The following is a 115,343-nucleotide window of genomic DNA, read 5'->3' on the forward strand; positions in this document are numbered from 1 at the left end:
TAACTCCGCTCGACTTGCATGTGTTAGGCACGCCGCCAGCGTTCATCCTGAGCCAGGATCAAACTCTTAAATAAAAATGCTCGAATTTTTGGGTTCCATTTAAATAAATTAATATTTAATGGAAACTCAGCTTTTCGCTGAGAAGGTATCTTACACAAAATCAAAGATTTTGGCAATCTACCCTTGCTGGCTTAATCTATACTGTTTAGTTTTCAAAGACCTCTTTAAAGACTTATGCTCCATCGCCTTGTTGCGGCGACTTATCTAATATATCACACTTGAAATATTATGTCAACTGTTTTTGTTTTAAAATTTATTTTTAAAACTGTACATGAGGAGCACCTTTAACACTATATCACTATTATTCTTTTGTGTCAACTCTGTTTTTATAAAATACTAAAAGAGTAGATGGAATCTACTCTTTTACTCCATGCTCTTATCTAGTTCTTTTCTAAACTTCTCAATAATACGTTTTTCCATTCTAGAAACAGTCATCTGCGAAACTTGTAATTCCTCCGCTACTTTCATCTGAGTTTTATTGTTAAAGAACCTATCCTTCAACACTTTCTTTTCAACTTCATTTAGCTTTTCTATTGCTTTATTTAAAAAATCTTTATTTTCGATACTATCAAAGCTTTTATCAAATTCTCCAATAAGGTCTAATAACTGAACGTCTTTATCATCCCCATCATTATCATATGTTAAATCTAAAGACTTAGGGGTATATACTTGACTAGCCTCCATTGCCTCAATTATTTCTTCCTCTGTACAACTTAAGTAGTCAGCTATATCCTTTACAGTAGGTGTTCTTTGCAATGTTTGTTGGAGTGTAGTTTTAGTTACATTTATTTTTTTAGATAATTCTTGTATTCTTCGAGGAACTCTAATAGACCATCCTTTATCCCTAAAGTATTTTTTAATTTCCCCAATAATTGTAGGTGTAGCAAAACTTGAAAACTCAAAACCCTTTGTTATATCAAATCTTTCAATCGCGTAAATTAATCCTAATGAAGCTACTTGATAAATATCCTCATAGTCTATACCTTTATTTAAAAATTTCTTAGATAGGATTTCTGCAATATATAAATGTCTATTAATTAATTCATTTCTAATTTCAATGTTTTTTGTCAGGGCATATTCTTTAAAAAGTTCTTTTTCTGTTAAAGTCTTACGGGTCTTACTTATGTTTAGAGTAACACCAGTATCCGTAGATTTTGCTGTGTTTCTCATCAAGCATCATCCCCCAAGTACTTTATCATTTTTATCATCATACCTTTGCCCTTTTCCGATTCAATCTCTACATCATCCATAAGAGATTTTATAATAAATATACCTAACCCTCCTTCTTTAGGTTTACTAAGATCTGGTTCTTCTATATTGTCTAATTGACAACCTTCTCCATCATCATAGACAGAAATAGTTAGTTTTTCTCCTGTTGAAACAAAATCAATATTAAAATTACTGCCTTGTTTACAGTGGCATCCATGAATAATTGCATTAGTACATGCCTCAGCAACAGCAACCTTCATATCTTCAATCTTTTCAATATCAAATCCAATACGACTAGCAATAGCAGCTAAAGTTAATCTTATAACTCCCACATATTCAGGTTTACTGGGAACAGATAGCTTTATCTCATCCATTTGTATTTGATCCATTTGTCTTCACCCCTCAACAATAAAAATTTTGTCTAGTCCAGTAATATTTAATAGCTTTTTTATATTGGGTCTTATATTTGAAATAACAATATTTTTATCCTCTTGTTTTAATCTTTTAAGCGCTCCAATAAGTATACCTAGTCCTGTACTATCAATATATTCTAGTTTTTCAGCATCTATTTTGATATCTTCCCTCTTTTCTTCAATAATTCCCATGAAAACTTCCTTCAATTGTCCCGCTGTATATACATCTACCTCTCCTACCAGTTCAACAAGCCAATAATTATTTTCATTATTAAAGTCCTTTTTAATTTGTAATGACATAGAATTCATCCTCCTTTATCCTTTGTACTAATCATACTAATTCTTTAAATATATTCCTTACACCATAAGTTACCTTATATATTACATCTAGTTATTGTTAAACAAATCTATAATTAATCCTCTTTTTATTATATCAAATTTTAAAAATTTAAACTATACCCATATAATTTGCACTAATAAAAATAGCAAAGGTTATATTTTACCTTTGCTATTTCTCTACCTATTCCTCTTCTTCCTCTTCTTCATGGCCAGGCATTACTGCTATAGTAACAATAGATTGATCCTCTTCAGTTTTCATAAGAGTAACCCCTCTAGTATTTCTACCTAATTTTGATATATTGTTTACATTTAACCTTATAACTGTTCCATCATTGTTTATTAATAATACTTCATCATCATTAGCTACAATCTTTGCTCCAACTAAAGATCCTGTTTTATTAGTTACATTATAGGTTTTAATTCCCTTTCCACCTCTAGACTGTAGACGATATTCACTTAAATCTGTTCTTTTTCCAAAGCCTTTCTCACTAACTACTAGTAGATCCATTTGTTCTTCCGCAATCTCCATAGAAACAACATGGTCCTTTGATGATAAATTAATTCCTTTTACACCCATAGCGCTTCTACCCATATCTCTTACATCACTTTCTTTAAAACGAATAGACATTCCCTTTGATGTAACTAAAATTACATCTTGGCCTTCATCTGTTAGCTTAACTTTTATTAGCTCATCATCTTCTCTAATACTAATAGCTATTAGACCGCTCTTTCTGGTATTTTCAAATTGACTTAACTGAGTCTTTTTAATAATACCATTTTTAGTAGCTAATACAAGATACTTAGAATCCCATTCTCTACCTACAGGAATCGTAGCTGCAATTTTTTCATCAGGGCTAAGTGGTATTAGATTAACTATTGCAGTTCCTTTAGCTTGTCTTCTTGCCTCTGGAACTTCATAAACATTTAGCTTATATACTCTACCAAAGTTAGTGAAGAACAACAAATAGTCATGCGATGAAGAAATAATTAGATTTTCAACAAAATCTTCTTCTCTTGTAGTTAGTCCAGCTACTCCTTTGCCACCACGTTTTTGACTTTTATAAGTATCTGCAGGAAGTCTTTTAATATATCCAAAATGAGTTAGAGTAATAACCACATCTTCCTCATCTATCATATCTTCTATATTTATTTCTCCTATTGCTCTTGTTATTTCTGTTCTTCTTTTATCTGCATATTTTTCTTTTATTTCTATTAATTCATCTTTAATAATATTAAGAACTAATCTTTCATTTGCTAATATTTCTTTGTAATGATTAATAAGTTTTAATAGTTCTTCATATTCTTCCTCAACTTTCTCTATCTCTAAACCAGTAAGCTTTTGCAATCTCATATCTAAAATTGCTTGTGCTTGTTTTTCTGATAGAGCAAATCTCTCCATTAAACCATTTTTTGCTATTTGAGTATTCTCTGAACCTCTAATAATTTTAATAACTTCATCTAAATTATCTATAGCTATTTTTAAACCTTCTAATATATGCGCTCTATCTTCTGCTTTATTTAAATCAAATTTTGTTCTCCTAACAATGATATCTTTTTGATGATTTAAATAATGTGTCAGCACTTCTTTTAAATTTAATACCTTAGGTTCACCATCAACTATTGCAAGCATTATAATACCAAAAGTATCTTCCAGTTGAGTATGTTTATATAGTTTATTAAGCACAACATTGGCATTAGCATCTCTTTTAAGTTCTATTACTATACGCATTCCATTTCTATCACTTTCGTCTCTTAGATCAGAAATGCCCTCTATTTTTTTATCCCTTACTAATTCTGCTATTTTTTCAATTAATCTAGCTTTATTCACTTGATATGGGATTTCTGTAACAATAATTTGTTGTCTTCCCTTATTAAACTCTTCTATGCTTGCCTTTGCTCTTACCTTAACTCTACCTCTACCTGTTGTATATGCCTCTTTAATTCCTTCTGTACCCATAATAGTGGCACCCGTTGGAAAATCCGGCCCTTTTATGTGCTCCATAATATCTTCCACTTCAGCTTCAGAGTTATCAATTAAAGTAACAACACCATCTATTACTTCTCCTAAGTTATGAGGTGGAATATTAGTTGCCATACCAACTGCAATACCACTTGATCCGTTAACAAGTAAATTTGGAAACTTACTTGGCATTACAGAAGGTTCTTTTAAAGACTCATCAAAGTTCGGTCTATAATCTACAGTTTCTTTATTAATATCCCTAATCATTTCTAGAGCAATTTTAGATAGTCTTGCTTCTGTATAACGCATAGCAGCTGCGCCATCACCATCAACAGAACCAAAGTTACCATGACCATCTACTAATAAATATCTCATTGAGAAATCTTGGGCTAAACGCACCATTGCATCATATACAGCAGTATCACCATGTGGGTGATACTTACCTAAAACATCCCCAACAATACGTGCTGATTTTCTATGTGGTTTATCAGGAGTCAAACCTAATTCGATCATAGAATATAATATTCTTCTATGAACAGGTTTAAGTCCATCTCTAACATCTGGAAGAGCTCTCCCTACAATAACACTCATAGAATAGTCTATATATGATTTTTTCATTTCTTTTTCTATATTTATAGGGATTATATTACTTTTTTCCACTAACATTTTTTATCCCCCTTACTATATATCTAGATTTGTAACATATTTTGAATTTTGTTCGATAAACTCTCTTCTTGGCTCTACCTTATCACCCATAAGAGTATTAAAAATATTATCTGCACCAGCTGCATCTTCAATAGAAACTTGTAAAAAAGTTCGCGTTTCAGGATTCATTGTAGTTTCCCAAAGTTGCTCTGGATTCATTTCACCAAGACCTTTATATCTTTGGATGTCAACATTTCCACCCATTTCTGCTATTTTTTCTTGCATTTCCTCATCTGAATAAGCATAGTTTTCTACTTTGCCTTTTTTAAGTTTATATAGTGGTGGTTGTGCAATATATACATATCCTTGTTCAATTAAAGGTTTCATATATCTAAAGAAGAAAGTTAATAATAATGTTCTAATATGAGCCCCATCCACATCGGCATCAGTCATAATAACTATTTTATGATATCTAAGTTTTTCTATGTCAAACTCATCACCTATACTAGTACCAAAGGCTGTAATCATATTTCTAATTTCTGCAGATCCTAACATTCTATCTAATCTTGCTTTTTCAACATTTAATATTTTTCCTCTTAAAGGCAATATAGCTTGTATACTTCTGTCCCTGCCTTGTTTTGCACTACCACCAGCAGAATTTCCCTCAACTATATAAATTTCACTTAAAGCAGGGTCTTTTTCGGAACAATCTGCTAGTTTTCCTGGAAGGGCAGAGTTCTCAAGAACTCCCTTTCTTCTTGTTAGTTCTCTAGCTTTTTTAGCTGCTTCTCTAGCTCGCTGCGCTCGTTGAGATTTCTCTAAAATAATTTTTGCATCTACTGGGTTTTCTTCTAAAAAAGCTTCTAAAGCTTCTGATACACTATTTTCAACAATACCTCGCATTTCACTATTTCCAAGTTTTGTCTTGGTCTGCCCTTCAAATTGTGGATCTGTAAGTTTAACAGAAACAATAGCTGTTAAACCTTCTCTTATATCTTCTCCTAAGAAATTTGTATCTTTTTCTTTTAAGAATCCAATTTTCCTAGCATATTCGTTAATTATTCTTGTTAAAGATGCCCTAAATCCACTTAAATGACTTCCACCCTCGTGCGTATTAATATTATTAGCATAGCTAAAAATATTTTCTGAATACGTATCTGTATACTGCATAGCTACTTCTGTAATATTATTATCTTTTTCTTTTTCAAAATATATTATTTTTTCATGGAGTACTTCTTTATTCTTATTTAAATATTTAACAAATTCTCCTATTCCTCCATCGTAATAAAATACTTGTTCCTGTTCTTTTTCTGATCTTTTATCACTTAAAATAATTTTTATTCCTTTATTTAAGAATGCAAGCTCTCTTAAACGATATTCTAATGTTTCATATTGAAAAACAGTATCTTCAAAAATTTCTGCATCAGGTTTAAATGATATCGTTGTTCCTGTTTCTTTTGTTTCTCCAATAACTTTAATATCATCTACAGGGTTACCCCTTTCAAACCTTTGCCAATAAACCTTACCATCCAATTTAATTGTTGCTTCTAAATACTCAGATAAAGCATTAACAACAGAAACACCAACCCCATGAAGTCCACCAGAAACTTTGTATCCCCCTCCTCCAAATTTTCCTCCAGCATGGAGTACAGTAAGTACAGTTTCTAATGTAGATTTTCCTGTCTGAGGATGCACTTCAACAGGAATACCCCTTCCATTATCGATTACTTCTATAGAATTATCCTCATTAATAGTTACACTAATAGTATCACAATAGCCACCTAAAGCTTCATCAATACTATTATCAACAACTTCATAAACTAAATGATGTAATCCTCTAGGCCCTGTTGTTCCTATATACATCCCTGGTCTTTTTCTTACAGGATCTAAGCCCTCTAGAACCTGAATTTGTTCGGCACTATACTCTTGTGTTTGATTTTTTTTCATTTTTTACCCTCCTGCCAAAAAATCTATACCATTTTGCATAGCAATATTTTAGATTCTTATGAATAAATAAAACAAACTGCTAATATTTAGGTACTGATACAATAAAAGTAAACCAGTAGCTAGTATCCAGCAGCCCAACTTATATAATAATACACTATGCTTTACTTATAAAGGTTTTGTGCTATAGTTGCTATAATAAAAGCTTCTATTCAAGTTTTTTAAATCAAAGAAGCCTTTATTTAAACAAATTTTACCGATTACCGAAAGTATATATAAATTTATACTTTCCTATGCGTTATAAATTTAGCCCTTTTTTGCAAGGTAAGGGCAGAAATAGGCGAGTAATAAACTACCACTTTACGTATAGCCCTGCCTTTATATGGTTTACCTTCGATTCTTTCCATAACAACAAAGGAACGTGGCTCTTCATCAGTAACTCTATTAACAAATCCCTCTTCTTCACATATATTTAGAAAATCTTTACTATGTTTTGATTTTAATGTGGATTCTATATCTAAAATTGCTATAATATCCTTTGTACAGACAACTACATCTCCACCTAAATGAACAAACATTATATGCCACCCCCTAGACATTACTGCATCTCCTTATTATAACCCTTATTCTACCATATTAAAAGATAAAGTATTTTGTTTTTTAATTAACAGATTTGACCTTTAGACACAGTATATATATTTCTGTCCTCTGGGTTTAAGTTTTTTATATGATCCATCATTGTTGTTGTAATAAAAGTTTGAACATTTCTTAAGTTGTTAATTAAGTAACCTTGTCTTTTTAAATCTAATTCACTCATCACATCATCTAATAGCAAAATAGGATATTCACCTACTTCACTTTTAACTAATTCTAACTCAGCTAACTTTAAAGAAAGTACTGCCGTTCTTTGTTGTCCTTGAGAACCATAGTTTTTAACATCAAGTCCATTTATTTTTAATATCATGTCATCACGATGAGGTCCTACGGTTGTTAACCCTCTCTGTTTATCTATATTTAAATCCTCTTTAAATCTTTGAAGTATTTTTTCTTTAATATGGTTTACTTCATCTTCTTCTTTAACTTTAACATTAGCTTCGTATATAATTTCTAATGTTTCTGCGGATTCTGTAATTTTTCGATGCATTAACTTAGCTAATATACTTATTTTTTTTATAAAGTTCCTTCTATAAAAAATAAGCCAAGCACCAGCGGTAGCTAGTTGTTCATTCCATACTTCTAAATCTAGTATCTTTCCTCTATTGTACTTTAATAATTTATTTCTATGTTGAAGTATTTTATTATATTGACTTAGAGTGTAATAATACTTAGTAGAGATTTGAGAAATTTCACGATCCATAAACTTTCTACGTTCACTTGGCCCTTCTTTTACTAATTTTAAATCTTCAGGTGAAAACAATACTACATTTAAGTTACCTAATAGTTCTCCTATTTTTATTAAAGGTATTTGATTAACTTTAACATCTTTTTTGCGATCCATATTTAATCTTACTTCAATGTTTACATTACCAATTACCTTCTTTAACTTTACTTGAACATAAGCCTGTTTTTTTATCATGTTAATCATCTCTTGATCACGATTAGCTCTAAAGGATTTACCTGCAGAACATAAGTATATAGCTTCAAGTAAATTAGTTTTACCTTGTGCATTATCACCTATAAAAACATTAAGTCTTGGATGAAATTTCAAGTGCATCTGTTCATAATTTCTATAATTAATTACTTTTAATTCCTCTACTATCATCCTTATTTTCCCTCCAAGCTCACCTTCCTTATCTAATTACTTCAATTTCTATACCTTCATGTAACACTTTATCACCAGGTTTAATTTTTTTACCCCTTTGAACAATTGTTTGTCCATTTACTTTAACTTCGCCACTTAATATAACTAATTTAGCATGTCCTCCACTATCCACTACTTCACCTAACTTTAATAGTTGATCTAACTTGATGTACTCACCATCAATTTTAACTTGTTTTTTCATTTTTGTAGCTATCTCTTTTAATACAAGATAACTCTAACCTCCTATCTAATATATTATTTTAGTCTTATATACAAAAATTTGTTTATATAATATTAACATTAATATTACATTAGTTTATCCTATAACTACCAACTTTAAAAGCCTATCATATTCCTATTGCATAATAAACTATGCGCATATAATGCTGATAGATTTTGAAAAATAGAAACCCAGCAATTTGCCGGGTTAAATACTAATAGGATGCTAATCTTACAGGTAGAACTAAATAAATTGTATTATCGTTAGTAATTGGCTTTATAATACCTGGACTTAAATTTGTTGTAAATTCTAAGTAAACAGTTTCATCATCAATTACCTTTAACGCATCAATAAAATATTTTGAATTAAAAGCAATTTGTAAGTCTTCACCTTCAAGTTCTATCTTAATTTCTTCATGAACATTTCCTAATTCAGAGTTAGAATTAATTATCATATTTTCATCAGTAATAATAAATTTAACTAAGTTATTTCTTCCTTCTTTACCTAATAAAGAAGCTCTCTCTATACTGTCAAGTAGATGTTTAGCATTAACTTTAATTCTAGATTTAAATTCTTTCGGAAGTATTTGCTTATAATTAATAAACTCACCTTCTAAAAGTCTTGAAATTAATTTTGTGTTGCCTACTGTAAATAAAGCATGATTATTGGTAAGAGAGATTTGTACTTTTTCATCTTCTTCTCCACCTATTATACGGTTAACTTCATTTAATGTTTTACCTGGAATAACTACCTTGTTATTTAAATGTGCCTCAATTTTTCCTTTTCTTAAAGCTACACGATATCCATCTAATGCTACCATATTTAATGTGTCATCTTCAATTTCCATTAGGACACCAGTTAGTATCGGCCTAGCCTCATCTTGAGCTGTTGCAAATACAGTTTGACGAATCATACTTTTAAATAGCTCCTGAGATATTTCATGAGTTTGCTCTTCTTCAATTTCAGGAAGCTCAGGAAACTCAGATGAATTATAACTTAAGATATTAAATTCTGTAGAAGCGCATTTAATTAGTAATTGATTATTATTTTGTAGAGATACTTCTACTTCAGAATCCGGTAATCTTCTAATAATTTCACTAAATAATCTTGCATCTACTACAATGGATCCCTCTTCTATAATGTTAGCTCCCATAATATGATCTATACCTATTTCCATATCTGTTCCAACAAGACGTAAGTTTTTATCAAATGCTTCTAGATAAATACCTTTTAATATAGGCAAGGTACTTTTTGAAGATACAGCTTTTTGGACAATAGAAATACTATGCATTAATGTTTTTGGATCGCAAAAAAACTTCATTTGTGGATAACCTCCTTTTGAAAAAATATAGATAAATAATAACAACTCTAGTAGTAATAGTAGTAGGCTCTGTGTTTTTGTGGATAACACTATTAACTTGAATAGTTTAATGATATACACATGTGAATAAAATGTTTAAAAGTCTGCACAAGTTATACACATATTCAGCAATAAAAAAGAAATAGAAACTTATCAACAACATATGCACAAACAACATGTGAATAGATTACTCACCTTTTAGTTCTTTAATAATACGCTCAATTCTTTCTTTAATATCTTCATTTGTTTGAATATCATTAGATATTTTTTCATGGGCATGCATTACTGTAGTATGATCCCTACCGCCAAATTCTTCTCCAATTTTAGGTAAAGATAAATCCGTTAATTCTCTAGCAATATACATAGCTATTTGTCTAGGATATGAAATTGCCCTTGTTCGTTTTTTAGAGTTAAAGTCCTCTATTTTAATATTAAATTTATTAGAAACTACTTCTTTGATTAAATCAACATTAAGTTGTCTAGCTTTACTAGAAAATAGTTCTTTTAGTGCTTCACTAGCTAGTTCAACAGTAATCTCACTATTTGTTAAAGAGGAGTAAGCAACAATTCTTATTAAGGCTCCTTCTAACTCTCTAATATTAGATTGAATCTTTCTAGCAATATGGGTAAGTACCTCATTAGGAACATCAATATTTTCCATCTGCGCTTTCTTGTATAAAATAGCAATTCTTGTTTCTAAATCTGGTGGCTGAATATCTGTAATAAGTCCCCATTCAAATCGTGATCTTAGACGGTCTTCTAATGTGGGAATTTCTTTAGGTGGCCTATCACTAGAAATAATAATTTGTTTATTAGATTCATGGAGTGCATTAAAGGTATGGAAAAACTCTTCTTGGGTACTTTCTTTTCCAGCAATAAATTGAATATCATCTACTAAAAGAACATCAATTGTACGAAAACGATTACGAAACTCAACGTTACGGTCATGACGAATAGAATTTATCAATTCATTTGTAAAGGTCTCTGAAGAAACATAAACTACTTTTGCTTTAGGATTATTTTGTAAAATAAAGTGACCGATGGCATGCATTAAGTGAGTTTTTCCTAGTCCTACCCCTCCGTAAAGAAATAATGGATTGTAGGCTTTGGCTGGAGCCTCAGCAACAGCTAGAGAGGCTGCATGAGCAAATCTATTACTATTTCCTATAACAAAAGTATCAAATGTGTATTTGGGATTTAAATTAGTTGAAGTAATTTGGTCTGATGATACTGAAATATTAGCTAAGCCTTCAGATCTTTGTTGATTTCCTTCAGTTAGGCTTGGCTTTTCCTCAGAAGGTACTATAAACTTAAGTTCATACTTATTAGATGTTGTTTGTTTAATTGCATTACTTATTAATGTTGCATAACGTGCAATAAGAATATCTCTTGTAAAACTATTAGGTACGCCTAAAATAATCTTATTGCCTTCTAGAGAAATAACGTCTATTGATTTAATCCAGGTATTAAAACTTACTTCTGTTAGCTCTGGTTTGATTAGACTAAGAGTTTTTTCCCAGATTTGAGGTAGATGGTCATGCATAAAACAGCCCCCTATCTGTAATAATTTTAATATAAAAAGTTATCCATATATTTATCCACAAAAAAAATATGAATAGAGTAAAAAAGTGTAATAAATTTTATTAACATGGTTATACATAGTTATGTGGATAAATATATTAATAATAAAAATATTAGAATATAAAAATATAAATAGCCACATTATACAAAAAATGATTATTCACAAAAAAAAATAGTAAAAATCAATTATATACTGTAATTATTAGAAGAAAATTGTAAGTTATTCACAACATTATCCACAGTATGTGAATAACTATGGATAATGTTGATATAGTTTTACAAATTATCAACAGGTATATAAATAATAACAAATATTTTAAGGGTTTTCAACAAGAAACATAAAAATATCCACATTATGTTTTTGTGTGGATATTTTTATCCACATACTGGCCAATGGTTTTTTTCTTGACATAGACAAGCTTTGTAGATATAATTTATTAGTAGTGTGCTCAAAAACAATTTATTTTTTTAATTAAAATAATTAAGTTTATTGATGATTACAGGCAGTACTTCTCTAGTACTTGAAGGGGGTGTATTTCGTGAAAAGAACATATCAACCAAAAAGAAGACAAAGATCTAAAGAACATGGTTTCAGAAAAAGAATGTCAACTAGCAATGGTAGAAGAATATTAAAAAGCCGTAGATTAAAGGGTAGAAAAAGACTGACTGCATAAGAGGCCGCACTTGTGGCCTTTTTCTGTAGTTAGAAAGGTTTGGTGAATTTGAATGAAAGCCATCAATAGACTAAAAAAAAATGAAGATTTCAGAAAAGTTTATCAAAAAAGAAATTCGATGGCCAATAGACTACTAATTATTTATATTTCGAAAAATGAATATGAATTTAATAGAGTAGGTTTTACTGTCTCTAAAAAGGTAGGAAAAAGTGTTGTAAGAAGTCGAGTAAAAAGATTATTGAATGAAAGCTATCGTTTAAACGATGACAAAGTACTGCAAGGATATGATATTATATTTGTAGCAAGAGATACATCTGCTGAATCTACTTATAAAGAAGTAGAAAGTGCTATGATACATCTGCTAAAAAAAATGAAGCTTATAAAAAGGTAGTAAGGTATTGGAGAATAAAATCATGTCCAAAATATTTATTTTTTTTATTAAATTGTATAGAAAATATATCTCACCTTTAAAAAAACCTAGCTGTCGATTCTATCCTACTTGTTCCTGTTATAGCCTATTAGCTTATGAAAAATATGGTGCTTTTAAAGGTACTTATTTAACTTTAAAAAGAATATTGAAGTGTCATCCTTTTCACCCTGGAGGATATGATCCTCTTAAATAATTTACTAAAGTATATTGGGGGTTATCAATTTGAACGCATTAGCACGACCATTAGGTGCATTGTTAAAACTAATTTTTGATTTAACAAACAATTACGGATTATCTATTATTTTATTTACGGTAGTCGTAAAATTATTAACCGTGCCTTTGACTATAAAGCAGACAAAATCTATGAAAGAACTGCAAGAAATTCAACCTAAACTTAAAAAACTACAAGAAAAATATAAAAATGATAAAGAGCAGCTAAATATTAAAACAATGGAGCTATATAAAGAACATAATATAAGTCCATTTGGAGGTTGCCTTCCTTTATTAATCCAGTTCCCTATTATTATTGGACTATTTGCCGCTCTAAGAGAACCAGGAGTATATGTTTTTGAATCTCAAGCGGCATATGAGGCCATAAGCACGAGTTTTTTATGGTTACCTAATTTAGCTACTGCCGATCCATGGATTTTACCAATATTAGCAGGAATAACTACTTATTTATCTAGTGTAACTATGACAGCAAAAGGTGCAACAGCGGATCAAAGCCAAAAAATAATGACATATTTTATGCCAATTATGATTTTCTGGTGGGGAAAAAGCTTCCCAGCAGGTCTTACATTATATTGGGTAGTAAGTAATGTATTTCAAATAGTACAACAACTTATAATTAGAAGACCTCAGACAGAATTAAAGGAGGGGCTGAAATAGTATGAAGTTGATAGAGTCAATGGGGAAAACAGTTGAAGAAGCAATTGAGCTAGGTTTAAAAGAGTTAAATAAAACAAGGGATCAAGTAGATATAAATGTACTTGAACTACCTAATAAAGGATTTCTTGGCATTATAGGCTCGAAATTAGCAAAGGTAAAATTAACTGTATTAGATAGACCTGAAGATGATGCAAGAACATTTTTAGAAGACCTATTTAGAGCAATGGATCTAGAAGTTAATATGGATATTCATCAGAAAAACGATACCTTAGTAGTTAATATTGAAGGCCCAAATATGGGTGTAATTATTGGACGAAGAGGTCAGACCTTAGATTCTCTGCAGTATTTACTAAGCCTAGTAGTAAACAAAAACAGTGATAAATATATAAAGGTATTTGTAGATACAGAAAATTACAGACAAAAAAGGGAAGATACACTAATTAGATTAGCAAATAAAATGGCTAATAAAGTACGTAAAATCGGTAAAACTATTGCTCTAGAACCTATGAACCCCTATGAACGAAGAATTATTCATGCTAGTTTACAAAGCAATCCTTATATACAAACATATAGTGAAGGGGAAGAGCCCTTTAGAAAAGTTGTTATTGCATTAAAAAGATAAAGAAAATTTGGTTCAGATGTAATGTTAGCTTTATCAGAAGCTTATTTGCATCTTGAGCACTTGAAAATTTACAATAAATTTTAAGTGCAACAGTATAGGACTACTTTTATTTCATTGATGTAGTAATTGATCTCCTGCTTATATAAGCTGGAGTCTTAGTAATACACCGAAGATAATTATTAAAACCCAGTGAAAAACTGGGTTTTTTTCTGAGTCTAATTAATTAAATAGTACAAAATTTGGTATAATAACTATTAAGTTAATTACGTAGAAATATAAATTTTAAATAGAGGTGAAAACTATGTTTATAGATGATACTATTGCAGCTATTGCTACAGCTCCAGGTGAGGCAGGAATTGGTATAGTACGAATCAGTGGAGATAAGTCAATTGATTTAACAGATCAAATTTTTAGATCGAAAGAAGGAAAAAAATTAAGTGAATATAAACCTAGACGAATAACATATGGCTATATTATTGATCCAAAAACTGATAAAAGAGTTGATGAAGTTTTAGTTTCATATATGAAAGGCCCAAACACATATACAAAGGAAGATATAATAGAGATAAACTGCCACGGAGGCATGATACCAGTAAAAAACATATTGGAGCTTGTGCTTAGAATGGGTGCTAGAGCAGCGGATCCAGGAGAATTTACCAAAAGAGCCTTTTTAAATGGAAGAATTGATTTAGCACAAGCAGAGGCGGTAATGGATCTTATTAGTGCTAAAACAGAAAAGGGTTTTGATGTAGCATTAAATCAATTAGAGGGTTCATTGTCAAAGAAAGTTGCAAAAGTTAGAGAAATTTTATTAGAAATGCTAGCTCATGTTGAGGTATCTATTGATTTTGCAGAAGAGGACATAGATGAAGTTACATTGGACTTTTTGTTAGAAAAAAGTAGTGAAGTAGAAAAGGATATTCAAAAATTATTAGATACTGCTGATACTGGGAAAATATTGAGAGAAGGGTTAAGCACTGTAATTGTAGGGAAACCTAATGTGGGAAAATCATCTTTACTTAATGCTTTAGTTAGGGAGTCAAGAGCTATAGTAACTGATGTTCCTGGTACTACAAGAGATGTAATAGAGGAGCATCTTAATGTTAAGGGAATTCCACTTAGACTGATTGATACAGCTGGAATAAGGGAAACGGAAGATGTTGTAGAAAAAATAGGTGTAGAAAAATCAAAAGAACTATTTAATCTGGCAGATTTAATTATAGTAATGTTAGATGCTTCTAGAGAATTAATGGAAGAAGATAAACAGATAATAAATCTTATTGGACAGAAGAAAGCTCTAATCATTATTAATAAAACTGATCTTCCTCAAAAGCTTAACTTTGAAGAGGTAGAGACAATTATAGGAAGTAAAAAAATTATTAAAGTATCCTTAGTAGAAGAAAAAGGATTAGAAGAAATAGAGGATGCTTTAGTTGAAATGGTATATCAAGGACAAGTAAGGGCAAAGGATAGTTTATTAGTCACTAATATAAGACATAAAAATGCACTGGAAAGAGCTCTTGAAAGTATTAAAGATAGTACTAAGGCTATTAAACAACAATTACCACTTGATTTTGTTGAGGTAGATATAAAGAATACTTGGGAAGCACTAGGCGAAATTACAGGAGATTCAGTAGGAGAAGATCTATTAGATCATATCTTCAAAAACTTCTGTATTGGAAAGTAATGTTTCACGTGAAAAAGAAACGGAGGATAAACAATGATAAAATACAACGCAGGAAATTATGATGTTGTAGTAGTAGGAGCTGGACATGCAGGCTGTGAGGCAGCTTTAGCTGCTGCTAGAATGGGCCACAGTACAATAATGTTAACTATGTCATTGGATGCTATAGCAATGTTACCTTGCAATCCATCTATAGGTGGAACTGGAAAGGGACATTTGGTACGAGAAGTAGATGCATTAGGTGGCGAAATGGGATTAAATATAGATAAGACATTTATTCAAAGTAGAATGTTAAACACTGGTAAGGGACCAGCGGTACACTCATTAAGGATTCAAGCAGATAAAACAAGATACCATATAGAGATGAAAAAAACATTAGAGAATGAACCTAACCTAGATATAATTCAAGGGGAAGTAATAGATGTAATAGTGGAAGATAATACTGTTAAGGGTGTTGTTACAAAAACAGGATCTGTATATTACGCAAAGGCAGTTATATTAGCTACTGGTGTGTACTTAAAGGGAAGAGTATATATAGGAGAGGTTAACTATGAATCAGGTCCTAATGGCTTATTTCCAGCTATGTATTTATCTGAGAGATTAAAAGAATTAGGTTGTAATATGAGAAGGTTTAAAACAGGTACTCCAGCTAGAATACATAGAGATACTATTGATTTTTCCAAAATGGATATTCAAAAATGGGATGAGGAAGTAATACCATTTTCCTTTATGAATGAGGAAATACATAAAGATCAGCAAGCTTGCTGGTTAACAAGAACAACAGAGGAGACTCATAAAATAATTATGGACAACTTAAATAGATCAGCAATGTATAGGGGAGATATAGAAAGCACAGGCCCTAGATATTGCCCATCCATAGAAGATAAAGTTGTTCGTTTTAACGACAAGCCTTCCCATCAAATTTTTATTGAACCAGAAGGATTAGAGACGAAAGAAATGTATGTTCAAGGTTTATCTACTAGCTTACCTGAGGAAGTTCAATTAAAAGTGCTTAGAAGTGTTATTGGACTTGAGAATGCAAAGGTTATGAGACCTGCTTATGCAATAGAATATGATTGTATAGACCCTACTCAACTAAAACCATCTTTAGAATTAAAAAACATTAATAACTTATTTAGTGCAGGTCAATTTAATGGGTCTTCAGGATATGAAGAGGCTGCAGCACAAGGTATTATGGCAGGAATTAATGCTGTTCTAAAAATAAGGGGAGAAGAGCCCTTTATACTTCAACGTTCGGAAGGATACATAGGTGTATTAATAGATGATCTAGTAACTAAGGGAACTAATGAACCTTATAGAATGATGACCTCCAGAGCAGAGTATCGTTTAGTTCTAAGACAGGATAATGCAGATCTTAGATTAACACAAAAAGGTTATAAACTTGGTTTAGTTAAAGAAGATAGATACCAAAGATATCTTTTAAAGAAGCAACATATTGAAGATGAAATGAATAGATTAAAAACTACTAATGTATCTCCAAATGTCGCTAACCCTATATTAGAAAAGGCAGAAAGTACACCTATAAAGGCGGGAGTTTCATTATATGATTTATTGAAACGTCCTGAGCTTACTTATGAAAATATTAAAGAAATAGATAAAGATAGACCGGCAGATTTATTAAAAGATGCTCAAATTCAATGTGAAATAATAATTAAATATGAAGGATATATAGATAAACAACTTAGACAAATTGATCAATTTAAAAAGTTAGAAAACAAAAAACTTAGAGATGATATTGATTATAACAAAATTGAAGGATTACGAATAGAAGCCAGACAAAAATTAAATGATATTAGACCTGTATCAGTAGGACAGGCATCCAGAATTTCAGGAGTATCGCCAGCAGATATTTCCGTACTGCTAGTATATTTAGAGCAAAGAAGACGTAAAAAGGGAGATGGGACAGAATAATGGAGTTAAAGGATATTTTAAAGGATGGTTCAAAAGAGCTGAATGTAGAGATTACAGGCTATCAAGTAGATCAATTAATCAAATATAAAGATATTTTATTAGAATGGAATCAAAAAATGAATTTGACTGCCATTGAGGAAGAAAAAGAAGTTATGATAAAGCATTTTTTAGATTCTTTATCTTGCATACAAACTAAATATTTAAAAACTGAAGGACGAATGATTGATGTTGGAACAGGTGCAGGGTTTCCGGGAGTACCCTTAAAGATAGCTTTACCTAATATAGAATTAACGTTATTAGACTCCTTAAAAAAGAGAATTGGTTTCTTAGAAGAGGTATGTAGAGAAACTAACTTAATTAATGTGGAATTTTTGCATGGTAGAGCAGAAGACTTTGGACAAAACAAAGCCCACAGAGAAAAATATGATTATGCTGTATCTAGAGCTGTAGCGGCATTAAATATTTTAGTAGAATATTGCCTTCCATTTGTTAAGGTAGGAGGATATTTTATTTGTCAAAAAGGACCGGGACTGATAGAAGAATTACCAGAAGCAAAAAATGCTATAAAAATATTAGGCGGAGAAGTTGTTGATCAAATAGTTATCGATTTACCATTTAGCGATATTACACACCATATATTAGTTATAAAAAAAATAAAACAAACTCCGATAAAATACCCTAGAAAAGCAGGAAAACCGAGCAAAGAACCAATAAAGTAGAAAAAACAAGGCGTATTTTGTAGAATGAAATTTATAAAATTATATATATAATGGCAGGAGTCGTCAGAGTTTTATAGAAATAGATTAATATATTAAATTGAGTAGTTTCGCTATGGAAAAGAGGGATTACAATCGATGAATAGTTTGGATAAGAGAATAGAGGAAGTTTTAGTAGATAAGGTTATCCCAAACCCTTACCAACCAAGAAGAACATTTTCTCAAGTAGGGCTAGAGGAACTAAGCGCTTCTATTAAAGCCTACGGTATTTTACAGCCTATAAGTGTTAGGAAAATAGGCGAGGATAAGTATGAGCTAATAGCAGGGGAAAGAAGATTAAGAGCTGCACGACTAGCTGAATTAAAGACAATACCAGCTATAATCAATAATAATTATACCGACACGGATTCTGCAGTTCTAGCTATTATTGAAAATTTGCAAAGAGAAGATTTAAACTTTATAGAAGAGGCTGAGGGTTATGCAAATTTAATTGAAGATCACGGATTTACACAACAGGAATTAGCTGAAAGGGTAGGAAAAAATCAATCTACTATTGCTAATAAGTTAAGAATCCTTAGATTAGGTCAAAATATAAAAAAACGACTATTAGAGAGAGGCTTAACTGAAAGACATGCTAGGGCTTTATTAAAACTTCCTGATGATGACCTTAGAGAAAATGCTTTAGACAAAGTTATTAAAGATGATTTGAATGTTAAAAAAACGGAGCAGCTAATAAAAACTATGTTAGAGTCTATTGGTAAGGAAAAAGAGGTAAAGCCAAATCAGAAAATAAGAAGCTTTATGAATTATAGAATATATCTTAATACATTAAAACAAGCTTATGATGTTATTAAAGAAAAACAAGAAAATGCAGAATTTCAGCAAGTAGATAAAGGTGAATATATAGAAGTAACAGTAAAAATCCCAAAGGGCTAGTCAAGAAAAGATTACTAAAATATAGTAATCTTTTTTTGAAAATATATTGACTACATGCGGCCTAAAAGAGTTAATACTCCTATAACAATAAAAACTACTCCAGCACCTGTTTGTAAATAATGAGGAGAAATATATTTAGTTAAAATAGTAGAAGCACAAACACCAAGAAAAGAACTTAGAACTAATGCTAAGGAAGAACCTAAAAAAACAGGCCAAAGTGACTTAGATTGAGTAGCTAAAAGCATGGTCTGTAATTGAGTTTTATCACCTAATTCAGCTATAAATACGATCCAAAACGTGGTTATTATAATATTAAACATAATATTACCCTCCTCTAGTTAAGTAATATGCTGGTTTTTTTAAAAAAATTAATAAAACAGGTGCCCGTTACTTTAACATTATATTCCTTAGTTGCTTCCAATATTAGCAATTTTATAATTATTAAATTATTAAAGGGTAATTTAAAGTTTTATAGAAATCTTAATAATGCAACATAAGAAATTATACTTTTCTAACTATTAAGTGCCTCTAAATAAGTAGGAGGTCAGTAATACTTTGAGCATTTTAAATTTTTAGACGAAGTTTTTAAATTTTAAGTGTGACTGAATTCGATGCTATAGCATCAGGCGATTTTTAATTTTTATTATATATAACTTCTAGGCCTTAAAGGGGGAAATAACAATGGGAAAGGTAATTGCAGTTTTTAATCAAAAAGGTGGAGTTGGTAAAACAACTACAAATGTAAATTTAAGTGCATGTATTGCTGAAAACGGCAAAAAGGTCTGTGTTATTGATATTGATCCACAGGGTAATACTACCAGTGGCTTAGGAGTAGATAAAAATATATTGGAATATACCATTTACGATATTATAATCGAAGAAGCTAATATTAAAGAGGCTATTGTAGCTACAGAATATGAAAATCTACATTTAATACCTTCTAGTGTACAGTTAGCTGGAGCAGAAATAGAGCTTACTGGAATGAAAAATAGAGAAATTAAATTAAAACAAGCTATTGATGAAATAAAAAATGATTATGATTACATTTTTATAGATTGCCCTCCTTCTTTAGGCTTATTAACAATAAATTCTTTAGCAGCTGTAGACAGTGTTTTAATTCCTATCCAATGTGAATATTATGCATTGGAGGGAGTTAGTCAATTGATGAATACTATACAACTAGTAAAGAAAAATTTAAATCCTAATTTAGAAGTTCAAGGGGTTGTTCTTAGTATGTTCGATGGAAGGACAAATCTATCTATCCAAGTAGTAGATGAAGTAAAAAACTATTTTAAAGGTAAGGTATATACTACAATTATACCAAGAAATGTTAGATTAGCAGAGGCTCCAAGTTTTGGACAGCCTATTATTTATTATGATAAAAAATCAAAAGGTGCAGAAGCATATGCAGAGCTAGCAGAAGAATTTTTATATTTGGAAGAGGATGTGATATAGATGATAAAGACTAAAAAGCGAGGATTAGGTAAAGGATTAGAGGCACTTATTCCTGATATGATCAGCTTAAACATAGTAGAAGAAAAGATTAATGATGAAAAAATTCAAATACTTTCTATAGATAAGATATATCCTAATCCTAATCAACCGAGAAAAAATTTTGATGAAGGCGGTATAGAGGAGTTAGCTAACTCTATTAAAGCTCATGGAATAATACAGCCCATAATTGTAACAGAAGATGCAAAGGGATATATGATTATTGCAGGAGAAAGAAGATGGAGGGCTGCAAAAAGTATAGAATTAAAAGAAGTACCTTGTATAGTTAAACATTATAATGAAAAACAACTTTTAGAAGTTTCATTAATTGAAAACCTACAAAGGCAAGACTTGAACGTTATTGAAGAAGCAAAAGCTTATCAATATTTGATAAGCCAGTATAAAATTACACAAGAACAATTGTCAGAAGCCCTAGGAAAGAGTAGATCTTATTTAGCTAATATAATGAGATTACTTCGTTTAGATAAAAGGGTAATTGATTTTATTATAGAAGGAAAAATTAGCGGTGGACATGGTAGAACTATACTTAGTATAGAATCCAATGACAATCAATATGAGTTGGCAAAAAAGATAATTAGTGAAGGTTTAAGTGTAAGGCAAGTAGAAGAATTAGTGAAGGAATTAAATAATACTAGTAAAAAAGATAACAAAATAAATAAAAACAAAACTAAAGATGTATTTTTAGCTGAAATAGAAGAAAATTTAAAATCACTATTTGGAACAAAAGTAAATATTATTAAGGGTGCCAAAAAAGGCAAAATTGAAATAGAATATTATAATGAAGATGATCTAGAAAGAATAATAAGTCTATTAAAGTAAATAAGAACAGGAGGGATATTTGTGATTTATTTAGATAATGCTGCTACCTCTTACCCAAAGCCAGAAGAAGTATATGAGGCGGTTTTACATCATATGAAGCATGTCGGAGCTAATCCAGGAAGATCAGGACACCAGTTAGCATTAGAGGCAGGTAGAGGAATTTTTGGTACTAGAGAATTAATAGCAAGTTTATTTAATATAGATAATCCCATGCAAATTATTTTCACATCTAATGCAACTGAAGCTTTAAATTTAGCTATGAAAGGAGTTCTAAAAAAAGGAGATCATGTAATTACATCAAGTATGGAGCATAACTCTGTATTAAGACCCATTAAAGCATTAGAAGACATAGGTGTAGAAAATACTATTATAAAGTGTGATTCTGATGGAAGCTTATCTCCAGAAGATATAAAATATGCTATTAAGAATAATACTAAAATGGTGGTATTAACCAATGCATCTAACGTAACAGGAACAATAATGCCTATAAAGGAAGTAGGAAAGATAACAAAGGAAGCAGGCATTTTATTCTTAGTAGATGGTGCCCAGACTGCAGGAATATATGATATAGATGTTAAACAAATGAATATTGATCTACTAGCCCTTCCGGGACACAAGGGACTCATGGGACCGCAGGGAACAGGGATTTTATATATAAGGGAAGGCATAGATGTAATGCATTTTAAAGAAGGTGGAACTGGAAGTAAGTCAGAAGAGCTTACTCAACCAGATATGCTGCCGGACCGCTATGAGAGTGGAACATCAAATGCTCCAGGTATTGTAGGATTAGGAGCAGGAATAGAATTTATATTAAAAGAAGGTCTAGATAAAATAAGAAATCACGAAAAACAGTTAACCCATTATTTTATTGAAGAATTGAAGAAAATTGAAATGGTAAAAATTTATGGACCAAAGGATGCAGAAAAGCAAGGGGCTGTTATATCCATTAATATTGGCGATGAGGATTCATCCGAAATAGCTTTTATATTAGATAAGGTATTTAATATTGCTGTTAGATCGGGATTACACTGTGCACCAATGGCCCATAGAACAATAGGATCATTTGAGCAAGGAACTGTTAGATTTAGTATAGGTTACTTTAATACTAAGGAAGATATCGACAAGGCTATAGAAGCTATTAAAAATATATGTGAGCAAATATAGACATAAGAAAAGCAGCTGAGCTGCTTTTTTTATGCTATAGGAGCAAGTATAAGTATTAAGAGTTTCTAAAGAAGTAGCGGGTTGGTAATATTTGAGGGAACTTGAAATTTTTAATTTAAGTGTTATATGAAGTGTTGAGAAAGCAGCAGTGTAATTTTTGTTATGGTAAAAACTACAAGATATATATGTTAAAAATAGAAGGAAAAACTTATATATTGTCGAATAGTTTTAGTTTATAATATAATTATTAAAATGATGAAAGGAGAATTCGAATGGAATGGGTATTAGACTTCTTTGAACAGTACAGCGGTCCATTACTAATAGGAAGCTTAGCGCTTAACTTATTGACTATTATATTTTTAATTATAAACATGGGAATGATATCGAATTTAAAAGAGAGATATAGAAAACTCGTAAGAGGAACGGATGGAAAGCAGATAGAGGGTATTTTGTTTGAACATATGGATAAGGTTGATGAAGTTTATCAACGTTTAAATCAGATGGAAAGTCAGATAGATGTATTTAATAATAGATTAAGCTTTTGTGTACAAAGAATGGGTATTATTAGATATAATGCATTTGACGATACAGGAAGTGATTTAAGTTATTCAATCGCCTTGCTAGATGAAAATAATGATGGAATTATTCTAACTGGTATTTATGGAAGAATAGAGACGGTTTCCTATGCTAAGCCTGTAAAGAATGGGGTATCTAACTATAGTCTTTCTGTCGAAGAACTACAAGCTTTAGAGAGAGCAAAGGCTAATGCTTTAGATAGAGTAGATTTGAAGAGTAATAGAAGTACTCGCCAAGTAGGGTAGGTGACTAGCATTGTCTTATTTATTTATAGTTAATCCAGTAGCCGGAAAAGGTAACGGTAGTAAAATCATCCCAATAATAAAAGAAGTAATGGATACTTATAAATGTACTTATGAGATTAAAATAACAGAAAAAATAGGAGATGCGAAGTTATTTGCAGAGGAAGCTAAAACTAAAAATTTTTCTATTATTGTTTCTGTAGGTGGTGATGGAACCCTCCATGAAGTGGTTAATGGAATGGTTGGAGGGCTACAAAAATTAGGGGTTATCCCTGCTGGTACAGGAAATGACTTTGCTAGAACACTTAATATTTCGTTTAATTTAAGGGAAGCACTGGAGATTTTAGCAAAGAAAAAATCTATTCCAGTAGATATAGGCAGGTTAAACGGAAAACACTTTGTTAATTTTTGTAGTATAGGTTTAGATGCATTAATTGCTCAAGAGGCAAATAAAATAAAAAAATATTTTTCAAGCACTTATTCTTATGTTATTGGTGTTATAAAGGCCTTAGGTAAATTTAAAAGTTTAAAGGTTGATTTAATAATAGATGGTATAAAATATAATGAAGAAATTATGTTAATTGCAGTGTGTAATGGAGCATATTATGGTGGTGGTATGAAAATAGCGCCCAATGCTGAAGTCTTTGATGGACAATTTGATATCTGTGTAGTAAGAAAAATGTCCAAACTAAAATTATTGTTTCTTTTTCCTACTATATTTAAAGGAGAACATGTTAAGTATAAAGAAGTAAAAATGTATAGAGGAAAAGATGTACAAATATTTTCAGCAGAAAATATGAATGTTAATGCAGATGGGGAAATAATAGATAATAGACCAATTAAGTTTGAAGCTGTGAATAAGAAGATAGAAGTAATTGTACCTTAGTAAATAACTTATAAAGGAATGAAAAATACACTTCCTAGATATACTATTTTTAGGAGGTGTTTTATTTGAAAAGAGTAGCTGTGCAGCAAGGTTTAGATGAAATAAGACTAGGGTTAGAAAGAGAAGGTTATGAAGTAGTTGATTATAGGGACGAAGGTCATATTGACGCCATAGTGTATACAGATATTTATAGTGGACTAGATAGTGTTAACAATTCAGTAGATGGGAATATTTATGGGGCAATACTAATAAATGCAAACAATAAAACAATTGATGAAATAGAGCATATTATAGAAACCAGAAGATATGAGAGATTATTTACTAAGTAAAATATAAGATTCAAAAAATATTAATAAAAAAGAGTAGGTCATATGACCTACTCTTTTTTTACATAATCTTTGACAAATCTTAGATTTTATAAAGCCTAGATAGTTGAATTTGTTGTATAGAATTTAAACTACAAGAATAAATAAGTGTTTTGGAGGCTGTTATGAAAAAGAAAAGAATAACGGAAAGATTTCCATTCCTTTTACCAATAAGAAAATTTCAACGAAAGGTATTCTTTTATACCCAAATGAAGATGGATTCGAATAAGTACTCGCGAAAAATCTCCAAGGATGCATTAGAGTATAAAGTTTTTTCAACTAAATCAAAATTGATTAACACTGAAAGTGGCTATGACATAAAGTATCAAATAAACAAAGTTGATAATCTTAAGTTAGTTGCCAAAACAATAAATAAAATAATTATAAGGCCGAATGAAACCTTTTCTTTTTGGATATTGGCAAAGGATGCAAAAAAATATGGAAAATACAAAAAAGCATTAGCTATGGTTAATAATCAAATTACTCCTGTAGAAGGAGGAGGTCTTTGTCAAATAAGTAATTTGCTATTTTGGATATTTCTCCATGCACCACTTACTATAGTAGAGCGACATCCTCATTCAGCAGAAACTATGCCTCAACCAAAGGGTGATATACCTGAAGGAGTTGATGCAACAATTGCTGAGGGCTGGTTAGATTTAAAGGTAAAAAATGAAACACAAGAAACTTTTCAACTTGCAATAGAATTTGATGATGAATTTATACACGGAACAATTTTAAGCGATACATTTCAAGACGTTCTATATACTGTTGAAAGTGAAAATCTAAAATATACAAAGGAAGATAAAAAGATATATAGATATAACGAAATATATAAGATAGGCCAAGACTTCTTTAGGAAAAATATAGTTTCTAGAGAACTAGTATTAGAAAATAAATATGAAATTAGATACGATATAGAATCTGAAATTGGAGTTATTAAATAGGGAGGTAGTATAAATGGAAAAGAAAGTTGTAGCAGTAATTTTTGGCGGAGAATCATCTGAATATGAAGTATCATTAAAATCTGCGTGTTCAGTAATAGAGAATTTAGATACAGAAAAATACAGCGTTATAAAAATAGGTATTACACGTGATGGAAAATGGCTTAGATATAATGGTAAATTGGACAAGATAAAAAATAACACATGGTTTTTAGATAATAGTTGTACAAAGGTTATGATTTCGCCAAGTAAGGGTGATCGAGAAATAATTGAGATAAAGAATAATGTTTTAATACACACAAAAATAGATATAGTATTTCCAATTCTTCATGGTAAGAATGGAGAAGATGGAACGCTTCAAGGACTACTTGAGATATCAGGAATCCGTTATGTTGGTTGTAATGTAGCTGCAAGTTCTATTTGTATGGATAAGGATTATGCACATAAAATAGTTAGCTATGCAGGTTTTGATGTTCCAAATAGTTTAGCTATTGATCATCAAACAGATGAAAAAGAAATAAATGATTTTGCAGAAAATGTTGGTTATCCTATTTATGTAAAGCCTGCTAAAGAAGGTTCTTCTATAGGTATAACAAAGTCAAAAAATAAATATGAATTATTTCAAGGAATAGATGAAGCATTAAAATTTGATGATAAGGTTGTGTTAGAAGAGAACATTAATGGGTTTGAGGTTGGATGTGCTATTTTAGGTAAGGATGATCTAATAGTTGGAACAGTAGATGAAATTGAGGTGCCTAGTGGATTTTTCGATTTTAAAGAAAAATATACATTAGAACATTCAAAAATTCACTTACCTGCAAGAATTGATAACAAACTTAGTGAAAAAATTAAGGAAACAGCAAAAGGTATATATAGAGCTTTAGGATGCAGTGGCTTATCAAGAGTAGATATGTTTGTAGATGAAAAAAATAGAATAGTATTCAATGAAGTGAATACTCTGCCAGGTTTTACTACAGGAAGTCGATTCCCTAACATGTTACTTCATTCAGGAATAGAGTATAAAGAGATATTGGACAAGTTAATTGAATTAGGAATACAGGAGTAAAATCATGAAAACAATAGTACTACAAAAGGAAGATATGTATAGAGGGAATTTGATATTAATAAATAAAAAATACCCGATTAGGATTAATGAACAGGAAATTATGGACAATCTTGTTGCTGTTGATAATAAATATAACAAACATTTAGTAAACAAAAATACTGCCAAGGCACTTAGAAATATTTTAAATAAAATTAATTCGGAAGATACTATCGTTCCTGTTAGTGGCTTTCGGTCAAAACAAGAGCAATCAAATTTATATAGAAATTCAGTTATAGAGAATGGTCTTGAATTTACACAAAAATTTGTAGCTAAGCCAGATGAGAGTGAACACCAAAGTGGTATGGCAATTGACCTTGGAGAAAATAAGAAAGATATAGACTTTATATGTCCAGATTTTCCATACGATGGTATATTCAAGAGATTTAGAGAAGAAGCAAAAAAGAGTGGATTTATAGAAAGGTATAAAGAGGGAAAAGAAGCTGTAACTGGGATTTCAAAAGAACCATGGCATTTTCGCTATGTTGGATACCCACATAGTGCTATAATAGAAGAAAAGGGTTTGGCACTTGAAGAATACCATGATTTTATAAGAAAGTATACATCAGTTGATAATAGCTACAAATATAAGTATAAAAATAATATAATACAATTATTTTTTATAAGATCAACTGCTGATATACAGGTACTTCATGTGGAAGATGATTTTAAATATAAAGTATCTGGAAACAATCATGATGGGTTTATTATAACTTTATTTAAAAACCTACAGTAAGACAATATTAATAACTAATTATTAATTATTAATATAAAAAGGGCAAGGGTGATAATTATGAGCTACAATATTCTAGTTTGCGATGATGAGCAAGATATAGTTAATGCTATAGAAATATACCTTAAAAGTGAAGGATATAATGTGATTTGCGCTTATGATGGTATACAAGCTTTAGAGGCACTTGATCAGAATGATATTCATCTAATTATTATAGATGTCATGATGCCTAGGCTGGATGGAATAGCAGTAACTTCAAAAATAAGAATGAAAAATAATATACCAATAATAATTCTAAGTGCTAAAAGTGAATACACAGATAAGGTTCTAGGGCTCAATGTTGGAGCAGATGATTACATTACAAAGCCATTTAATGCCATAGAGCTTTTGGCTAGGGTAAAATCCAATCTTAGAAGATTTACAGATTTAGGAAGTATGATAAAGGAAGAAGATGTTTTTTCCGTAGGAAGATTAACTCTTAATGATAGAACAAAACAAGTAAAGGCAGATAATAATATAGTTAATCTTACTCCTAATGAATACGGAATATTAAAATTACTGATGAAAAATAAAGGAAGAGTTTTTTCCTCTAATGAAATATATGAGTATGTGTGGGATCAACCTGCCTATAATGTAAAGAAAATCATATCTGTCCACATTAGCCATCTTAGAGAAAAGTTAGAAATCAACCCTAAAGAGCCCGATTATATAAAGTCAGTCTATGGTATGGGATATAAAATTGTGGGTGAATAAATGGATAAAAATATAAAAAGAAGAATCAAACTAAAATATATCTTAGAAAATATATATTTTGAAATTCTACTGCTATATATAGTATTAATTTTTGCTGTAGGGATGCCTTTATTACGAGGGATTATAGTGGGAATAGCAAGATTACCAATAATATCCCTCTTGGTGAGGATGCTAGAAAGAATAGAGCTAGGACGTATTATAAGGTTCTTAATTTCAGTAGAAGTAATGGCTATGCTTAGTTTAATTCTTATGCTAATAATTATTTTAATTATAGTAATCATAAGGTTAAAAAGGAGAATATTTCTTAAAACACTACTATTATATAATATATTTAAAAACTATAATAATGATTTTAAGGTATATACTGGAGTAGTTTTTCCAATTATATTATCTGTAGTATATTTTTTGAACTACTTTTTTTATTATAGCTTCACATATAAAAATACAATTAGGCTAATAATAGTGCTTATAATAACAATATCATTACTAAACTATACAGAGCAGATAAGCATAATAATGCATAATATAAAAAATATTAGTAGTCATGAAAAGCATCATATAGCAGTTGGCTGTCCTTCTTTATTCACAATAGAATCTATAAGAATGTTAGACAATATTGATGAAGATGTTCAGATGTCTATTGATGGACAGCTAAAATCTGAAAGGCTAAAGACTGAGCTTATTACAAATATTTCTCATGATCTAAAAACACCCCTGACTTCCATTATAAATTATACAGATTTATTGAAATCTCATGACTTTGAAGATAATACTGTCTTAAGCTACATCAATGCTTTAGACAGGAACTCTCAAAGATTAAAATTACTCATTACAGATTTAGTTGAGGCGTCTAAAACAGAAACAGGTAATGTAAATATACATCTAGAAAAATTAGAGCTAAATGAACTAATATCACAGGTATATGGAGAATTTGATATTATCTTTAATGAAAAAAATATTTCTTTTATATTTAATCCAGAGAATGATGTTTTTGTTTTAGCAGATGGGAATCATTTAGGAAGAGTACTGGAGAATATTATAGGTAATGCAAGTAAATATACTCTAGAAAATACAAGAATTTATGGCATAGTGAAGGAAGAAGATGAATTTGTTTCATTTAGCCTAAAAAATGTATCTAAGGATGAACTTAATATTAGCCCAGATGAACTAATGGAACAATTTGTAAGAGGAGAAAGATCTAGGCATACTGAAGGTAGTGGCCTTGGACTATATATTGCAAAAAATCTTATGCAATTAATGAATGGAGAGTTAGTACTTGCAATAAATGGAGACTTATTAGAGGTAAAACTATTAATACCGAAAGCAAATAAATAAACGAAGGATTATATATAAAGAAGGGGAGATATAATTCCCCTTCTTTGCTGATTTTTAAATAGTTGCATAATAATTATACTGCAATATCTTTAATTTTCTAAGAATAGTCTTTGTTGATTAAGTTTCCAAACAGAATATTTAATAGAGCTTACTAAAGTATCAGCCATTTTCATAACAAGATTTAGTCTTGTATTTTGCAATACTAGATATTCCATATATCCTGCTAAATTAACAATACCAGTAATGTGAATATCACCTATAGCTGGAAGGTTTTTATTTACACCAGCTCCAGGTTTTAAAGGACCTGCACCTACGGTAATATAGCCTATTCTATCTGCCTTTCCTAAGCAAGCATCAATAGCTACAATAAAAGGATTATTAAGAGAATTATATATATGATCTATTTTTTCTTTTAAATTTTTTGCATGTACTGGATCATCTAAAGTACCATAGACATAAACCTTATTATATTTTGAAAGCGAGTCAACTAGTTTATGGCCAATAATAGGTCCTAATGCATCTCCAGTCGAACGATCTGTTCCAATACAAAGTAGAACAAATTCCTCATATGGGGTACTATAATACAAATTAATATATTTAGATAGCATAATACTAAAATCAACAGAGGCCATTGGTGTATTAATACTTAAAGAATCATATTTTTTTAAATTAGATAAAGACATAAAAGTTCCTCCTTGAATTAAATCTATTTAAGTTACAATTAGCTTTTCCTAAATAGGTTTTCTAATACAAAAAATATGATAAAGAAAACTGGATTCAGAAGGAGTCTTAACTCTACCTAAATCATAGTTGTGTCTTTCTCGCTTAAAAGTTTACAATAAGCCTTAAGGGTAAAAGGTGCTGATACGATAGCACCAGACGACTTTTATTTCGAGAATCCTAGCAATATACCGAAGATAAATAAGGACTCGGTTCTTATTACCCATACTTCATCATAAAAATATAATTGTGAGAGGGGGATGGGTTATGACAAGAAGACAATCAATATATACATTAGCAAGTGTATATATTGGCACTGTTATTGGAGCAGGATTTGCTTCTGGCCAAGAAATATTTCAATTTTTTGGGAAGTATGGGTGGCAAGGAATATTAGGTGTAATAATAGTAACAATTTTATTTTCACTATTAGGAGTTTTAGTGTTAAATAGTATTTATACAAAAAAAATTAAAAGTTTTAAGCAGTTTTCAACAGGATATTTTGGAAAAGCTTTTTTTACTATTATAAATATATTGCTTACTTTTCTATTGTTTACCAGTTATGTCGTTATGCTATCTGGAAGTGGAGCTGTATTTTACGAACATTTTCAAATCCAATATATATATGGAATTATTATAATGGCAATAATAACCTTTTTTGTTTTTATATTTGGAGTGAGAGGAATCGCAAATGCTAATAAGGTAATAGTCCCTTTTCTTGTTTTTATAATATTATGGATAGGGCTTAATGTTATATATAAAAATCAAATGGTGTTTAGCAACTTCTATACTGCTCCATTTAAAAGTAATAACATATTTAGCGATGTGAGTTCATTGAAATATATATTAGTACAATTAATACATAAATCAAATTGGCTATGGTCTGCAATTGTATATTTCTGTTATAACACTATAGGCTCTATAGTAGTTATGTGTTCCTTATATCCGCTAATTTATGATAAAAAAGCTGCTAAGCTGGGAGGATTATTAGGAGGATTAGTACTAGGTATTTTAGCCATGATAATTTTATTAAGCCTAATGGTGTTATATACTAGTGTAATAGGATTAGAAGTGCCAATGGTTACAGTTGCAAGCACATTAGGAGATTTGTGGAAAACATTATATAGTTTTGTTTTGCTTCTTGCTATGTTTACTACAGCAATTGCTAATGGTTATGGATGTATATTGGGAATTGCTAATTTAACACGAATTAATGAAAAATTTATTAGTATTATTGTCTGCGTAATATCTGTACCTTTAGCAATGGTAGGTTTTAAAAAACTAGTTACTTTCTTTTATCCACTGTTCGGATATATAGGAATGTTATTTATTTGTGCTATAATTCTTAAAAGAAGAAAAAGCTATAGAGGATTTTTATAAAATTTATGGAATATAATATAAATAACTAAATGTATGCATGTTTCATGTGAAACATATATAGCATAAAAACTAATAACTATAAGATAAACAAAGATTTAGTTCAGATAGACTTTTATCTCAATCTGAACGAGTGTTGCGCTGTATTCCTATGCAAAACCACCCTTGAGGTGTAAGTTATGCAGTTCTAAGACTCCATTTTGTAGAAGAAGGAGTTTTAGGACTGTTAGCTATTGGATAAAAATTATAAGGGGATTCAAATATGCAAAAAAGAAAAAAAGGACTATTAATTTTAATTACTATAATTATTATTTTATTCTTCATAAATCCTAAAGCGATAAGCTACTTGAAAGCAAAAACAGGATCAAGAGAAGGCGATGTATCTATAATTAAAGAAATAGAAACAACACATAGTAGTCAAATCATCTATGAAAAATTAGATAATGGATTAATACAGTATTTAGAAGGTATTTTAATTTATTATAATATGGATGGAGAACAAATCTGGAACATAAATTTAGGGATAACTCGTCCAATAATAAAAACAAACTCTAATAATGTTTATGTAATAGATAAAAACACAAATCAAATACTACGCATAAATAAAAAAGGAGAACAAATATATAAAAGTACATTAGATAAACCTTATAAAAATTTTAATATTTGTGATGATAACTATGTAGTATTATACCATCATACTGATAGTCCAGTTCAATATATTACTATAATGAACGAGGAAGGAAATAAGGTTGGAGAAATAACATTAGGAGAGGGAGAAGTAACTAATATAGCTATTTCAAGGACACAGGATAGAATAGCTGTAAGCACTATAGGAACAAATGGAGATACTTTAGAAAACAATCTATTAGTTTATGATTTAAAAGGAAATTTGATTGGTGTAGAAGGTTTAAAAAACAATGTAATATTAAATATTTTCTATAATGAAAAAGGAGATTTAATTGCAGTTGATGAAAAAAATATATTTAGTATAGATAAAAATAATAAAGTAAAATGGGAAACTAATTTTAATGAGCCAATAGCACTTATAGATACAACCGGTAGAAACTATCTAACAATGTACAGTGAAGGTAGTAGTAAAAATAGCATTATTTATTCACGTACTGGAAATAAAATTAAAACCTTAGCATATGATGGAAAACTGACTGGCGAAATGGCTCCAAAGGAAGAAATACTAGGGTTAGATAATTATAAGAATGAAATTATAGCATACTCATTAAGAACAATATTTAAATATGGTAAAAATGGAAATGTGAAGTTTGAATATCCATATTCAAGTGATATTTTAAAAAGCTTTGCATTATCTGAAAATAATATCGTAGTTATAACCAAGGAAAAAATCACATTTTTATCCTTTAAGAAAATTTAAGTAATACAAAGGTCTATATGGTAGCATCAGATTACTTTTATTAATATATAGAAAGTATAATTTCTTGACATTGTAAGTAGTTATATATAAGGTAATATTATTGAAAGAAAGAGAAACGAAGGTGAAAATATGTCCTACAAAGCACTTTATAGAAGATGGAGACCTAAGGTTTTTGAAGATGTAATTGGACAAGAACAAGTAATTACTATTTTAAAAAATCAAATCAACTCTTCTAATATTGCCCACGCCTATCTTTTTACAGGTACAAGGGGAACCGGAAAAACATCTACAGCAAAAATATTTGCTAGAGTAGTAAACTGTCTTAATCCCAAAGATGCTAATCCTTGCAATAGCTGTGAAGTATGTGAAGGTATTTTAACAGAAAATATTATGGATGTTATTGAAATAGATGCCGCTTCTAATAATGGAGTAGACAATGTAAGGGAAGTTAGGGAAAATGTTAAATATCCTCCATCTAAAGGAAAATATAAAATTTATATTATAGATGAGGTTCATATGCTTAGTACAGGGGCTTTTAATGCTCTGTTAAAAACATTAGAAGAACCACCTAGCTATGTTATATTTATATTAGCTACTACGGAGCCTCACAAAATACCAGCTACAATACTATCTAGATGTCAAAGGTTTGACTTTAAACCAGTTAAAATAAGAGACATAATGGGGCACCTATCTTTTATATGTGATGAAATAGGAGTTACTTGGGATGAAGAAGCCCTTAGATTAATAGCAATTAATTCGGAAGGGGCATTACGAGATGCTTTAAGTATTTTAGAGCGATGTATATCCTTTAGTGAGGATACTCTAACCTACGAGAATGTAGTAAGTATATTAGGGATGGTTAATTATGAGTTTATATTTAACCTAGTTGATAAAGTAGCCGAGAAAGATACATCCAATGTGCTTACACTTATTAACGAAATGGTTATGGAAGGTAAGGAAGTTAGTCAGCTAATGAAGGATTTAATTAGCCACTTTAGAAACCTTCTACTTGTTAAAATGAATGTAGAAATTGATGAGATTTTAAGCTTATCAGAAGAAAGACAAAAACGCCTTCAAGAACAGGGCAGGTTATTTACTATAAATCAGATAACTTCTTTTATTTATAGTCTATCGGATATTGAAGGAAAATTAAAATACTCTGCTCAACCTAGAACATTAATAGAAATAGCAGTTATAGGTTTGTGTAATAAAGAACTAGATGACTCTTTAGAGGGGATTATAGAAAGAGTAAAACAGTTGGAGAAAAATATTGTCTCTGGAGAAATAACGGTAAATAGAAGTAATGTAAATATATCTTCTTCAGTACCAAATAAAGCTAGTATTTCGTCATCCTATTCTCAAAAAAACAAGTATGATGAAAAGAAGAGTATGGATGAGGAAGAGCCAAAAGAAGAAAATATGATTAGAGAGGAAGAAATTATTAATAATAATAGTCTTTTAGACTTTGGCGCTATACAAAGTAATTGGCAAAATATTTTAGAAGAATTGCGTAAGGAGAAAAAAGCTCAAATACAAGCTCTTCTAATGGAAGGTAGCCTAGTAAAATTAGATAAGGATACTTTATTAATTTCTTTTAAAGATGGATTTGGATTCCATAGAGAAGCTTTAGATAAAGAAAAAACAAAAGAATATATATCTGGTATAATTAAAAGACTTACAGGCCAGAGTATAAGACTTTCATTTGTAATGGAGGATCAGCTTATTACTGAAATTGAGCCAAAGGAAGAAAAAGATCCATTAGAGATACTTAAAGAAGCACTACCTAAGGAAATCCATGAAATATTAGAGATAGTAGATGAATAATATATTTGAAATAATTATGATATAATAAGAAAATGATAACAATTTGAGCACCTGAAAATTTAATATAAATTTAAGTGTGACAAGAACCATTGTAGGAACAAAATTGTAGTTTAAAGTGTAGTAAGGGTCGATGGATAATATCAGACGACTTTTTAATAGAAATAATGAATTAAGGAAATAAAAGGAGGAATTTTTTATGGCTAAAAAAGGTTTCCCAGGAATGGGTGGAGTTAACATGAATAATATGATGAAACAAGTGCAAAAAATGCAAAAACAAATGGAGGAAACACAGGCAGAACTAGAACAAAAGGTTCTTGAAACAAGTGCTGGTGGAGGTGCTATTTCTATTAAAGTTACAGGTAAAAAAGAAATAGTAGGTATAAAGATTAAGCCAGAGGTAGTAGATCCAGATGATGTTGAAATGTTAGAGGATTTAATCATGGCAGCTGTTAACGAAGCTATTCGTGCTGCAGAGGATATGGTGGCTTCTGAAATGGGTAAAATTACAGGGAAAATGAATATGCCTGGATTATTCTAGTTTTTATTTACCTAATGAAATGAGGATAGCAAATTATGAACTACTATTCATCATCAATTGCTCAGTTAATTGAGCAATTTACAAAACTTCCTGGAATAGGAAGGAAAACTGCCCAAAGATTAGCTTTTCATGTTATTAGTATGCCTAATCAAGATGCACATAGCCTAGCTGATGCAATTGTAACGGCGAAGGAAAGTGTAAAGTATTGTAAGGTATGTACAAACCTGACAGATCAAGATACATGTAATATTTGTAGTGATAAAAGAAGGGATCCATTAACAATTTGTGTTGTTGAAGATCCTAGAGATGTAGTAGCTATGGAGAGAACTAAGGAGTTTAAGGGATATTATCATGTGCTACATGGGGCTATATCTCCATTAGAGGGAGTTGGTCCAGAGGATATTAAAATTAAAGAATTATTATCACGTCTGACGAATCAACCTGTAGATGAAATAATCATTGCTACAAACCCCAACATTGAAGGAGAAGCTACAGCAATGTATCTGTCAAAGCTTCTAAAACCAATGGGAATTAAAGTATCAAGAATTGCCCACGGTATACCTGTAGGTGGAGATCTTGAATACGCAGATGAAGTTACTCTAACCAAGGCATTGGAAGGTAGAAGGGAAATTTGATTTAGGCAGAAAGTTGTATAAAGTAAATAAAGTTGTATCATTTTGCAAGAAGTTGTATCAAAAAACATGGTTCAAGGAAGGATAAAATCCTCCTTAACCATGTTTTTTATTTTACACATTACTTTCTGTTTTAAAAAATGATCAAGGTAGAAACATATTGGCAAGAAAAGTTGTATCATAAAGGAAATAAAGTTTTATTATGGGAAAAGGGGTTTTTCAACTGTATGGAGAAATTTATATTACATATTTGTAAAATAATATTTCATACAATGAGAGAGGTGTAGTGTTTGATTTTAGTAGTAAGTTGTGTGATTTTAAATAATGGTAAAGTCCTAATGGTTCAAGAAGGTAAGAATTATATATATGGGTTATGGAATTTTCCATCTGGTAGATTAGAAAATAATGAAAGAATAGTTAATGCTGCTATTAGAGAAGTCCAAGAAGAAACAGGTTATAAAGTTACTATCTCAGGCTTAACAGGAATATATAATTTTTTCAGTGAAACTAATGCTCAGGTAGTTATGTTTAATTTTGTTGGGGAAGTAGTTGAAGGAGATTTAAAATACGATAATGAAGAAATAATTAATGCAAAATGGTTTTCAATTAATGAAATCTCTGAATTAAACGATAAAGAACTACGAAATTGTAAATTGATTAGAAATATCATCAACGATTTAGAAGATAAATGTATAGTACCACTTGATGCTATTCATGACCTTCTTTAATTCATAACATTGTATATTAATTAGTAAAATAGTATGTATAACAAAGAGGATACAAATAGAAAGTGGAATAAAAAATCTGGTTCAATAGGTTCAAAATAATTTCTATAAGTTAAAAAGTATGAAATAAGGAATATTTATATTAACTTTAGGAGGTATTAAATGAAAAGCGATATTTTAGTTTTAGAAGCAACGCAATCAAATTATGAAAAATTGAGAGAGATTTTCTTTACTGTTCGTAAAAATACTTTTCATTGGATGGAACCAGAAAAGTTGAAACTGTCAGATTTTGATGAAAGTACAAAAGATGAACTAATATTGATTGCCCAAATAAACAATGAAATTGTTGGGTTTGTATCGATTTGGGTACCAGAAAAGTTTATTCATAATTTATTCGTGTTAGAAGATTTTCAAGGTCAAGGTGTTGGAACAGTTCTTATTAATGAAGCTATTGAAAGGGTAGGACTACCTTTAACCTTAAAATGCGTAAAATCAAATATTAATGCTTTTAATTATTATGTATCACACAATTGGAAAATCGAAAAAGAAGATATGAGTAGTGATGAGTCATATTATTTAATGAAATACTGTAATCTATTATGAGATGAGTATATTCTATAGTTGAAACAGTGCAGGTTCTTTATATACTGAGTAGTAGTAAAATATTATGTAACAAAAATTATCTAGGAGAGTTAAAATGTCAAAAAAGCATGAAAGACTTATATTAGTAAAATAAAATCTTATTTTTAGGAGGGGGAAATAATGAATAAAAATTTTAGAAGAATTATTTTTAAGGCAATTGGATTAGCAATGGGGGTTGCAACACTTGTTTTAAATATTATAAAACCACTTGAAGGTAAAAATGCCATAAGTTTATTATCTATTGGTTTAATTTGTCTAGCAATTGATCAACTTGAAAACAAATAGTAAGTAATTAGATAAAGTATATAATGAACTCTTTTACATTTTTATTAAATATGTAAAAAACATTGCAAATAAATGGTCAAAACTAAGTTGACAATATGGAAAATATATGTAATAATACATAAAAAGTGAGTATGCTTAAGCATTTATGTGTGAGCAGCATAGGGATTATGAAAGTCCTACACGAATGGCTATAACCCTTCGGAGTCACTCTGACGAGTGATTCTGAGGGGTTTTTTATTGTACAATAAAGTATAAAATTTTTAGGGGGAGTATTGATGATTAAATTACTTACACAGGATGATAAAAAAATCATTCTGGAATATCTTCAAAGAAATGAGATTGAAACATCATTTTTATATGCAAATATTATTGAATTTGGTGTTGATAATATACAGGACATAAGAAGATGTGCAGATTACTATGGATTCTTTAATGGAGAGGTATTAAAAGGCATCTTACCTTTCTATAATCTTGGTAGTTGTATACCTCATTACGAAGATGCCGCTGCTGTACCTTTATTTGCAGAAATTATGAAGGATAGAAAATTTGAATTTTTACTGGGCATGGAAAATGTCATAAAACCCTTATATGAAGAGATAAAAAGTTATAAAGAAATTAAGGGATATGATGAAAGTTCTTATTTTACAAACAGGAATTTTAAACCTTTTATATTAGGTGGAGTAGATTTTATAAATGCAGATGGAATAAGTAGTGAAGATGTAGTTGATTTTATTTTAGATGGTCGTATAAATGGATTTAATCAGTTTGCAACGAGGGAAGACATAAGAAAGACCTTAATACAAAGAGGAGAAGAGGAGGAATTTATTATTGCAGAAAAGGACGGTAAAATGGTAGCACAAGCATGTGTGCAGACATATACACCACAAATTAACCAGATTGGCGGTGTATATACAATTAAAGACGAAAGAGGTAAAGGGTACTGTAAAGCAATTGTATCTGAAATGTGTAGTAGAATTATTGCAAAAAATAAGGTACCAACTCTTTCTGTCAAAAAGAATAATATACCTGCTGTCAAGGCCTATACTGCATTAGGGTTTCAGCACTATGATGATTACTTGATTATAAGGTTCAAGTAGGAGACTTTATTAGTGGATTGGTATAAAAATAATGTGTGAAAAGAGGAAAATATTTATGAGTAAGGATTTATCAAGTTATATTTTAAATGAAAAACAATTAAAAAATGGTAATCAGTTAATTTTAAGGAAACCTATGATAGAGGATGCCGAAAAGATTATTGAATACCTTAATATTGTTGGTGGAGAAAGTGACAACCTATTATTCGGTAAAGATGAGTTTCATCTTACTATCGAGCAGGAGAAGGAATATATTATAAATTTAAATAATAATCCAAATGTACTTATGGTTCTAGGCATTGTAGAGGATAACATTGTTAGTATTGCACAGATTAGTAGTTCAAATAGAAAAAGAATAGCCCATAATAGCGAAATTGCTATTTCAGTTAGAAAAGATTATTGGGGAAATGGAATTGGCAGTGCAATGATGCAAGAATTAATAAGATTTGCAAAGGAATATGGTACAATAAGAAATATAAGTCTAGGTGTTAGGGCAAGCAACAAGAATGCAATTATACTGTATGAGAAATTTGGTTTTCAAAAAATTGGATTACATAAAAATTACTTTAATGTAAATGGTAGTTTTGATGATGAAATACTAATGGATTTATATATTTAATTATGAATATAGATATATAATTTTTTATATTGTAAAATAAAAAAGTCTATACAAATCTAGCAAAATCAATAATTTATAAAAAACGCCTACACAAAAGGTTATAACCCTTCAGACTCACTTTTATGAGTGATTCTGTGGGGGTTTTTATATTTCTGATAAGAAATCATGATTCTAGATTTTATACTATAATTCTTTAAAGACATTAAGATAGTAGTCACAGTAAATAAAGATAAAAAAATATATAGGAGGGAAATAAAATTATATAAAGAATAGTTATAGTGTATGAGACATTTGAAATTATACTATATAAATAAGTTATTTGACTTAATTAAGTATACTGAAAGTCAAGATAATAGGAGATTTTTTGTTGCTTATATTTTTCGTAAGATTAAAAGTTAAATGAGAGATATGGAGGGGAACATATGAATGACATTATTATAAAAAAGTTAAGCAGTGATGAAAAGATCCCATATGATTTACTTCTTTTGGCAGATCCATCAATTGAAACAATTAATGATTATATATATAGGGGAAGCTGTTATGCTGCATATATTAATAATATTATTATTGGAGCCTATGTAATGATAAGAACAAGACCATTAACTTTGGAACTTGTAAATATTGCAGTTATTGAGGAATATCAAGGCAAAGGGATAGGCAAGATATTAATATTTAATGCAATAGATATGGCAAAGAAAGATAAGGTAAAGGTTTTGGAAGTCGGGACAGGAAATTCCAGCATATCTCAATTAGCACTTTATCAAAAATGTGGATTTCGTATAGTTGGTATAGATAGAGATTTTTTTAAAAAGCATTATACAGATAAAATAATAGAAAATGGAATAGAATGTGTTGATATGATTAGGTTAAGTATAGATTTATAAATGATACATTGGTTATGTATTGGTATCTATTTTATAATTATTTTAATTTATACGTTATTTGGAAATTTTTTGGTTCATTGATGGAGTATGGAATTTCTCCTATAATAGGTTATTTTATATCTATAATTTGGCTAGTAAAATCCAAAGTTAATTCGTAATACTTATATATTGAGTAGTAAAATATTGTTCATTAATTTACTGAAAAATTTAATTACACTTAAAGGAGGAACTAATATGGGTGAGAATGTAGTTAAATTATTCTGGGAGTATATACATAATGCAGACTTTGATAGCCTTAATGAATTAATAAGTGATGATGCAAGTATATGGTTACCAAATACAAAAGAAGTTTTTAAAGGCAAAAGAAAATATATAGAATTTAATAAAAAATATCCAGATAGGTGGTATGTTGATTTAGAGAAGTTATATGTGTGTGGTGAGACTGTTATTTCAGTTGCTAAAATATTTAACTCTGAAAATACTGCAAGTTTTTATGTAACATCATTTTTCAAAGTAAATAATAATTTAATAGAAGAAATAGTAGAGTATTGGGGAGATAATGGAGAACCTCCAAAATGGCGATTGCATGAAAAATTATCTGAAAGATATTGATTAACAATAAGAAATATGAAATCTAAATATTAAGAGGAGGAATTAGCATGAGTATTCATATAGGAGCAAAAAAAGGAGATATAGCTGAAACAATTTTATTACCGGGAGATCCATTAAGAGCTAAATATATAGCTGAGAATTTTTTAGCAGATGCAGTATGTTATAACGAAGTAAGAGGAATGTACGGGTATACAGGAACATATAAAGGGAAAAGAGTATCTGTTCAAGGAACAGGTATGGGAATACCTTCAATATCTATATATGTAAATGAATTAATACAAAGTTATGATGTAAAAAATCTGATAAGAATTGGTACATGTGGCTCAATGCAGGAAGATATAAAAGTTAGAGATGTTGTATTGGCGATGAGTGCTTCCACTAACTCTGGTGCAAATAAAGTTAGATTTAGTGGACTTGATTATGCACCTACAGCCAATTTTGAGCTTCTTAATAAAGCACATGGTATTTCAAAAGACCTAGGTATGAATGTAAAAGTAGGAAATGTACTTACAAGTGATTTATTTTATGGGGACAATCCAGATGCATGGAAAATGTGGGCAAAATATGGAACATTAGTTGTTGAAATGGAAACAGCTGAATTATATACAGTAGCATCCAAGTATAACGTAAAAGCATTATCAATTTTAACAGTGAGTGACAGTGTTATAACAAAAGAGCTTACAACAGCTCAAGAAAGGCAAGAAACCTTTAACAATATGGTTGAAATAGCTTTAAAAACAGCATTAGAATAGAAAATTGATATATTAGTAAAATTAATGCTGTTACATATTGGAGGGCTAAAAATATGGAAACAAATCTCGATTTTTAAAATAAGAAAAGTCTATCAAAAAACATGGTTTAATGCAGTATACAACCCTCATTAAATCATGTTTTTTCCGTATTATCAATTTCATATATTAAAATTTTATTTACTCTTATTCATACTATGATCCATCTTTGAGTTAACTGACTTATATTAGTTTTTACTAGAACTATATTATATAATTTAAATAATCTTAAAATATAAAGATTTAATGATATATATATGGGTAAACTTAAAAGAATGTTTTATTATACATGTATAAAATCATTAAAAAAATAATTTATAGTTTAAATATATAAATATAAATTATTCTAAACTGGATGAGTTCTATTTTATATAAAGTCTTTGAAATATAGAATGTCGAAAAATGTAAAAACAAAATCCACAAAAATTTAATAATTTTTGATAAAATAAGATAAAAGTCCTATTGATAAATTAATATATTATTTGATAAGGAATAATATTAAAAAAACAGGACAAAAATAAGGTTTTATGCTAGAGCTAGTTAAGGCATCAAATTAATAAAATTTAGTTTATATCACCATTTTTATTTTTGTTGGAAAAAGATTTTTGTTTTTAGTTCTGCAACAATTCAATGACAGGGAGGCTTAACATATAAAATAAAGAATTTAAACAAAGCAATAGAAATAATTTACAAGTTATAGGGAAGGTGATAGATCCTTGGAAAGTAGAATTGAAGGAAACAAAAAAGCAGAAATTAATATGCGTTTTTCTGAGTTCGAAGTACCTCCTATGCAAGATGTATTAATAGTTGGAAAACGGGCTCCAATTGGACCAGAGGCAGCAAGAAGAATGGTAGATATATTATCTCCAGATCAATATGAAATAGTAAGAATTGAAGATAGGTATTTTGAAGCAATTGTGGTAAGAAAATCTTTATTAAATATGCTTCCTCAAGATAAACTCATTAAAATGATAATGGAGGAAGGAGGAAAAATTGCTAACGATACTATGATTATAAGAGCTCAGATACGAATAACTCTTAATGTTAGCAAATCTATTGATTTATGGTAAAAAAAGTTTTAAATATATCAGAAAAGAAATTAATGAAAGTTGATGTTTTAACTGGCGTAAAAAAAATCCAAAATATCTTTTATGAACAAAGTATAAAATGTTTCTCTGTTTATGATAACGATAAAATTGTGGGCGTAATTACAGAGAAAGAACTTGTAGTTGCCCACCCTAATAGAATAGCTGCTGATGTTATGTCTGATAAATATATTTGTGTTGATTTTTCTACATCTGTATGGGAAACAAAAAAAATATTTGAGTTAAATAAAGGTATTGAAGTTATATTTGTGCAGGATGAAAATGAGATTATAGGATACTTAACTAGGATGATCTTAAGTATAGAATTAGGAAAATCTGTTGATCTATTAACAGGACTATATAAAAGTGATTATATTTTTTACAATGCATATAATCTTTTTAAAAGTGAGGATAATATATCTATAATATTTATTGACTTAGATAATTTTGGATATATAGATAAAAAATATGGACATATAATTGGAGATTCCGTATTGAAAAAAGTAGCAGATATATTGAAAAAAAGTATTAACAAAGATTCTTATTTGTGCAGATATGCAGGAGATGAATTTGCAGTAGTAACCCCATATTCTATAGATGATAGTAAAAGACTTGCTCAGAATATCATAAAGGCTATAAACTCATACATTTTCCCTGATAATATACAAGTTTCTGCATCAATTGGTATTACAGGTTGTAGCACACATAATAAAAAAGTAGACAATATTTTAGAATTAATAATTAACATGGTTAATATCGCAAGTTTATCGTCTACGAGAGCAAAACAAAAAGGTTATAATTCTATTAGTATTAAGAACATTGATATAGATGCAATCGCATAAACAGGCTGAATATTTACTAAAATTATTTTTATAAAAACTTGGTAGATGTTTATTAATTTAAGAATAGATATTATTAATGTGCACTTAATTTAATTTCTTTTATATTATGTTATTCATTTAACTATATTTTAAAGGAATTGAAGATAAGTGCACTATTTTTTATAAATTAGTTATTTTAAATATAAACTTAAAAATTCATAGATTAAGTTTACATAAAGGCAGTATTCTTATCATATCTTGTAAAAAGAGATCTTTATAATGACTATTATTAAAAATAACAAGGGTTTATTTTATGAAGTTAAAAGTAGAAGATATTTTGTAAGGTATGGTGATTAAATTGTCTAATTTTTATACCAGTATAGTACATAACTTTTTAATTGCTTTTGGCGTAGTGATTGGAGCAAGTGTTTTTGCAGGTATAGGAGCTATCATAACGGATTATCCACCACTTAAGCTTATGCTTAATATATCTAGTTCTATTAAAATATGGGCAATGGCAATTGCTATTGGTGGAACGTTTTCTTCTTTTGCGGTAATAGAGAAAGGTCTATTTGAAGGCGAGCTCAAATCTATTATAAAGCAGATTATATATATACTAGTAGCTCTGTTAGGAGCAAATACAGGATATAGTTTTATTAAGTTGATCCAGAGGTGTGGCGAAATATGGGGCAATTAAAAAATAAGGGTCAAAAATTTATTTTATGTTTTATAGCAGGTTTAGTAACTGGTATATTAATAGGCACAGCTATCTTATCTATTATAGTTAGTTATAGAATGGATATGCATTATAAAAAAATCGCATACCTCGAAACAACCATTCAAGATAAAAATGCTCGACTTGAAAAATTAGAAAAATCAATTAATACTCAAAATATTATACTTAAGGATATAGAAATAATTTTAATTTTCGATGGAGATGAAATGGATGAGATAGATGAAATAGAAATAGAAAAAGCTATAAAAGAAAAATACAGTACACTATTAGGGAAAGAAGTCAAAAATATTGATCCGGATATACTTATAGAAGTAGCAGATAAAAGAATTTTAAAGATAGAAGATAGAGAATATAGATTACATATCAATAAATTAATATTAACAGAGATATTAAAAATTTTTATAAAAGTTGAAATATAAATTTTCTCATAAGAATAATCGATTAAAATCAAGATAAATGAAATGTTGATTGAGTCCATAAAAATTGTGTAAAGTCAAAGACTCCTAAAGACAATACTATAAATGTCTGTAGGAGTTTTTTATTGGTAATTAATGCTTAGAAAGAAGCAAAAATTTAAAAAATCTTTTTAAAAGAGAAATATAATGATTAATAATTAATCATTATGTCATAAAAAAACATTACTTATTATAAGAAGAAATAACTACATTTAAGTAACCCCAAAGATTTTGTTTGCTTTTATCGTCTAATTTTCTATAGGATTCAATTAGCTGTTTTTCATCTTCCGTATATTGACTAGAGAAATACTCTTCTTTTGTTTCCTTAATACTTTGAAGACTTAAGTTAGGATCAGGCTCTTCGCCAGTTAATATCCAGTCTATAGATATATTAAATATTTTTTTAAATTGTATTAAAGCATTTGCGGAGGGTAGAAACTTATCATTTTCAAGTTCACTAAGATTACCAGTAGATAATCCAGTAATTTTGTTTATATCAATTAAAGTTAAATTATTAGCTTTACGTGCAAAGCGAATTCTTTTTCCTATAGTATCCATTAAAATACCTCCTTCTACAAATTATCTTTTATCAGAAAAAACTATCAAAAACATTTGACTTTATCTGATAAAAGAGATAACATTGATTTATGATTAACTTTTAATCTTTATTATTGTATCATAAATATCTTATAAAAGAGAATGATAGATTTTGTTATGTAACAGGGGGATGATTTTGTGTGAGAAAAAGAAAGTTAACTAACTTTGGAGAGCAAGTTAAGAAACGATTATTTTATTTAAATATGACACAAAAAACACTGGCAAAAAAGGTTGGAACATCAGAAGCATATCTTAGCATGATTTTATATGGGGAAAGATCAGGATCAAAATACAAGGATATGATAGAAAATATTCTTTTAATGAATACTGGTCAAAATACAGAAAATAAAAAATAGAGCATAGGGAATAAGTATAAAAAGATTTTTGGGGGGCTATTTTAATGAATAGAAACAAGTATGACAATAAAGGAATTGTTATTAGTAAAGAGTATAATGAATTATTAGAATTGAAGAAAGACATGGAGAAAATGAAAGACAGATTAAATGCTTTAGTTTCTGTGGAAAAAAATAATGTAAAAGAAGATATATTAGATTTAAGTAGAAAGTTAGATAACATAATTTTAAAGTATATCTTTTTGGAAAAACATTTAAAATCTAAAATTATGATTAAAAAGTAAATAAAAGTATACATCTAATTTTGATAAGTATTAATTTTATATAAAATAAGCCACTCAATTCGAATCTAACATAGATATAGGGTGGCTTTTTTATATCTTACTGTATTCTTAAGGTAGTAATACAAATATTTGTTATATAAGTATAATTAAAGATTCCATAAAAATCCTCTTTTTTACTTTTAAAGGATAAATGTTTGTGATAAAATATTTTTTATACCAATGGTTGTATATTTCAACAAAATTAAATTGTAGTAATTGATGGATACTATTGTTCAACTAAATAGAAAGATATATAAAGAATGATTAATGGGTAATATAAACAAAGGTCTAGGCAAGATAAAGTCTTTGTTTGAACTTTGCTAATGAGTGATTGTAAAGAATACAAGGTTAAAATCAAATAGAAAAAGGTGATAATATGTGTGGAATAGTAGGATATATAGGAAATAGAGACTCTGTAAATGTATTAATCGACGGATTAGAAAAATTAGAATATAGAGGTTATGACTCAGCTGGTATAGCTATACTGAACGACAATAATAATATAGAAATGAAAAAATATAAAGGTAGACTAGCTATATTAAAAGAAAATATAAAGGAAGTCAATATAAAAGGAAACTTAGGGATAGGCCATACAAGATGGGCCACTCATGGAGAACCATCAGATAGAAATTCCCATCCTCATCTAAATCCATCTAAAACTATATCTGTAGTTCATAATGGTATAATCGAGAACTTTAATCAGTTGAGGGAAGAGCTTCAAGGAAAGGGATATGAGTTTTTATCAGAAACTGATACGGAGGTTATTCCTCACCTTATAGATTATTACTACAATGGAAATTTATTAGATGCAATAAAAAAGGCAATAGAAAGATTAGAAGGAGCATTTGCTATTGTAGTAATGTCGAAGGAAGAACCTGAAAAGTTAATTGCTGTAAGAAAAGATAGTCCTCTAATCATCGGTGTAGGAGAAGGTGAAAACTTCATAGCATCAGATATACCTGCAGTTATAAACTATACAAGAAAAATATATTTATTAGAAAATGAAGAAATGGCGGTATTAGAGAAAGATAATATATCCATTATGGATTTTAAAGGTAATGTAATAGAAAAGGAAATTTATAATGTAACTTGGGATATAAGTCAGGCAGAAAAAGGTGGCTATGACCACTTTATGATAAAAGAAATATTTGAACAGCCAAAGGCATTAAGGGATACAATTTCTCCAAGGATAACAAAGGATGGTAGTATTAAATTAGATAATATTAATATTACAAAGGAATATATAAAGAATATAAATAAAATATATATAGTTGCCTGCGGTACAGCTTACCATGCTGGAATAGTAGGAAAAAGTTTAATAGAAAAGTATGCTAAAATACCTGTGTTAACAGATGTAGCGTCAGAGTTTAGATATAATAATCCATTTATAGATGAAAAAACTTTAATGATAGTTGTAAGTCAATCTGGTGAAACAGCGGACACGTTGGCTGCATTAAGACTTGCAAAGGAAAAAGGTGCACGAACATTAGCTCTATGTAATGTGGTAGGAAGTTCTATAGCTAGAGAAGCTGATGATGTATTTTATACATGGGCAGGGCCAGAAATAGCAGTAGCTTCAACAAAGGCTTATACAACCCAAGTAGCTGCTTTTATTATTATAGCCTTATATCTAGGAAAATTAAATGAAAATATAAGTGATAGTGAATATAATACTATTTTGAAAGAGGTCATAAAACTGCCTGAAAAGGTTGATTATATATTAAATGATATTTTCAAAGTAAAGGATATTGCATCCAATATGATGAATCAGGATGATATATTTTTTATAGGAAGAGGAATAGACTACAATGTAGCTATGGAGGGTTCTTTAAAATTAAAAGAGGTATCCTATATACATTCAGAAGCTATGGCAGCAGGAGAGTTAAAACATGGTACCTTAGCATTAATAGAAGAGGGAACGCCTGTTATAGCCCTAGCTACTCAAGATAATCTTTATGATAAGATGATAAGCAATATAAGAGAAGTAAAAGCAAGGGGAGGATATATAATAGCAGTTTCAAAGGAAGGGAATACTTCAATAGAAAAGTCTGCAGATAAAGTAATCTATATACCTGATACCATGGATGATATTATAGGTATACTATCGATTATTCCGCTACAGTTAATATCCTATTATGTAGCCTTAGGAAAAAATTGTGATGTAGATAAACCAAGGAACTTGGCAAAATCCGTTACTGTGGAGTAGTGTGGAGTGAATTATAAACATTTTGTAGTTTTTAAAAAAAGTTAAACTGTTTTAAAAAAGTTAAATCGAAATCATCTCTTTATGGTAACATATACCATAGAGAGGTGATTTTTTTGTCTAAAAGAAAAAGAAATATAAATGAGGATAAAATAAAAAAATATATAGATGAGGGTAGGGGGCAAGGAGTTGGATAAAATTATAAACCATGGATAAAGAGTCAGGATGTCCCATCTTTGGGAAGAGCAACAAGGCTAAAAGGAATTAAAACTAATAGACAGCATGAGTTTTTATCAGATTTAGAGATAGATAGTTACGAGGGGGTTTATTAATGAAAATGAATGAAAAAACATATCTAAGTATAGAAGAGATTATTTCATTACCAACTTTATCAAGTACAATCATAAGTGATGATGGCAAAAACGTAGCATTTGTTAAGAAGACAACTAACTGGAAAGACAATAAATATAGGAATCATGTATGGATATATGAAAAAGATAAGGGGCAGTGTTACCCATTAACGACTAGGGATATAGATAGTACATACCCATTATGGTCTCCAGATTCTAGAGATATCGCATACCTTAGCCCAGTTGGTGACGGGGATAATAAGAAAAATCAGATCTTTGTTAAGTCAATAGATGGTTATAGTGGGGTTCAAATTACTGATGAGGAAGAAGGGGTCAGTAAATTCAAATGGGAGCCTACTGGCAAGGGCTTTTATTATGTTGCACAGTCAAAAGAATCTGAGTCGATAAAGAAACGTAAGAAACTATATGGAGATTTCCATCATATAGACAAGGAATACCAGAATAATTGTTTATATTACATTGAAATAGAAAAAATGATACAAAATAATAAATATGAACACCCAGAAAATTCTGATAGTGCTGGTAAGGATAAAGATGAACACGAAAATAGCGTTGTTTATCAACTAACTGATGGTAAGGATTTTCATATCCATGAATTTGATATTTCAAATGATGGGAAAAAGGTTGTATTTATGGCTACACCAAGCCCAAATATGGGAGATTATATTAATGGAGATCTATACATACTAGATATTAAAGCTGGAGAGCTACAAAAGATGAATATAGATAAGTTGTTGGGAGGGAGAGTTTGCTTTTCTCCTGAAGGCACTAAAATATGTTATTCAGCAAGCATAAGGGAGAAGGATTACTATAAGACCCATATACAAGACAGTACACTAGAGATATACGATATTAATAGTGGAGAGCTAATTCACCCTTTGACAGATTTTGATAGTACGGTTATTCCATTACGATGGACAAATAAAGGAATTTTAATTAGATGGCAGAATAAAACTAATTATCTTATTGGGTTGCTATCTGAGAATGGCACTGTGGAAATGTTAAGCGAAAAAGTAGATAGCTTTATAATGGATGCTTCTATAACAAGGGATGGAAATCATATATCCTATAATAAGGCTATAACAAATGAAACCTTTGAAATCTATTTAGACGATAAAAAAATAACGAATGAAAATAGCTTTTTCAAAGAAAAGCTTAAAAGTAACAGGGAAATAATCTCATGGCAAAGTAGTGATGGTCTTGAAATAGAGGGAGTTTTATCAACCCCAGTAGAGTTTGACGCAAATAAAAAATATCCCTTATTAGTGGTAATCCATGGTGGTCCGGATTGGGCATCCTTTCCAATATTTTCAGACTGTTTTAATGAGAAATATCCTATTGAACAGTTTATCGAAAAAGGCTTTATAGTTTTAGAACCAAACTACAGGGGAAGTTCTGGTTATGGTAATGAATTCTTAAAAGCAAACTATAGAAAACTGGGAATTGCTAACTACGATGATGTTATATCTGGAGTGGATAAACTAGTTGACAAAGGGATTGCAGATAAAGATAGAGTAGGGGTTATGGGATGGAGCAACGGGGGATATATATCAGCTTTCTGTTCTACATTTAGTAGTAGATTTAAAGCTATTTCAGTTGGAGGTGGAATTACTAATTGGAGTACCCATTATGTAAATACAGATATACCTTACTTTATTAGGATGTATTTAGGAAATAATCCATGGAATGATCCAGAGATATATACTAAAACATCACCAATGACATATATTAAATCAGCCTGTACTCCCACCTTAATCCAACATGGCGAAAAGGATGCAAGAGTTCCAGCTCCAAATGCATATGAGCTATATCAAGGATTAAGGGATATGGAAGTTGATACAGAATTAATTATATTTAAAGGAATGGCATATAGTTCTGACCAGCCAGGAATTAATGTGGCTATTATGAAGCAGAATTTGATGTGGTTTTCACACTATATTCTTGGAGAAAGTATGAAAGATTTTAGGGTTTTATGATTAATAAATGGATATCCTCACAGGATACATAAGAATGAAACAGTCTTCATAAGGAAGCTTTTTTTCTTATTTAGCCTGTGATTGTAGCTCTATGATTTCCATGTGAATTTCCACTGTATAATACTCTAGCAACTACATTGACTTACAATTTTATAGCAACGTTATGGCATTAAGCTCCCTGTACCTTTGTAGGGGTACGGAAACGATTCGTGTAAAAACTGCAATAGGATAAAAACGTGGCTCAGATATGGAAAATTACATATTTGCCACGTTTTCTTCTTATAAAAGATTAATTAGACCTAGAAGGCAAAGTAGAGATAAGAAATGGATACTTCAGTACAACTGATTTATCTACGGGACAAAAAAAGATATATTAAATAAAATGATCAAACTTTTTTAAAAAAATGAATGTGGGTAAAATGCCAAAGAGCTAAATTTTGATCAAACTTTTTTTAACACCTACAATTACTTATGAAACACTTAATATTTTTAGTAATCATTGTTTTTGAAAATTTGATTATAGACAGTAAATGCATCCAAAATATTGAACTGCTCCGTCTGAGGATTTCCATCTGCATTAGCAGTCACCAAAATATATTCCTTGCCATCTATTTTTGCCAAACTAGCAAGGCATAGTTGGGCTTCTTCCGTATAACCAGTTTTTCCACCTTCGATAATACCGTTATTTACATCTTGTGTATCCATTTTTTTGAACATCGTGCTTTGAAAAGTGATTCCATCGGGGTGAAGATTCGTTGCTTTTGTCGTATAACGTTTTGAGGTATATACTTCTCGAAATGTATCGTTTCGCAATGCATATTCCAGTAATTTTGCAATATCATTTACAGTGCTATAATGATTGGTATCATGTAGTCCTGTAGAATTAGTAAAATGAGTATTATTCATTCCTAATTTTTTAGCCTTTTTATTCATTAAACTTACATAATTTTCTTCTGAACCTGCGATTGCATCAGCTAACCCGATAGAGCTTTCTGCTCCAGATGGTAATAAGACTCCATAAATTAAATCGATTGCTGCTACCTTTTCATTGGGTAAAAAACCTGCCATAGAAGCATTTTTAGAATACAATTCCTGAAACATATCTTCTGACAGATGGATTATTTCGTCTAAATCTGGTAGATTTTCAATTGCTAGTATTGCTGTCATAATTTTTGTAAGGGATGCTGGGTAGATTCTTTCATCAGATGATTTATTTAATAATATCCCATAATCATCTAAAGAAATGAGAATGGCGTTTGAACTATACAAGCCATCAGTTGCAATCTGGTTAATTTCCTTGTAAATTCTTGTTTCTTGGGTTTTTACAGGTGATTCTATTTGTTGGTTATTTTTACTTATTAGACTATTTGGCAAAAATAAAGCTATGATACATACCGCACATACACATAGTATTGATAGAACACATTTTATTTTTCTCTTTTTTCTTTTATATTTTTGTCTATCAGCTCTCATTTTAATATTCCTCCTTAAATGCAAATTACAATATTATCTTACAACATAATTCTAATAAAATTGAATATTTTTTGTGTAAACAACGGCTTATAGATTTATTAAGATTCCCTTATAGACTACTTAATATTTACAGTATTTAAAACTATATTAAAAATAAAAAAACACTATTCTTTTATGAAATTTTATATCATACAGGAATAGTGTTTCTTAGCTATTGATTACGCCCGGTATCTTTATATGGAATATTGTATAATCATCGTTACTTTCTGCATGAATTTCACCTTCATGTAAGATTACAATTTCCTTGGCAATAGCGAGACCTAGCCCAGCATTGCCGGTGTCTGTTCCTCTGGATTCATCCAGTCTATAAAATTTTTCAAATATACTATCTAGTTTTTGCGGCGGAATACTTTTTCCATAATTTTTAAAGGTTATAATGGCATTGTGTGATTGTTTATAAACATCTATTATGATTTTGCTATTTTTATCACCATATGCAATTGCATTTTTAAATACATTATTAAATACTCGTGCCAGTTTATCTGAATCGCCACAAAGCATAATATCGTCTTCTGCATTTACTACAACCTCTTGCTTTTTTTCAGAAAGCATTGGATAAAATTCATCTGCCATTTGAAATAACATATAGGATAGATTAAAGTCTTTTTTATCTAATACAATGGTCTGGAGATTATATCTTGTAATTTCAAAAAATTCATTGATAAGTTTTTCCAGGCGATTTGCTTTTTCTAAAGTAATTTCCATATATTTTGCCCTTTGTTCAATTGGCATATCTGGTATTTCTGACATTAAATCTAAGTATCCGATAACTGAAGTAAGAGGAGTTTTTATATCATGTGCCAAATAAACAACTAAATCATTCTTTCTTTGTTCTGCCTGTTTTGCATCTCTTTCTCTCTTCTCCAGAATATGTTTAAACATATTTAGTTTAGTTTCCATGAAGCTCATTTCTGGGGATAGTTCAATTTCATCATCTGAACCCTTCATCAAATCGTCCATACCCTTATCAATTTCATCAAAGTACCTTGTAACCCAAGAAATAGCAAATTGAAAAATAATTAAGAAAAAAATGCCACTTAAAACTAACATAATTTTATCCCTGTTATTACGGAATATATATTGATGAATAATCACTGCATCTGAATCAGATAAATAAAATGTATTTCGTAAGAAATCTACAATCCAATTACCAAAATGACCCCGTAATACTGAACTTAATAACATTAAAAACCCAACGCTTGCTAAAATAAGTATTAATACCTTAAAGAATATTTTTCGCTTGAATGCTAAATAATCATTTCTTCTAGTTTTATTAGTTTTCAATTTTATAACCAACTCCCCATACGGTTTTGATATATTTCGGATTTTCAGCTGAATCATTCATTTTTTCTCTTAAGTGTCTAATGTGAACCATAATGGTGTTGTTACTGCTGCTAAAGTATTTATCCCCCCAAACGTCATGGAATAACCTGTCAGAGCTTACGACCTGACCTTTATTCTCACATAAAACCCATAGAATTGAAAATTCTGTAGGAGTCAAGGACAATGGTTTTTCATTTAAAAAACACTCATGAGTATTTTTGTCTACCACTAGACCTCCTATAGAAATTATGTTTTCTTTTTGAGATTTGTCTAATTGGTTGTATTTCGTGAACCTTCTTAATTGAGCCTTTACTCGAGCCACTAGCTCTAATGGTCGAAATGGCTTTGTAATATAATCATCTGCACCTAATGTTAAACCTGTGATTTTATCTATTTCTTCATCTTTTGCAGTCAACATAATGATTGGAAAGTTATAAGAATCTCGTATTTTTTGACAAATGGAAAATCCATCTATATCTGGAAGCATGATGTCTAAAATAGCCATATCCAACTGTTCGGTTTCTATAACTTTCATTGCTTCTGCTCCTGTATAACACTTGAACACTATGAAATTTTCATTTTTTAGATACAATTCGATTAAATTAGCAATTGCTTTTTCATCTTCAACTATTAAAATTTTAGTATACATATATTCACCTTCTTTTTTTATATCTAGTTATAAGAGTACTTCAACCCTTATTCTGATTTATTTTTATTTACTTAAAGAGTCAAATTTTGTTCTTGAGTACTTACTTTTGCATATATAAATACCACAATTGAAATATTCTTCTATAGTAATTTATATCATTATAGTAAGTTAAACGATTAGTCCAGTCAATATACTTACTATGTAAATTGCTTATTTACAGTAATTTAGAAAAAATTAAATAAAGTAATACAAAGGATTATTTACGTTACTGTTTAATATGTTTAACAATACATTTATGTTATAATCATTACAAAAACAGAAAAAAATTAGAGTGTCATTATTTGATAATGAATCATCTGAAAAGATGTATAATAATTTTGAAGGAAGGATTAAAATATTGATAGAAGCACCCACGATTATAGAACTGTTTGGAAATTATATCTTTGATTGTTAAACTAATTGGGGTGTCGCTAGTATTGTCGCTATTAAGGGAAGATATGCAATGAAATTATTACGGTTCAATCTTTTTAGAAATTGACAATTTATATCAATTAAATAAAAGTGAGACTATACTTTGAATATAGTCTCGTTAATTACTCTAAAGTTAAAAAACTTTTATATGTGTTATCTAAGCAATAGAAGATTTTTAAATATAAATTAATAGTTTTCAGCTAAAACTTCAAAATGGCCTTGTGGGTGAATACAGGCAGGGCATAACTCTGGAGCACTTTCTCCTTCGTGTACATAACCACAGTTGTTACATTTCCAAGATGTCTTTTCTTCTTTTTTAAATACTTGATCTTTTTCAATGTTCTCTAGAAGCTTTAAATAACGAGCTTCGTGATGCTTTTCAACTTCTGCAATTTTTCTAAAGGCAACAGCTACTTCTGGAAATCCTTCTTCATCAGCAATGTTAGCAAACTCAGGGTAAAGTTCTGTCCACTCTTCGTTTTCTCCTTCAGCAGCAGCTTTTAAGTTAAACTTAGTATCACCTAAAGCAGCAGGGAAAGAAGCTGTAATTTCTAAACATTCACCATTAATTTGAGTATCTTCCTTTAAAAACTTATAGAAACGTTTTGCGTGTTCTTTTTCATTATCTGCTGTTTCTGTAAATAAGTTAGAGATTTGAACATAGCCTTCTTTCTTTGCTTGAGATGCATAATATGTATAACGATTTCTCGCTTGGGACTCTCCAGCAAAGGCTTTTAATAGATTTTCAGCAGTTTTTGTACCTTTTAAAGATTTCATATAGTGTCTCCTCCTGTGAGTAATATTTTTCAAGTAAAATTATATCATAAGATTTAGTAAGCTATATAATAATTATGTGGATTTGCTAAAAATAAGGTTATAATTAAGAAAATATAATTTAGCTAAGATTAAAAAGAGTAAGTAATAGAAAAGAAAGGATAGATTAAATGAAGAAAGCCATAAAAACTATTTCCAGGGAAAATATATATTAAAAAGCGTATTAGCATTAAGTTAGAAGTCTTTTAATTAAATATTTGTTATAAGCTTTTCAAATTGTTTAAAATAAAGCATAATTTGGTATATAATGATTGGGAAAGTTAGTTTATTAAAATGATTTATTCAAAGTTTATGCAATTGCAATTAACAAAATTTTAACAATTAAAGTTTTAAAACATAAAGGGGGAAAAGCTATGATATTTAAATGGAAGGATAGGTTTAATACAGGTATTGATGAAATTGATAAGCAACATAAACGGTTATTTGAAATTGGAGCAGAATTATACGATTTAGCATCTTTAGATGATAGCTCAGATCATTACGATGAGATAGTAGGGCTAATAAACCATCTAAAGGAATATACAAAATATCATTTTGATTATGAAGAACTATGTATGCACAAGGTTAACTATAGGGATATTGAAAGTCATAAAATAGAGCACCAACGTTTTATTGATAAGTTAAATGAAACTGAAGCTAAGGATATAGATTTAAATCAAAAACAAGTAGTTTTAGATATGATAGACTTCATTATTAACTGGGTATCTGGTCATATAGTTGGAACAGACTTTAAATATAAAGATCTACTTATCGAGAAACTAGGAAAGTAGATAGAGTTTATAATAATAAGAGCTAACAATAGTTTTGCTAGCTCTTATTATTTTGTAATTATATTAAATATTAAATATAGTTTAGACCTAATAATAGTTACAATATTTGAACATACAAGGAGGAAAGACTTTGAAGAAAATTAAATATTTTAGTATTTCTAAGAAAGTAATAGCTTCTATAACTTTAACTGTAATTATTTCTTACGTGTTTTTATTTACATCTGTATTAATAAACGTTAAGAATAACAGTTTAAAGATGGCAATTAAATTTTCTAAGGAAAATGCTCTGTACAATGGATCTATTATAAAGGCAAGAGTAGATCAGACCACCTCGCTTCTAAAAGTCATAAGTAACACTTTAACTGCTACAGAAGAAATTAATATAGATGAAACTTTTAAAACGATCTTAGAAGATAATCCTTATATGGCTAGTTTAACGTTATTGTTGGAGCCGGATGCTATAAAAGATAATAATTACGAAACTGCTTATGTAGTTGCTAATCAGGATGGGAAAATAGTAATAGTCGATAAAGAAAAAGAGTACCTAAGTGTCCAACAAGATTGGTATAGTATAGCTAAGGATATAGGCAAACCAAATGCAATAGAGGTATTTGCTAAATTAGATGACGAAAAATCCAACAATAAAGTTAGAATATCTCTACCTATTTATAATAAAAATCAATTTATAGGGGTTATTGCTGGGGATATTGAACTAGACTTTTTACAAGAACAAGTTTTGCAGTATACTCTAGAAGGTGGGGTGGGTATGCTAATTTCGAGTAAAGGTGATTATTTAGCTCATACAGGTAGACCTCAGGATGTTACAAAGAGTATATTACAAGAAGAAGAAAAAATATGGCAAGAAACAGCTGAGGATATATTAGATGGTAGGGAAGTTATAACTCAGGGAAGAGCCGTAAAGAATAACAAAGAAGTTTTAAGGGTTTTAGTGCCGATTGAGTTTGATGATCTAGATATCCATTGGACTTATGGAGCTGTTCTTTTTTTTGAGAACATTTTGGTAGAGTATTATAAATTAAGATCCTTAATTATTATCATTGCTAGTATAGGAATGACAATAATTTTAGCCACACTTGTAGTTATTACCAATAAAATAACAAAACCGCTTTTATATACTAACGATTTATTATTAAAAATATCTAAGGGGCATCTTAATATAGAGGTAGAAGAAACAAAAAGTAAAGATGAAACAGGAATATTAATTAGTTCCCTTAAAACTATGATTACAAACTTAACTACTATTGCAAAGAACCTAATAATGGAATCGCAAAATATAAATACTGTTATAGATGACGTAGAGAAAACTCTAGTTAATCTTAAAAACGAAACTGATGAAACCTCTGCGGCTACCCAGCAACTTTCTTCAAGTATGGAAGAAACATCATCTTCTATACAAGAAGTATATGGTGTGTCTACAGAGATTAGAAAAATAGTAGGAAATATGTCAGAAAGAATAATTGAAGGAGAGGAATCTGTTAACCATATATATAAGAGAGCAATCACTATTAAGGAAGATGCTATTAGCTCTACAAATGAAGCTATCCATATATATGAAAGCAGTAGAGTTTCTTTAGAAAAAGCTTTAGAAGAGTCTAGAGCAGTACAAAAAATAGAAGAATTCGCTAAGGTAATTGAAGAAATATCGGATCAAACAAATCTATTGGCTTTAAATGCCTCAATTGAAGCCGCAAGATCCGGTACAGCTGGGCACGGGTTTGCGGTAGTAGCAGATGAAATAAGAAAGTTATCTGAAAATACTAAAGGTGCTATAGGAGAAGTAAAAGAAGTTATAAAGCTGGTTACTAATGGAGTTGAAGATTTACAAGTAAATTCAAGAAACATATTACAATTTATAGAAGATAAAGTAAAAACAAACTATGAGCAATTTCAAATAATAGGAGAACAGTATAGTAATGATGCTGACTTTGTAAATAGTTTAATAGTAGAGTTTAACGGATATGCTAATTCCTTAAAAGATTGGATAGATAGAATAAATGCATCTATAGATGAAATAATTTCAGCCATAGAAGAAGGATCAGCCGGAACAGCAGATATATCATTAAGGAATTTAAACATATCTGAGGGTGTAGGAAGTGTGGTAGAAGAGATGGGTAAAGTGCTTCAGACGGCCAAGAGGTTAGAGGAAATGTCTAGGGCATTTAAAATCTAAAAATATGGATAGTAGAATTTATAAATTTTAACACATGAATCTCCTTTTTATTTAATAAACATATAATACTAAGTAGAAAGACTTACCTATGGAAAGGATGGTGAAGACCTCTACTTTAGTAGGGGGGCTTATGCAAAAAACCTTTGTGCTTGATACCAGTGTGTTGCTTCATGATCCGAGAAGTTTATATGCTTTTGGAGATAATTTGATTATTATTCCAGCAGTTGTTATAGAAGAAATAGATACAAAGAAGAATTTGTTAGATATTATTGGAAGAAATGCTAGAGAAGTTGCTAGAGAGTTAGATCATTTAAGAGAGCAAAATAGCTTAAGCAAAGGTGTGAGGTTAGAAAACGGTGGAACATTGAAGGTAGAGTTAAATCATAAAAGTTTTAGTCATGTTGCCGAATGGTTTAATGAAGTTAACAATGATAATCGGATTTTAGCTGTTACTTTAAATTTACAACTGGAAAACGAGAATAAAGGTATACAAAATATGGTGGTGCTTGTTAGCAAAGATGCAATAATGAGAATTAAGGCAGATAGCTTAGGTATAGAAAGCCAAGATTATCTACATGATAAAATCGAATATACATATGAGACCTATGTTGGTTATAAGGAATACAGAGTTTCTTCAACATTGATTGATCAGTTTTATGAAAAAGGATATTTAGACTATCATTATTTTGATGATATAGGACTTCTCTCTAATCAATTTCTTATATTAAAAGGAGAAGATTCGCCTAATAAGTCGGCTGTCGGAAGGTTTGATAAACTAACAGGAAAAATCAAAGCCTTAGTTTTTGGAGAAAATAGCTACTGGGGAATAAAGGGAAGAAATGCAGAGCAGCGGATGGCATTAGAAGTATTATTAAATGATGATATTAAGCTAGTAACTTTAACGGGAAAGGCGGGGACTGGAAAAACCTTATTATCACTAGCTGCAGGACTATATAAAACCAACGACGAAAGAATCTATAAAAAATTATTGATTACAAAGCCAGTTATTCCAGTAGGTAGGGATATAGGGTATTTGCCAGGAGATAAAAATGAAAAGCTTAGACCATGGGTTCAACCTATTTATGATAACCTTGAACTACTATTGGGAACAAAATCATTTACAAAGCTAGAAGATACGTTAGTTGGAATGAATAGAATAGAAATTGAAGCTCTTACGTATATTAGAGGAAGGAGTGTGCCAAATCAGTTTATTATAATTGATGAAGCACAAAACCTAACTAGACATGAAGTAAAAACGATTATTACTCGTGTTGGAGAAGGCAGTAAAATAGTTTTAATGGGAGATACAGAGCAAATAGACCATCCTTATTTAGATAGTGAATGCAATGGATTAACTTATATTATTAATAAGTTTAAAGAGGAGAATTTATCGGCTCATGTGACATTTAGAAAGGTCGAGCGTTCTTCTTTAGCTCAATTAGCAGCAGATATTTTATAACCCATAGGAAAGTATAAAATTTCTTAATGTACATTTTTTGTAAATGGGTTTTAATAAAGGATTATTTGACTAAAAACACTCTGACAGAAGCCTTTGTTATAAGAAGCACTGTGTATAGTATAGTAAAAAATGGATAACATTATAGATAAAATCGGATAAAATATCAAAATCCAGGGGGAGGAATCTATAATGGAAGAAAAAGATATAACTAGAAAAAAAGAAAAAAGCTTTGGCAGCTTAGTAAGTGCTTTAGGAAATTTATATAATAGAGTTAATCAGACAAATAATCAAGCAGTAGATGAGGATAAAGAACTTGCTAAATGTGTAATGCAGGCATATGAAGAGTGGCAAAGTGCAGAAAATTTCTTTCATAGTGTAGCTGATCCTGATTTAGTAGACCACGCTATATATAAATTAGAAGCTACTAAGGCAAGATATATTTACTTGCTTAAACAAGCAAAGGCTAATGGCATTAGAATGAACTCTCATTAATGCAAGGCAACATACTTTTCTAATTATGGATGGTTTAAAAAAAGCAGAAGTATAGCAGTATTTTAAGTACTTGAAGTTTAAAAGAAAAGCTTAAGAATTTAAGTGCCACAGGAGTCTATGCCATAACATCAGAGGACTTTTTTCATTAGAGTATCATATTATTATATAAAGAATTATATAATATAAGGAGTAGTACATGTACTACTCCTTATATTTATGTATAATAGTATATAACTTGGTTTAATAAATAGATATTGGAGGAACTTAATATGGGATTAGAATTAAATATTATATTAGCCTATGCTGTGGGACTAATTTTACTATATGTTGTTGGCTGGATTTTATTAATCCCTTTGAAATGGATAATAAGATTAGTATGGAATAGTATATTAGGTGGAATTATGCTTTTTGTTATAAATATAATTGGAGGTATTTGGGGTATTTCATTAGTAATTAACCCTCTTAGTGCTGTTATTGCTGGTGTATTAGGAATGCCTGGAGTAATACTATTGTTATTATTAAAATATGTGTTATAAAAAGCAGCCCTGCTGCTTTTTTGTTTTGAAGTATATGAATTCTTTCAAACACGTGCTACAATTTTAAAAATAGTATATAATAAAAGGATACCGATTAAATCAAAAATAGTAAGAAGTTTTTGTTAGAAGGGGAATAGTGGTATATAATAGAATATAGAGAGAATGATCATATTAGTGGCATTCTAGGGGGAGATATAATGTTTGATTTTCAAAAGAACAATGTTGATATAGGTCGTAATATAAAAATGATAGATTTCCTTAAGTGTGAGCTTCTAAGTAGTGTTTCTGTAGTTTTCGAAGCTTTATTTAAGGGAGCTAAAGAAGGACAACAAATGATTCTTGAAGGACTAGCCAATATTATTTTAGTTACTTATTCTTTGGGTAAAAGGTTAGGTATTGACTATGATACCATTGATAAAAAAGTACAAGAAAAGGCAAGACTTCATATATTAGAGGAGCATCATCTTGAGAAATGGTATGGAGACCTTTCAAGCTTACATCAACATCTAAAAGAACATGGGAAATAACAACTAGGAGTGAATTTAAATGAAAAGCTATAATGATAACAAGGCATTTATGGAGGCCGCTTTAATCGCCGCTATTACAACCATATTTGCTATTAGCGCTATATATTTACCTATTTTATCTATATCAATAATATTAATCCCTGTGCCATTTATGATTTTAGCTTATAGACATGGCGCTAGATATTCTATATTATCTTTTATTACCTTTAGTTTATTAATTGGAATTTTGACAGAATTAATGTATACTATTTTACTAATATCAATATTTGGACCAATGACGATTGCAATGGGTTATTATATAAAAAGACGTAAAGAGCCATATGTAGTAATAGGGGTAGGCACTATTGCATCAATTCTATCTATCTTCATTATATTTCAGTTTATTTCATATATTGGAGGTATTAGCATAATTGATGAAATAGCCATTGTTGCGGAGAATATTATCAATACGCAAGTAGATATGTTAAAGACAATGGATGTAGATGTTCTTAGTGCGGATGAAATACTAAATTACTTATTAATGATTGTGCCTGGGGTGTTGATTATTCAATCCATGTTTATAGCTCTTGGAAACTACTATTTAACTGCTGCTATATTGAAACGTTTCAGATCTAATGATATTGATCTTCCGCAATTTAGTACGTTTAGGTTACCGACAAATATTGTACTCGGTTCCTTTATTATTTTTACATTAAGCTATTTAACTAGATATATTGAAGGCATTTATCATGTTAGTCTGATTACAAATGTTACACTGCTTTTTATTTTCCTATTTTTTTTACAAGGAATATCTGTTATAAGTTATTTAATAAAAAGAACTAGTACTCCTAAAGTAATTCGCATCCTTTTAATAGGAATAATTTTTCTGATAAGTCCTTTACTAACTGCAATTTCATTTGTAGGATTAGTAGATTCTATAGTTGACGTGAGAAGGCTAGGGACAAAATAGCTTTAATGAAATTTAGGAGGCAAAACTATGAAAGGTATAAAAAATAGCAAATTCATCAAGATGCTAGTTCCTGATACACGGATTTATCTTATTATACTTTTTGTATTCATATTAATAGTATCCTATTATAATAGGGCAATTGGTGTAGTTGGTATATTTTTATTAGCATACTTAATTTACTATAATTTAAAAATTAGCAACATCAGGCGTGAGGAATGGACTCGTTATATTGAAGGGCTGTCTTCTGACATTGATTCTGCAACAAAGTATGCAGTTTTAAATCTTCCTATTCCTTTAACAATAGTAGAATTTGATGGAACCATTACTTGGTATAACCCTAAATTTTTAGATGTAGTAAATAGTAAGGATTTGTTAGAGAAGGATATTCAGGATGTTATTCCTAATTTTGATCTTAGAAACATATTGCAAAATGAAAATGAATTATCAAAGATAATTGAAATTAATAATAGGTACTTTAAGGTTGTATATAATATTGTTAAATTGCCGAGAGGACATACTTCTAATTATATTATTATGCTATATTGGATAGAAGTTACAAGGTATGAGGAATTAAGCAAAAAATATAATGAGGAGCAAATGGTTGTAGGTCTTATACAGGTTGATAATTACGATGATGTTATGCAGAGCACAGAGGAGACAAAACGTCCACTAGTGTCAGCTGAAATAGAGCATAGATTAAACTTATGGGCAGGAAAAATTAATGGATTTATACGTAAATATGCTAAGGACAAGTTTATAGTTGTTTTTCATCATAAGTATTTAGAAAAACTGGAGTCCAAAAAATTTGATATAATAGATGAAATAAGGGAAATAAATCAAGGAAATAATATGCCGATTACTCTAAGTATTGGAGTAGGAACCTATGGCGAAACCCCTCTGCAAAGTTGTGATTTTGCTAATGGAGCTAAAGACTTAGCTCTTGGTAGAGGTGGAGACCAAGTAGCTGTAAAGAAGAGAGATAAGATTAGCTTCTATGGAGGCAAGGCAAAGGCAGTGGAGAAAAGAACTAAGGTAAAGGCAAGAGTAATCTCCCATGCTCTACGTGAGTTAATAGAACAATCTACAAATGTTATTGTTATGGGACATAAAATATCAGACTTAGATGCTGTTGGCGCCGCACTTGGTATATATCGTGCAGCCAAAAATAGAGGCAAAGATGCCTATGTTGTTCTAAATGGATCTAATCCATCAATTGAAGGATTATTTAATAGAATATATGATATAGAAGAATACAAAAAGGCAATTATACATTGTGATGAGGCAAAGCTTAGAATTGAGCGTACATCATTATTAGTAGTAGTAGATACTCATAGACCAAATTTTACAGAGTGCCCAGATTTATTAAAGTTAACAGATAAGATAGTTGTAATAGATCATCATAGAAGAGGAACGGAGTTTATTGAAAATACTGTTTTAACCTACCACGAAACTTATGCTTCTTCTACTTGTGAGCTAGTAACGGAAATACTCAGTTACATGGATGAGAAAATTAATATACCACAAATCGAAGCAGAAGCCTTATTAGCAGGTATTGCGATAGACACTAAGAACTTCACATTTAAAACTGGGGTAAGAACCTTTGAAGCCGCATCTTTACTAAGACGGGCAGGTGCAGATACAACTTCAGTGAAACAGTTATTCGAGGATGATTTTAACACTATTATTGCTAGGGCAGAGGTTATAAAAAAATCAGAAATAATTTATGAAACTATAGCTATTTCAAGCTTAGATGAAGTTTCTAAAGCTTCACAGCTTATTGCGGCTCAGGCAGCAGATGAGTTGTTATGTGCAAGAGGGATTACGGCATCCTTTGTTTTAGGAAGAAAAGATGATACAATGATTTTTATAAGTGGACGATCCATGGGAGATATTAACGTCCAAGTGATTTTAGAAAAACTTGGTGGTGGCGGCCATATGACAGTAGCAGGAGCCCAGATAGAAGATAGTACCATGGAGGAAGTGAGAGAAAGATTAGAAAAAGCAATAGAAGAATACTTTGAGGAAGGTGAAGATGAATGAAAGTAATTTTATTACAAGATGTAAAGGGATTAGGCAAAAAGGGTGAAGTAGTAAATGCCAGTGATGGATATGCAAGAAATTTTTTATTTCCTAAAAAAGCGGCTGTAGAAGCAACTGGTGGTAATATGAAAACTCTTAACGAACAAAAAACTTCTCAAGAAATGAAGAAACAACAAGAGGTAGATGATGCTAAAGATCTTGCAAAAAAATTAGAAAAGTCATCTATAGAAATAACAGCAAAGGCTGGAGAGGGCGGAAGATTATTCGGATCTGTAACCTCTAAGGACTTAGCGGAAATGTTAGAAAAACAATATAAAATTAAGATAGATAAGAGAAAAATTGTTTTACCAGAGCCAATTAGAGAGCTAGGAGTAAGATACGTGGAAGTAAAGCTTCATACTGGTGTTGTTGGAAAGTTAAAGGTAAGTATAAAAGAAGCATAAAAGACGTCGGATGCTATGGCATCCAATGCTTTTACTAACCTCTAGCTTCTTCAGAGGAGATTACAATTAGAAAGTATATTTTGTTATATAATAAAGGGTTGGTAATGACACCAACCCTTTATTATATTATAATTAGTGTAATAATATTTAAACCTATATAAAAATCTTAAACAAACAGGTAGTAGGTAGGAGGTATATCTGTGGAAGATTTAAAATTAATGAATAAGATACCACCTAATAGTATAGAAGCCGAACAGTCAGTCTTAGGGTCTATGTTATTAGATAGGGAAGCAATTATAGTTGTTTTAGAATTTTTAAGAGGCTCGGATTTTTACAAAGAGGCCCATAAAGAAATATTTGAAGCTATGTATGACTTGTTCAATAGGAATGAGCCAGTAGATTTAGTTACCTTAACTGAAGAGCTCAAAAAAAGGGAAATTTTAGATGCCATAGGTGGAATTCCGTATTTAACTAGCTTAGCTTCTGGTGTCCCTATTACTTCCAATGTACGATATTATGCAGAAATAGTAGAGAGAAAGTCTCTACTCCGTAAGCTAATTAAATCCTCCCAAGAAATAATTCAATTAGGCTATAGTAGTGATGTAGAAGTATTAGAAGTAATTGAGCAGGCGCAAAAAAGCATATACGACATTTCGCAAGATAGATCTAATGAAGGGTTTACTCCCATTAGAGATGTTTTATCAGATACATTTGATAGAATAGAAGAACTTTATGAAAATAAAAAAGGTATTACTGGCTTGTCTACAGGTTTTATGGATTTAGACAAAAAATTAAGTGGATTTCATAAAACGGACTTAATTCTAGTTGCAGCTAGACCTGCTATGGGTAAGTCTGCTTTTTCGTTAAACCTAGCTCAAAATGCAGCTATTAAAGCAGGTGCTTCTGTAGCTGTATTTAGCTTGGAGATGTCTAAGGAACAACTGATGCTCAGAATGTTAGCAGCCGAATCCATGGTAGATTTAGGAAAGATTCAAGTTGGAAATCTAAATGAAGAGGAATGGGCGAAAATTGCAGGAGCTATGGCTCCCTTATCACAATCTAAAATCTTTTTTGATGATACTCCAGGTATTTCGGTAATGGAGATGAGATCAAAATGTAGACGATTAAAAATGGAGAAAGGATTAGACCTTGTTTTAATCGACTACTTGCAGCTAATGGAGGGTGAAGGAAGAAGTGAAAGTAGGCAGCAGGAAATAGCATCTATATCAAGAAACTTAAAAATAATGGCTAAAGAATTAGACTGTCCTGTAATCGCCTTATCTCAATTATCTCGTGCGCCTGAGCTTAGAGCTGACCATAGACCTATTTTATCAGACCTTAGAGAGTCAGGGGCCATAGAGCAGGACGCAGACTTAGTTATGTTTTTATATCGTGATGAATATTATCATCCTGATAGTGATAAAAAGAATATCGGTGAAGTAATTATTGCAAAGCACCGTCATGGGGAAACAGGAACCGTGGATCTAATTTGGTTGGGACAATTCCAAAAGTTTTTAGACTATGAAAAATATAGAGATGCATAGCGGGGGATAGCATGGTAGTTGCAAGGGGGCAGAAAACCTATATTAAAAAGCTTGAAAGAAAGCATGTAGACATTATGCAAGAGTGGGGAAGACATAAAGATCCATTATTTTATTGTTATAATTTTCCTTATATGAGTAAAAAAGAAAGTGATTATTGGTATAAAAGGAAAGCATTATCTTTTGCAAAGAGGTGCTTTGTAGTATTTAACTATTCCGACCAGTTGGTTGGATATATTTCCTTAAGGGATATTAAGTGGTTTAGAAAAACTAGTGAGCTTGGAATAGTATTTGACCCAGATGAAATTGCTCAAGGATATGGCACAGATGGATTAAAGGCCTTTTTAACTTACTACTTTGAAGGATTAAAAATGAAGATATTATATTTAAAAGTATCTGTTTTTAATAAAAGAGCCCAAAGGTGCTATGAAAAATGTGGTTTTAAGTCAAAGGGTATTGTTATGGAGGAATTTGAAGATCAAAGTTTACCTATTTTTAAAGATGACTATTTTATTCCATATAGGCATTTTTTTAAGCAAGAATCTACAAAAATAAAATGTCAATTTATTAATATGGTAATTACAAAGGATATGTACTATAAGATTCAGCAAAATAGTTAATGCTATATAATAAGTGAACCTGAGGATAACTATTAGAATTTAATATTTTATTTAGGAAAAACCCAGACTTATCCACAATATCCACCGAACACTTGTGCATAAGCTTTGGATTTTGTGGATAGTATTAAAAAATTATCATAAAAATGTGGATCATATATAATAAAGAACTTTACATTAAACCATACTATAATTATTAAGTTAAATTAATAATGAGAAATAAATATAATGTAGTATGCGACATTGATTAAACAAGATAAAAGTGGTAATATTATAGAAATCAGAAATATTTATAAAAAAGGAGGAAGTCGAATGTTTAAAGTTACAGAAGATATGACAATTATGGAAGTTTTACAAATGGATCGCGAAGTTGCACCTATTTTTATGAGCTTTGGTCTTCACTGCCTTGGCTGCCCAGGTGCTACAATGGAGAGCATTGGTGATGCAGGTAGAGTTCATGGTATTAATGTTCAGGATTTAATCGCTGAATTAAATAAATTTTTTGAGTCAAAATAGTTAATAAAAAACCTAGGCTAACTACCTAGGTTTTTTAGTTTTATAGAAACATAGAAATTTTTTGTAGAAATATGTTGACACAACATAAAATTTTAGGTAATATATATAACTGTGAGCAAGAACTTGACCCATTAGCTCAGTCGGTAGAGCACCTGACTTTTAATCAGGGTGTCCCGCGTTCGAGTCGCGGATGGGTCACCATTTATAATCTTATAACGGTGATTCTTGGTTAAGGATACTGGGAATTGCTGTCTAGGCCCCTTGGTCAAGCGGTTAAGACACCGCCCTTTCACGGCGGTAACAGGGGTTCGATTCCCCTAGGGGTCACCAAATTAAAAAATAGCCTTTACTCTATGAGTAGAGGCTATTTTGTTTCCCATCTTAAATCTTTACCAAAGAAATGAAGTACAGTAAATTTTGAGAAGAGGCGAGAAAAAATACGATCATCGTAACGATCCATCATTTCTTTAGGAGATAAATTTGTGGAAACAATTGTTTTCTTATTGGATAAAAGACGACTATTAATAATATTGAAAATCTCACTATTTGTAAAAGTATTAGTCATTTCTGTACCTAAATCATCTATTATTAATAAATCTGCTTCAAATAAAAGATTGTATTTTTCTTTATCATCATTATTTTTAAAACGTAGCTCTTCTAATATTTCTAATAACTTGAATGAAGTTTGATAGATAACAATATTTCCTCTATCCAGTAATGCCTTTGCTATACAATTAGTTAAGAAGGTTTTTCCAAGACCTGTTTCTCCATAAAATAATAAATTCTCTTCATTATTTTCATTAAAGTTAAATACAAAGCCTTCGCAGATATTAAGTATATCCATCATGTTTTCCTTTGGGCTTAAGGATTGACCCTCAGAAGGCTTATCAGAAAATAAATCTAGGTTAAAGTGTTGGAAGTTCTCCTTTTTCAAAACATTGGATAAGTTTGACATATTATAAGCCTTAATAATAAGCTGTTGTCTAAAACATTTACATTTTTGTCCACTATTAACAAAACCTGTATCTTTACACTCTTCACAAGAATAATTTTCATCTAAATATTGTAGAGGAATATTATTCTCGGTTAATAAGATTGCACGTTCTTGTTTTAATTGCTCTAACTTTTGTTTAAAGTCTTCTATGGTTTTTTCAGGATCCTCTGTACCTCTTATTAATGCTTTAGAAATGGATATACCTGTTTTTTGAAGTTCTTCATCAATCTTTTTTATTGTTGGAACTTTTTCATAGACTTCTTGTAATCTCTTTTCTTTAAATGCTTTAGCCCTATTTCTTTTTTCCTCATAATCTCTCAGTATTTCATGTACGAATGAGTGCATCATAAAAGAATACCTCCTATCGATTTAATCTTTGCTTCTGATTGTTTAATATAAGTTGCTCTAGCTCATCGGCAGTGTATTTATCACCACGACTTTTTGCAAGGTGAAATTTAGTTTTTATTTTAGGTGTACTTTGAGTTGGTTTATATGAAAAAGTCTTTTTTTCTTTATAATCTAGATTTTCTATATCTGCTACTTGTTTAACTCCTTTTTTGTGCCAGTCTCTTAATATTCCGTTAATATAGTTAATATTAGGATTAGGGGTTTTGCTAGAGTTTTGACATGCAGCTAAAATCAAATCAAGATCAAATTTGAATTCATCTATCCAGCTATCCATAACCTTCATTTCAGCTTCAGATGCTTCCCTAGAGCCAAAACCTAAAGATTTAAATACTCTGCTATATAGGCCATATCTTTCACCTTGCTTAATAAGATATTCCTGTAACTGTTCCACAGTAAAAACACCTTTGTCATACCAAGTTCTAATAACACCAGCTGAATAGCTCAAAATATGTCTTACCTTTCTTTGCTTTTTAGAATAACGAAAGGCTTCAACTATTAGAGGTGGATCTATATTGTATTGATAAAGTAATTCTATTACCTTTAATTTTTCGTTAGGAGCAAGTTCTCTAGCAATAATTTTGTTTATTTCTACAAACATATCTCTAATTTCTGGCACCTTATTAGCTTCCACTAGATCCGTAGGGGAACAAGTATATGTATCAGATTTTTTTTCTGTAATATTATTGTTTACTTGCGTATTGTAGTTAGCTTTATAATTATTATCAATATAAAGCTGTTTTAAATTAATAAATTCAACAGTATAGTTATTTTCATCTTCACCATCCGCTTTATGTTTCTTTACAATTTGTTTACTTTCCCAAAAATCCCAGGCAGATAGCACATCAGATAGAGGAATATTAAGATGTCTTGCAATAGACATATTATTTACCTCCATATTAGGATCACGGTCAAGAGAATATTTATATCCAAGCAAATACACTTGTACAAAGGTTCCATTTGTCATTGGCATATAGACATCTATAAAAATATTTTCAATAGGCGTGTCCCCTAAATCAATAGAAGTACTCCCTTTAATAAAACTCATAGCCATCACTCCATTTTATTATAACGTATAGGAAAGTATATCCTTTCCGCAAAATGTATTTCAACAAAGGCTTACTAAAAATTTTAATAAAAGCCTTTATTATACCTTTTATATAATTATATCATAGAACAACGCATACTGTTTCTAGCGTTTAAATAGAATTTGTGGAATAAAAGAAAAAGTTTGTAATAAAATCTAATAGTACGTTAAATTGTTAAGGAGGTGTATAAAATGAGGCTCGGCAGAAGAGTCCGTACCTTAAGTATTATATTAGTAGTATTTGTCTTTTCTGTATCTATTCACTATATATGGGATATGGGCAAAGTTCAAAGGGTTTTTAATACCTTTACAAAGCCACAGCAAGCACCACAATATACAATTAATGCGGTATTTGATGAAAATGATATGATAGTAAGGGGAGAGCAACGTATATATTATGAAAATACCAGCAATCAAGTAATGAAAGATCTGTACTTCCACTTATATCCTAACGCCTTCAAAAATAACAACAGTGCCCCCTTCGAGGCTAGTGACATGGTAAGAGCTTATCCTAATGGTTTCGATAAAGGTTGGATTGAGCTTATGAGTGTGATGGAAGGTGGTAAGGAAATAAACTATAAGATTATAGGTGACGGAAGTACAAATTTAAGAGTTACACCTAAAATACCAGTAAAACCAGGAACCTCTATCGAGTTAACCATGGATTTTGAGGTAAAGCTTCCTAATTCTATAGGACGAATGGGTTACGGTGAAAATACAGTGAACATAGCAAATTGGTATCCAATTTTATCTGTATTTGATAAGAATGGATGGAATTTAGATCCCTATTATTCTATAGGAGATCCGTTTTATAGTGATATAGCGGAATATAATGTAACAATGATTATTCCAGACAAATATGAATTAGCTACTACCGGTAATATTTTGAAAGTATCCTCTAATGATAAGAAAAAAACTTATAAAATTAATGCTAATAATGTAAGAGATTTTACTATGATTTTAAGCGAAAAGTTTACTATAGATAGAGGTAATGTAGACGGTACAGAAGTAATTTCTTATACAATAGGTGGATTGAAGAACGAGCAGGCATTAAAATATGGAATGGAAGCTTTAGAAATATTTAATAGGGTTTTTGGAAAATATCCATATAAGCAGTTATCTATAGTTGCTAGTGACTTTTTTATAGGAGGAATGGAGTATCCAAATCTAGTTATGATTAGTCAATCTCTTTACGAAATGAAGGAGGACCTTGCTTTAGAATATGTAATCGCCCACGAAGTAGCCCATCAGTGGTGGTATGGAATTATAGGAAATAACGAAGTGGCAGAACCATGGCTAGATGAGGCTTTGACAGAACATGCTACATTAATGTACTTTGAAGAAAAATACGGTGCCCATATTGAAGAAGAAATATATGAAAAAATGGTAAAAGCTCAATATAAAGATTTTGTTAGGCATGGATATAATAAAGATGATAAAGGTATTTTAAGAAGCCTAAAAGAATTTGATAGTTCTATAGAATATAGTAGTATTGTTTACAGTAAGGGGGCTATGTTTATAAAAGAACTTCGACAAGAAATGGGAGATGAGGCTTTCTTAAAGGCTTTAAGAGAATACTTTGATACATATAAATTTAAAAATGCCACAACAAAAGATTTTTATGATATTATGCAAAAAAATACAAACAAGGATTTGAAAAACGAGTTTTCCAAGTGGCTAAATAAAAATATGGAATAATCTTCTATACCTAGGGCAAACTAAAAATCATCTTGTACCATCGTATTAATTCATATAGCCTTGAATTTGCAAGGTAAAAACTTCAAGTACTCAAAATATTATTGACCTTTTACTGATTTTAAAGCTTTAGATAATTAGAAAATTTATATTTTATGTAAAAAATATAAGTTTGGGTATTGAAAAAATATATTTTATGTTATAATAAAAAAGTAATTGTTACAAAAGAGTTACGGAGATTTTAAGAGAATCCTAAGAAAATCCTAAGAAAATTAAATCAAGAGATGTCTACAATGAATTAGATACTCTGAGAGGAGATTTACAGATGGAAACTAAGATAAGTGAGAAAGTTAATAAATTTTCAAAAAAAATTACAACTGAGATAAAATCATTCTACAATAAATGTAAAAATATAGATACTAAGTTACTTTATAATAAAGTTAAAAGCGTTGAAGTTAAATCACTCTATAATAAATTTAAATGTAATAAGAAACTTACATATAAAACAGCTGGTGTAGCAGCCATATCTATATCTTTAGTATCTGGTATATATTTACAAGCACACAGCTCAATTACAGCATATAATGTAGAGGTAGATGATAATATACTAGCTATAGTTAGAACTGAAGATGAATTTTTAGAAGCTCTTAAACAGGTTAAAGAAGAGGCTGTATCCATATATGGTCAGGATGTAGTAATGAATGAGGAACCATCATTTGTTGAGACAAAGGTAAAAAGAGACGAGATAACAGAAGTAGATGAAATGATTAAAAATATTAAGGAACAAATTGATATTAAATTAAAAGCTACAGCTATAAAGGTTGAGGGAGAAGAAGTAGTAATCGTTAAAGATCAAAAAACAGCTTTAAATATATTAGACAGCATTAAAGCTCCTTTCTTAGAAAAGGAAGAAAGCGAGTATGACGAGATTAATTTTGCAGAAAAAGTAGAGATTGTTGAAGTAGGTGCAGAATTTAGTGAGATTATAGAGGAAGAAGAGGCATTACAAAAAATAGCAATTGGTACAGATGAAGAAAAAATACATGAAGTAGAGTCAGGAGAAAATCCTTGGACTATTGCACGAAAATATGATTTAAAGATGGATGATATTATAAAAGCTAATCCAGGTATGAATCCTGAGAGGATACAAATAGGTCAGAAAATTAGTCTAATAGTGCCTAAGCCTTTGGTTTCTGTTAGAACTAAGGAATATATAGAGTTGGTGGAAGAAATACCTTTTGACACTGAATACGAGGAAACAGCTTCTTTATATAAAGGCGATAAGAAAATAACAGTTCAAGGTGCAGAAGGAAAACGTGAAATAAAAGGATATATAGTTAAAGAAAATGGTGCAGAAGTTAATATGGAAGTTGTAGACGAAAAAATTATTTCAGAGCCAAAAACTAGGGTTATAGCTCAAGGGATTAAGGAAAGACCAGCTACAATGGCAACAGGAGCATTTTCTAATCCAACAAGGGGACGTTTAACTTCACCATTTGGTATGAGGTGGGGAAGAAGACATACAGGAATAGATATAGCATCTTCCAGGGGTACTACAGTTTCTGCAGCGGATGCAGGAAAAGTATCCTTCGCAGGAAAAAATGGTAGCTACGGTAATCTAGTTATTATTGATCATGAAAACGGGTATCAAACTTATTATGCACATAATAATAAGCTTATTGTAAAAAAGGGAGATCGTGTTTATAAAGGGCAGAAGATTGCCGAAATGGGAAATACAGGAAGAAGCACAGGGGTTCATCTTCATTTTGAAGTTAGAAAAAATGGTACTCCTATTAATCCGCAAGGATTTGTTAGTTATTAAAAGTCGTCTGATGCTTATAGCATCAGACGACTTTTAATCTTTCAAATATATCAAATTCACTAGTATTACTAGCTAATTAAGAAACTAAAGTTTAGTAATGTTTTGAGCAGTGCCTACACTACTTAGGAATCACAACAGCACATGATTTTTAGAGAACTAGTAAAATAATAACTATTAAAATTATTAAAAATATATTATTAGAAAAAAATGAGCTTCCTATACTACCACTATTAGAACTATTAGGTTTATTTTGGGGTTGCTTTGGTTTAATATTAGGTTCCATTTTATTAATTATGGCACGAATATCTAATAAACCTGCTCCTTGTTCATCTGGTTTAAGACCTAGGTTACGGGCATTAGATGTAATAATATTTTTTACCTGAGAAGGTGTAATTTCAGAGTTGCTTTCATATAATAAAGCTGCACAGCCTGCTACAATTGGGGTTGCCATTGATGTTCCAGATAAGCTACGGTATTCCATTGGCTTATTTGCTAGGGAGTTAATTCCAACTCCTGGTGCTAAAATATCTGGCTTTTTTAAACCGTCTGGTGTAGGGCCACGGCTAGAAAATTCAGCAATACTAATATCTTTAGATGTTTTTGATTTACGATCATCACAAGCACCAACTGTAATTACTTTAGGACTTATAGCAGGAGATGTTATAGTAGATGAATTAGGTCCGCTATTTCCAGCAGCAGCTACTACTGTAATGCCAGAATTTACGGCAGCATCAACAGCTTGACAAAGAGGATCATCTACATAGTTACCCTTAGGCTTTGTTCCAAGAGATAAGGTCATAACCTTAATATTATATTTACTTTTATTATCAATAGTCCACTGAATACCTGCAATTACATCTGAGATGCTACCCCCACCATCACTACCTAAAACCTTTACTCCTACAATATTAGCATCGGGAGCAATACCCATGTATTTTCCCCTAGAAGAAAACCCATTACCAGCAACAATCCCTGCAACATGGGTACCATGACCATCATCATCATAAGGTTCGCTTTTTTTACCTACAAAGTCTTTAAAAACAATAATTCTATTATTGGGAGTTGTTAAATCACCGTGAGGAAATACTCCTGTATCTAAAACAGCAACTGAAACATTTTTTCCAGTTAACCCATATTCGTTAGCAAAATCAGATCCTACTGTAACTGGAGCAATATCCATTAGCTTATAGGCATAATCATCTAAGAAAATTTTTTCGGTTACCCTTTCCATTGCCATGCTTCTAATACCCGTAGAAGGCATATAGGCAGCTACAGAGTTAATGATAGGTAACTTATATTTAATCTTTCCTCCCATCTGAGATACAAATTTCTCTAGATCATCACAGTTACAATCCTTTCCAGAAATAATAATTGGAATTCCCTCTTCATTTGCGGTTAGCAGTCGTTCTACGACTAAATCTTCTACAATACCTCTATATCCAAACACAATATATCCCCCTTCTTCTATTCTGTTATATTTATAAATTATGCAGAAATATGAAAGAGGTGCTAAAAAGAGTTGAAATAACTATATTAATTAATTCAATCAATAAGGTATTTAAATAATGAGGAAGTAATACATAGAATTAATGGTATATATTCCTAGGCCATCATTGATGGTGGTTTATTAGGCTATATGCTATAATATGAGAATAACACCCTTTACATATGCTTTTTAGAAAGGGGTGGTAATGATGATACTAGAAAGAAAAAATAAAGCATATAATTTTAAAACTGTATTTATTTTTTTACTTCTATTTATGTGGTTGATCTCAAGTTATACTATAAATACATTTGGAATTATAGGCACAGTAAGACCTTTAATTAGAAGTATAGAAAATAGAATTGTACTGTATAAAACTCGTAACTTCAACGAATTAGAAACAGATACCTATATTTTCAGATATGAAAATATAGATAAAAAAACTCTAGATTTGATTATCAATACGGCCGAAGATAAATACAAGCAAATTGCTGGTATTTTTCCATACAAATTAGAAGATAAGGTATTGATAGTAGTATATAATAATACAGATTTAATGATGAATACTACCATGCTTAGCAAGGGAGATCCACCTATGGGCGTTTATTATGGAGATAGTATTCATATTACAAATCCTGAGCTTTGGGTAGATAAAATAGAGGAATTAGACTATAAATTTTATAACGAAGGCCCAATGCTACATGAGCTAGTACATCTTTTTACTGATCATGTTGGCAGAGGGAATTTCCCTATGTGGTTTACTGAAGGAGTAAGTTTATACTTTGAGTATATGATTGATGGCTACGAGTGGGGAGAAGAAGTTATTTTTTCAGAAAAAGATTACACAATAGAGGAACTAAGTGGTCAGTTTAAGAGTCTAAATCAGTATGAGGCTTATACCAAGTCCTTTAGGTTAGTAAAAGCTTTGGTACAAAACCATGGATTAGATCAATTGATGGACATTATTACTTCTTTAGGTAATGGACATAGTTTAAATGAATTTATATATTTATTTGAGGAGATTTAATTATTAAATTTCCTCAAAGATTTTTCTAACAAGAAGGAAAAATACAATTAAAATAGAATGGTTAAATTAATCAATTAATTAATGAGGTGACTGCATCGTGGCAAAAAATATTTTGATCGTTGAAGATGAAAAACCTATTTCGGAAATAGTTAAATTTAATCTTGAAAAGGAAGGTTATAAAGTTTTAGTAGCTTATGATGGTGAAGAAGGCTTACATAAGGCGATTACTCTTAATCCAGATTTAATTTTGTTAGATGTAATGCTCCCTAAATTAGATGGTTTTCAAGTGTGCAGAAAAATTAGGGAAACTTCTACAGTTCCAATTTTAATGCTAACAGCCAAAGAAGAAGAAGTTGATAAAGTATTAGGATTAGAAATGGGAGCCGATGATTACATTACAAAACCCTTTGGTATGAGAGAACTACTAGCAAGAGTGAAAGCTAATCTTAGAAGAAATGACAATGCTGTAGGTACTAGATTAGAGGGTGTTTTCTCTACAGGTGGTATAACTATAGATTTTACAAGATACGAAGTAAGAAAAAATGATAGTGTTATAGAACTTACTTCTAGGGAATTCGAGTTATTAAAATTTTTAGCGGTTCAGGCAGAGCAAGTATTCACTAGGGAGCAACTTTTAAAGCAGGTATGGGGATATGAATACTATGGCGATATACGTACTGTAGATGTAACAGTAAGAAGGCTGAGAGAAAAAGTAGAGGATAATTCTGCAAGCCCTGAATATATTATGACAAAAAGAGGGGTAGGTTACTACTTCAGGAGGGCTTAATGATGTTTAAAAGTATTAGATGGAAGTTCATCACCATCTATTTTCTTCTAGTGTTTATGGCAATGGTTATTATAGGAGTATTTCTGATGCAGCAGTTTGAACAGTATCACTTAGGAGTCGTTAGTAATAATCTGTCAAGCTTGGCGAATACAGTAACTACTACTTTAAAAACTATTGATTGGCAAAATAACCCAGCTGAAGTTGAAAAAAACATTAGAAGCTATGAGCAGATGGGAACAGGAATTGGAATTACAATAATTAAAAATGACGCAAATTGTACTATTGTTTTTAGCACTAATGCATCCTATATGGAGAATAATGGTGATGCAAATGCTACCCGCTTTTTAGACTCGGAGCTGATTTTATCTGCCTTTAATGGAGAGATAGGTGAAAGGGATAGTATAGACCAAGAAGACAAGCTTAATAGCTCTAAGCATATGGTTTTTCCTATTCATGATAATAATAATCGTATTGGGGGAGCTATTTACTTAAAAAGCAATTTAGAGGATATTTATAAAACATTAGAAGAATCAAGATCAATTATATTAAAAGCTACATTTTTGGCCCTTTTTGTAACCATTATACTAGGCTTTTTTATAGCTAAGAGTATTACAGGGCCTATTAATGATGTAACAATTAAGGCGGAGAGAATGGCAAAAGGTGATTTTGAACAAGTGGTTGAAGTAAGGTCAGATGACGAAATAGGGCAGCTGGCCAGTATGTTTAACTATCTTACTGCAAGATTAAACGCTGTTTTGCAGGAAATGAGTAATGAAAAGAAAAAGATGGATACTATAATAACTTACATGGCTGATGGACTTGTTGCTGCCACAAGGGAAGGCAAAGTTATCCATGTAAACCCTAAGGCAATGGAAATGTTAAAAATAGATGATCATACTCCTATAGAAAAAGACTTTAATGAAATATTCGCATCATACAGTGGACAATTAAAGATAGAGGAGCTATTAAGTGACTCAGAAGATTCAACCGGTAATAGAATGATTAATACAGATAATGGGGTTATACTGCAAGCTAATTATGCTCCATTTATGGATCAAAACGGTGCACTGGAGGGTATAATTTTAGTTCTTCAAGATATAACGAATCATCAAAAACTAGAGAACATGAGAAAAGAATTTGTGGCTAATGTTTCTCACGAATTAAAAACTCCTTTAACTACTATAAAAAGTTATACTGAAACCCTGTTAGATGGTGTTATAGATAACAAAGAACTTGCTGTAAGCTTTTTACAGGTTGTAGATAGTGAGTCAGAAAGAATGACTAGATTAGTAAGAGATCTGCTGCAACTATCTAATCTAGACTTTCACCAGTCTAAATGGAATAAAAAGGTAGTTGATTTAAAACAAATTGTTGAAAAAACTATATTAAAATTAGAGGTTTCTGCGAAAAATAAGAATCAACAAATACATTCTAAATTAACAGAAAAAGCAGTTAATATATATGCTGATGAAGATCGTATAGAACAGGTGGTTTTAAATCTTTTAAGCAATAGTATTAAATATACTCCTGAAGGTGGAGCAGTTTATATTGATGTTGAATTAAATGAACATATTGTTTTGTTAAAAATTAAAGATAATGGTATTGGAATACCAAAGGAAGATATTCCAAGAATTTTTGAACGATTTTATAGGGTAGATAAGGCAAGATCTAGGGAGCTCGGAGGCACAGGTCTTGGGCTATCAATTGCACAGCAGATTATTGAAGCACATGAAGGCACTATTGAAATATTTAGTGAGGAAGGTAAAGGAACAGAGGCAGTTATTAAATTACCTATTATAGAGACAGAGGCAAAAATGTGTAATTCAATTTTAATTTCATTGTAATATGATTGTAATATAAATTATATATAATGGAAAATGAATTCATTTATCTGTTTTACAGGAGGAATTAATATGATAAGAAAAATAGTTGCCGGTACAATTGTATTTGTTATATTAGGAACATCAAATATACTATCCTACGCAGCTCCAACCACAGCTCCCATCAATACATCTAAAGATACTAAAAATACAAATAAAAAAGTAGAGGAAGTTAAACAATCATTTGAAGTAGTGATTCCAGAGAAAGACTCTGTTACTAGTGATAAAAATCTAGTTTTATCATTTAAAGCTCCCCAAGGTACTAAAGTATCTATAGAAGTTTATCACAATGTTAGTAAAGATGATGAAACTGAAGACTACGAATTATCTTATGATCCAATTGAAGTAACTGTTGGTTCAATTCAAATGGGATGGGCTGAAATAGAATTGCAGTCTGGATTAAATAAAATTGAGTTTAAAGCAAAATATAAAAATGGATCAGAAGATAGTACTGTTAGAATTATAAACGTAATGGAAGTAGAAGAAGTAAAACAGTTACTGGAAGAGATTGTTAATAAATCTACTCTAGGCATAGGGAAAAAACCATAGATCTTGGAGTGATTAATATGGATAGGGAAAGATTAAAAACCCTGATTCTATCAATTTTAGTAGTCATGAGTATTTTATTAACACAACAACTATGGTTTCCTTCTCCAATTAAAATATTAAAACCTGAAGCTAGGAGCAGAAAACTTCATAGCCTGACTGTGGCTGAAAATCGTAAAGATATAATTTCGCCGAGTTCGATTATTGTGAGTTTTGGAGCAGGTGATAGAAGAAAAAATCATTATACGGTTTTATCTTCTAGTTTAGATTTTGTATGGGATGAAAGTAAAAATATACTTAAAGATTATTTTTTAGGAGATCCAGAAATAACTTCAGTTACATATGAAAAATATATTCAGAATAATATTTTAAAATCCGTAGAATTGGAGTTTAGTGATAACATACCAACCATTTTAGTCTCTTCTATTTTTGATTCTTTAGAAAATAAAGTTGTTAGAAATATAAAAGAGATAAAAAAAATATTGATTCCAGCTTTTAATCGTGGAGTTATATACATTGTAGAGAACAACGATAGCATATTTGAAGTAAAGCTTTTAGAACATGCTGAAAACTCTACATTGGTTAGTTTTATAGATGAGTTAGAAACGGTTGAATATATTAAGTATCATCCTATTTTTTCTCTTTTTAATGAACTTGAATCAAATTATACTCCTATGCCTATTAATAACGCTGTAGCTACAACACAAACCTTTGTTGAGAGTGAAATTGATATTGAGAATGATGCAATGTTAATAGAAAGATCAAAAAATTTTTTCAATGAAAATTTTGATTTTGTAAAAACTATTAAGGAAACTAGCGGTGCTGTAGTTTATATCTATGGATATGGAGAAAAAAGGGTTCGTATTAATGAAAAAGGAGCACTAGAGTATAACGGAGAGATTGGAAATATATCAAGTTCTAATGTAATAGAGTCATTAGATGCGGCTATAGATTTTATTTCTAAAAACGGAGGATTCCCTGAAGGCACTTATTTAAAAGACATTCAAAATATTTTAAAGGACCAAAATCAAAATAATGGGTATCGATTTTCATTTGGTTATCGCATAGGAGGTTTTCCTGTAGAGTTTAATAGTAATAAGATGGAGCATCCTATCGAAATAGAAGTTTATGGTAATAAGGTAAAGTCATATCGTATTTTAGTACGTAAGGTTATGGATATGCAAGGTATTAGTCCAGAACAATCTATTTTATATTTCCCAGATATAATTGAAAAAAATCTTGAGCACTTAAAACTAAAGTACTTTAATAAAGAGCAGCAATTGCCAGAACAAATAGATGATGAAGACAAAATTTTAGAATTATTAAAGGGTATAGAAGAAGTAAGAATGGTATACTTTGATACTGTAGAAGAAGGCAAAGGGCAACTCTTAAAACCTAGCTGGAGGATTAAAATTAAAGGAGATATTTATTATTTTGATAGCTATACAGGTGATTTAATAAATAGTGTTATGCTAAATTAATGGATGGTGAAATCCTATGGATTGGTCTAAGGCAAAAAACATACTAATTGTTGCGTTTATAGCTACAAATATTTTTTTAATTTATAATGTACAAAGTAGACTATTTAGACAAGAAGAAATGCAGCTTATTAACGATAAGTATATAAGTAATGTAGAGCAACATTTAAATGACAATAATATAGAACTAGATGCTCATATTCCTAGAGAAATCATCTCGTTACCCATATTAGTAGTAAGGTATAAAACCTTCGATTCGGACAATACAGCGAAAAGTTTTTTAGGTAAAGATTACGAGAAGCAAATTCCTACTTTAGAAGATAAAATTTTGAAAAGAGAAATCTTTAAAAGTGCAGACAAAGAATTAATTGTAGAGAGTAGTAAAAGATTAACATATAAGAATATGAGTCCCGAAAAAAATAATTATTCTTTAAATGAAAAAACTGTTAAAAAAATTAGTAACGATTTTTTAAAACAATATAATTTAATGGGAGAAGATATTGAATTAGCTCAAATTTATTATGGAACAGAAGACGAGTTTGAAGATGAATTTGTATACAAGCTAGTTTATAATCAAACATATAAAAACAAATTTTTAGGTGAGAGTTACATTCATGTATATGTAAGTAATAGGGGAGTAATAGGTTTTGAGGCAATGCTATTAGAATATGAAAAGACACAACAACATAAGAAACAAATTATTCCTGCAACAGAAGCACTTATGAGAGCAACGAGTACAATTTTAAAGGAAAATGAAGAACCAATAATTGTAAAAGATATTGAAATAGGATATTATTTCAGTCCAACATATTATATGGAATCAGATTGGAAAGAAATTGAGTCGGGAACTGCCTTTCCTTCATGGAAAATTACAATACAAAATGGAAAAACTTATTTTATAGAGGCCTATAAAAATTAATATTATTTCGTATAACTTAAAAGGGATTCTTGTAAAAATGAAGAAAAAGTTTAATAGACTTTTTCTTTTTTTATTTATACACGGGAATTAAAGATAGAATATCTTTTTATTTCCAGTAGTATAGCACTTATCAAAGAAGTAAATAAATGCTATAATAAATTCAAACTGTTGAATTTTGGTATAATATTCAAATCTAAAAAAACTTTAATTGAATAGGCAATTAACTTATGTATTGTAATTAACTAGGATTATTATAAAGAATATCGATAAATTAGCATAAACATAGGATACAAACTATAATGAAGGATGGTGAATAACTGACTTCTGTCAGTAAATATATGGAGAAACTAATAATTGAAGGCGGACAACAACTACGAGGAACGGTTAAAATAAGTGGATTTAAAAATGCGGCTGTAGCTATTATACCAGCTACAGTATTAGCAGGAGATACTTGTGTTATCGATAATTTACCACAAATTAGTGATGTTAAGATATTAGCAGACATGCTTTCGAGTTTAGGTGCTACCGTAAAGGAATTAAGACCAAACACTTTAGAGATAAACACAACTGCAATGAAGGATTGTTATGCAGATTATGAATTAGCCAAAGAGTTAAGGGCTTCCTATTATTTATTAGGTGCAGCTCTTGGTAGATTTAAAAAGGCTAAGGTAGCATATCCTGGAGGCTGTTCTATTGGTAGTAGACCAATAGACCAACATATTAAGGGGTTTGAAGCTTTAGGTGCAAAGGTAACTATAGAACATGGTATAATATCTGTAGAGGCTGAAAAACTGGTAGGTGCAGAAATTTATCTTGATGTGGTTAGTGTTGGTGCTACCATCAACATAATGTTAGCTGCTGTTATGGCAGAAGGTACAACTGTAATAGATAATGCTGCAAAAGAGCCACACATCGTTGATATGGCAAACTTTTTAAACTGTATGGGAGCAGATGTTAAAGGGGCAGGTACAGATGTAATTAAGATTAAAGGTGTGGAAAAATTAGGAGGGTGTATTCATACAGTCATTCCAGACCAGATAGAAGCTGGAACATATATGATAGCAGCTGCAGCTGCTGGTGGTAACGTATTAATAGATAATGTTATACCTAAACATTTAGAGGCTATTACTGCAAAGCTTAAGGAAATGGGTGTTAATGTTATTGAAAATGGAGAATCCCTTAGAATAATATCCTCAGGAAACTTAAAAAATGTTAGTATAAAAACCTTAGTATATCCAGGTTTCCCAACAGATTTGCAGCAACCAATGAGTAGTCTTTTAACTACAGCTAAGGGGACGGGAATTGTAACAGAGACAATATTTGAAGGACGATTTAAACACGTAGACGAGCTTAAAAGAATGGGAGCTAATATTAAAGTAGAAGGAAGAGTAGCTGTTATTCATGGAGTTAAAAATCTAACAGGTGCAAAAGTAGTAGCTTCAGATCTAAGAGCTGGGGCATCTTTAGTTGTAGCTGGTCTTATGGCAAAAGGTGAGACAGAAATAGAAAATGTACAATATATAGATAGAGGGTATGATCAATTAGAGCAAAAGCTAATAAGCTTAGGAGCAAAGGTTAGGAGAGAGCACCGGGAATAGTTGTTATCCTAAAGAATAATCGAGTACAGTAGTTAATTCATAAATTGGAGGCAATAAATATGACAGTGGGTTTTTGCTCCTTAGCTAGTGGTAGTAGTGGTAATTGTCACTTAATAAATGATGGAAAAAAATTCTTATTAATTGATGCAGGACTGAGCGGTAAGCAAATCGAAAATAAGTTAAAGGAAGTCGATGTGGATCCCCAAAATCTATCGGCAATTTTGGTGAGCCATGAACATAGTGATCATATATGTGGTGTAGGCATATTGTCAAGAAGATATAATATACCTATTTACGCTAATGATGGAACCTGGGCTGGTATGGAACGTAAAATAGGAAATATTAAGAAAGAAAACATTAAATGTTTTACATCGAATGAAAACTTTTCTATTGGAGATTTTAATATTAAACCCTATAGAATTTCTCACGATGCAAATGAACCAGTTGGATTTAGTATTGAAAAAGATAGTATTAAAATTAGTATTGCTACAGATTTAGGCTATATTAGTGAAGATATTATGGAAGAGATAGGTGGCTCTAACCTTGTTATATTAGAGTCAAATCATGATGAAGAAATGTTAAAGGCTGGGAGCTATCCATATAGTCTAAAAAGAAGAATACTTTCTAATAGTGGACATTTATCGAATGAAGCCGCAGGCAATGCTATAGTAGATTTAGTAAGTAGAAATGTAAGATCTATACTACTTGCCCATTTAAGTAGGGAAAATAACTTCCCGGAACTGGCAATTGCAACTGTAAAAAATATTTTAGATAGCAAAAAAATTATTATAGGAAAAGACATAGAATTAGATTTAGTACATCGAGATAGGGTAAGTAATATATATCAATTTTAAGGAAGTAAGATGTTGGTAATACTTTGAGTACTTGGGAATTTTTAACGAAAGTTAAAAATTTAACTGGGACAGGAGTAGATATAATAGTATTAGAATAATTTAAACAATACTATAATTCTTTGGAGGTGTGCGAATTGAATCACTTTGACGATGAAAATGAAATAAAAAACAATGGTGAGGGTTATGATCTAGAAGGTAACTATGGAAATGAAAATTTAGAAAAGAATTACTCAGATAGCAACTCCATCGATGTGGAGAAGATAGAAGAGACTGATAATAAATATGAGTTAAAAGATGAATTAGAACGTTTACAAATAAGTTTTAATAAAAAAGGAAGAAAAAGATTTATTAGTGGTACTTTAGCTGGGGTGATTTTAGGAAGCGCAGTTACCTTAGGAGCTACTTATGCTTTTTTACCTAACATGCTTAGCATGCGTGGTATTTCCTTAGATGGTGCACAGCAAGAAATTACTATTAATCCTACTCAAGATTTAACGGTTTATTCGGCTGTGGCTAAGAAAGTAATGCCTTCAGTAGTTGGTATTACAACTGTTGCCTTGGAAAGAGACTGGTTTTATGGTGTAAGAGAGGTTTCAGGTGTGGGTACTGGCGTTATTGTAGATAAAAGAGGATATATTTTAACAAACTCCCATGTAGTTGGAGATGGAAATGTTAAAGAAGTAATGGTGCTACTTCATGATGGAAGACAGATTAAAGCTGAAGTATTGTGGAATGAAAAGAGCCTAGATCTTGCTATTATAAAAGTAGAAGGAGAAAATCTAACTGTAGCAGAGCTTGGAGATAGTGATGAAACAGAGGTAGGTGAAATAGCTATTGCTATTGGTAACCCTTTAGGATTAACCTTTGAAAGAACATTAACACAAGGGGTTATTAGCGGACTTAACAGAACAATAACTGTAAATGCTGCAGGAGAAACTATTGAAAACCTTATGCAGACTGATGCTTCAATCAATCCAGGAAATAGTGGTGGACCTTTACTTAATGCAAGAGGACAAGTAATAGGAATTAATACAGCAAAAATTAGCACGGGAGAAGGATTAGGATTTGCTATTCCAATTAATATCGCGAAACCTATTGTAGATCAGTTCATAGAGAAAGGTGAATTTACAAGGGTTTATTTAGGTATACAGGGTGTCGATATAGATGTGTACGAAGGAGCTACAGGGCAGAAAGCACAGTCTGATGAGGGTGTTTATGTTGCACAGACTATAGAAAATTCTATTGCAACAAAGTATGGAATTAAGCCAAGCGATATTATTGTTAAAATAGGTAATGATAAGGTAAGCAGGATGAGTAACTTAGTTAGATCTCTTTATAAATATAGACCAGGAGATAAAACAACTGTAACTGTTATAAGGAACAACCAAGAAGTAAATATAGATGTAGTTTTTGAATAATAGACCTAGGCAAATTTGCCTAGGTTTTTTGAAAATTAAGAAATTATTTGAAATAATTAAATCTATACTATATAATGGAAATGAAAATACTAAAATTATCGTATAATCCTTCAATTTATGCATTAACTATTTACTTTAACAAATACTATATATACTAAAGTTGAAGGATAATAAACCATAGATGGAGTTGGTTATGAATGTATGTAGTATGTGGAGAACATTTAGAAGATGCTATAGAGGATTTTGTTGATATATACGAGCAGCCGCCAGATATTTATGAACTAGAAAAGGTATCCTTTTCAGATTGGATGGCACCAAAGAACTGCCATCTTTGTGATAAACTACCTAAATATTTAGTAGTATAGTCGAGGAAACCTCGACTTTTTTGCTTGTTACACGTGAAACAGTATAAAAAGGAAGTGAAGATTTGAATATTACAATAATAAGTGTAGGAAAACTAAAGGAAAAATATTTAAAACAGGGTATAGAAGAGTATACTAAAAGACTATCTAGATATACAAAGTTAAACCTAGTAGAAGTACCAGATGAAAAGGCGCCAGAAAACTTAAGTAATGCAGAGGAACAAATTGTAAAAAATAAAGAGGGAGAAGGAATTTTAAAACACATAAAAGAAGGAACTTATGTTATTGCTTTAGATCTTAAAGGGAAAATGCTTTCTTCTGAAGAATTAGCAGATAAGCTTCAGAACTTAGGTATAACTGGTAATAGTAACATAGCATTTATAATAGGCGGGTCACTAGGACTCTCAGATGAAGTACTTAAAAGAGCCGACTATAAACTATGCTTTTCTCCAATGACATTTCCACATCAGTTGATGAGATTAATATTATTAGAGCAGGTGTATAGGGGATTTAGGATAATGAAGGGTGAACCGTACCATAAGTAAGTTCCAAAGAAGCCAGTAAGTATTAGAAATCAGTACTTATTGGCTTTTTATATATACATATACTGTATAGAAGCGCTATCTTGACGGAAATATAGTTTAGTGATACTATAAGTTTACCGGCGACATTGTCGTCGTAATTGTGACTTTTGCAAAGAATTGTTAATTGGAGGCGTTTATTATGAAAGTTACGTTTCTTACATTAGGCAGCAGAGGTGACGTTCAACCATACGTAGCTCTGGCCAAAGAGTTGATTAAGAATGGCCATGAAGCATTAGTGTGTACAGGCGGAAGCTTTAGAAATTTCATAAAGCAAAATGAAGTTGAATTCTATGAGGCTTCTGCAGATTTGATGGCTATTCTAGAAAGCAAAGAAGGAAGAAAAGTATTTAATGGTGGAAACTACAACATTTTTAAAATTATGAAGTATGCTAAAGAAGTAATTACACCAGCATATAGGAAAAGCCTAAGTGATTTTCTGGAAGCATCAAAAGGATCAGATGTAATTGTTTATCACCCAAAGGCGCTTGGAGCTGCTGATATTGCAGAGTATTTGAGAATTCCTTGCATCAGCATGCCTCCAGTACCAATATTATATCCTATAACTGAGTTTCCTAACTTCGCTATATCATCAACCAGAAATCTAGGATATACCTTGAACAAGTTGACATATAAAGCTACAGCTCTTGCTGAATTTTCTTATATGAAGGATATAAATGAGTTTAGAAAAAACTCTTTAAAACTTCCTAAAAGAAAAGCGGGAGAGGTTACATTTCAAGTTCGCAGTAGAGATATTCCAATAATATACCCAATCAGTCCATATATGTTTAAAGAAGTAAAGAGTTGGAAAGATAGAGTTTTCGTCTCTGGTTTCTTCTTTATGGATATGGGTGAAGCCAAGCTGAATGAGAAACTGGAGGATTTTATCGCAAAAGACAAAAAACCTATTGTTGTATCTTTCAGCAGTATGCCACTTAAGAATCCTGAAATCTTTAAAGAAAAGCTTATAAAAGCCCTAAAAGAGACTGAAAATAGAGCAGTCGTGTTAACAGGAACAAGTGGGATGAACTTTGATAACGATGAAAGTATTTTTGCAGTGAAAAAGGCACCCCACAGGCTTATATTCAAGCAAGCGAAAGGCATCGTTCACCATGGGGGAGTAGGAACTATGTCTGAGGCGCTTCTTAGCGGGGCACCACAATTAATAATGCCATTTACTACAGATCAACCATTCTGGGCGCACATACTGTATTCAAAAGGGTATACTATGAAGCCTTTGAAAGAAAAGAATCTGGAAGTATCTGAACTAGTAAAAGCCCTTAAAAACATGGGCAACGCAAAATATATAGAAAAGGCAAAAGATATTCAAGGTGTAATAGAAAAAGAAAATGGACTGCAAAATGCTGTAAAATATATAGAAAAGGTGTATGAGTCTTATAAGTAGAAGTGTGGATAAAATGATATAATCATAGTAAGAATAGGAGATGATTACTTGCCAAAGCAGACATTTTTCAATCTGACTAGCGAAAAACAGAAGCAGATCATTGATGTAGCTATAAATGAATTTTCGCAATCTACCTTCAATGAAGTGAAAATTTCTGATATCATTAGTAAAGCAAAAATCCCACGAAGCAGTTTTTACGATTACTTCGAAGATAAGAAGGATTTGTATAAGTATATAATCCTAATTATCAGAGAAGAGAAAATGAAGTATATGGAGCCAGCTTTGACGGAGCAGCAAGAGAGTTTTTTTGAAAGATTAAGAGGTCTATTTAAAGCTGGGGCTGAATTTGCAGCTTCAAAACCTGAATTTGAAAAGCTTGCAAACAAGATGTTTGAAAACATGGAGATTATCTACGAAATATTTGGTACAGAAGAGCTAGATATGTCAAGTGCATATGAGTCAATGCTTATGAAAGGCGTTGAAGCGGGAGAAATAAGAAGTGATATTGATATAAAGTTTATAGCAAAATCTATCCATATTTTAACATCTAATTTAATGTTGGAAAGCTTTGAAGGGAGTAAAGAGACTCTTAGTGAAGCCATTCAAAAGACTACTAAAAATATAATAAATTTTATCAAGTTTGGAATAGCAAAGTAGTCAGTACCAGGCACCAAAGTTATCCAGTTATTAGTATGAACAGAAAAACCGCGGTTAAAGCGGTACGGTGAACCATATCATAAGTAGTGGGACACTTTTTGCAGGTGAAAAAATTTATATTAAAATATAATATCACAAAAGTAGTCGTGTTTTTTAATCATAAATTTAAATTTTATAATTATGAATATGCTATTTAGTAGAATAAGAACATATTACTATTGAGGAGAGAATTATATGAAAATATCACGTGAATGTATTTCCTGTCTTGCTAGACAAGCTGTAGAAATAGTTTTAAGTATGCATCAACATGCTAAGAATATTACTGAAAGAGTAATTAATCAATATTGAAAGGATTTAATTCATGGAATAAATCAATCAATGAGTATATAAGAAAAAGACATTTGTTTAATTACAAATGTCTTTATTATTGACATAACAAAACAAAAGTGATAATATAAATTTATACCGCCACTTTACAACCAATATTTATTTATCCTCAATTATATTATATATCTTTTAAAAAACAATGTCAATATGTTTTTTAAATAATTTTATTGAATTATTTATTATAAGGAGGTTATATCATGAACAGGGATGACTTTGAATGGAAGCTTGAAGATGAATGGCTGCAAGATGTGCTTAAAGAGACGCGGAAACAGTTTGATAAAAACAGAGATTTTAAAGAAAAAATTAAAAAAGATGCCATTAGAACACAAAAGGAGATATGGGATGAAATAGGCTCAGTTTCCATAACAAATGGGCTGGAGCAGGTTGTAGATTTTATGCAATTCATCAATTTCATGAAAATACAAAAGATAAGCCATGAGTCAACCAGAAAACTTCAAGAAAAATACGAGAGAATGCTTTCGTCACCCTATTTCGGAAGAATCGACTTTCTTGAAAATGGGGAGGACAAAGCCGAGAAATATTATATCGGGATTTCAAACCTTATTAATGATAACCTTGATTTCCTCATATATGACTGGAGAGCACCGATTTCCAGCATGTTTTACGATTGTGAAATGGGAGAGGCTAATTATAAATGCCCTCAAGGAATTATAGAAGGGAAACTTATGCTGAAAAGACAGTACAAAATTAATAACGGCAAAATTGAATATATGTTTGATAGCAATCTTAAGATAGACGATGAAATGCTTCAAGATATCTTGAGTAAAAGCACTGATAGCAAGATGAAGGCCATAGTAACAACAATTCAAAGAGAGCAGAATAAAGTAATTCGTAATGAAGAGTATAAAACTCTGATTGTTCAAGGTCCTGCAGGAAGCGGGAAAACTTCTGTTGCTCTTCATAGAATTGCCTACCTCTTATATAAATATCGGGAGAAAATAACACCTGAGAATATAGTAATATTTTCACCCAATGAAATTTTTAATGATTATATCTCTAATGTATTACCAGAGCTTGGAGAAGATAATATGTACCAGACAACATTTAAGGAATATATGCATATGGCTTTAGGTAGCGGGCTTACAAAAGAAGATTACTGCGAAATGATGGAATATATTTTAGGTTCAAAGGATGAGTTAAACTATCAAAGCAGAATTAGTAATATAAGGTATAAGTCTACTGTGGAATTTGTAAATATATTAAAATATTATGTGACCTACGTTGAAAAAATGGATAGAAATTTTACAGACATCATTTTTAGAGACGGGCTAATAGTCTCATCTAAGGATTTACAAGAACTGTTTTTTAAAGATTATATAAAACTTCCGTTGAAAAGGAGACTTAGAAAGATAAAAGAAAGAATTTTATTCCTTCTAAAACCTTATAAAAAACACCGGATAGAAGAAGTTGCTTTTGAACTGGAGCATTCAGGCTCTTATATAGATAAAGTAGAGATTTTAAAGGATAGTATAGCTATTGTAAAGGATGAAATGAAGGAAATATACTATGAAATAGACAGAATAACAGAGTTTAATTTAGTAGACATCTATAAAAAGCTTTTTGAGAAATTAGAGTTTTTTTATAGAAGCTCAAATACTGGATACTGTGTGGGGAAAATTGAGAAAATCAAAAGCTATACTTTAGAAAATTTGAAGGCTCAGAAACTCAACTATGAAGATCAGATCCCCTTTCTATATCTAAAAATTGCTCTTGGAGATATTCCAAAAACCTCGGAAATTAAATATGTTATTATTGATGAGGCGCAGGACTATACACCACTTCAGTATGAAATATTTTATCAGCTTTTTAATCATGCAAATATGACTATACTGGGTGATTTAAATCAGTCCATCAATCCATTTATGAGTGTAGGAGATTATAATAATATCTCCCATATATTCTCTCAAAGCAACACTTGCATAATAAATTTAACCCAAAGCTACAGATCCACAAAGGAAATTACTGAGTTTTCTAGAAAGCTACTTAATAATGAAATTACTGATGAAAGTATACAAAGAAGTGGAGATAAACCTTTACTCCTTGGTTTTTCAGAGGAAGAAGCTATAAAAGAAAGGCTTCTTGATGATATAAAGATATATAAGGGGAGAGGATATAAATCCATTGGAATAATAACAAGAACTACAAAGGAAGCAGATGAGGTATATAATTTCTTAAAAGAGAAAATTCATATTAAAGCTATAATGAAGGACGATGATGAATACGTTAATGGTACCTTGGTAATACCAGCATATCTTGCTAAAGGATTAGAATTTGATGTTGTGCTTATTTATAATGCAGGAAATGAGAATTACTGCTGTGAGGAGGAAAGGCTGCTACTTTATACTGCCTGTACCAGAGCACTTCATATTTTATGTATATACTATTCTGGAAAGTGTACACCATTGCTGAAAGGAAGTTATTAAATAATAGCTCTCTATATTAAAATTGTATTTATTTAAGGAAGAGTATGATTCCAGAAACAAAGCTAAGTAATGTGTAATAAAAAGAGATATCACTTTTTAACAAGTTGTATCTCTTTTTATTTGTAAAACTGTATATTAAATATCAATGGTTATGAGGTTCCCTTCTTTGTCTTTTGTACAAAGTAATGAACAAGATATACTGCTTAAGAGAATTAGAATGGAATCAATCCATTGATACATCTTGTCAATGTGGTTTTTCCACATCCGCTTTCTCCAGTAATAACTATAAATTCTCCCTGCTTTATACTTAGATTTATATCTGTTAAATTTTCTCTATAACTACCTTCATATGTGAAGTAAACATGTTCTAAGTGGATCACATCCTCTTTTTCCTCTTGTGATATTATTATTTTCTCCACGTAAATCACCTCCTACTATCCATAGAACTATAGGAAAAACTCACTTTTATCCATATAAATAAGACTGACTGCAATGAGAATACATATGAAACAATAAATAGTATCGCTAGTTTGGAAACGGACATCGGACAGACAAGTGCGCTTGTTTGTAATATCAAGACCTTTGCAAAGTGATGCCGCAGACAATTCATCTGATATTTTGCTGCTTCTTATCAATAATGGAATAATGAAGTTTTCTATCGTTTCCATAGGATGCAGGATAATACCAGTTAAGGAAGTATTTAAACCTCTAATTTTTAGACTGACTTTAACACAACATATTTCATATCTAATAGTCGAAATATACCTATAAACAACAGCAAAAGGTATTATAATCATTTGTGGAATATACATATTTTCTAAAGATGTCATCATCTCATTCATTGGCATTTTATTCAACATAATTATACAAGACATATAAGCAGGTAGCACACGAATAAACAATAAAATAATTAAATTAAACATCATAGTTAAATAAGAAATCTGTAATGTATCTAAGGTTTTATATAAAATTAATAAAATCATATATCTCCATATCATCTGAATAGCTTTATTCTTCATGTTATGGAAAATCATTAAACTAAGCATTATTATAAAAAGAATAGATATTCCCATATGACTGGAGAGTATAAAACTGACTAATGAGACTAGGACTACTTGAAAAATCATTACTCGTGCATCTGGCTTTGTTGATTTAAATTAATGTATCTAAGATGAGGCCTTCGAGTTTATTTAAAGCCTATCTAAACTCCTTTAATTCAGCTATAAATTCTTTAAGTGAATTATAATTATCTCCTGCATCCGTATTTAAGGCCTTAAATAAAATTGATTTCAATTTCCTATTATGAATTTCTGCCTTATCTACTGGCTCTGGTACAGTTCCATTTATTAGAAATATACACATTTGTGCAGTATCACTTAGATCTTTCTTCATTAAGCCAACGTTTTCTATCTTTTTAGAGGAATTAAAATCTATAATCTTAACAGTTTCTGGGTCATCGTTATGAATCATAACATTTTTGGGCTTAATATCATCATGGTAAAACCCAGTTTTGTGGAAAACTTCAAGCCCTTTCAATATATTTATTGTAATTTGCACACTCAACTTTTCATCTCTTTTTTTACTATGACTATCAAAATTTTCACCAAAAGTCTCGCCCTTAACGTATTCCATCACAATGTATGCTTTGCCATTATTCTCAAAGAAGTCATAAAAAGTTGGTAAAAATTTTGAGATGCCGCACTGTTTCATTACATATGCTTCATGTGTTGCACGCTCTAAATTTTCCAGTTCTTTAATTGCAACTCTCCTTTTTTCGAGTTGGTCATATGCAAGATATACAATTCCATAAACACCTTTTCCGATGGGTTCTAAATTAACCATATATTGATTTAATTCTTTTTGCTGCACGTGTCGCCTCCTCCTTCATGCTCTAATGAATGCTTCAAATTTACTACAATATATGACATGCAACTCAATTTTGTGTACTTACTAATCCCAAAGTTTGATATAACATAATTTCTTAATTAAAATACCTTCTAACATTAAAATCTCTAGAAAAGAACGTTAATCTATAATTTTTTTATTTCACTAGTTCATCAGGTAAAAAAATTTATATTGAAATATAATATCATAGAAGTAATCATATTTAATTAAATTAAGATGGAATTAGATTATACCAAAAGAGATTTGTTAAACATTGATTTCTGGGCGACAATATATATTTATACTTATTTAATTGAAAAGATATTTAGATTATATTATTATGTTGGTATATTTGTACTTATTAAGAAAGTACATGATAATAAAGAGATATTTAACTTAAATCAAGGATATAGTAGAAGAATATACATAGAGGTGGAAGATAAAGCTATGAAAACAAAAAATATTCATTATAATATTAGAAATTAATATTTGAGTTTTTGGTGTTGTAGGAGACTAAATTATAGTAATATATGATATAGGTTAGTTAGAATCGTCTATGTTTTATACTTAAAAAGTTTAGAAAAAGAAAAGGGGTGAATTTATGGCATTAATCTTAATTGTTGAGGATGAAATGCCTATTAATATTTTAATTAACAGAAATCTAAAACTAGTAGGTCATGAGTGTGTATCTGTATATGATGGTGAAGCTGTGCTTGAAATTATACAAAAGTACACTTTTGATTTAATATTATTGGATATAATGCTACCTAAAATGAATGGTTATGAAGTTTTAGAGACAGTAAAAGAAATGGACATACCCGTTATCTTTCTTACATCAAAGAGTTCTCTTTCAGACCGGGTTAAGGGTCTGACATTAGGTGCTGATGATTATATTGTGAAACCTTTTGAGATGTTAGAGTTACAAGCAAGAGTTGAAGCTGTGCTTCGTCGAACAAATAAAGAGCAAAAGTTTTTTGTACTGAATAATGTTCGAGTAGATTTAGATGGTCGACAAGCCTTTCTTAATAATGAATTGGTTGATATTACCCCGCAAGAGTTCGATTTGCTGGTGGTTTTGATTCGAAACCGTAATATTGCTCTTTCACGTGAGAAGCTATTGGAGTTAGCATGGGGTTATGATTTTGAAGGTGACACAAGAACGGTTGATGTTCATATCACGAAGTTAAGGAAAAAACTAGGTTTAGATAATTACATTAAGACAGTATATAAATTGGGATATAGACTGGAGGTATTGGATTGAAGTTCAGAACATTTATTGCAACCTTTACCTTATTCTTGATAGTATTCTTCTCTAGTCTATTTTTTATTTCAGTTTTTATTTTTAACAATCAGATGGATATTATAAAGGAACGTGGAATAAATGAACATTACTTTATTTCCTCATCTTTTGGTAAGGATCTCATGGCTATAGTTGACAGGGGAGGAAACTTAGACGATGCAATAGAGCAGCTCTTTAATTTCTATACGGAGTATTATCAAAAACAAGGTGTGTTTTTAGAATTACTTTCACAAGGGAAAATTATATATAGCAATTTACCAGAACGTTCAGATGAATTAACATATTATTCTATTAAGTCCGGTATTAGAAAAGCTAGTTTTCACAATATAGGTGATAGTGTTTATTTTAAGGTCGTTGGAGAGCTGCCAGGAACAGATAATAGATTTAACATCCAGTATCTTCACGATATCTCTGGCAACTTAAAAGCATGGCAGAAAACACAACATATTTTATTGCTAGTTGGCATCATATTTACTATTATTTTAGCTGTAGGCCTTCAATTGATTCTCAGTCGTGTCTTCGAACCACTAGATATGGTATCTACGGCATCAAGAAAAATTGCTAATGGACAATATGATGATCGTATTATCGTGTCTGGTCGTAATGAACTTGCCGAAATGGCAGAGAGTTTCAATAACATGGCAGAGGAAATTCAACGTCGTATTACCCAATTAGCAGAGGCGTCTGAGCAGAAACAGCAATTTGTAGACAACTTAGCTCATGAGATACGTACCCCTCTTACTTCAGTTTATGGATTTGCTGAATATATTCAGAAAGCCACCATTAGCGATGAAGAAAAAATGTTTGCTTCCAGTTATATTATGTCTGAGAGCCAATATATGCTCAATATATCAAACCGGCTTTTAGAGTTAGCCACATTAAGAAATCAGGTAATTAAAATGAAAGTAGTCGATGTAAACAGTCTATTTGAACATTCACAGAAATCTCTTGCAGCAAAATTGGACGAAAGTCAAATATCACTTAAATGGAAAATTGATATTGATTCTCTCTATGGGGATAAGGATTTACTACAGAGTTTGCTTGTCAATTTTACTGATAATGCAATAAAAGCCTGTAATCCTGGAGGTGTTATTGTATGGAATACTTACATTGAAAATGGCTGTAGAGTTTTATCTGTTCAGGATAATGGTTGGGGTATTCCACAAGATGAAATCAATAAAGTAACAGACCCGTTTTATCGGGTGGATAAATCACGCAACCGGGCAAAAGGTGGTGTAGGACTTGGACTTTCTATCTGTGAACAAATAGCTAATTGCCATAATGCTGTACTTTCAATTGAATCATTGCCCAATGTTGGTACCATAGTAAAATTAACTTTTACAAGTTCATAACAAGTTCATAATAACTCAATAATATTATGGATTTATACTGTATTTGTGTTTATCACTAAAATCAATTTGGAAAGGAGATTTATTTATGAAACAAACAATGGGAGCAAAGAAAAAAAATACCTGGAAAACAGTAGTGGCAAGTGCAACGGCTATTACTTTATGTAGTACGGTTTTTGCAGGAGCGAACAATGTAGCAATGGCAATGGCATTGGATAAGGAGGAATCCATTTCTACAACGTACAACGTTAGTACTACATTTATTGATAAAGCTGAAGACTATGTAAAAGCTGATTACGAAGTTTTAGAGAACAAGGTCATGCGATCTACAAACTCTAGTGCATTGCCTGTGGACCAAGCAGCTGAAATTGGATCTCAATATCTGTGGGATATGTTTAAAGTTGACCTAAGCGGCAAGACAATCTACATGTCCTATTTCATTGATCCTGATGCTGCCAAAGCATATTGGCAAGGTGACATTGTGGAAACGGGTAGTGATATTTCAGATGCACCACCAGCCTACAGCTTTGTCATAGAAGCTATATCTGGCGTCAGAGTCTCTACATCAAAAAAATATGAGAAAAAGGAAACAACTGTACCTTTTGATCCTGAAAAACTTAGAGAAAAGTATAAGAATAATTGTGATGAATACTTAGAGCTAGCAAAACAGTTTGCAGAAAAACATTCTGGAGTTAAAGCAACTAGAGCAGAGTTTAAGGATATATCTGCGACCATTGATGGAAGCAGTATTGACCATGGAAAACCCTTTTCCAAATCAGGTAATTATAGTAGGGCCTATGAAATATTTGTTCAGGTCATTGTAACGGATGAACAAGGACAGAAAACAGAAGTTACAATATCAACAGACAGTAAAACTCTTCAATCTATTAATGCTATTGATACTAATAGAAAAAATAATGAGAAGTATCTTGGTTAATAACAAATGCTTTCTCGGAAACGACTGATTTATATCAGTCGTTTTTCCTTAGTCCAAATACACTTTATATATTTCTGTAGAACCTTGGAGGGCTTTCTTTCTATATATCATATAATTGGCTCCAATCTTTAATTATCTCTTATAAATATTTGAAGAATATGTAAAGTTGTAGGAAAGACTAATACTATCTTAGAAATTAATAATTTTCACAGATATACTATACGTATCTCGGATAAGAGAATCATATAAATATAAAAATGTTAGATTTATAATAAGTAGTAACGCAGATAGGTCAAAAGATATAGGAAACTTTTTAAGTGCTATTAAAATTTTAACTAAATCAAGTTTAGATACAAAAATGGTAATAAGTATAGAAAAAAACTAGAATACTCCTAGTCTTATAAATTATGAAATAAGCAGTTTACTCAATATTCAATAACCATAACACACTTACACCTAATGAATCAGCAATCGCCACAAGTTCAATATCAGTTACTGATCTTGTTTTCGCTTCTATTTTAGAAATAGTAGTTTTTTCCAGTTCGATTCCGCGGACAGCAAGACGGGCTAACAGATCTGTTTGAGTTACCTTGGGCTTAGATTTATAACGAGCTTGCCGAACACGATCACCTATTAAGTTTCGATTAGTTGAATTATTCATATTAATCATAGAGAAATCTCCCAAGTTATTTATTTATAAACTTGATTATAAAGCAAGTTTAATGATATAATTTGCTTTATAAGCAAGTTTTATGAAAATCTATATTGGAGGATTTGTCATGAAAGGAATAAATAAACGCATAGAAGAGTTAAGAAAACAACTAAATGAATTGGTTGATGGAATAGATAGCTGTGGTGAAGAGAAGATATTAGAAGTTAGTCAAGAACTAGATAAGGTTATATATGAGTATATTAAAAAGAAGTTGAAATACTGATCAACCGAACATATAAAGGAAAATACGGAAAACCGTATCACAAGTAACACATACTTTCTTCAAAAACGTTGATATCATTGGTTTCAAGAGAGCATTCTACTCCAAATTTTATCGTAATCCAAATAAGGTATAAAAATATATGTTTATTTTTATTTGAGTTTTTATATAATATATGCATAATAAATGAGCAAAATAAAAATAGGGTGTTGGTAACACCCTATAGTATACAACTTTAGTTGCTTAGGCAACTGGTTATCACTATTAAATTTAATAATTATAATTTTAAATTTGTATTATATAGAAAGCATGGGTCAATCTCCACTAAATCAACATTTTGTCCTTTCTCAGTTGGTAACTTTATCGCTTCTTTTATTGTAAATTTGTACTTGTAGCCCTCAACATTATATCCTCTATTACTATCTACATTATCTATTGAAAAATTACTATCTATAAACATAACATTTTTTCCATCAATTTGGCCAACAAATGCTTGAGCATATATTTTGTTATTAAAACTTTCTCCATTTAGTTCTTCTTTTTTACGAAAATCAAATTTGCCATTTTCATCAACATTAACGTAAACATTAAGATGCATAATATTTTTTAAATATATAGAGTGTAGTGCATCATAACCACTTTCTTTAAACTCTTCTAATGTCTTGACAATTTTAATTCTTTTACCATCGCGCATCTCAAAAGATTCATTATATTTTCGTAACCTTTCAACTTCTTCTGGTGAGCAATCTATATATAGTCCATTTCTCCAGTCTTTGTCACTTTCATTATGGAATTCAAATTCTGTTCTAATACTTTCGAAAGCCTCTCTATCAATTGCACACAAAGCACCTTCTATTTTATATTTAGTGTTTTTATTCACAGTACCTTCTTTGTAATTCTTATCTACAAATAATATAGCACCAGTATCAAAAATTCCTACAAATACCTTACTTTCAATTTTATCTTGTAGATTATTAGCTTCAACTTCTGTTTTCGATAGTATAGTCTTACCTTTAAATTCTTCGGATATTTTGAAATAATCCGTTGGCTTTACCTCATCTAAATATATCCTCAAATTAATGTAATAGTCTACGTTACGCAAATCTTCTCTAGTTTTTATTGTTTTAAAAACTGTCTCATCTTCATCATAAATTTCATCTTGTTTATTATTTTCATTTTGGTATTCTGTACTTTTTTCAGTATAATCATTATTAACTGGCGCTTGAAACATAAAATTTAATTTAAAGAATAAAAATGTTAATATTGATAAAATTGTAATTACTTTAATTCTTGCTTTTTTCATAGAGGCTTCTGTTTTTTGTCTTTTATTTTTCTTTTTAACAACTTTTTTCTTTTTAGGTTTATATTTTTTTAACTTTAAGGGCTTAACATTCCTTCCTTCTAATTCTGCTTCTATAGTTTTTAGACATTTTTTTATTCCTCTATTTTTAGGTTTAAGTTCTAGTGCTCTTTTGAAACTTTCCTTTGCTTTTATTAAATTGCCAGTAAAATAATAGCAGTATCCTATACTATTTAATGCTATTATATCGTTACTGTTAGCAGTCAAGCATATTTCAAAATATGACAAAGCTTCTGCAAAATATCTCTTTCTTCCTAAAATACTCCCAATCCATAAGGCAACATTTAAGTCAAATTTATTTATTTCAAAAGCTAATTTATAAAATTCTAATGATTTATCTAAATCTCTAATTTCATAATAGAATCTTCCTATTAATTTTAATAATTCTGCATCATGTTTAAATATCTCATAAGCTGAAAGTAAACACTCTTGAGCCTCGTAATAATCTCTATTTTTTAATGCTTTACAACCTTGATTTCGTAATGATAAATATTTTTCAATAAAATTTGGATCTATTTGTTTTATATACTCATATTTAAATTGACTAATATTTTGCAAAGTGTTAAAAACTTCTTCAACGGTTTCTCTATCATATTTTTCATATAAATTTCTTTCTTTTTTAGTCCAATTAAAATAATGATCTAATATACACCATATATTTAGAGGTAAATCTTTGCGATTTAATAAAAATTCAAACATATAGTCTTCTATAATAGGAGCACTATAGACATTCCAAACTACATCCATATTTAATAATTCTTCCCATACTTCAGTATTTTTCTTTAAGGAATTATCATTATAAATTTCATTTAGTTTATCTAAAAATTCTTCTATTTTTTGATTCATATAATCATTATTGTTCTGTTCTTCATAATTGTTATTAATATTTTGGTATTGCTTTTTAATTATTTTTTCATTTACATCTAATTCATCATTAATATTTTCAACTAAGTTAATATGTAAATTTTGTTGTTTATTATTATTCTTAACATCTTTTATAGCTTTATCATATGCTTCTCTAAGTCTTTGGTAGCCTTCAGGGTCTTCTTCCGGATTATATATTTTTAATAATTTTGCATAAGCTTTTTTTATAGTTTTTAAGTCACTATCATAGGATATTCCTAAGATTTCCCACCAATTCATCATTAATAATACTTCTCCAATTCATCTAATTTTTCAACAAGTAACTTAGCATTTTTCTCGATAAGTCTAGGATTTTGAGTTAACAAAGTTTTTTCGAAGGCATCTAATAATGATGATATATGTTCTCGCTTATCGCCAAGTGACTCTTCATATAATCTTTCTCCTCTAGCTAAGAGTAATCGATTTTCAGTTTTATCTCTTGGATGAATTTTTATATCTCTAAGTTCTAGCATACGCTGTTTTACTTCCTCTTCTGACATTGCATTTTCAGAGTTTTGAATTATTAATGATTTCTTTTCTCCTGTGCTTAGTAGAGTAGTTTCTACTTCTAATAATCCATTTATATCATATGTATATCTAAGATCTATCATTTGTTCTCCTGCTTTTCCTCGTGGTACTGAAATTTCTAATTCGCCAATCTCTATATTATTTTCAACTCGCCTACTTTCACCTTGATATACATTAATTGACATACTAGTCTGATTGTCTCTAATAGTTACTAATTTTTCAACTTTACTTATTGGTATTGGCGAATTTCTTTCAATTATAGGTAGAAAATATCCTGATTCATAATTACCATTACCTAAATCATTTACTATAGACACTCCTAAAGTATAGGGACATACATCTGTTAATACCAATTCTTTTAAATCCGAATTTCTTGATTTTAAAGCTGCTTGTATTGCTGCACCTAATGCTACTGCTTCATCTGGATTTATATTAGAATATGGCAATTTATTAAACATTTTGCTAACTACAGATCTTACTAGAGGCATTCTTGTACTTCCTCCAATTAGGATAATGGCTTCAATTTCTGCCGGTGATATGTCAGCATCTCTAAGAGCTCTTTCTACTGGATGGCGTAACCTTAAAATTATTTCTGAACATATTTTTGCAAACTTATTTCTATTAATTTCAATTTCAAAATATTTTTCATTTATAGTTAAACTCATAATTGCATTTTCTTGGTTTGACAATGATTTTTTGCAAAGTTCAGCTTGTTTGCATAAAGCTGATAATGTCTTTTTATCTAATACTTTTAAATCTAAATCATTTTCCTGTAAAAAGTAGTCAACAAGTATTTTATTAAAATCTTCACCGCCTAAATAATTGTCTCCAGCTATAGATTTTACTTCCATTACACCTTCAAAAAGTTCCAGTACTGATATGTCAAAGGTTCCTCCGCCTAAATCAAATACTAAAAACTGTGTTTCATCATTTTCCTGATGCAATCCATAAGCTATGGCAGCTGCTGTTGGCTCACTAATTAATCTTTCAACTTTAAGTCCTGCAAGTTCACCAGCTCTTTTAGTTGCCTTACGTTGAGCATCATTAAAATAAGCAGGGACGCTTATAACAGCTTCTACAACTTCTTCACCTATATATTTTTCTGCATCTTCTTTTAATGATTTTAAAATAAATGAAGATAATTCTTCAGGTGTAAATATATAAGATCCTAAATTAAATTTTTTTGATGATCCCATAAATCTTTTAAAGTTGCATGCTGTGGACTCAGGATGGGTAATAAGTCTTTCTTTTGCCACATCTCCAACTAAAATTTCATTATTCTCATCAACACTCACAATCGATGGTGTTGAATGTTTTCTTAGAACGTTTGATATAATTTGAGCTTGCCCATCTTTCCAAATAGCAGCTAAACTGTTTGTAGTTCCTAAATCTATTCCAATAATAGCTATAATAATCTCCTCCTTAATTACATTAAAGAAAACTTATTTAAAAGCTTCTAGACAATTTTTAAAGTTCTCAAAAAAGCTGTTTAAAATTGCTAATTTTTTAATATCAATTATATAATATAAGGTTAATCTGTTATATGTCAATTGAAATACCTAATCCGTGTTATTTCCTCTTTGCCCCTAACTACTATGTTAGAACCAAAGAACTTAATTTTAAGCATCAAAGGATTACGTATAAACAAATAATGCATATGTTTGCTTATGCATAGACAAATTCTCAAAAACAACGTATAATGTAAATAAAATAAATAGTATTCATATTGAAAGGAATTGAGTTTTATGGATATAAAATCAAATGAATTATTTTGGAGTGCCACAATAGAAGAGCTAAAAAGTGGTTTGGCAGAGAATGACCAAGAATATAGATGCATAATTTGTGAAGAGGTATTTCAAAAGGGGCGTATATATGAAATAAATTCAGAATTATATGATGCAAGGAAGACAGCAGAATTTCATATAGAATCAACCCATTATTCAATGCTTGGATACTTATTGGGGATGAATTCTGCTTTTACAGGATTGTCAGATATACAGAGAGAAGTACTAACTCTTATATCGCAAGGGCTATCTGATAAGGAGGTTGCTGCAAAGCTTGGAGTTGCTCAATCGACTATTAGAAATCATCGTTATAAACTAAGAGAAAAAGAAAAACAAGCAAAATTATTTTTAGCTTTGATGAGTCTGCTTTCAGAAAATACAAATAAAAAAATTAATAAGTTGGATAAAGATATTATATGTGATGCTCATAAAACAGCAACAACTTTAGATGATAGATATAATATTACTGATAAGGAGAAAGAGGATATTCTTAAAACGTATATTGATGAAACAGGAGCATTGAAAAGCTATCCTGCTAAAGAAAAAAAGAAAATTATAGTATTAAAAGAGATAGTTAAGAATTTTTCTAAAGGAAAGACTTATTCAGAAAAAGAAGTTAATAGACTTTTAAAAAGAATATATGAAGATTACGCAACTATAAGAAGGGCGTTAATAGAATACGGATTTATTGAAAGAACAAATGACTGTAGTAGTTATTGGGTAAAGGAATAAATGACGAGTATTAAAAAGGGGGTGGGAGCATGATTAAAAACTATTTAGAATTAAATAAATTTGAAGTAGAGAAGTTGATTCAGTTTATAAATAGAAATAAAACAAATAAATTATCTTATGAAGATATGGATAAACAATTCAAATCTGACGAATTTGATTTTGGTAGAGGAGTTATTTTAAAGATTAATGAAGAAGATATTATTGGAACCGCATCAATAGTATTAAAAGAATGTAATAAAAAAGGAATAGCCTATTTAACTAAGTTAGATATTAATGAAATCATAGAGGATAAGAGGGCAGTTATATGTGAGATAATAGAAGAATCTAGGAACATAGCAAAAAAATATGGATCACGGGAATTATTTTTAGGAACAATGGATGATACAATAATTAAAATCTTAAATACTCTAAATATAGAGAAGAAATATTCGGCGATAAGGATGACTTTAGATGATAGAAGAGTTAAATATTCACCATTAAATCTAGTAAAGTTATCAGAGCATAATAAGAAAGAATACTTAATGATTTATAATGATGCATTTAAAGAAGTTCCCAATGGAGCAACGCTAACAGAGAGTGAGATTGATGAATATATCAAAAAGGCAGATGAAAATAATTGCTATTACATAGCTACAATAAATAATGATATGGTAGGTTTTTTGCAGTTTAATATTGAACGGGGCGTGGGTGAATTTGATTTAGGTTTAATTAAAGTGGCTAGAGGAAAGGGATATGGAAAGTTGCTTTTAGAAACTGCCATTAGTTTTTTGAATTCAAAGAAAGTAACAGAAATTAGCTTGATTGTTATAACAAAAAATATCCTGGCTTATGATATGTATAAAAAAAGAGGGTTTAAAGAAAGCAAATTAGTTAGTGATTGGTTTCAAATTGATTACGAATAAAGCCTACGAATAATAATTTCGTAGGCTAATTATTTTGTACAAAAAGTTGAAATTAATATCAATAAAATACAATAAAGTTAAATAAAATACAACAAATTGATTGACTATGGAAAGAAAATTTATTATAATTTGACAATAAAGTAATTAAGAAAGGATAAAATTTTATGGAGAATAAGTTTTATACAATAGATCAAATCGCAGAATTGCTAGGTATGCATCATAAAACTATCAGAAAATTTATAAGTGAAGGTACACTTGGAGCGAGTAAGGTTGGAAAACAGTGGAGAATTTCAAGACATGACTTAAATATTTTTATGGAAAAAAATAATGTTAGAATGGACAATGAAAAGGTAGAGGAAGAGTTAAATATTGAGCACTCTAATGCGGGAGAAGGGGCACAAACCATATCACAGCGAATAAATGTATCAACTGTGGTAGATATTAATGGAACCGAAAAGGATGAATATATAAGAATATCAAATACAATCATAGCTATAGCGAATTGCAAAGACCAAGAAATGGGCAAATCAACCACTCATCTAAAATATGATGAAAAAGATAAAAGATTGAGGGTAATTCTTTGGGGAAGCGTGAAATTTACAGAGAACATGTTAAATGTAATTACAATGATTACTGAACAAACAAATATAACGAGGGAAGTTGGATTATAATAAATAAATTAAGAGTTAATAGAACATATGAGGGTTTTAAAGAGTGTGAGTAAGAATATAGTGTAAAAAAAGACTAATCATTAATTGGAGGACGATTATGAAAATAACTACGATAAAAGAGAATGATATAGAAATTGCTATTGTAAATAGTAGCGAGATACTTATAACTGATGTTCAATCGGCACTGGATTTTATTGCAACAGTAAACTTTGAAGTAGGTTGCAATTGTATAATTTTGAATAAATCAGCAATGTGTGAGGACTTTTTCCACTTAAAAACACAACTTGCAGGGGAAATTTTACAAAAGTTTATTAATTATCACATGAAAATTGCGATAGTTGGTGACTTTTCTGTGTATTCAAGTAAGAGTTTGAAAGATTTTATGTATGAGAGTAACAAAGGGAAGGATATGTTTTTCCTATCAACTGAAAAAGAGGCTGTTGAAAAATTAGTATTGGTTAACTCATAATATTAGTATAATTTAGAAACAAAATGACTGCGGTTTTTTGCCAGACATATTGATAAATACTGGTATTATAAGTATTGCTATATCAGCCATAAAAATCATTTGGGTTATGATAATGTTCTTACATTGGATCATAACCCAAATAAAAAAGAGATTCGAATAAATAAAAAATTAGAAGTGGCTTTCGCTTTTGTTTGCAAGTCTTAATATTTCTTTTGCTGAGATTTCAATATCCTCATAGGTTGTTTTATAAGAACTCACACTGATTCTCATTACTGACTTGCCATTAGCTTTTGCTCCGCCAAGCCAACAAACTCCAGATTCCTGAACAGCTTTTATTAATAATTCAGTTTCTTCATCTGATTTAAATCTTACTAATACTTGATTGAAAACAACTTCATTTAGTATCTCTAGTCCACCGGCTCGAAGCAATTCAGCAAAATAAATTGCCTTCTGATGAAGTTCCCAGACTAATTCAGAAACTCCATTTTTACCTAATCCTTTTAACGTTGCCCATAAATCAATGGCTCTTGCTCTTCTAGACATTTCTGATGTATATAACATACCATCCCTATTATCACTGAATATTATATAGGATCCTGTCATATGCATAGAATTAATAAGCATTTCTTTATGCTTACATAAAATAATCCCATTATCATAGGGTGCACTTAATGTTTTATGAGCATCAACTGACCATGAATCGGCTAATTGAACATCTTTAGTAATATGATTAAACTTTTCATTGGCAGCCGCCCAAAGCCCAAAGGCCCCATCTACATGAACCCAGGCACCTACTTCATTTGCCTTCTTACAAATTGCGCTAAAATCATCAAATGAACCTGAATTAACATTACCAGCCTGTAAAATTAGTAACGTTTTATTATCTAATTCTGGTATTTTATCAATTCTTATTCTCTGTTGTTCATCAGCAGGTACCTTAATAAGTGTATTATTTCCAAGCCCAATGATTGAAAGTGCTTTATAAACTGTAGAATGAGCTCCTTCTCCTATAACAATTTTAATCTTAGGAGCATTAATTAATCCATTTTTTATAGCATCATAACCTAAATTCTTTAATAAAAAATTTCTACCGGTAGTTAATCCTATTATTGTTGCAGTGGAACTCCCACTTACAAAACCAGCAACTGTTTCATTTGGAAGCCCTAATAAATCTTTTAACCACTTTTCTGTAACCTCTTCTATCTTAGATGTTACTGGAGAAAGTACATACATTGCTGGATTTTGATCCCAAGTATCCGTCAGCCATTTAGTTGATAATGCCGACGGAAGAATTCCTCCGTTAACGAATCCAAAATATCTTCTACCAGTTTGTGCAACAGTTGCTGGAGACCCATAAGTATTAAGTTGATTTAAAATGTTCATAGTACTTTGAGGTTGGTCATTTAATTCCTCATCGAAAACCTTTAGATTATCAATTGCTTCTTGATCTGGATAGACCCTCATATTATCAACTTTGTTAGCATAGTTAACTGCCATTTCATGGGCTAAATTTAAATCTTCTACAAAATTATGATTTCTAATTTTTTCAAGTATTGCACTTTTATAAAGAGTATTTCTCATATTATCCCTCCTTTATTCTGGTACAATTTTAGTATATAATTACAATATAATTAATACAATCGTGCAATTGTATGGAATACAATATGGGAGTGAAATTATGGTCAATTACTATGGCAATGAAATTACATGGGTTCCTAAGCTAGAAGAGCCAAACAAGCCCATTTATATATTGATAGCTGAAAGCATTGAAAAAGACATTAAAGATGGCAAATTGAAGAGCGGTTTTAAACTTCCTCCTCAACGTATTATTGCTAACTATTTAGGTATTAATCATAGTACAGTAACTAGAGCCTATAAACTTTGCGAAGAGAGAGGCTTAATAAAAGGTGTAATTGGTAATGGCACGTTTGTAAGTAGCACAGCAGGTGTACCTGTAGATTTATTATCTGATTATAAAGACAATAATATTATTGAAATGGGTATGACCCTCCCACTATACGAAGTTAATAAACTGATTGAAACTAATATAAGTGAACTCTTTAATTCTTTTGATTATGATATTATCCTTAAATATTCATCACCAGAAGGGAATGTTAAGCATCGATATATCGCCTCAAAATGGCTAGAACAGTATAAGATTAATAGTACTCTTGATGACATTATAATCACTTCTGGGTCACAAAATGCTCTGGCAGTAATACTAATAAGTTTGTTCAATAAAGGGGATCGAATCATAGTCGATGAACTTACATATACGGGCTTAAAGAGTCTAGCAAAGCTTTTAGGTATTATATTGATTCCTGTTAAAGGAGATCACTTTGGAATTGACATTGAAGAATTAAACAAAACCTGTAAAAGAGAAAATGCAAAAGGAATTTATTTGATTCCCGATTGCCATAATCCAACATCTATAACATTAAGTGAAGAAAAAAGACAAATAATAAGTGAGATAATTACCAAATATAATTTGTTATTAATTGAGGATGGGACCTTTAGCTTCTCTGTAGAAGAAAAACTAAAACCGATGAGTTCATTAATTCCAAATAATAGTATTTACATCCATGGGACATCAAAAGCATTGAACCCAACCTTCAGAATTTCATATATCGTATCACCCCCAAATTATATAAAGCAACTGCAACATTGCGTACACAGCTTGACTTGGATGCCTTCTCCTTTTACATCTGAATTAGTATCACTTTTACAGACCACATCAAAGTATAATGAAATTGTAGATGCAAAATTGAAGATACTTAAAGAAAGAAACAAAATACTTGATACTACGTTAAATGAATATAACGTATTACCTTCTAACACATCATTATTTAGATATTTAATCCTTCCAAACAAGTGGGATGATACTAATATCGAACGTCTTTGTCTAGAATCAGGAACTCAAGTTTTTTCGTCAAAAAGATTTTCAATAGGTACTGATGCCCATCACAATGCTATTCGAATATCTGTAAGTGCTCCTAAAAGTTCAGACGAGCTAAAAAAAGGGCTCCAAATATTAAAGGATATTCTAACATCATACGAATATAGATTCGAGCCTATACTATAGTGTATTAGATTTTATTATTTTTTGATTTTAAAAATAGTTATTAACTAAAGAAGCAATGAAACTGCACAATAGACAAGTAGCATTGACATAACAATATTAACGGCTTTATAATTTTTCACAAGAAATTTTTGGAATATAGAGCCAAACAATGCCCAGCAGCAGGTTCCTACAAAGCCAACAAAAGCAAGAATTACAGAAAAACTTGCAAGCATAAATACAGATTTGTAATATGGTACGATAAATGTTGAAATGGTTGCAAGGCTATAAATGATAACGCTGGGATTAACAAACTGCAAAAGTAGTCCGGATAAAAATGTGTTTGTACGTTTTTGTGTTTTTTCCTCACTACGAGGTTTGCTCTTGTAGGTTTGCCATGCAAGCCATAGTATATAGGCTGCACCAATATAAGCCATAATTGATTTGATTGATGGGATAAAATCGTAAAGCGCCACACTGAAAATACTGCTTAGAGCAAATATAATAAAGACACCAAAGAATACGCCTACATTAAACATTATGCTTTTCTTAAATCCGTATAGACTTGCATTTGACATTGATATAATAGTATTGGGTCCGGGCGCAAAGTTTGCAACAAGGATATAGGATAAAAACGCTGCTAAATTTGTCATAGATATTTACCTCCTAATTATTGTATTGTATAATATACGAAAAGAACAATATATCATACTGCGCAGTATAATGATACTATTTGTGCATTATACTGTCAATGGATTGGAGGTTAAATTTTGGAAAAACTTAATTTTATTATTGCTGAGAACCTAAAAAGGTTTCGTGCAGAAAAGACACTTAGCCTTGACAATGTCTCAAAGCTGACTGGTGTAAGCAAAAGTATGCTTGGTCAGATTGAACGGTGTGAAGTAAACCCTACTGTGTCAACGTTATGGAAGATTGCAAATGGGCTTAAAATATCATGTACCCAACTTATGAGTATGCCTGAGGCTGACTTTGAAATCGTAGATAAGTCTCAAGTGCAGCCACTTGTTGAGGATAACGGCAGGATCAGAATATTTCCTATGTTCCCATTTAACAGCGCAACGCGGTTTGAAATGTATTCCATTGAGATTGATGATGGGGGTTATCTATCTTCAGAAGCTCACCAACAAGGTACACAGGAATTCATCACTGTATTTTCCGGCAAACTTACTATTAGTATAAATGGTGAAGATTTTGTTGTAACAGCGGGTAATTCCATACGGTTTAAGGCAGACAGTCCTCATGCTTATAAAAATACCGGCGATATAATTTGCTCATTAAGTATGGTTATTTACTATCCAATATAGAATTTTACTTGGCTTATTAATAAGGCTAGGATAATGTAGCTTAATTATGGGTAAATATTTTGTGCTATAAGTGTAACAGTACTCTATATTATAGGGATTTTTTATCTTAGCATAGAAAATGCACTACCTCCTGGGTTGTTTTTATTAGGATTAATAATTATTCTTGTTGCATTTATTATCTCCATATTTGTAGCAGTACTTAAAGCACTACTTATAAAGGTGGTTGAAACTAAAAATGAAAATGATTTTACAATATAAGGTTACAATATGGCTAATATTTCTATTCTTAAAAATGGAAAGGATAAAGCTATAAGGTTAACTACCTTAGATCCAATATGCAAAGCTTGAGATTGCCAACCAGGAGGTATATTAGAATATATTGAGGATTATAACTAAATTTAGTGCAAAGATTTTATAGATGCTATATATTGTGTAAAGATTAAAAAGCAGTGGATTCTTACTATAAAAATCTACTGCTTTTTTATATCAACGACCAAATACATCCTACTTACTTTACGAGTTAAGTCGATACGATGAACAGTACCATAAATGACATAGACTCTTTTGAGTACCTGAAATACCTTAGTGAAAACACTTAAAATTAGATAGCAAAATACGGGAAGATTTATACTTTTAGTAATGCTAGAATCAAAATATAAAATAAATTTTTACGAGGAGTGGAATTATAATTATGAGTAAAATTGGCATTATTAATTGTTATAACGAAAGTAAGGAATGTACTAGCTTCGGGTGCTTTAAAGCCTTTAATGAAAGAGTAGCAGCTTTTGAGAATTATGATAAAGATTCGGAAATAATATGTTTTGTTCACTGTAATGGTTGTAGCCAAGATTCTATAGATCAGGTGTTAGATAGAGCAAATAGAATGAAAACAAAGGGTGTGAATACTATACATTTAGCTACATGTATAAAGCTTAAGTGTTCTTTTTATAATCAGTTTATTGATTCTCTAGATAAGGAGTTTAATATAATAGGTTATACACATGATATTTAGTAAAAATTAAATTATAAGATTAGAAATGTATATAGCATAAGTTTAGTTATGAGCTTAGAACCCTATAATAATTATGTAAATGCTTTTAGGAGATGGTAATTATACAAGGAAACATAGTAGTATCTGAAGATGAGAAATGGAATGCAGTAATAAGTTGTAATAAGTATTATGATGGGTTATTTTACTATGCTGTGAAAACAACAGGTATTTTTTGCAGACCATCATGTAAAGCTAAGATACCACTGAAAGAGAATATATTGTTTTTTAATAGTGTAGATGATGCCATCAAAGAAGGTTTCAGACCATGTAAATTATGCAGGCCTGATATAAAGGAACATAATTTTGAACCGAATAGAGAATTAATTGAAAAAATAAAGGAAAAGTTAATCCAGAATTATAATAAACCAATTAATTTCAGGTTTATTTCAAAGGAATTTGGTGTTAGTATTAGTCATTTAACAAGATTGTTTAAAGAATATACAGGACTAACACCTAACGAATATGTATCACAAATAAGAATAAATAAAGCGATGCAGCTTCTAAGTAAAAGTAATGATACTATTTTAGAGATTGCATACGATGTAGGGTTTAAAAGCCTTTATAATTTTTATAAATGTTTTAAGCAAAATACAGGTATTGCTCCTAAGGAGTATAGAAAAAGAAATAGTATAAATGAGATAAAAGTATAAATGAGATAAAAGTATAAATGAGATAAAAGTATAAATGAGATAAAAGTATAACAGATGATAAAAATTTTATTAAGAGGTGTTTGTATGATTAAAAAATATTATGGTTATTATAATTCACCTATTGGCATATTAGAAATAATTTGCTCTGAAGATTCAATACTATCAGTTATGTTTGTGGAGCAAGAAAAGTCCGTGATGAATAAAGCAAATGAAATATTAGAAAATACTATTACTCAGTTAAATGAATATTTTAATGGAAGTAGAAAAGCATTCGATTTAGAGGTTTCATTAAATGGGACTGATTTTCAAAAGAATGTATGGAATGAACTATTGAAGATTTCTTATGGGGAAACCTTATCCTATAAGAACTTAGCGATTAGGGTTGGAAATGAAAAAAGTGTTAGGGCAGTGGGAAGTGCAAATGGTAGAAATAAAATATGGATAATAGTACCTTGTCATAGAGTTATTGGAACTAATGGAAGTTTAACTGGATATGCTGGTGGCATAGATAAAAAGCAATGGCTTTTAAACCATGAGAAGAATATACTATCGATTTAGAAATATTATAAAGAAAAGTAAAGTTAAAAAGGATGACTGATTTACTGAGGCCAGTCATTCTTTTTTATATTATATATTATTAACATATTAGACGGATAGCAATTATAGTTGGAGTAGCTTGCTTTCAATTATCTCTATATCTATAATTACGATAGTATGCTATAACTTGAATCATAATCTTGTTATACCAAGTACTATTCATCAACTATTCAATTATTTTTTCGCTATTAAAGCTGGGAATATGCTGCATAACTTTACGATTATAGCTTTATTATATTTAATATTTGCAGTAGTTTTAGTAAATTATAAAGGATTTTTATATAAACAACAAAACAGATTATTCAATAATAATGCTTAAAAAAGTCTACGTTATATCTGTTACGGTGAACCGTACCATAAGTGATTGCGGTTTTCTTTGTAACCTAGTGATATCAATACTTACGACGAATAATACTTTAATAATGTATATAATAGTTCTTTAAGATATGAGTATTATATAGTGTAAATTAAAGAATGAATAGCTTTTAAATAGGATATCATTTTTAAAAGAGCAATTATACTATTTATTATAGAAAAAAGCAATTAAAGAGGTTGGGTGATGAAACTATGCAATCAAATAATTTATTATGTGAAACGAGGACATATATAGAAAAAACTTATGCACATAATCATTCTTATAGTCAGTTAATACTTCCACTACAGGGTAGTTTATCTATAAAAACAGATAAGTATGAACTAAGCTTAGATGAAAAGCATTTGTTTTTTCTACCACCTAAATGTTATCATTCATACTGCTCAAATGGTATAAATAAGTTTTTAGTACTTGATATTCCAAGAGAAATTAGTTTAGCTTTATTAGCAGATACGTTTAAGTGTGAAATGCATCAGATTCTGGATGATAGATGGAAAGCAATAAGATATCTTCTGCATGAAGAAGCGCAAAATCCAAACGGAAGAAGACTATATGATTTAGTGAACTATGCTTGTAGTTTTCTACTCGATGAAGTAAGACCTATTTCGATACAGTATATTCATGATAATTTTCAGAATCAAATATCAATCGATAAATTAGCAGCAATTGAAAATTTTAATGTATCTTATTATATTGAATGGTTTAATAAAAAAACTGGGATGACACCGAATGCATACATTCAAAAACTAAGATTAGAAAAAGCTAAAGAATATTTGATAGGTACAGAGCTAAGTTTACTTATGATTTCACAACTTGTTGGATATAAGCAACAATCATCCCTTACTAGACTATTTATAAAGCATCAAGAATTATTACCAACTGCGTATCGTAAAAAGTACCGAGAAATAGACAAAAACTCCTCAATTTAAGTAAAGAACTTTGTGCTTATACATTTTATAATGATTGTAATGACTTAGATTTTAAAGTCTAGAGTCTATATAAATGTATTGGGAGGATAAAATTATGAAACAATCGAATATAAAAGCACAAGTGTTCGTGCTAATGGCAGCGATACTATGGGGAACCACAGGTTCTACACAAGCTTTTGCTCCAGAAAATGCTACACCAATTGTAATTGGTGCACTGCGTATGGCAATAGGGGGGACAGCTTTATTTTTGGTGGCAAAACTAAGAGGAGCATTTAAAACAAAAATTAAATTAGATAAAAAATTACTATTAATAGCATCTATATGTATGGCAGCTTATCAACCTCTATTCTTTTTAGGAGTATTCAAAACAGGTGTTGCACTTGGTACGGCTTTAGCATTAGGAAGTTCACCTGTTTTTTCAGGTGTTATTGAATATTTTATGGGGGAAAAACTTAGTAAAAGGTGGATTGTAGGTACTATAGTATCCATTATTGGATGTACTTTACTTTTCGCTGGGCAAAATTCTATGAATATGGACATATTAGGCTCGATTTTATCCTTAGGAGCAGGATTATCATATGCAGTATATGTAAAAGTATCACAAAAGTTATTTCAGAATTTACGGAGAGATGCAGTTAATGGATTAGTATTCTTTATAAGTGCAGTTATATTATCACCTATTTTATTTATGAACGACTTAAGTTGGGTAATATCTACACGTGGAATTATGACAACGCTACATTTAGGGATAGTAGCAACTGCTTTAGCATATACTTTATTTGCTTATGGACTTGTTAATATTTCAACACCTAAGGCTGTTACTTTAACATTAGCAGAACCACTTACTGCAGCTATTCTTGGAGTGGTTGTGTTTAATGAAAATCTGACATGTGTTTCTATGTTCGGTGCTTTATTTTTATTTTGTGGATTAATAATAAATTCTTACCCAGAAAAAGAAAAGGTAAAAGATAAAATAAGAGCACTGTAAATCTAAATCCTAGGACTAAGTTTAAAATACTATAGTTATAGTATATGTAAAACAATATTTTGTTTTGTTATAGTATGACATTATTTATTAAATATGTGTAGAAGAAGGAAGGAGATAGAATATGGCTACATTTGATGATTTTTTGAAGTTAGATATTAGAGTAGGAAATATTATTAAAGTAGAGATTTTTGAAAAAGCTAGAAAACCTGCATATAAACTATGGGTTGATTTTGGTGATGAAATTGGTATAAAGAAATCAAGCGCTCAAATAACTGAATGCTATAGAAGGGAAGATCTGATTGACAAGCAAGTTTTAGGAGTAGTAAATTTCCCACCAAGACAAATTGTTGATTCCATGTCAGAAGTATTAATATTGGGAGTATATGGGGAACAAGGAGTTGTATTAATTCAACCAGAACAGCCTGTTAAAAAAGGTGATAAATTAGGCTGATTTACATGGTTATATTATGAAACTAAAAAAGTCAGGAATGAACATAAAAAAGATTAATAGCAAATCACTAGTTTGTCTAAGATTTGGCTTTTGCAAAGTTTATTTATGTACTACTAAAGGCGGAGTACTTATGCTTACAAAAGCATTAGCGACTAAATGGGCTAAACATGGAATTACTATTAATGCAATAGGATCAGCATATTTTGAAAGTGAGGTGACTGAAAAAACAATTGGTAGCGATGAATTTGGTAAAATTGTAAAAGCATATTGTCCTATGGGTAGAATAGGAAGACAAGGAGAATTAGATGGTGCACTAATATATTTTGCATCTGATGCTTCTAGTTACACAACAGGATAATTGTTACAAGTTGATGGTGGTTGGACAGCAATTTAAGTTACAAAGTATACAATTAAAAAGATGGCTCTTGTGCTTGCAAGAATCATCTTTTTTTAATTTCATTTTTTTATATTTGTTTACCTAATTAAATAAAAGAGTTAGATATTAAGTAAGATTAAAATATAAATATAGTGAAAATATTAGACTATGTATTTATATTTAAAGAT

The 115,343-nt window shown here is 30.4% G+C and carries 116 protein-coding genes, 2 tRNA genes and 1 rRNA gene; 90 read left to right on the forward strand and 29 right to left on the reverse strand.

Annotated features, from left to right (window positions below; translation table 11 throughout):
- The 11 genes from KQI88_RS07635 to dnaA all read right to left on the reverse strand — a co-directional run.
- A 16S ribosomal RNA gene (locus tag KQI88_RS07635) occupies positions 1–74 on the reverse strand; the annotation flags it as partial.
- 349 nt (positions 75–423) lie between these two features.
- Positions 424–1,230 (reverse strand): SigB/SigF/SigG family RNA polymerase sigma factor, encoded by an 807-nt coding sequence (locus tag KQI88_RS07640; RefSeq protein ID WP_216416939.1) that lies wholly within the window; start codon positions 1,228–1,230, stop codon positions 424–426.
- On the reverse strand, positions 1,230–1,658 hold the full coding sequence (locus KQI88_RS07645) for an ATP-binding protein (protein WP_212381078.1): 429 nt from the start codon (positions 1,656–1,658) through the stop codon (positions 1,230–1,232). The genes KQI88_RS07640 and KQI88_RS07645 overlap by 1 nt, the downstream gene beginning before the upstream one ends.
- Positions 1,659–1,664: 6 nt before the next feature.
- Positions 1,665–1,982: an STAS domain-containing protein gene (locus KQI88_RS07650; RefSeq protein ID WP_216415949.1), complete on the reverse strand. Its 318-nt coding sequence runs from the start codon at positions 1,980–1,982 to the stop codon at positions 1,665–1,667.
- Between the two features lie 220 nt (positions 1,983–2,202).
- Positions 2,203–4,647, reverse strand: coding sequence for a DNA gyrase subunit A (gyrA, locus tag KQI88_RS07655; protein ID WP_216415950.1), 2,445 nt, complete (start codon positions 4,645–4,647; stop codon positions 2,203–2,205).
- Between the two features lie 15 nt (positions 4,648–4,662).
- Complete coding sequence (gene gyrB, locus KQI88_RS07660; RefSeq protein WP_216415952.1) at positions 4,663–6,573, reverse strand: DNA topoisomerase (ATP-hydrolyzing) subunit B; 1,911 nt, start codon at positions 6,571–6,573, stop codon at positions 4,663–4,665.
- 278 nt (positions 6,574–6,851) lie between these two features.
- Positions 6,852–7,148, reverse strand: coding sequence for an extracellular matrix regulator RemB (gene remB, locus KQI88_RS07665; RefSeq protein WP_216415954.1), 297 nt, complete (start codon positions 7,146–7,148; stop codon positions 6,852–6,854).
- Between the two features lie 86 nt (positions 7,149–7,234).
- Entirely contained in the window at positions 7,235–8,332 is a 1,098-nt protein-coding gene (recF, locus tag KQI88_RS07670; protein ID WP_216415956.1) for a DNA replication/repair protein RecF, read from the reverse strand.
- 28 nt (positions 8,333–8,360) lie between these two features.
- Complete coding sequence (locus KQI88_RS07675; RefSeq protein WP_216415958.1) at positions 8,361–8,573, reverse strand: RNA-binding S4 domain-containing protein; 213 nt, start codon at positions 8,571–8,573, stop codon at positions 8,361–8,363.
- Positions 8,574–8,805: 232 nt separating this feature from the next.
- The gene (gene dnaN, locus KQI88_RS07680) at positions 8,806–9,912 is read right to left on the reverse strand and encodes a DNA polymerase III subunit beta (RefSeq protein WP_216415960.1); all 1,107 of its coding nucleotides are present in this window, start codon (positions 9,910–9,912) and stop codon (positions 8,806–8,808) included.
- Between the two features lie 226 nt (positions 9,913–10,138).
- Positions 10,139–11,494 carry a chromosomal replication initiator protein DnaA gene (gene dnaA / locus KQI88_RS07685; RefSeq protein WP_216415962.1) on the reverse strand — a complete coding sequence of 452 codons (1,356 nt, stop codon included), beginning with the start codon at positions 11,492–11,494 and terminating at the stop codon, positions 10,139–10,141.
- Between the two features lie 577 nt (positions 11,495–12,071).
- Between dnaA and rpmH the strand changes: the two genes are divergently transcribed.
- The 9 genes from rpmH to noc all read left to right on the forward strand — a co-directional run bounded on the left by rpmH (position 12,072) and on the right by noc (position 19,414).
- The gene (rpmH, locus tag KQI88_RS07690; protein ID WP_212381069.1) at positions 12,072–12,206 is read left to right on the forward strand and encodes a 50S ribosomal protein L34; all 135 of its coding nucleotides are present in this window, start codon (positions 12,072–12,074) and stop codon (positions 12,204–12,206) included.
- 52 nt (positions 12,207–12,258) lie between these two features.
- Positions 12,259–12,597, forward strand: coding sequence for a ribonuclease P protein component (rnpA, locus tag KQI88_RS07695; protein ID WP_216415964.1), 339 nt, complete (start codon positions 12,259–12,261; stop codon positions 12,595–12,597).
- A 22-nt stretch (positions 12,598–12,619) separates the two neighbouring features.
- A complete protein-coding gene (gene yidD, locus KQI88_RS07700) occupies positions 12,620–12,829 on the forward strand; it encodes a membrane protein insertion efficiency factor YidD (RefSeq protein WP_212381067.1) in 210 nt (69 codons plus the stop codon).
- 29 nt (positions 12,830–12,858) lie between these two features.
- Positions 12,859–13,524 carry a YidC/Oxa1 family membrane protein insertase gene (locus KQI88_RS07705; protein ID WP_216415966.1) on the forward strand — a complete coding sequence of 222 codons (666 nt, stop codon included), beginning with the start codon at positions 12,859–12,861 and terminating at the stop codon, positions 13,522–13,524.
- Position 13,525: 1 nt separating this feature from the next.
- The gene (gene jag, locus KQI88_RS07710; protein ID WP_216415968.1) at positions 13,526–14,146 is read left to right on the forward strand and encodes an RNA-binding cell elongation regulator Jag/EloR; all 621 of its coding nucleotides are present in this window, start codon (positions 13,526–13,528) and stop codon (positions 14,144–14,146) included.
- A gap of 301 nt (positions 14,147–14,447) precedes the next feature.
- Positions 14,448–15,833, forward strand: coding sequence for a tRNA uridine-5-carboxymethylaminomethyl(34) synthesis GTPase MnmE (gene mnmE, locus KQI88_RS07715; protein WP_216415970.1), 1,386 nt, complete (start codon positions 14,448–14,450; stop codon positions 15,831–15,833).
- 33 nt (positions 15,834–15,866) lie between these two features.
- Entirely contained in the window at positions 15,867–17,762 is a 1,896-nt protein-coding gene (mnmG, locus tag KQI88_RS07720) for a tRNA uridine-5-carboxymethylaminomethyl(34) synthesis enzyme MnmG (RefSeq protein WP_246579197.1), read from the forward strand.
- A complete protein-coding gene (gene rsmG, locus KQI88_RS07725; protein WP_216415972.1) occupies positions 17,762–18,481 on the forward strand; it encodes a 16S rRNA (guanine(527)-N(7))-methyltransferase RsmG in 720 nt (239 codons plus the stop codon). The genes mnmG and rsmG overlap by 1 nt, the downstream gene beginning before the upstream one ends.
- A 135-nt stretch (positions 18,482–18,616) precedes the next feature.
- A complete protein-coding gene (gene noc, locus KQI88_RS07730; RefSeq protein ID WP_216415974.1) occupies positions 18,617–19,414 on the forward strand; it encodes a nucleoid occlusion protein in 798 nt (265 codons plus the stop codon).
- Positions 19,415–19,464: 50 nt separating this feature from the next.
- Here the strand turns inward: noc and KQI88_RS07735 are convergent, their stop codons facing one another.
- Positions 19,465–19,734, reverse strand: a complete 270-nt coding sequence (locus tag KQI88_RS07735; protein ID WP_216415976.1) for a TMEM165/GDT1 family protein — start codon at positions 19,732–19,734, stop codon at positions 19,465–19,467.
- A 361-nt stretch (positions 19,735–20,095) separates the two neighbouring features.
- Between KQI88_RS07735 and KQI88_RS07740 the strand changes: the two genes are divergently transcribed.
- The 11 genes from KQI88_RS07740 to KQI88_RS07790 all read left to right on the forward strand — a co-directional run bounded on the left by KQI88_RS07740 (position 20,096) and on the right by KQI88_RS07790 (position 29,842).
- Positions 20,096–20,869, forward strand: a complete 774-nt coding sequence (locus KQI88_RS07740; protein WP_216415978.1) for a ParA family protein — start codon at positions 20,096–20,098, stop codon at positions 20,867–20,869.
- On the forward strand, positions 20,870–21,745 hold the full coding sequence (locus KQI88_RS07745; protein ID WP_216415980.1) for a ParB/RepB/Spo0J family partition protein: 876 nt from the start codon (positions 20,870–20,872) through the stop codon (positions 21,743–21,745).
- Between the two features lie 21 nt (positions 21,746–21,766).
- A complete protein-coding gene (locus KQI88_RS07750; RefSeq protein WP_216415982.1) occupies positions 21,767–22,909 on the forward strand; it encodes an aminotransferase class V-fold PLP-dependent enzyme in 1,143 nt (380 codons plus the stop codon).
- Positions 22,910–23,181: 272 nt separating this feature from the next.
- Complete coding sequence (locus tag KQI88_RS07755) at positions 23,182–23,730, forward strand: DUF4446 family protein (protein ID WP_216415984.1); 549 nt, start codon at positions 23,182–23,184, stop codon at positions 23,728–23,730.
- A 10-nt stretch (positions 23,731–23,740) separates the two neighbouring features.
- Positions 23,741–24,613: a diacylglycerol/lipid kinase family protein gene (locus KQI88_RS07760; RefSeq protein WP_216415986.1), complete on the forward strand. Its 873-nt coding sequence runs from the start codon at positions 23,741–23,743 to the stop codon at positions 24,611–24,613.
- Between the two features lie 65 nt (positions 24,614–24,678).
- On the forward strand, positions 24,679–24,942 hold the full coding sequence (locus KQI88_RS07765) for a YkuS family protein (RefSeq protein WP_216415987.1): 264 nt from the start codon (positions 24,679–24,681) through the stop codon (positions 24,940–24,942).
- Between the two features lie 161 nt (positions 24,943–25,103).
- Positions 25,104–25,922: a glycopeptide resistance accessory protein VanW gene (gene vanW / locus KQI88_RS07770; protein ID WP_216415989.1), complete on the forward strand. Its 819-nt coding sequence runs from the start codon at positions 25,104–25,106 to the stop codon at positions 25,920–25,922.
- Positions 25,923–25,935: 13 nt separating this feature from the next.
- Positions 25,936–26,985 carry a D-alanine--D-serine ligase VanG gene (gene vanG, locus KQI88_RS07775; RefSeq protein ID WP_216415991.1) on the forward strand — a complete coding sequence of 350 codons (1,050 nt, stop codon included), beginning with the start codon at positions 25,936–25,938 and terminating at the stop codon, positions 26,983–26,985.
- 100 nt (positions 26,986–27,085) lie between these two features.
- Positions 27,086–27,757 (forward strand): D-alanyl-D-alanine carboxypeptidase family protein, encoded by a 672-nt coding sequence (locus tag KQI88_RS07780; protein WP_408629719.1) that lies wholly within the window; start codon positions 27,086–27,088, stop codon positions 27,755–27,757.
- 57 nt (positions 27,758–27,814) lie between these two features.
- Positions 27,815–28,507: a response regulator transcription factor gene (locus KQI88_RS07785; RefSeq protein WP_216415994.1), complete on the forward strand. Its 693-nt coding sequence runs from the start codon at positions 27,815–27,817 to the stop codon at positions 28,505–28,507.
- Positions 28,508–29,842 carry a sensor histidine kinase gene (locus KQI88_RS07790; RefSeq protein ID WP_216415995.1) on the forward strand — a complete coding sequence of 445 codons (1,335 nt, stop codon included), beginning with the start codon at positions 28,508–28,510 and terminating at the stop codon, positions 29,840–29,842.
- Positions 29,843–29,931: 89 nt separating this feature from the next.
- On the opposite strand, the gene yyaC is transcribed toward KQI88_RS07790, so the two are convergent.
- A complete protein-coding gene (gene yyaC / locus KQI88_RS07795) occupies positions 29,932–30,525 on the reverse strand; it encodes a spore protease YyaC (RefSeq protein WP_216415996.1) in 594 nt (197 codons plus the stop codon).
- Between the two features lie 304 nt (positions 30,526–30,829).
- On the opposite strand from yyaC, the gene KQI88_RS07800 reads away from it, so the two are divergent.
- The 17 genes from KQI88_RS07800 to KQI88_RS07880 all read left to right on the forward strand — a co-directional run bounded on the left by KQI88_RS07800 (position 30,830) and on the right by KQI88_RS07880 (position 45,027).
- A complete protein-coding gene (locus KQI88_RS07800) occupies positions 30,830–31,939 on the forward strand; it encodes a YkvI family membrane protein (protein WP_216415997.1) in 1,110 nt (369 codons plus the stop codon).
- Positions 31,940–32,198: 259 nt separating this feature from the next.
- Positions 32,199–33,323, forward strand: a complete 1,125-nt coding sequence (locus KQI88_RS07805) for a DUF5711 family protein (protein ID WP_216415998.1) — start codon at positions 32,199–32,201, stop codon at positions 33,321–33,323.
- Positions 33,324–33,452: 129 nt separating this feature from the next.
- On the forward strand, positions 33,453–35,147 hold the full coding sequence (dnaX, locus tag KQI88_RS07810) for a DNA polymerase III subunit gamma/tau (protein ID WP_216415999.1): 1,695 nt from the start codon (positions 33,453–33,455) through the stop codon (positions 35,145–35,147).
- Between the two features lie 196 nt (positions 35,148–35,343).
- The gene (locus KQI88_RS07815; protein WP_216416001.1) at positions 35,344–35,685 is read left to right on the forward strand and encodes a YbaB/EbfC family nucleoid-associated protein; all 342 of its coding nucleotides are present in this window, start codon (positions 35,344–35,346) and stop codon (positions 35,683–35,685) included.
- Positions 35,686–35,720: 35 nt separating this feature from the next.
- The gene (recR, locus tag KQI88_RS07820; protein WP_212381044.1) at positions 35,721–36,320 is read left to right on the forward strand and encodes a recombination mediator RecR; all 600 of its coding nucleotides are present in this window, start codon (positions 35,721–35,723) and stop codon (positions 36,318–36,320) included.
- Between the two features lie 287 nt (positions 36,321–36,607).
- Complete coding sequence (locus tag KQI88_RS07825; protein ID WP_216416003.1) at positions 36,608–37,045, forward strand: NUDIX hydrolase; 438 nt, start codon at positions 36,608–36,610, stop codon at positions 37,043–37,045.
- A 159-nt stretch (positions 37,046–37,204) separates the two neighbouring features.
- Entirely contained in the window at positions 37,205–37,645 is a 441-nt protein-coding gene (locus tag KQI88_RS07830; RefSeq protein ID WP_216416005.1) for a GNAT family N-acetyltransferase, read from the forward strand.
- 159 nt (positions 37,646–37,804) lie between these two features.
- Complete coding sequence (locus tag KQI88_RS07835) at positions 37,805–37,969, forward strand: hypothetical protein (RefSeq protein ID WP_216416007.1); 165 nt, start codon at positions 37,805–37,807, stop codon at positions 37,967–37,969.
- Positions 37,970–38,244: 275 nt separating this feature from the next.
- Positions 38,245–39,066: a GNAT family N-acetyltransferase gene (locus KQI88_RS07840; RefSeq protein WP_216416009.1), complete on the forward strand. Its 822-nt coding sequence runs from the start codon at positions 38,245–38,247 to the stop codon at positions 39,064–39,066.
- Positions 39,067–39,121: 55 nt separating this feature from the next.
- On the forward strand, positions 39,122–39,682 hold the full coding sequence (locus KQI88_RS07845) for a GNAT family N-acetyltransferase (RefSeq protein ID WP_216416011.1): 561 nt from the start codon (positions 39,122–39,124) through the stop codon (positions 39,680–39,682).
- 422 nt (positions 39,683–40,104) lie between these two features.
- On the forward strand, positions 40,105–40,566 hold the full coding sequence (locus tag KQI88_RS07850) for a GNAT family N-acetyltransferase (RefSeq protein WP_216416013.1): 462 nt from the start codon (positions 40,105–40,107) through the stop codon (positions 40,564–40,566).
- 234 nt (positions 40,567–40,800) lie between these two features.
- Positions 40,801–41,178, forward strand: coding sequence for a nuclear transport factor 2 family protein (locus KQI88_RS07855; protein WP_216416015.1), 378 nt, complete (start codon positions 40,801–40,803; stop codon positions 41,176–41,178).
- A 47-nt stretch (positions 41,179–41,225) separates the two neighbouring features.
- Complete coding sequence (deoD, locus tag KQI88_RS07860; RefSeq protein WP_216416018.1) at positions 41,226–41,930, forward strand: purine-nucleoside phosphorylase; 705 nt, start codon at positions 41,226–41,228, stop codon at positions 41,928–41,930.
- 752 nt (positions 41,931–42,682) lie between these two features.
- Positions 42,683–43,036: a hypothetical protein gene (locus KQI88_RS07865; protein WP_212381023.1), complete on the forward strand. Its 354-nt coding sequence runs from the start codon at positions 42,683–42,685 to the stop codon at positions 43,034–43,036.
- 32 nt (positions 43,037–43,068) lie between these two features.
- Positions 43,069–43,893 carry a diguanylate cyclase gene (locus KQI88_RS07870; RefSeq protein WP_246579198.1) on the forward strand — a complete coding sequence of 275 codons (825 nt, stop codon included), beginning with the start codon at positions 43,069–43,071 and terminating at the stop codon, positions 43,891–43,893.
- Between the two features lie 337 nt (positions 43,894–44,230).
- A complete protein-coding gene (locus KQI88_RS07875; RefSeq protein WP_216416022.1) occupies positions 44,231–44,569 on the forward strand; it encodes a YtrH family sporulation protein in 339 nt (112 codons plus the stop codon).
- Positions 44,557–45,027, forward strand: a complete 471-nt coding sequence (locus KQI88_RS07880; protein ID WP_216416024.1) for a hypothetical protein — start codon at positions 44,557–44,559, stop codon at positions 45,025–45,027. Before KQI88_RS07875 ends, KQI88_RS07880 begins: the two co-directional genes overlap by 13 nt.
- 219 nt (positions 45,028–45,246) lie before the next feature.
- Here the strand turns inward: KQI88_RS07880 and KQI88_RS07885 are convergent, their stop codons facing one another.
- On the reverse strand, positions 45,247–45,621 hold the full coding sequence (locus KQI88_RS07885) for a helix-turn-helix domain-containing protein (RefSeq protein ID WP_216416026.1): 375 nt from the start codon (positions 45,619–45,621) through the stop codon (positions 45,247–45,249).
- A 179-nt stretch (positions 45,622–45,800) separates the two neighbouring features.
- Here KQI88_RS07885 and KQI88_RS07890 point away from each other — a divergent pair, with 179 nt between their 5' ends.
- The 4 genes from KQI88_RS07890 to KQI88_RS07905 all read left to right on the forward strand — a co-directional run bounded on the left by KQI88_RS07890 (position 45,801) and on the right by KQI88_RS07905 (position 50,886).
- Entirely contained in the window at positions 45,801–46,016 is a 216-nt protein-coding gene (locus KQI88_RS07890; RefSeq protein WP_216416028.1) for a helix-turn-helix domain-containing protein, read from the forward strand.
- 44 nt (positions 46,017–46,060) lie between these two features.
- Positions 46,061–46,297, forward strand: coding sequence for a Spo0E family sporulation regulatory protein-aspartic acid phosphatase (locus KQI88_RS07895; protein ID WP_216416030.1), 237 nt, complete (start codon positions 46,061–46,063; stop codon positions 46,295–46,297).
- A 415-nt stretch (positions 46,298–46,712) separates the two neighbouring features.
- Positions 46,713–48,542 carry a glutamine--fructose-6-phosphate transaminase (isomerizing) gene (glmS, locus tag KQI88_RS07900; RefSeq protein WP_216416031.1) on the forward strand — a complete coding sequence of 610 codons (1,830 nt, stop codon included), beginning with the start codon at positions 46,713–46,715 and terminating at the stop codon, positions 48,540–48,542.
- Positions 48,543–48,870: 328 nt separating this feature from the next.
- On the forward strand, positions 48,871–50,886 hold the full coding sequence (locus KQI88_RS07905) for a S9 family peptidase (RefSeq protein WP_216416034.1): 2,016 nt from the start codon (positions 48,871–48,873) through the stop codon (positions 50,884–50,886).
- 489 nt (positions 50,887–51,375) lie between these two features.
- Here the strand turns inward: KQI88_RS07905 and KQI88_RS07910 are convergent, their stop codons facing one another.
- The 4 genes from KQI88_RS07910 to rbr all read right to left on the reverse strand — a co-directional run bounded on the left by KQI88_RS07910 (position 51,376) and on the right by rbr (position 55,639).
- Positions 51,376–52,359, reverse strand: coding sequence for a D-alanyl-D-alanine carboxypeptidase family protein (locus tag KQI88_RS07910; protein WP_216416036.1), 984 nt, complete (start codon positions 52,357–52,359; stop codon positions 51,376–51,378).
- 207 nt (positions 52,360–52,566) lie between these two features.
- Positions 52,567–53,715, reverse strand: a complete 1,149-nt coding sequence (locus tag KQI88_RS07915; RefSeq protein ID WP_408629720.1) for a sensor histidine kinase — start codon at positions 53,713–53,715, stop codon at positions 52,567–52,569.
- The gene (gene vanR, locus KQI88_RS07920) at positions 53,693–54,391 is read right to left on the reverse strand and encodes a VanR-ABDEGLN family response regulator transcription factor (RefSeq protein WP_216416040.1); all 699 of its coding nucleotides are present in this window, start codon (positions 54,389–54,391) and stop codon (positions 53,693–53,695) included. The genes KQI88_RS07915 and vanR overlap by 23 nt, the downstream gene beginning before the upstream one ends.
- A gap of 657 nt (positions 54,392–55,048) precedes the next feature.
- Positions 55,049–55,639: a rubrerythrin gene (rbr, locus tag KQI88_RS07925; protein WP_216416042.1), complete on the reverse strand. Its 591-nt coding sequence runs from the start codon at positions 55,637–55,639 to the stop codon at positions 55,049–55,051.
- 410 nt (positions 55,640–56,049) lie between these two features.
- Between rbr and KQI88_RS07930 the strand changes: the two genes are divergently transcribed.
- The 14 genes from KQI88_RS07930 (at position 56,050) to KQI88_RS07995 (ending at position 68,107) form a co-directional block, all read left to right on the forward strand.
- Complete coding sequence (locus KQI88_RS07930) at positions 56,050–56,466, forward strand: bacteriohemerythrin (protein ID WP_216416044.1); 417 nt, start codon at positions 56,050–56,052, stop codon at positions 56,464–56,466.
- A gap of 130 nt (positions 56,467–56,596) precedes the next feature.
- Positions 56,597–58,657, forward strand: a complete 2,061-nt coding sequence (locus KQI88_RS07935) for a methyl-accepting chemotaxis protein (protein WP_216416046.1) — start codon at positions 56,597–56,599, stop codon at positions 58,655–58,657.
- Positions 58,658–58,787: 130 nt separating this feature from the next.
- Positions 58,788–60,116 carry a PhoH family protein gene (locus KQI88_RS07940; RefSeq protein ID WP_216416048.1) on the forward strand — a complete coding sequence of 443 codons (1,329 nt, stop codon included), beginning with the start codon at positions 58,788–58,790 and terminating at the stop codon, positions 60,114–60,116.
- 189 nt (positions 60,117–60,305) lie between these two features.
- The gene (locus tag KQI88_RS07945) at positions 60,306–60,608 is read left to right on the forward strand and encodes a YaaL family protein (protein WP_216416050.1); all 303 of its coding nucleotides are present in this window, start codon (positions 60,306–60,308) and stop codon (positions 60,606–60,608) included.
- A 269-nt stretch (positions 60,609–60,877) separates the two neighbouring features.
- Complete coding sequence (locus KQI88_RS07950; protein ID WP_212381005.1) at positions 60,878–61,144, forward strand: pro-sigmaK processing inhibitor BofA family protein; 267 nt, start codon at positions 60,878–60,880, stop codon at positions 61,142–61,144.
- A 197-nt stretch (positions 61,145–61,341) separates the two neighbouring features.
- The gene (locus KQI88_RS07955; RefSeq protein WP_212381004.1) at positions 61,342–61,671 is read left to right on the forward strand and encodes a MazG-like family protein; all 330 of its coding nucleotides are present in this window, start codon (positions 61,342–61,344) and stop codon (positions 61,669–61,671) included.
- 19 nt (positions 61,672–61,690) lie between these two features.
- Positions 61,691–62,620: a DUF2232 domain-containing protein gene (locus tag KQI88_RS07960; protein ID WP_216416052.1), complete on the forward strand. Its 930-nt coding sequence runs from the start codon at positions 61,691–61,693 to the stop codon at positions 62,618–62,620.
- Between the two features lie 27 nt (positions 62,621–62,647).
- Positions 62,648–64,660 carry a DHH family phosphoesterase gene (locus KQI88_RS07965; protein ID WP_216416054.1) on the forward strand — a complete coding sequence of 671 codons (2,013 nt, stop codon included), beginning with the start codon at positions 62,648–62,650 and terminating at the stop codon, positions 64,658–64,660.
- A complete protein-coding gene (gene rplI / locus KQI88_RS07970) occupies positions 64,657–65,103 on the forward strand; it encodes a 50S ribosomal protein L9 (protein ID WP_216416056.1) in 447 nt (148 codons plus the stop codon). The genes KQI88_RS07965 and rplI overlap by 4 nt, the downstream gene beginning before the upstream one ends.
- A 218-nt stretch (positions 65,104–65,321) precedes the next feature.
- Complete coding sequence (gene dnaB, locus KQI88_RS07975) at positions 65,322–66,647, forward strand: replicative DNA helicase (protein WP_212382075.1); 1,326 nt, start codon at positions 65,322–65,324, stop codon at positions 66,645–66,647.
- Positions 66,648–66,658: 11 nt separating this feature from the next.
- Positions 66,659–67,264 (forward strand): GNAT family N-acetyltransferase, encoded by a 606-nt coding sequence (locus KQI88_RS07980; protein WP_216416058.1) that lies wholly within the window; start codon positions 66,659–66,661, stop codon positions 67,262–67,264.
- A 309-nt stretch (positions 67,265–67,573) separates the two neighbouring features.
- On the forward strand, positions 67,574–67,777 hold the full coding sequence (locus KQI88_RS07985; RefSeq protein WP_216416060.1) for a DUF1858 domain-containing protein: 204 nt from the start codon (positions 67,574–67,576) through the stop codon (positions 67,775–67,777).
- A 125-nt stretch (positions 67,778–67,902) separates the two neighbouring features.
- A tRNA-Lys gene (locus KQI88_RS07990) sits at positions 67,903–67,978 on the forward strand.
- 54 nt (positions 67,979–68,032) lie between these two features.
- Positions 68,033–68,107: transfer RNA gene (locus KQI88_RS07995), tRNA-Glu, on the forward strand.
- A gap of 34 nt (positions 68,108–68,141) precedes the next feature.
- Here KQI88_RS07995 and KQI88_RS08000 read toward each other — a convergent pair.
- Together KQI88_RS08000 and KQI88_RS08005 are read right to left on the reverse strand one after the other, a co-directional pair.
- Positions 68,142–69,119, reverse strand: coding sequence for an ATP-binding protein (locus KQI88_RS08000; protein ID WP_216416062.1), 978 nt, complete (start codon positions 69,117–69,119; stop codon positions 68,142–68,144).
- 13 nt (positions 69,120–69,132) lie between these two features.
- Positions 69,133–70,224, reverse strand: a complete 1,092-nt coding sequence (locus tag KQI88_RS08005) for a DnaD domain protein (protein ID WP_216416064.1) — start codon at positions 70,222–70,224, stop codon at positions 69,133–69,135.
- A 231-nt stretch (positions 70,225–70,455) separates the two neighbouring features.
- On the opposite strand from KQI88_RS08005, the gene KQI88_RS08010 reads away from it, so the two are divergent.
- Both KQI88_RS08010 and KQI88_RS08015 read left to right on the forward strand, forming a co-directional pair.
- Positions 70,456–71,961, forward strand: coding sequence for a M1 family metallopeptidase (locus tag KQI88_RS08010; protein WP_246579200.1), 1,506 nt, complete (start codon positions 70,456–70,458; stop codon positions 71,959–71,961).
- A 322-nt stretch (positions 71,962–72,283) separates the two neighbouring features.
- A complete protein-coding gene (locus tag KQI88_RS08015) occupies positions 72,284–73,780 on the forward strand; it encodes a M23 family metallopeptidase (RefSeq protein WP_216416068.1) in 1,497 nt (498 codons plus the stop codon).
- A gap of 148 nt (positions 73,781–73,928) precedes the next feature.
- On the opposite strand, the gene KQI88_RS08020 is transcribed toward KQI88_RS08015, so the two are convergent.
- A complete protein-coding gene (locus tag KQI88_RS08020) occupies positions 73,929–75,227 on the reverse strand; it encodes a S8 family peptidase (RefSeq protein ID WP_216416070.1) in 1,299 nt (432 codons plus the stop codon).
- Between the two features lie 247 nt (positions 75,228–75,474).
- Here KQI88_RS08020 and KQI88_RS08025 point away from each other — a divergent pair, with 247 nt between their 5' ends.
- The 14 genes from KQI88_RS08025 (at position 75,475) to helD (ending at position 91,606) form a co-directional block, all read left to right on the forward strand.
- On the forward strand, positions 75,475–76,290 hold the full coding sequence (locus KQI88_RS08025; protein WP_246579201.1) for a peptidase MA family metallohydrolase: 816 nt from the start codon (positions 75,475–75,477) through the stop codon (positions 76,288–76,290).
- A 97-nt stretch (positions 76,291–76,387) separates the two neighbouring features.
- Complete coding sequence (locus KQI88_RS08030) at positions 76,388–77,077, forward strand: response regulator (protein WP_216416073.1); 690 nt, start codon at positions 76,388–76,390, stop codon at positions 77,075–77,077.
- Positions 77,077–78,921, forward strand: a complete 1,845-nt coding sequence (locus tag KQI88_RS08035; protein ID WP_246579202.1) for a sensor histidine kinase — start codon at positions 77,077–77,079, stop codon at positions 78,919–78,921. The genes KQI88_RS08030 and KQI88_RS08035 overlap by 1 nt, the downstream gene beginning before the upstream one ends.
- A 69-nt stretch (positions 78,922–78,990) precedes the next feature.
- Positions 78,991–79,506, forward strand: a complete 516-nt coding sequence (locus KQI88_RS08040) for a hypothetical protein (protein WP_216416075.1) — start codon at positions 78,991–78,993, stop codon at positions 79,504–79,506.
- A gap of 17 nt (positions 79,507–79,523) precedes the next feature.
- Positions 79,524–80,984, forward strand: a complete 1,461-nt coding sequence (gene yycH, locus KQI88_RS08045; protein ID WP_216416077.1) for a two-component system activity regulator YycH — start codon at positions 79,524–79,526, stop codon at positions 80,982–80,984.
- Positions 80,985–81,000: 16 nt separating this feature from the next.
- Positions 81,001–81,900, forward strand: coding sequence for a two-component system regulatory protein YycI (gene yycI, locus KQI88_RS08050; protein ID WP_216416080.1), 900 nt, complete (start codon positions 81,001–81,003; stop codon positions 81,898–81,900).
- A 338-nt stretch (positions 81,901–82,238) separates the two neighbouring features.
- Positions 82,239–83,498, forward strand: a complete 1,260-nt coding sequence (locus tag KQI88_RS08055; protein ID WP_216416082.1) for a UDP-N-acetylglucosamine 1-carboxyvinyltransferase — start codon at positions 82,239–82,241, stop codon at positions 83,496–83,498.
- Between the two features lie 59 nt (positions 83,499–83,557).
- Complete coding sequence (locus tag KQI88_RS08060) at positions 83,558–84,352, forward strand: MBL fold metallo-hydrolase (RefSeq protein ID WP_216416084.1); 795 nt, start codon at positions 83,558–83,560, stop codon at positions 84,350–84,352.
- 134 nt (positions 84,353–84,486) lie between these two features.
- Positions 84,487–85,770 (forward strand): serine protease HtrA, encoded by a 1,284-nt coding sequence (htrA, locus tag KQI88_RS08065; protein ID WP_246579203.1) that lies wholly within the window; start codon positions 84,487–84,489, stop codon positions 85,768–85,770.
- A 197-nt stretch (positions 85,771–85,967) separates the two neighbouring features.
- The gene (locus KQI88_RS08070) at positions 85,968–86,135 is read left to right on the forward strand and encodes a CxxH/CxxC protein (protein WP_212380985.1); all 168 of its coding nucleotides are present in this window, start codon (positions 85,968–85,970) and stop codon (positions 86,133–86,135) included.
- A gap of 62 nt (positions 86,136–86,197) precedes the next feature.
- A complete protein-coding gene (gene rlmH, locus KQI88_RS08075) occupies positions 86,198–86,677 on the forward strand; it encodes a 23S rRNA (pseudouridine(1915)-N(3))-methyltransferase RlmH (protein ID WP_216416088.1) in 480 nt (159 codons plus the stop codon).
- Positions 86,678–86,855: 178 nt separating this feature from the next.
- Complete coding sequence (locus tag KQI88_RS08080) at positions 86,856–88,118, forward strand: glycosyltransferase (RefSeq protein WP_216416090.1); 1,263 nt, start codon at positions 86,856–86,858, stop codon at positions 88,116–88,118.
- A 48-nt stretch (positions 88,119–88,166) separates the two neighbouring features.
- The gene (locus KQI88_RS08085; protein ID WP_216416092.1) at positions 88,167–88,775 is read left to right on the forward strand and encodes a TetR/AcrR family transcriptional regulator; all 609 of its coding nucleotides are present in this window, start codon (positions 88,167–88,169) and stop codon (positions 88,773–88,775) included.
- A 584-nt stretch (positions 88,776–89,359) separates the two neighbouring features.
- On the forward strand, positions 89,360–91,606 hold the full coding sequence (gene helD / locus KQI88_RS08090; protein WP_216416095.1) for an RNA polymerase recycling motor HelD: 2,247 nt from the start codon (positions 89,360–89,362) through the stop codon (positions 91,604–91,606).
- Positions 91,607–91,818: 212 nt separating this feature from the next.
- Here helD and KQI88_RS08095 read toward each other — a convergent pair whose 3' ends face one another.
- The 3 genes from KQI88_RS08095 to KQI88_RS08105 form a co-directional block, all read right to left on the reverse strand.
- Entirely contained in the window at positions 91,819–92,025 is a 207-nt protein-coding gene (locus KQI88_RS08095) for an ATP-binding cassette domain-containing protein (RefSeq protein WP_330656134.1), read from the reverse strand.
- A 27-nt stretch (positions 92,026–92,052) separates the two neighbouring features.
- Positions 92,053–92,733 carry an energy-coupling factor transporter transmembrane component T gene (locus KQI88_RS08100; RefSeq protein ID WP_216416097.1) on the reverse strand — a complete coding sequence of 227 codons (681 nt, stop codon included), beginning with the start codon at positions 92,731–92,733 and terminating at the stop codon, positions 92,053–92,055.
- A 70-nt stretch (positions 92,734–92,803) separates the two neighbouring features.
- The gene (locus tag KQI88_RS08105) at positions 92,804–93,475 is read right to left on the reverse strand and encodes a protein kinase domain-containing protein (RefSeq protein WP_216416099.1); all 672 of its coding nucleotides are present in this window, start codon (positions 93,473–93,475) and stop codon (positions 92,804–92,806) included.
- Positions 93,476–94,091: 616 nt separating this feature from the next.
- On the opposite strand from KQI88_RS08105, the gene KQI88_RS08110 reads away from it, so the two are divergent.
- From KQI88_RS08110 to KQI88_RS08120, 3 genes are all read left to right on the forward strand, one after another.
- Entirely contained in the window at positions 94,092–94,751 is a 660-nt protein-coding gene (locus KQI88_RS08110; RefSeq protein ID WP_216416101.1) for a response regulator transcription factor, read from the forward strand.
- Positions 94,748–96,142, forward strand: coding sequence for a HAMP domain-containing sensor histidine kinase (locus KQI88_RS08115; protein ID WP_216416103.1), 1,395 nt, complete (start codon positions 94,748–94,750; stop codon positions 96,140–96,142). The genes KQI88_RS08110 and KQI88_RS08115 overlap by 4 nt, the downstream gene beginning before the upstream one ends.
- Before the next feature lie 85 nt (positions 96,143–96,227).
- Complete coding sequence (locus KQI88_RS08120; RefSeq protein ID WP_216416106.1) at positions 96,228–97,076, forward strand: hypothetical protein; 849 nt, start codon at positions 96,228–96,230, stop codon at positions 97,074–97,076.
- A gap of 421 nt (positions 97,077–97,497) precedes the next feature.
- Here KQI88_RS08120 and KQI88_RS08125 read toward each other — a convergent pair whose 3' ends face one another.
- Entirely contained in the window at positions 97,498–97,746 is a 249-nt protein-coding gene (locus KQI88_RS08125) for a helix-turn-helix domain-containing protein (RefSeq protein WP_330656135.1), read from the reverse strand.
- 109 nt (positions 97,747–97,855) lie between these two features.
- Between KQI88_RS08125 and KQI88_RS08130 the strand changes: the two genes are divergently transcribed.
- On the forward strand, positions 97,856–98,011 hold the full coding sequence (locus KQI88_RS08130) for an aspartyl-phosphate phosphatase Spo0E family protein (protein ID WP_246579204.1): 156 nt from the start codon (positions 97,856–97,858) through the stop codon (positions 98,009–98,011).
- 274 nt (positions 98,012–98,285) lie between these two features.
- Here KQI88_RS08130 and KQI88_RS08135 read toward each other — a convergent pair whose 3' ends face one another.
- Together KQI88_RS08135 and KQI88_RS08140 are read right to left on the reverse strand one after the other, a co-directional pair.
- Positions 98,286–100,514 carry a J domain-containing protein gene (locus tag KQI88_RS08135; RefSeq protein ID WP_216416108.1) on the reverse strand — a complete coding sequence of 743 codons (2,229 nt, stop codon included), beginning with the start codon at positions 100,512–100,514 and terminating at the stop codon, positions 98,286–98,288.
- On the reverse strand, positions 100,514–102,226 hold the full coding sequence (locus KQI88_RS08140; protein WP_330656180.1) for a molecular chaperone HscC: 1,713 nt from the start codon (positions 102,224–102,226) through the stop codon (positions 100,514–100,516). The genes KQI88_RS08135 and KQI88_RS08140 overlap by 1 nt, the downstream gene beginning before the upstream one ends.
- Positions 102,227–102,544: 318 nt before the next feature.
- On the opposite strand from KQI88_RS08140, the gene KQI88_RS08145 reads away from it, so the two are divergent.
- From KQI88_RS08145 to KQI88_RS08160, 4 genes are all read left to right on the forward strand, one after another.
- Complete coding sequence (locus tag KQI88_RS08145) at positions 102,545–103,315, forward strand: DUF2087 domain-containing protein (protein ID WP_216416110.1); 771 nt, start codon at positions 102,545–102,547, stop codon at positions 103,313–103,315.
- A gap of 29 nt (positions 103,316–103,344) precedes the next feature.
- The gene (locus KQI88_RS08150) at positions 103,345–104,217 is read left to right on the forward strand and encodes a GNAT family N-acetyltransferase (protein WP_216416111.1); all 873 of its coding nucleotides are present in this window, start codon (positions 103,345–103,347) and stop codon (positions 104,215–104,217) included.
- A 164-nt stretch (positions 104,218–104,381) separates the two neighbouring features.
- Entirely contained in the window at positions 104,382–104,888 is a 507-nt protein-coding gene (locus tag KQI88_RS08155; protein WP_216416112.1) for a helix-turn-helix domain-containing protein, read from the forward strand.
- 97 nt (positions 104,889–104,985) lie between these two features.
- The gene (locus KQI88_RS08160; protein WP_216416113.1) at positions 104,986–105,357 is read left to right on the forward strand and encodes a DUF4180 domain-containing protein; all 372 of its coding nucleotides are present in this window, start codon (positions 104,986–104,988) and stop codon (positions 105,355–105,357) included.
- Positions 105,358–105,525: 168 nt separating this feature from the next.
- On the opposite strand, the gene KQI88_RS08165 is transcribed toward KQI88_RS08160, so the two are convergent.
- On the reverse strand, positions 105,526–106,938 hold the full coding sequence (locus KQI88_RS08165; protein WP_216416114.1) for a pyridoxal phosphate-dependent decarboxylase family protein: 1,413 nt from the start codon (positions 106,936–106,938) through the stop codon (positions 105,526–105,528).
- A gap of 97 nt (positions 106,939–107,035) precedes the next feature.
- Here KQI88_RS08165 and KQI88_RS08170 point away from each other — a divergent pair, with 97 nt between their 5' ends.
- On the forward strand, positions 107,036–108,439 hold the full coding sequence (locus KQI88_RS08170) for an aminotransferase-like domain-containing protein (protein ID WP_246579205.1): 1,404 nt from the start codon (positions 107,036–107,038) through the stop codon (positions 108,437–108,439).
- A gap of 44 nt (positions 108,440–108,483) precedes the next feature.
- Here the strand turns inward: KQI88_RS08170 and KQI88_RS08175 are convergent, their stop codons facing one another.
- Positions 108,484–109,068 (reverse strand): LysE family transporter, encoded by a 585-nt coding sequence (locus tag KQI88_RS08175; protein ID WP_216416116.1) that lies wholly within the window; start codon positions 109,066–109,068, stop codon positions 108,484–108,486.
- Positions 109,069–109,185: 117 nt separating this feature from the next.
- Between KQI88_RS08175 and KQI88_RS08180 the strand changes: the two genes are divergently transcribed.
- The 10 genes from KQI88_RS08180 (at position 109,186) to KQI88_RS08220 (ending at position 115,137) form a co-directional block, all read left to right on the forward strand.
- Positions 109,186–109,740 (forward strand): helix-turn-helix domain-containing protein, encoded by a 555-nt coding sequence (locus KQI88_RS08180; protein WP_216416118.1) that lies wholly within the window; start codon positions 109,186–109,188, stop codon positions 109,738–109,740.
- A 66-nt stretch (positions 109,741–109,806) separates the two neighbouring features.
- Positions 109,807–109,998, forward strand: a complete 192-nt coding sequence (locus KQI88_RS18670) for a DUF2975 domain-containing protein (RefSeq protein WP_408629722.1) — start codon at positions 109,807–109,809, stop codon at positions 109,996–109,998.
- A gap of 9 nt (positions 109,999–110,007) precedes the next feature.
- Complete coding sequence (locus KQI88_RS18460; RefSeq protein WP_330656181.1) at positions 110,008–110,088, forward strand: hypothetical protein; 81 nt, start codon at positions 110,008–110,010, stop codon at positions 110,086–110,088.
- Positions 110,089–110,431: 343 nt separating this feature from the next.
- Positions 110,432–110,752, forward strand: a complete 321-nt coding sequence (locus KQI88_RS08190; protein WP_216416120.1) for a CGGC domain-containing protein — start codon at positions 110,432–110,434, stop codon at positions 110,750–110,752.
- 92 nt (positions 110,753–110,844) lie between these two features.
- Positions 110,845–111,441, forward strand: coding sequence for a bifunctional transcriptional activator/DNA repair enzyme AdaA (locus KQI88_RS08195; protein ID WP_216416121.1), 597 nt, complete (start codon positions 110,845–110,847; stop codon positions 111,439–111,441).
- Between the two features lie 84 nt (positions 111,442–111,525).
- Entirely contained in the window at positions 111,526–111,999 is a 474-nt protein-coding gene (locus KQI88_RS08200) for a methylated-DNA--[protein]-cysteine S-methyltransferase (RefSeq protein ID WP_216416123.1), read from the forward strand.
- A 606-nt stretch (positions 112,000–112,605) separates the two neighbouring features.
- The gene (locus KQI88_RS08205; RefSeq protein WP_216416125.1) at positions 112,606–113,340 is read left to right on the forward strand and encodes an AraC family transcriptional regulator; all 735 of its coding nucleotides are present in this window, start codon (positions 112,606–112,608) and stop codon (positions 113,338–113,340) included.
- 94 nt (positions 113,341–113,434) lie between these two features.
- The gene (locus KQI88_RS08210) at positions 113,435–114,328 is read left to right on the forward strand and encodes a DMT family transporter (RefSeq protein ID WP_216416128.1); all 894 of its coding nucleotides are present in this window, start codon (positions 113,435–113,437) and stop codon (positions 114,326–114,328) included.
- Positions 114,329–114,449: 121 nt separating this feature from the next.
- Positions 114,450–114,779 (forward strand): tRNA-binding protein, encoded by a 330-nt coding sequence (locus KQI88_RS08215; RefSeq protein ID WP_216416130.1) that lies wholly within the window; start codon positions 114,450–114,452, stop codon positions 114,777–114,779.
- A gap of 37 nt (positions 114,780–114,816) precedes the next feature.
- A complete protein-coding gene (locus KQI88_RS08220) occupies positions 114,817–115,137 on the forward strand; it encodes an SDR family oxidoreductase (RefSeq protein ID WP_246579233.1) in 321 nt (106 codons plus the stop codon).
- Positions 115,138–115,343 lie beyond the last annotated feature (206 nt).

The organism is Alkaliphilus flagellatus, from assembly GCF_018919215.1.
In the GTDB taxonomy this organism is placed as follows: domain Bacteria; phylum Bacillota; class Clostridia; order Peptostreptococcales; family Natronincolaceae; genus Alkaliphilus_B; species Alkaliphilus_B flagellatus.

Excerpts from the sequence above, each read along its gene's own strand:
- KQI88_RS07835 (WP_216416007.1), top strand. The coding sequence starts at position 37,805 with ATGAATAAAAATTTTAGAAGAATTATTTTTAAGGCAATTGGATTAGCA.
- KQI88_RS08005 (WP_216416064.1), bottom strand. The coding sequence starts at position 70,224 with ATGAGTTTTATTAAAGGGAGTACTTCTATTGATTTAGGGGACACGCCT.
- rplI (WP_216416056.1), top strand. The coding sequence starts at position 64,657 with ATGAAAGTAATTTTATTACAAGATGTAAAGGGATTAGGCAAAAAGGGT.
- dnaX (WP_216415999.1), top strand. The coding sequence starts at position 33,453 with ATGTCCTACAAAGCACTTTATAGAAGATGGAGACCTAAGGTTTTTGAA.
- KQI88_RS07745 (WP_216415980.1), top strand. The coding sequence starts at position 20,870 with ATGATAAAGACTAAAAAGCGAGGATTAGGTAAAGGATTAGAGGCACTT.
- helD (WP_216416095.1), top strand. The coding sequence starts at position 89,360 with ATGAACAGGGATGACTTTGAATGGAAGCTTGAAGATGAATGGCTGCAA.
- KQI88_RS08080 (WP_216416090.1), top strand. The coding sequence starts at position 86,856 with ATGAAAGTTACGTTTCTTACATTAGGCAGCAGAGGTGACGTTCAACCA.
- KQI88_RS08195 (WP_216416121.1), top strand. The coding sequence starts at position 110,845 with ATGGTAATTATACAAGGAAACATAGTAGTATCTGAAGATGAGAAATGG.
- KQI88_RS07850 (WP_216416013.1), top strand. The coding sequence starts at position 40,105 with ATGAATGACATTATTATAAAAAAGTTAAGCAGTGATGAAAAGATCCCA.
- dnaB (WP_212382075.1), top strand. The coding sequence starts at position 65,322 with ATGAATAAGATACCACCTAATAGTATAGAAGCCGAACAGTCAGTCTTA.
- KQI88_RS08055 (WP_216416082.1), top strand. The coding sequence starts at position 82,239 with ATGGAGAAACTAATAATTGAAGGCGGACAACAACTACGAGGAACGGTT.
- KQI88_RS07650 (WP_216415949.1), bottom strand. The coding sequence starts at position 1,982 with ATGTCATTACAAATTAAAAAGGACTTTAATAATGAAAATAATTATTGG.
- yyaC (WP_216415996.1), bottom strand. The coding sequence starts at position 30,525 with ATGTCTTTATCTAATTTAAAAAAATATGATTCTTTAAGTATTAATACA.
- dnaA (WP_216415962.1), bottom strand. The coding sequence starts at position 11,494 with ATGCATGACCATCTACCTCAAATCTGGGAAAAAACTCTTAGTCTAATC.
- gyrB (WP_216415952.1), bottom strand. The coding sequence starts at position 6,573 with ATGAAAAAAAATCAAACACAAGAGTATAGTGCCGAACAAATTCAGGTT.
- KQI88_RS07950 (WP_212381005.1), top strand. The coding sequence starts at position 60,878 with ATGGGATTAGAATTAAATATTATATTAGCCTATGCTGTGGGACTAATT.
- KQI88_RS07840 (WP_216416009.1), top strand. The coding sequence starts at position 38,245 with ATGATTAAATTACTTACACAGGATGATAAAAAAATCATTCTGGAATAT.
- KQI88_RS08025 (WP_246579201.1), top strand. The coding sequence starts at position 75,475 with ATGATACTAGAAAGAAAAAATAAAGCATATAATTTTAAAACTGTATTT.
- KQI88_RS07675 (WP_216415958.1), bottom strand. The coding sequence starts at position 8,573 with ATGAAAAAACAAGTTAAAATTGATGGTGAGTACATCAAGTTAGATCAA.
- vanG (WP_216415991.1), top strand. The coding sequence starts at position 25,936 with ATGGAAAAGAAAGTTGTAGCAGTAATTTTTGGCGGAGAATCATCTGAA.
- rsmG (WP_216415972.1), top strand. The coding sequence starts at position 17,762 with ATGGAGTTAAAGGATATTTTAAAGGATGGTTCAAAAGAGCTGAATGTA.
- noc (WP_216415974.1), top strand. The coding sequence starts at position 18,617 with ATGAATAGTTTGGATAAGAGAATAGAGGAAGTTTTAGTAGATAAGGTT.
- KQI88_RS18460 (WP_330656181.1), top strand. The coding sequence starts at position 110,008 with ATGGCTAATATTTCTATTCTTAAAAATGGAAAGGATAAAGCTATAAGG.
- KQI88_RS08125 (WP_330656135.1), bottom strand. The coding sequence starts at position 97,746 with ATGATTAATATGAATAATTCAACTAATCGAAACTTAATAGGTGATCGT.
- KQI88_RS07790 (WP_216415995.1), top strand. The coding sequence starts at position 28,508 with ATGGATAAAAATATAAAAAGAAGAATCAAACTAAAATATATCTTAGAA.
- KQI88_RS07645 (WP_212381078.1), bottom strand. The coding sequence starts at position 1,658 with ATGGATCAAATACAAATGGATGAGATAAAGCTATCTGTTCCCAGTAAA.
- deoD (WP_216416018.1), top strand. The coding sequence starts at position 41,226 with ATGAGTATTCATATAGGAGCAAAAAAAGGAGATATAGCTGAAACAATT.
- KQI88_RS08130 (WP_246579204.1), top strand. The coding sequence starts at position 97,856 with ATGAAAGGAATAAATAAACGCATAGAAGAGTTAAGAAAACAACTAAAT.
- KQI88_RS08060 (WP_216416084.1), top strand. The coding sequence starts at position 83,558 with ATGACAGTGGGTTTTTGCTCCTTAGCTAGTGGTAGTAGTGGTAATTGT.
- KQI88_RS07910 (WP_216416036.1), bottom strand. The coding sequence starts at position 52,359 with ATGAGAGCTGATAGACAAAAATATAAAAGAAAAAAGAGAAAAATAAAA.
- gyrA (WP_216415950.1), bottom strand. The coding sequence starts at position 4,647 with ATGTTAGTGGAAAAAAGTAATATAATCCCTATAAATATAGAAAAAGAA.
- KQI88_RS07905 (WP_216416034.1), top strand. The coding sequence starts at position 48,871 with ATGAAAATGAATGAAAAAACATATCTAAGTATAGAAGAGATTATTTCA.
- KQI88_RS08165 (WP_216416114.1), bottom strand. The coding sequence starts at position 106,938 with ATGAGAAATACTCTTTATAAAAGTGCAATACTTGAAAAAATTAGAAAT.
- mnmG (WP_246579197.1), top strand. The coding sequence starts at position 15,867 with ATGATAAAATACAACGCAGGAAATTATGATGTTGTAGTAGTAGGAGCT.
- KQI88_RS07780 (WP_408629719.1), top strand. The coding sequence starts at position 27,086 with ATGGACAATCTTGTTGCTGTTGATAATAAATATAACAAACATTTAGTA.
- KQI88_RS07945 (WP_216416050.1), top strand. The coding sequence starts at position 60,306 with ATGGAAGAAAAAGATATAACTAGAAAAAAAGAAAAAAGCTTTGGCAGC.
- KQI88_RS08170 (WP_246579205.1), top strand. The coding sequence starts at position 107,036 with ATGGTCAATTACTATGGCAATGAAATTACATGGGTTCCTAAGCTAGAA.
- KQI88_RS08120 (WP_216416106.1), top strand. The coding sequence starts at position 96,228 with ATGAAACAAACAATGGGAGCAAAGAAAAAAAATACCTGGAAAACAGTA.
- yidD (WP_212381067.1), top strand. The coding sequence starts at position 12,620 with ATGTCCAAAATATTTATTTTTTTTATTAAATTGTATAGAAAATATATC.
- KQI88_RS07830 (WP_216416005.1), top strand. The coding sequence starts at position 37,205 with ATGAAAAGCGATATTTTAGTTTTAGAAGCAACGCAATCAAATTATGAA.
- KQI88_RS07985 (WP_216416060.1), top strand. The coding sequence starts at position 67,574 with ATGTTTAAAGTTACAGAAGATATGACAATTATGGAAGTTTTACAAATG.
- KQI88_RS08190 (WP_216416120.1), top strand. The coding sequence starts at position 110,432 with ATGAGTAAAATTGGCATTATTAATTGTTATAACGAAAGTAAGGAATGT.
- KQI88_RS08135 (WP_216416108.1), bottom strand. The coding sequence starts at position 100,514 with ATGATGAATTGGTGGGAAATCTTAGGAATATCCTATGATAGTGACTTA.
- KQI88_RS07815 (WP_216416001.1), top strand. The coding sequence starts at position 35,344 with ATGGCTAAAAAAGGTTTCCCAGGAATGGGTGGAGTTAACATGAATAAT.
- KQI88_RS08220 (WP_246579233.1), top strand. The coding sequence starts at position 114,817 with ATGAACATAAAAAAGATTAATAGCAAATCACTAGTTTGTCTAAGATTT.
- KQI88_RS07960 (WP_216416052.1), top strand. The coding sequence starts at position 61,691 with ATGAAAAGCTATAATGATAACAAGGCATTTATGGAGGCCGCTTTAATC.
- KQI88_RS08145 (WP_216416110.1), top strand. The coding sequence starts at position 102,545 with ATGGATATAAAATCAAATGAATTATTTTGGAGTGCCACAATAGAAGAG.
- KQI88_RS07930 (WP_216416044.1), top strand. The coding sequence starts at position 56,050 with ATGATATTTAAATGGAAGGATAGGTTTAATACAGGTATTGATGAAATT.
- KQI88_RS07895 (WP_216416030.1), top strand. The coding sequence starts at position 46,061 with ATGAATAGAAACAAGTATGACAATAAAGGAATTGTTATTAGTAAAGAG.
- rnpA (WP_216415964.1), top strand. The coding sequence starts at position 12,259 with ATGAAAGCCATCAATAGACTAAAAAAAAATGAAGATTTCAGAAAAGTT.
- KQI88_RS08215 (WP_216416130.1), top strand. The coding sequence starts at position 114,450 with ATGGCTACATTTGATGATTTTTTGAAGTTAGATATTAGAGTAGGAAAT.
- KQI88_RS07885 (WP_216416026.1), bottom strand. The coding sequence starts at position 45,621 with ATGGATACTATAGGAAAAAGAATTCGCTTTGCACGTAAAGCTAATAAT.
- KQI88_RS08035 (WP_246579202.1), top strand. The coding sequence starts at position 77,077 with ATGATGTTTAAAAGTATTAGATGGAAGTTCATCACCATCTATTTTCTT.
- KQI88_RS07955 (WP_212381004.1), top strand. The coding sequence starts at position 61,342 with ATGTTTGATTTTCAAAAGAACAATGTTGATATAGGTCGTAATATAAAA.
- KQI88_RS07965 (WP_216416054.1), top strand. The coding sequence starts at position 62,648 with ATGAAAGGTATAAAAAATAGCAAATTCATCAAGATGCTAGTTCCTGAT.
- jag (WP_216415968.1), top strand. The coding sequence starts at position 13,526 with ATGAAGTTGATAGAGTCAATGGGGAAAACAGTTGAAGAAGCAATTGAG.
- KQI88_RS08000 (WP_216416062.1), bottom strand. The coding sequence starts at position 69,119 with ATGATGCACTCATTCGTACATGAAATACTGAGAGATTATGAGGAAAAA.
- KQI88_RS08070 (WP_212380985.1), top strand. The coding sequence starts at position 85,968 with ATGTATGTAGTATGTGGAGAACATTTAGAAGATGCTATAGAGGATTTT.
- KQI88_RS08175 (WP_216416116.1), bottom strand. The coding sequence starts at position 109,068 with ATGACAAATTTAGCAGCGTTTTTATCCTATATCCTTGTTGCAAACTTT.
- glmS (WP_216416031.1), top strand. The coding sequence starts at position 46,713 with ATGTGTGGAATAGTAGGATATATAGGAAATAGAGACTCTGTAAATGTA.
- dnaN (WP_216415960.1), bottom strand. The coding sequence starts at position 9,912 with ATGAAGTTTTTTTGCGATCCAAAAACATTAATGCATAGTATTTCTATT.
- KQI88_RS07785 (WP_216415994.1), top strand. The coding sequence starts at position 27,815 with ATGAGCTACAATATTCTAGTTTGCGATGATGAGCAAGATATAGTTAAT.
- KQI88_RS08210 (WP_216416128.1), top strand. The coding sequence starts at position 113,435 with ATGAAACAATCGAATATAAAAGCACAAGTGTTCGTGCTAATGGCAGCG.
- KQI88_RS08200 (WP_216416123.1), top strand. The coding sequence starts at position 111,526 with ATGATTAAAAAATATTATGGTTATTATAATTCACCTATTGGCATATTA.
- KQI88_RS08110 (WP_216416101.1), top strand. The coding sequence starts at position 94,092 with ATGGCATTAATCTTAATTGTTGAGGATGAAATGCCTATTAATATTTTA.
- vanW (WP_216415989.1), top strand. The coding sequence starts at position 25,104 with ATGAAAAAGAAAAGAATAACGGAAAGATTTCCATTCCTTTTACCAATA.
- rbr (WP_216416042.1), bottom strand. The coding sequence starts at position 55,639 with ATGAAATCTTTAAAAGGTACAAAAACTGCTGAAAATCTATTAAAAGCC.
- yycH (WP_216416077.1), top strand. The coding sequence starts at position 79,524 with ATGGATAGGGAAAGATTAAAAACCCTGATTCTATCAATTTTAGTAGTC.
- KQI88_RS08100 (WP_216416097.1), bottom strand. The coding sequence starts at position 92,733 with ATGATTTTTCAAGTAGTCCTAGTCTCATTAGTCAGTTTTATACTCTCC.
- KQI88_RS07735 (WP_216415976.1), bottom strand. The coding sequence starts at position 19,734 with ATGTTTAATATTATAATAACCACGTTTTGGATCGTATTTATAGCTGAA.
- KQI88_RS08160 (WP_216416113.1), top strand. The coding sequence starts at position 104,986 with ATGAAAATAACTACGATAAAAGAGAATGATATAGAAATTGCTATTGTA.
- KQI88_RS07870 (WP_246579198.1), top strand. The coding sequence starts at position 43,069 with ATGAAAGTTGATGTTTTAACTGGCGTAAAAAAAATCCAAAATATCTTT.
- KQI88_RS08015 (WP_216416068.1), top strand. The coding sequence starts at position 72,284 with ATGGAAACTAAGATAAGTGAGAAAGTTAATAAATTTTCAAAAAAAATT.
- KQI88_RS07880 (WP_216416024.1), top strand. The coding sequence starts at position 44,557 with ATGGGGCAATTAAAAAATAAGGGTCAAAAATTTATTTTATGTTTTATA.
- KQI88_RS07640 (WP_216416939.1), bottom strand. The coding sequence starts at position 1,230 with ATGAGAAACACAGCAAAATCTACGGATACTGGTGTTACTCTAAACATA.
- KQI88_RS08010 (WP_246579200.1), top strand. The coding sequence starts at position 70,456 with ATGAGGCTCGGCAGAAGAGTCCGTACCTTAAGTATTATATTAGTAGTA.
- KQI88_RS07755 (WP_216415984.1), top strand. The coding sequence starts at position 23,182 with ATGGAATGGGTATTAGACTTCTTTGAACAGTACAGCGGTCCATTACTA.
- KQI88_RS08155 (WP_216416112.1), top strand. The coding sequence starts at position 104,382 with ATGGAGAATAAGTTTTATACAATAGATCAAATCGCAGAATTGCTAGGT.
- KQI88_RS07855 (WP_216416015.1), top strand. The coding sequence starts at position 40,801 with ATGGGTGAGAATGTAGTTAAATTATTCTGGGAGTATATACATAATGCA.
- KQI88_RS07740 (WP_216415978.1), top strand. The coding sequence starts at position 20,096 with ATGGGAAAGGTAATTGCAGTTTTTAATCAAAAAGGTGGAGTTGGTAAA.
- KQI88_RS08040 (WP_216416075.1), top strand. The coding sequence starts at position 78,991 with ATGATAAGAAAAATAGTTGCCGGTACAATTGTATTTGTTATATTAGGA.
- vanR (WP_216416040.1), bottom strand. The coding sequence starts at position 54,391 with ATGTATACTAAAATTTTAATAGTTGAAGATGAAAAAGCAATTGCTAAT.
- recF (WP_216415956.1), bottom strand. The coding sequence starts at position 8,332 with ATGATAGTAGAGGAATTAAAAGTAATTAATTATAGAAATTATGAACAG.
- yycI (WP_216416080.1), top strand. The coding sequence starts at position 81,001 with ATGGATTGGTCTAAGGCAAAAAACATACTAATTGTTGCGTTTATAGCT.
- KQI88_RS07800 (WP_216415997.1), top strand. The coding sequence starts at position 30,830 with ATGACAAGAAGACAATCAATATATACATTAGCAAGTGTATATATTGGC.
- KQI88_RS08150 (WP_216416111.1), top strand. The coding sequence starts at position 103,345 with ATGATTAAAAACTATTTAGAATTAAATAAATTTGAAGTAGAGAAGTTG.
- recR (WP_212381044.1), top strand. The coding sequence starts at position 35,721 with ATGAACTACTATTCATCATCAATTGCTCAGTTAATTGAGCAATTTACA.
- KQI88_RS07940 (WP_216416048.1), top strand. The coding sequence starts at position 58,788 with ATGCAAAAAACCTTTGTGCTTGATACCAGTGTGTTGCTTCATGATCCG.
- KQI88_RS07805 (WP_216415998.1), top strand. The coding sequence starts at position 32,199 with ATGCAAAAAAGAAAAAAAGGACTATTAATTTTAATTACTATAATTATT.
- KQI88_RS07980 (WP_216416058.1), top strand. The coding sequence starts at position 66,659 with ATGGTAGTTGCAAGGGGGCAGAAAACCTATATTAAAAAGCTTGAAAGA.
- KQI88_RS08205 (WP_216416125.1), top strand. The coding sequence starts at position 112,606 with ATGCAATCAAATAATTTATTATGTGAAACGAGGACATATATAGAAAAA.
- mnmE (WP_216415970.1), top strand. The coding sequence starts at position 14,448 with ATGTTTATAGATGATACTATTGCAGCTATTGCTACAGCTCCAGGTGAG.
- remB (WP_216415954.1), bottom strand. The coding sequence starts at position 7,148 with ATGTTTGTTCATTTAGGTGGAGATGTAGTTGTCTGTACAAAGGATATT.
- KQI88_RS07845 (WP_216416011.1), top strand. The coding sequence starts at position 39,122 with ATGAGTAAGGATTTATCAAGTTATATTTTAAATGAAAAACAATTAAAA.